Genomic DNA, 115,343 nt, shown 5'->3' with positions numbered 1-115,343 from the left:
CACTGCCTTGTAGCCGATGCCGTCGACCGGGACATAGAGCAGGAATTCGTCCGGCACGCGCGCATCGATCGGCACTTTCAGCTCCGCGCCGTTCGAATGCATGTTGCGCACCGTGCATCTCACCTCGGAATTGTTGATGCCGGTCAGGATCGCCGCGCCTTTGAGCACGCGTTGCCGGTGCTTGCCTCTCAACTCGTTTTCAGCCATGGCGGCTCGTCCTAGCGGATCGCGGCAGGGCGATCGTCATATGGGGCACCGCAGCACGGATAGACGCCGATGCTAAATTTAAGGTTATGGCCCCGCGGTCGGTTTGTTTTTGCCGAAAAAGAAACGGCGCCGCGACGGGCGCCGTCTCATCCTTCCTGCCGACGGGCTTAGATATAGGGTGAAATGCACTGCCGGCGCGGGCCGTAGTTAGGCTGGAACGTGTTGTCCCAGGCCCGATACGACCGGTAGCGGTCGTAGCACCAGCGGACATGCGCGCTGGAGAGCCGCTCGGTCCGGTAAATGCGCCGCGGCTGATAGTAGCGCGGATAGGGATCATAGTAGTAGGGGTTGTAGAAATTGTTGTAAGCAAGGCTGCCCAGGCCCAGGCCGAGACCCAATCCAAGCAGGACATCGCCACCGTCGAAGTCACGGTGGTGGTGGCGGCGGTGCCTCCAACGCCAGTTGTCGCCGTCCCAGTTGCGCGAGAAATGACGACGGCGGAAGTCGCCGTCGCGCCATCTGTCGCGACCGCGCCACTCGCCGCTGCGCCATCTGTCCCGACCGCGCCACTCGCCACCGCGCCGCCAACGCCAATCAAACATCTGCTGCCGGTTGTTGCCGCCGGCCCAGCTGTCGCGAACAGGAATGATCTTAGATGTGGCCGTGCTGGTCACGGTCGACATATCGGGCTGGAGGACCGGGCCGGCAATCGATGGCACCGTCAGCCCAGCAAAGAGACCCAAGGCCACAAGCCCGGATCCGAGGGAAGACAAGAGCGGTTTCATTTCACTCTCCACGAGTAAGGCCCACGCCCAAACACTTGCGAATAGGCCTATTGATGGGACTTTCCATCTGAACGGAAGATGAACAGAAAGGTTCCGTCAACCATAACGGGCGTGCGTCTGCTCTTGTGTTCGACATTGCTTGCGGGCAAAGGTCACGGCCATGTCGCTGCGCCTCGCCACCTTCAATGTCGAGAACCTGATGAACAGGTTCGATTTCTCCGGCTATCGCAACCAGCTCAATGAAGACCGCACGCTGGCGCTGTTCGACATCCAGACCGAGGCCGAATACCGGATCCTCGAACAGGCCCGCACGATCGCCCAGTCCGACGACACCCGCCAGTTGACGGCGCTCGCCATCGCGGCCACCCGCGCCGACATCATCTGCATGCAGGAGGTCGACAATATCGAGGCGCTGAAGGCGTTCGAATATGGCTACCTGTTCAAGATGGTCGGGCAGGGCTATCGGCAGAAATACACCGCCGCCGGCAACGACACGCGCGGCATCGATGTGGCCGTGATGATGCGCAACGAGACCGCGCAAGGGCAGCCGATCGAATTCGTGCGCATGACCAGCCACGCCTATGTCACCTTCGAGGAGTTCGGGCTGTTCACACCGGAACTCGCCACGCTCGGCCATCTCGCCAATGAACGTATCTTTCGCCGCGATTGCCTGGAGATAGACCTGAGGATCGGCGGCGCGCCGCTGACGCTTTATCTCGTGCATTTCAAATCGATGGGTCCGCCGCGCAACGGGCTGGACGGCCGCGAGGCGTCGATGCCGCTGCGCATCGCCGAGGCGCAGGCGGTGCGCCGCATCATCGAGGAGCGTTTCGGCAAGGATCACGCCGCCGACAAGCGCTGGGCGATCTGCGGCGACCTGAACGACTACCGGCAGCGCGTGAAGATCGATGGCGACTCCATCGACGGCTATCGTTTCGAGGTCGTCGACGAAGCGCGATCCTCGATAGATGTGCTTACCGCAGGCGGCTTTTGCGAGAATGTCGTCGAGCGGCGGCCGGAGATGGATCGCTGGAGTTTTTATCATACGCGCGGCCCGGAGGAGCGGCATCTGTGCCAGCTCGATTACATCCTGCTGTCGAAGGCGCTGGCCGCGAAGAATGCCACCGCCGTTCCCGATATCGTCCGCAACGGCCAGCCCTGGCGCACCATCTTTCCGCCCGGACAGGAGGTCGAGCGTTTTCCGCGCGCCGGCTGGGACCGGCCGAAAGCGTCGGACCACTGCCCGGTGGTGATCGCACTGGACATGGCGTGACCCTCTTGAGCTTCGATCTGCCCCGCGACGTCATCCTGCCGGTCGATGCGGTCGACGTCCGCCTCGACCCCGGCCCGCATCCTTTCGCGGTCAGCAATGCGGCGGCGATCGCCGAGAACTGGCGGCAGGAAACAGCGGCCAATCCGGCATTGTTCGACGGCGCCGTGGTGCTGCTTTCCGAGCTTGCGTACCGCGATGGCCGCCTTGTCGGACGCTGCCATGCGGTCAACTATTCGACCTTCCTGCTGTGGCGCAAGCGACGCGAGAATTCCGGCGCCGAGCACGCTTATGCGCATGCCATGCTGGTTGCCGGCGACAATGCGCTGGTGGCGATCCGCATGGGCCGTCACACGGTCAATGCCGGCCGCATCTATTTCGCCGCCGGCTCGTTCGAGCCGATCGATTTCCGCGACGGGCTGGTCGATGTCGACTTCAACATGATCCGCGAGGTGGGCGAGGAGACCGGGCTCGATCTTTCGGCGGCCGAACGCGGACTGCGCTATCACGCGCTCTCGACGGCTAGTGGCACCGTGATCTTCCGCCGCTACCGTGTGGCCGAATCCGCCGACGAACTGGCGCGGCGCATCAGCGCCTTCGTCGCGGCCGAGACCGATCCGGAAATCGAAGGGCCGGTCGTCATCCGTAGCGCCGGCGATCTGCCGGATGGCTTGATGCCTCACATGAAGCCGCTGATCGAGTGGCATTTCGGCGGCGATCGTTAGCACCCAATCCACCCGCTACTTCAGCGCCGTGTCACCGCAGGAGTGGAGCACAGGCCGGAACCTCCGGCTATTCGTGCCGCAACGCGTCGATCGGATCGAGGCGGGCGCCGCGCAGCGCCGGGAAGAAGCCGAACACCATGCCGATCAGCGCCGAGAAGCCGACGGCGAGCAGGACGACGGCGGGGCTTGGCGCGAAGGGTATCGTCAGCGCCATCGAAGCCATGCCTGCCAGCGACAGGCCGATCAGGATGCCGATGATGCCGCCAAAGAGCGACAGCACCGTCGCCTCGACCAGGAACTGGATGAGGATGTGCTTTTCATGCGCGCCGATCGCCAGCCTGATGCCGATTTCGCGCGTGCGCTCGGTGACGGATACGAGCATGATGTTCATGATGCCGATGCCGCCGACCAGAAGACTGACGCCGGCGACGGCGCCGAGCATGCCGGTCATGGTGGTGGTGGCACTGGTCATCGCGTCGGCGATCTGGGTCATGTCGCGGATGGCGAAATCGGGATCGCGGTCCGGGGTGATGCGGCGCGTGTCGCGCAAAATGTCCTCGACACGCGACTGCAGCTCGGTGGTCGGGGTGCGGTCGTCGGCGGCGATATAGATGTTGTCGATGTCGCGGTTGCCGGCGATGCGCCGCTGATAGGCATGCAGCGGCATCAGCACGACATTGTCCTGGTCCTGGCCGAAGCCGGTATAGCCCTTGGGCTCGAGCAGGCCGATGATCTTGCAGGAGGTGCGGTTGACGCGGATGATCTCGCCCTCCGGATCGCCGGCGCCGAAGAACTGCTGGCGCACGGTTTCGCCGATCAGGCACACACCTGCGCCGGCGCGCGATTCGGAGTCGCTGAACGGACGGCCCGAGACCAGCTTCCAATCGCGGGCGTCGAGATAGGCGCTGTCGGTGCCGGTCACGCCGGAGGTCAGGCTTTCGGTGCCGAAGATGACGCGGACCTGCTTTTGCGATGCCGGCGAAATTGCGCGCGCACCGCTGAGATGCGCAACGAGCGCGGCGACGTCCTTTTCAGCCAGCGGCCGCACCGCCTGGTCGAGCCCTCCCGGTCCGCCAGGGCCGGCAGGACGGCCGGCGCGAACGACGAGCAGGTTGCTGCCGAGCTTGGAAATATCGGCCTTCACCTTCTCCGTGGTGCCGGAGCCGATGGTGAGCATGGCTATGACGGCCGCGACGCCGATGACGATGCCGAGCAGTGTCAGGAACGAGCGCAGCACATTGCGGCGGATCGAACGCAGCGAGAGGCGGACGGTCTCCCAGATCATGCCGCTTCCTCCGCTTTCAACATATCGGAGGCGACATGGCCGTCGAGGAAGCGGATGGTGCGGCCGGCGTAATCCGCGACGTCGGCCTCATGCGTCACCATGACGATGGAAAGGCCGAGTTCGGCGTTGAGCCTGGTCAGCAGCTCCATGATCTCATGCGTGCGCGCCGTGTCGAGATTGCCGGTCGGCTCGTCGGCAACCAGCAGCGTCGGCCTTGTGACGATGGCACGGGCGATCGCCACGCGCTGCTGCTGGCCGCCCGAAAGCTCGGCCGGGGTGTGGTGCTCGCGCCCGACAAGCCCGACTTCCGCCAGCGCCTGCATGGCGAGATCGCGGCGTTGGCGCGCGGCGACGCCGCGATAGATCAGCGGCAGCTCGACATTTTCCGCCGCCGTGGTGCGCGGCAGAAGATTGTAGCCTTGGAAGACGAAGCCCACATAGAGGTTGCGCAAAAGCGCGCGGCGGTTGCGGTCGAGGCGGCCCGCATCGGCACCCATGAAGGAATAGGTCCCGGCCGTCGGCGTATCGAGGCAGCCGATGATGTTCATCGCCGTCGACTTGCCGGATCCCGAGGGGCCCATAATGGCGGTCGAACTCGCCGCGCCGAATGGCGAGATCGACGCCGGCCAGCGCGTGCACGCGGGCCTCGCCCTCGCCATAGCTTTTCCAGACCTTATCGAAGGTGATGAGCAGGGAAGCCGACATGTCGTCAGCTCCGCTGCTGCGCGCCGGTGATGACCGCAGCGCCCTCGTCGAGGCCGGACGTGATCTCGGTCAGCTCGCCGTCGGTCGAGCCGATCCTGACGTTGACCGGATGCGGGCGTCCGTTCTCCAGCACATAGAGCGTGCGCGAGCCGTCGGTCGGCGCCTTCGTCACCTCGCGCTGCCGGTTGGGGCGGCCCATGCGGCCGGTAAAGAGGTCGCGCAGGCTCCAGCCGCGCGCCTGCTGTTGCATCGGGCGATAGCGGAAGGCTGTCGAGGGAACGGTGAGCACGCCTTTGGCCTGTCGGGTCACGACCGAAACCGTGGCCGTCATGCCGGGCCGCAAGAGAAGCTCGCCATTGTCCACTTCGAGGCGCGCATTGTAGGTGACGACGCCGTCGGTGGTGACCGAGGCGTAGGAGATGTCGCGGATCTCGGCGTCGAAGGGCCGGTCCGGGAAAGCGTCGACCGTGAAGCGGGCGTGCTGGCCGGGCTTGACCTGGCCGATATCGGCCTCGTCGACCGCGGCCTGCAATTCCATGTTCCTCAGGTCGGCGGCGATGACGAAGAGCACCGGTGCCTGCAATGAGGACGCGACGGTCTGGCCGGGATCGACCGAGCGCGTCAGCACGATGCCGTCGATCGGCGCATAGATGGTGCTTTTCGCGAGATCGGTCTGCTGCGCCTTGAGATCAGCCTGGGCGATGGCTAGATTAGCTTCGGCGCTGTCGAGAGCGGCCTTCGAGCGATCGCGCGTCGCGGTCGCCGCTTCGAGCGACTGGTCCGTCGCCATGCCGCGCTTGGTCAGCGCGCTGGCGCGCGCAACCGCGTTCTCGTTCTCCTGCAAGGTCACCTTGGCGTCCTCGACGCTTGCTGTCGCCGCCTTGGCAGAGGCGGTGGCGCGCTCGATCTGGACCTCCAGCTTGGCGGTGTCGAGCGTCGCCAGCACGTCGCCCTTCTTGACCTGTTGGTTTTCATTAACCGTGACCGAGCGGACGATGCCGGAAAGCTCGCTGGAGATATCGACCTGAGTCAGCGGCTGCAGCGTGCCGGTGGCCGATACCTCGACCGTGAGGTCACTGGTCGCCGCCGGCACGGTGGTATACTCGATCCTGGGTGGCGCTTCCGCATACCATTGGTAAACCCCTACGCCAGCCGCGGCGATGGCGATTGCCAGCAAGCCGTAGAGCCAGAAGCGGCGGCGCTTGCGGCTTACGCCCTTGCGGTCGAGCCCAAGCGCTGCCTCAATGGAAGTATCGGATTCCGCATTTGGCGGATTGACAAGCTGGTCCACGCCGGACCCCTATGATGAAAATCGATGTCCCTATCCGTGCACAGATCAGGTTTAAGGTTCGAATTTCAAATTAAATTTCCCTCATGTTGGGATTGAGGCAGAAATTCGGGGTGAGGCGAAAGGTTTTCTCAATGGCGCGCAATTACTTGCTCTACGATGTGTTTACCACCGAAAGGCTGGCCGGAAATCCGCTTGCGGTGGTGCTGGACAGCGATGGGCTCGACACTGCCGGCATGCAGGCGATCGCCCGCGAGTTCAATCTTTCCGAGACGGTGTTCGTGCTGCCTCCGGACAATCCAAAGCATCGGAACCGCATCCGCATCTTCACGCCCGACTATGAAATGCCTTTCGCAGGGCATCCGACTGTGGGCTCGGCGATTGCGCTGACCGAACTCGCCGGGGAGGCCGCCGGCATTTTCGTGCTGGAGGAGAACATCGGGCCGGTGCGTTGCGCGGTAAGCAAGCATGACGGCTCGACCTTCGCCGAGTTCGACCTGGCGAAATTGCCGGAACCGTTGGAGCTGAAGGCCGATCCGGAAGCGATCGGCGCGGCGCTCGGCCTTGGCCCGCACGAGATCGGCTTCGAGAATCACCGCGTTGCCTTCTGGTCGGCCGGCGTGCCTTATGTGACGATTCCCGTTGCCGGGTTGGAGGAGGCGGCCAAGATCAGGCTCGACAACCAGGCGTGGTCGGAATTGGCGCCCCGCAAGAGCGAATGGGCCTTCGCCAGCCCATATGTCTATTGCCGCGAGACGGTGCATCACGACAGCGCCTTCCATGTGCGCATGATCGTGCCCGGCACCCCGTCCTACGAGGATCCGGCGACCGGTTCGGCCGCGGCCGCCTTTGCCGGCGCCATCATGCATTTCGACGCCCCGATCGACGGTATCTCGCAGCTCTGGATAGAGCAGGGGCTGGAAATGGGCCGGCCCTCGCGCATTCGCTTGGAGCTCAATGTCGATGGCGGAAAACTCGCCTCCGCGCGCATCGGCGGCCATGCGATCAAGGTGGCGGAAGGCCAGCTTTTCATCTGACTCGTGCGGCAATTAGGCGATTTGTCGGGAAATGATCCGGCAGGGCTGGACATCCCCGAAAGCGGCGGCTATATGCGCCGCCGACGCTGGTTTTCCCGGCGGTGTGGGTGTGTAGCTCAGTTGGTAGAGCAGCTGACTCTTAATCAGCGGGTCCACAGTTCGATCCTGTGCACACCCACCAAATCTTCTTATGAAAACAACGAAGTACGCCGCCACGCGGCGCCTACGGCGCTGTTTTGCTGAGGCTCGCCTTGAACTTGACCTTCATGGTGATCTGACCGCTCACCGTGAGCTGCGATCCACCATAACCGCCGATGTTGCGGTCCCTGGCGTTGAGATTGGTGCTCATGCCGGCAATCTCGCATGTATCGGCGACGGTCTCGAGCACCAAGGCGCAGCTGCCCGCCGCGACCTTGCAGAAGGAACGCAGCGCGACCTGCTGCTGCACGGCAGCATCGTCGTCATCCTTGACCGGAAAGGTCATTGAGATCGATGATTGTATCCTGGCCGATCCGTCTTCGCCGGGACGAAGCGGGCGGACATATTGATCCTGAGACAAAGTCGGCGAAGTCGCGGCAACAAGAATCGCAGCGGATATTAGATATTTCAAATACATCGATCGATCTCCCATGAAACTTCTACGTCTCATGGAATAACCGAGATGACGTTATATCGATGTTTCAACAGTGTTGAAATTTCGACTGATTCTTTATTTTTCCGAAACGCCGGCTTCGGCGAAGCTAGCCATCCTGGCATGGCATTCCAGCGCCGAGCGGACGATGTTGACGGCAAGGCAAGCGCCGGAGCCTTCGCCCAGCCGCATGCCGAGGTCGAGCAGCGGCGGCAGACCAAGCGCCTCGAGCAGGCGGCGGTGGCCGGCTTCGGCCGAGACATGAGCGGCGATTGTGTGAGCGAGGCCGGTCGGGTGAAGCCTCGCAAGAGGTGCTGCGGCGGCGGTGCAGACGAAGCCGTCGAGCAGCACCGGCACGTTGTTCTTGCGCGCGGCAAGCGTCGCCCCGAGGATGGCGGCCAGCTCACGTCCGCCAAGCGCGGCCGCTATCTTCAGCGGGTCGGAAAGCGAATCGGCATGGCGCTTGAGGCCTGCCTCGATGGCCACAACCTTGCGCTGCAGCCCTGCATCGTCGACGCCGGTGCCGCGCCCGGTCCATTTTTCCGCGCCGCCGCCGAAGAGGGCGGTGGAGATCGCGGCGGCCGGCGTCGTGTTGCCGATGCCCATCTCACCGAAGCAGACAAGGTCGAGGTCGTTGGTCACGGCATCGTAGCCGGCCGAGACCGCGGTAAGGAATGCCTGCTCGTCCATCGCCGGCACCTGAGTGAAATCGCCGGTCGGACGGTCGAGGTCGAGCGGGATGACGTCCAGCTTTGCGCCGGCAATGCGGGCAAGCTGGTTGATGGCAGCACCCCCGCCGGCGAAGTTCGCCACCATCTGTACGGTGACTTCCGACGGATAGGCCGAGACGCCCTGCGCGGTGACGCCGTGATTGCCGGCGAAGACGAAGACTTTCACCGTATCGAGCTTCGGCATGTCGCGACCCTGCCAGCGGCCCAGCCAGGCGGCTATCGTTTCCAGTCGACCAAGGCTGCCCGGCGGCTTGGTCAGCGTGTTCTGACGCTCGGCGACAGCAACTGCTGCGGTATCGCTGCCGGCGGGGAGGTCTAGGCAGGCCGCACGCAGTTCATCGAGGGATTTGAAGCGTGTTGATTGGGGGGACATGGGGGGCAAGGTCTCCGAAAAGAGAATCAGGAAAGGCAAACGGAAGCGACGAGAAGAACGGCGATCTCGCCAAGCTGCTGCAGCGCGCCGATCGTGTCGCCGGTCTGGCCGCCAATCTGGCTGAGGCAAAGCGCGCGCAAGGCCATGAAGACTAGGCCGAGCAGGATCGCCGCCGCTATCGCGCCGCCAAGGCCGAGCGCCAGCAGCGCCACGGCACCAAGCGCAGCGCCGATGATGGCGGTCTCGGAGGTGACGGTGCCGGCGTTGGCCGACAGGCCGTCGCTGCGGGCCGGCGGCAAAAGATGCATGAAAGCGCCGAACAGGCCGCGCGAGCCGGCATGCGCGGCGAGCAGCGCCAGGAACACATGGCCCGGACCGGCGAGTTCGGACAGCGCGCTCCAGCGGATGAGCAGCGACAGCCCAAGCGCCGCCGCGCCATAGGCGCCGATGCGGCTGTCGCGCATGATCTCCAGTTTCCTGTCGCGCGTCCTGCCGCCCCAAAAGCCATCGGCGATGTCGGAAAGCCCGTCCTCATGCAGACAGCCGGTGGCGAGCATCGTCGCGGCGAGCGTGAGCGCCGCGGCCGGTGCGGCGGCGAGGCCGAAGACGGCGGCGATCGCATAGACCAGCGCTCCGATGATTGCCACCGCGAGACCGGCGAAGGGCGCCGCCCAGATCGCATCCGCCAGGCTGCGGCCGCCGAAATCGCTCGAGGGCAACCTCAGCCGGGTGAAGAAGACGAGGCTGAGGCCGATGTCGTCAAGCACTTGCCTGGGTGCGGAAGGGCCGCTCATGCGCTCCTCGCGATGGCGTGGAAGAAGGTGCCGCTCACATGGCCGCGCCGGTAGCCGGAGGCGCCGAGCGGGTTGCCCTGGCCATCGGCAAGATCGGCCAGCGGCTCGTCATTGCCGGCGGCAAGCATCTGCGCATAGTGGAATTCGTGCCCCCGGATCGACGTGCCCTCTCGCCCCAACGGGCAGGCGGCGCGCAGCCGCGCCTCGCGGTAGCCGAGATTCATCTTGCGTTTGGCAAAGCTGGTCGAGTGGCCGAGCAGGCCGAGCATCTTGTGGCTCTCGCCGTCCGCGTCTTCCAGCACCTCGCCCAGCACCATGAAGCCGCCGCACTCGCCATGCACCGGCTTGGTCGCCGCAAAGCGCGCCATTCCTGTCTGGAAGTTGGTGGCGGCCGCAAGCTTGCCGGCATGGAGTTCGGGGTAACCGCCGGGCAGCCAACAGATCTCGCAGTCCGGCGAAGGCGCTTCGTCGGCAAGCGGCGAGAAAGGCACGATCTCGGCGCCGGCCTTGCGCCAATGCGTGGCGACATGCGGATAGAGGAAGGTGAAGGCGGCGTCCTCCGCCAGCGCAATGCGCTGCCCGGGCGGCTGCAGCGCGTCGCCGAAGTCGCCGGCCGCCGGTTCCAGTGGGATGGCCAGCGCCAGGATGGCGTCGATGTCGAGCGATTTCTCGACCATGTCGGCCAGCCGGTCGAGATGCGCCATCAGGTTCTCGTATTCGCCGGCCTGGACGAGGCCGAGATGCCGTTCCGGCAGATTGAGCGTCGGATCGCGCAGGATGGCGCCGACCACGGGCAGGCCGATCGCTTCGATGGCGTCGCCCGACAGACGGCGGTGGCGTTCGCTGCCGAGCCGGTTGAGCACGACGCCGGCCATGCGGACGTCCGGATCGTAAGTGGCGAAACCCCTGGCGACCGCCGCAGCGGTCGTCGACTGCCCGGAAACGTCGAGCACTAGAAGGACAGGCAGGCCATAGAGCCGGGCGAGATCGGCGGCCGAGCCCGAGCGGCCTTCGGGTGCGGGAATGCCGTCGAACAGGCCCATCGCGCTTTCGAGGATGATGTATTCGGCGTCATCCGCAGCTTGTGCGGCCAGCGCGTTGAGCAGGGAAGGGGACATCGCCCAACTGTCGAGATTGACGCCGGAAAGGCCGGTGGCGGCCGTATGGAAACCAGGGTCGATATAGTCCGGGCCGGACTTGGCGCCGCGCACTTTCAACCCGCGCCGGGCGAGCGCGCGCAACAGGCCGATGGTGACGCTGGTCTTGCCCGAGCCGGAGCGCGGCGCGCCGATGATGATCGCCCGCGCCGTCATGCCTCACCTGCCAGGGCCGCGCGCATGGCGACGATGCCGCCGACGACGATCAGCGCCGGCGAAGCGAGTCCGGCGGCCGCGGCCTCTTCGGAGATGGTTGCGAGCGTGGCGACGACGATGCGTTCCCGCGGCGTGGTTGCGGCGACGATCACAGCGGCCGGGGTCGAAGGCGCGAGGCCGCCCTCAAGCAGCTTTGCCGCGATCACCGGCAGGTTGGCCATGCCCATATAGACGACCACCGGCTGTCCGGTGCGCGCGATCGCTGTCCAGTCGATGTCGTCATCGGTGCCCGCCGCGTGGCCGGTCGCCAGGATGACGGCCTTGTTGATGCCGCGCATGGTGGCGGGAATGCCGGTGGCGGCAAGCGCGCTGAGACCCGAGGTCAGGCCGGAGAGCACCCGGAACGGTATTCCTTCGCCGGCGAGCGCCAGAGCCTCTTCGCCGCCCCGGCCGAAAATATAGGGATCGCCGCCTTTCAGCCGCACGACACGGCGGCCCTGGTGCGCCAGCCGCACCAGCAGGGCGTTGATGTCGTCCTGCTTCATCGAGGGCTGGCCGCCGCGTTTTCCTGCGTAGAAAAGCTCTGCACCTTGAGCGACCGCCACGATATCGGGCGAGACGAGCGCGTCATAGACCAGCGCGTCGCACTGCCCGAGCGCCGCAAGCACCTCCAGCGTGAGGCAGCCGGGATCCCCGGGGCCGGCGCCGGCCAGCCAGACATGGCCGGGCTCGAGCTCGCGCGGCTTGAAGTTCAGGCGCGCCAGCGCCTGCTCCACATTTGCCCGTCCGTTCGTATTGGCGCCGCCGTTCACAATCCGTCCCGTCCGCGAAAACGCCGCTGGTAATGGGCGTCGTAGAGTGAGCTTTCGCCGAAATCCTGCGCCGCGAGCGCGCTGCCGACGAAGATGATCGCCGTGCGCTCCATCGGGTTTTCCGCCAGCTGCGCTTCGATGGTACCCAGCGTGCCGGTCAGGATGCGCTCGTCCGGCCAGGAGGCGCGGAAGACGACCGCGACCGGGCATTCGGCGCCGTAAAGCGGCGTGACATCGGCAACGATGCGGTCGATGGCGTGAATGGCAAGATGGATGGCAAGCGTGGCGCCGGTGCGGCCGAAGCCGGCGAGCGTCTCGCCTGGCGGCATTTTCGAGGCGCGGCCGGAAACGCGGGTCAGCACCAGGCTTTGCGCGAGCTCGGGGATGGTGAGCTCGCGGCGCAGCGCCGCTGCCGCCGCCGCGAAGGAGGGCACGCCCGGTGTCAGCGTGTAGGGAATGCCGTGTTTTTCGAGCCGCCTGATCTGTTCGGCCACCGCGCTCCAGACCGAAAGGTCGCCGGAATGCAGCCGCGCGACATCCTGGCCGGCCTTGTGCGCGTCGACATATTCGGCCTCGATCTCGTCGAGCGACATCGGCGCGGTGTCGATCAGTTTGGTGCCGGGCGCGCAATGCTCGAGCAGTTCCGGCGCGACGATCGAGCCGGCATAGAGGCAGACCGGGCAGGACGCGAGCAGCCGGCTGCCGCGCAAGGTGATGAGGTCGGCCGCGCCAGGGCCGGCACCGATGAAATGGACTGTCATGCGTCGTCGCCTCCGCCAAGAGCGATGGCGCAGGTGACCGGCCCGACCACGATGCGCGGCCCAAGCAGTTTTGCGCCTTTTCCGGCCGCGGCCAGAGCCGAGGCTTCCGAAACCGAGGGCGTGCCGGCCTGGGCCTGCGACGCTTCGGATCGGCTGATCGTGCCGGACGAGACGGCTTTCACTGCGGCGTCGGACATGACAAGCACGGGGAGGTCGAGGTCGCGGCCGGCAAGGAAGATTGCCTGTTCGTCGCGCTTGATTTCACCTGTGGCCAGCGCCGAAAGCGCGGTCATCGCCAGCCCATGCGCTTCGAGCGCGGTATCGATCGCGGCGCGCACGTCACTTGCTGTCACGCCTTTGCGGCTGCCGATGCCCGCGACCATCATGGTTTCACCCAGCTCCACTGCGTGACCGGCATGGCCGGACGCCAGCCCTGCATGGAGCCGACCGGCCCCGCGCGTGAAAGCGCGATGCGGGTAAGGTCGCCGCCGCGCCTGTTGTGCTGGTCGAGCAACAGCGCCTCCATCTCCAGCGTCACCGCATTGGCGACCAGCCGGCCACCGGGACGAAGCGCCTTGATCGCCTTCTCCAGCACGCCGGCATCGCTGCCGCCGCCGCCGATGAAGATCGCATCCGGCGTTTCGAGCTTGGCGAACGCGTCGGGCGCGGCACCTTCGACCACGACGAGGCCGGGCACGCCGCAATGCGCGGCATTGCGGGCGATGCGGGCGGCGCGCTCGCTGTTGGCCTCGATGGCGATGGCGCGCAGCGAAGGATGAGCCATCATCCATTCGATGCCGATCGAGCCGGAGCCGGCGCCGATATCCCAAAGCAGCTCGCCGCGCCGGGGCGCCAGCGACGACAGCGTGATGGCGCGGATCTCGCGCTTGGTGATCTGGCCGTCATGCTCGAACAGATGGTCGGCGAGGCCGATGGTCAAAGGCAGGATGCGCGCATCCGGCGTCGATTCAATTTCGAGCGCCAGCACGTTGAGCGGGTTGATGTTTTTGAGGTCGAAGGCATCGGCGCGAACGGTGCGGCACGCCTCATCGGGACCGCCGAGCGCTTCGAAGACCGTCAATCGCGAGGGGCCGAAACCGAGCTCGTCGAGCAGTGCGGCGACGGCCGCCGGCGCGTCGGCGTCGGAGGTCAGCGCCAGGATGCGCGCGCCGGGGTGGAGCAGGGGCCGGATCAGATCGATCGAATGGCCGTGCAGTGAGATCGTCTCCACGTCCTGCAATGCCCAGCCAAGGCGCGATGCCGCGAGCGACAGCGAGGAGGGCGCCGGCAGGACGAGCATCTCATCCGGCTTCACCTTGCGGGCCAATGTGACGCCGACGCCATGGAAGAACGGGTCGCCGGAAGCGAGCACGCAGATTTTTTTACCCGCGAGCGCCAGCACGTCTCGCATTTCGGCATCGAAGGGCGCAGGCCATGGGCGGGTTTCGCCCTTGGCCAGAGATGCAACGAGAGCAAGGTGACGCTTGCCGCCGAACACGACGTCCGCCTGCGCGATGCGCTGCTTGGACTCATCGCCGAGACCCGCTACACCGTCCTCGCCAATGCCGACGATGGTGAGCCATTTTGAGGCTGGCTTGGCGTGCGGATCCTTAGCAGGCATGACGACCTACCGTATCCTGATCCTTGGCGGAACGACGGAAGCCCGGCAACTGGCCGGGAAGCTCGCTCGTCGCGCGGATTTCTCGGTCACGCTCTCGCTTGCCGGCCGCACCGAAAGCCCGGTCGCGCAAGGCGTGCCGGTGCGTGTCGGAGGCTTCGGCGGCGCGGACGGATTGGCGAATTACCTTCGCGACGAGCAAGTCGATCTGCTGATCGATACCACGCATCCATACGCTGCGCGTATCTCCGCCAATGCCGCTGAAGCCGCCACGAAAACCGGCGTGCCGATCCTCGCGCTGCGGCGTCCTGGATGGGAGCCCGTGGCCGGCGATCGCTGGACGCTGGTCGACAATGTCACGGAGGCGGCGAAGGTGCTTGGCGGGGCGCCGCGTCGCGTGTTCCTGGCGATCGGCCGGCAGGAGGCCGGCGCCTTCGAGGCCGCGCCGCAGCACAGCTACCTGATCCGCAGCGTCGATCCGGTCGAACCGAAACTTGCCGTACCCGATGCGCTCTACCTGCTGGCGCGCGGGCCATTCCCGGAGGCGGACGAGCGCGCGTTGCTTGAAAAATACGGGATCGACGCGATCGTTTCCAAGAACAGCGGCGGCGAGGCGACCTATGGCAAGATTGCCGCGGGGCGGGCGCTCGGCATCGAAGTGGTCATGATCCGCCGACCGCCTTTGCCGGACGTTCCTTCGGCCGAAATCGTCGATGCGCTGGCGGCAAAGGTCGATCATTTTTTCGACCCCGTTGCCGAACGCGGTGTGTAGACCAGGGCGGGCTTTTCGCCGCGCTTGATGATGCGGGTTTCGGGCGAGCCGATGATGACGCAGGTCGCCATGTCGGCCTTTTCCGCATCGGCGTCCGCCAGCAGAAAGACTTCGATGCGCTCGTCGGGCCGGCCGGCGGCGCGGCCGAAGATCACCGGCGTGGCGCCGGGCAGGATCGCCTTCAGGCATTCGAAGGCGCGGCCGAGCTGCCAGGGACGGGCCTTGCTGATCGGGTTATAAAGCGCGATGACGAAGCCGGCTCCGGCCGCCGCCAGCAACCGCAGCTCGATCAGCTCCCACGGCTTCAGATTGTCGGAGAGCGAGATAGCGCAGAAATCGTGGCCGAGCGGCGCGCCGATGCGGGCAGCGACGGCAAGCATGGCGGTGACGCCGGGGACGACCGAGAGGTCAATGGCGCGCCATTCAGCCGGGCCTGCTTCTATCGCTTCGCAGACGGCGGCGGCCATGGCGAAGACGCCGGGATCGCCGCCGGAAACGACGGCGACGTTGTGGCCTTCGGCGGCCTTGGCCAACGCCTCATTGGAGCGGGCAAGCTCTTCGCGATTGTCGGAGGCGATGCGCGTCTGATCCGGCCGCAGGTCAAGCCGGTCGAGATAGGGCTTGTAGCCATAGAAGAAGGAAGCCTCGGCGACGGCATTGGCAGCCTGCGGCGTGACCTGGTCGGCATTGCCGGGCCCGAGACCGATGACGGTAAGGCGACCGCTCATGCCTTTGCTCCGGGGGCTCCCGGACGGCCCGACCAGCCGGCGACCAGCACGATGGCGAAATAGGGCGCCTTGTCGTCCGGCTTTTCGGCGAGCCGCATCGAGACGCTGCCCGGCATGGTGCCGCGCTCGACATAGAGGGCCTTGGCCAGCTTGCCGGTGGCTTCCAGCGCGCGCCTGATCTTCGGCAGGTTGCGGCCGACCTTCATGATGACGGCGGCATCGGTGTCGGCGAGGCGACGGGTCAGTTCGAACTCGCTCATCGTCCCCGGCAGCACCGTCAGCACGTCGTCACCCTGGACGATCGGCAGGCCCGTGGCCGACCAGCAGCCGGACATGGCGGTGATGCCGGGGATGACCTCGGTCGGGAAACGGTGCGCCAGGCGCACATGCAGATGCATATAGGAGCCGTAGAAGAGCGGGTCGCCTTCCGACAGCACCGCCACCGTCCTGCCGGCGCCGAGATGCTCGGCGACCTGCTCGGCCGACTGTTCGTAGAAATCGGTGATCTGCGCGCGGTAGTCGTCGTGATCCTTGTCGATTTCGGTGGTCACCGGGTAGAGCAGCGGCAGCTCCACCATATCCGGCCGGAAGCGCGCCTCGACAATGGCGCGCGCATTGCTGTTGTTGCCGCGCTTGGCGAAATAGGCGACGACATCGGCCTCGGCCAGCGCGCGCGCGGCCTTCAGCGTCAGAAGTTCGGGGTCGCCGGGGCCGGTGCCGACACCGACCAAACGGCCTTTTACAATCGCGTTCACAGGCCCGGCCTCGCCAAGGAATTGAGGGCAGCCGCGGTCATGGCGCTGCCGCCCAGCCGGCCGCGGACGATGGCGTAGGGCACGCCATAGGAATTTTCCGCCAGCGCATCCTTGGATTCGGCGGCGCCGACGAAGCCGACCGGCATGCCGATGATCGCTGCCGGCTTCGCTGCACCATCGCGCAGCTTTTCAAGCAGATAGAACAGCGCGGTCGGCGCATTGCCGATGGCGACGACCGATCCGGCCATGCGCTCTCCCCAGAGGTCGATCGCCGCGGCCGAGCGTGTGTTGCCGATCTCCTTGGCGATGTCGTGCGTGCGCGGGTCGCGCAGCGTGCAGATCACCTCATTGCCGGCCGGCAGGCGGGCGCGGGTGACGCCATGCGCCACCATCTCGGCATCGCAGAAGATCGGCGCGCCGGCGGCAAGCGCTGCGCGCGCCGCGTCGACGAACCCGTCGGAGAAAATGAAATGGCTGGCAGCTTCGACCTGGCCGCAGGCATGGATCATGCGGATCGCGACATCGGCCTCCGCTTCCGAGAAGCGAGACAGGTCCGCCTCGGCGCGGATGATGGCGAAAGAGCGCTCGTAGATCGCCATTCCGTCATGGATATAGTCGTAGGCGGCCATTCACTGGTTCCGTCGATAGAGTTCGGCGATACCGGCCGCGCCAAGTCTTTTCAGACAGGCGGCGACTGTTTCGCCCTGATGGCTTTGCGCGCGCAGTGCGGCAAAGATGCCAGCGACCCCGCGCGCGGCGTCATAGCCCGGCCTGTACGCGGCAGGAAGGGCCTTTGCCGTCCCGTCCACGACAAGTCCGGCTCCGTTTTCGTCGCCGACGAGAGTGAGCGCCGCCGCGCCGGGATGCGCACAGCCCTTGGCGCAGCCGGAGATGTGGAGGGTCAGCGAGGCGTCCAGGAGGTCGGGGCTTTGTTTCGCGATGGTTTCGGCGATGGTGCGGGTGGCGATGCGGCCGGAGGCGCAGGCCGGCGTGCCGGGGCAGGCGGCGATGCGGGTGCGTGGATCGGTGGGGGAGGTGACGAAGCCGAGGGCGGCCGCGAGGGCTTGGAGTGTAGAGGCGGCGGAAGGGGTGAGGCCGAGGAAAATTAAGGCGCGGCCGGGGACCAGGCGGATTTCGATGGCGCCGAGGTTTGCGGCTTCAATGGCGAGGTCGATGAGGTTTTGAGCGGGCATGCTGCCGTAGGGCAGGGCAATGCCGAGGGCGTGGCCTTCGGTTAGGTTAAGGAGGCCGATCGGTGGGCGATGGCGTTCCACGGCGCGCCCCTCTGTCCTGCCGGACATCTCCCCCTCTAGAGGGGAGATCAGGCCGGCGCGGCCGCTTTCGCCAATCGCCGAGGTCGGAACATGCGAGTTCGCTGCAGAGCGGGAGCCGGCGGTAAAGCTGCGAATCTCCCCCCTAGAGTGGGAGATGTCCGGCAGGACAGAGGGGGGCGCGAAGGAATGCCAGCCTGCGAGAGAGGCCAATTGCCGCTCCGACAGGTCGCGCGTATGCGCCTCCCGGCCCTTTTCCGCGACCATCCTAAGCGCCGCCACAGCGATGTCGCGTGCAGCCTCCGCATCGACCGTCGCGAGCGGCTTCGCACTATGCGCGTCACCGGCAACCGACACGCTCCACTGGACGCCCGCATCGGCCTTCACCGCCTTCAGCCTTACATCGGCCGTCACCAGGTCCATCGTCAGCTGCCCGCCACCGTCGACAACCACCGACACCTTCGGCCCCAGCCGTGCCGTCAGCCCAGCCTCCTCGGTCGCCGCCCTGATCCGTTCCGCCAATGGGCGCGGATCGGCAATCTCCTCAGGGTCGATCCCCGCCAGCGGCCCAATTTCAATCGGCACGCTGGTCCGCATGTCAATGCCCAGCGCGTCCACTTCCGCCGCCAGCAGCCTGGCGCTTTCGGCGGTCAGGCCGCGAATCTGCAGGCTGCCGCGCGCCGTTACCTCCATGATACCGTTGCCGTGGCGCAGAGCGGATTCGCCGAGTCCGATCAGCGACATCGGGACCAGTCCCCCTGCGACCGGGTTGAGCCGCACCAAAAGCCCGTCGCCGGTCCGCATCGGGGCGCTGAGGGCAGGGCAGGCGCCGCGCCGCGAAAACGCGTTCATGCCGCCACCCCGCTGGCCTGGGCTTCGGCGATCAGGGCTGCGAGGTCATCGTCGATGGAGTTCCTGAGCGGATGCCAGAGGCCGCGCCGCCGCGCCGCCAGAAAACGTTCGGCGATGACCTTGGCAGCCGCCGGATTCTCGCGCAGCAAGAAGGCGCGGACTTCGGCGTCGCCAACATAGGCGTCGTGTACCGCCTCGATCAGCGTGCCGGAAATGGCGTGCGTGGTCTCGGCGAAGCCGACCAGGCGGTCGACCGTCTCGGCGAATTCCGAGGCGCCGCGCGGGCCATGCCGCATCTGGCCGGCGATGAAGCGCGGGTTGACGGCGCGCGCCCGCACCACGCGCGATACGGCTTCACCGACCGAACGCGGCTTCGGCTTCTTCGGATCGGTCGTGTCGAGCACGATGACATCCGCGTTGCGGCCAAGCGCGGCAAGAGCGGCCGAAAAGCCGCCGATGAAGGCGACGTCGGCCGAGCCTTCGAGGATATCGCGGCCAGGGTCGTCGCCGGTATGGACGAGGAGATCGGCTTCGGCGATGCGGTCCTCGAAGGCGCCTGGCGCCAAAATCGCTTCGCCGTCGGCCCCGCCATAGGCATGCGAGGTGGCCTCCAGATAGGCGCGGCCGATCTCTTCGCGCACGCCCCATTCGCCGCGCGACAGCAAGTCCTCGACGCCCGCGCCATAGGTGCCGGGCGAACTGCCGAAAATGCGCGGCTCGATCTTGCCTTGGGCACGGGTGGCTGCGGCAAGCGGGTTTTCCGAATCGTCTTCGTCGCGGCCGGCGACGGCGTTGGCGGCTGCATCGATCAGCGCGATCTGGGTCGGGAACATGTCGCGGAACAGGCCGGAAATGCGCCAGGTGACGTCGACGCGCGGGCGGCCGAGCGTGGCCGGCGGCAGCACCTCGATGCCGGTGACGCGACCGGTCGCGGCATCCCATTGCGGCCGGCAGCCCATCAGCGCCAGGCCTTGCGCGATTTCCTCGCCGCCGGTGCGCAACGAGGCCGAGCCCCAGAGGTCGATGACCAGCGAGCGCGGCCAGTCGCCATGGCTCTGCATATAGCTGCGCACCACTTCCTCCGCTGCAGCCTGGCCGAGATCATAGGCGGTCGGCGTCGGCATGGTGCGGGGATCGGACGTGAAGAGGTTGCGGCCGGTGGGCAGCACGTCGGAACGGCCGCGCGCCGGCGCGCCGGCCGGGCCGGCCTTGACATGGCGGCCCTCGAGCGCGGCGAGCAGGGCTGTCCGTTCAGTGTCGGCGCTCTGCCGGCGCAGCGGATCGGGCTCGTCTTCCGGTGCGCGGCCATAGACATGCAGCCCGTCCTTCACCGCGAAATCCTTGAGATCGCAGAGCCAGGCGTCGATGCGGCGCAGCGCTTCGTCGGGCTGGTCTGTCTTCGCGACGCCGGCTTCCGAGGCAAGCCCGGTTTTCCGTGCCGTCTCGACGATCAGCTTTGCCAGTCGGTCGCGGCGGCGGCGGTCGAGGCCGTCGGCTTGGGCGTATTCGTCGACCAGGCGCTCGAGTTTCTGCTGTGCCTCGTCGAGACCGGCTCCGGTCATCGGCGGAGGCAGATGGCCGAGCGTGACGGCCGAGATGCGGCGCTTGGCCTGCGCTGCCTCGCCGGGATTGGAGACGATGAAAGGATAGATGACGGGCAGCGAGCCGGTGACGATCTCGGGAAAGCAGGTGTCGGAAAGCGCGACCGTCTTGCCCGGCAGCCATTCCAGCGTGCCATGCGCGCCGACATGGATGATGGCATGGACGCCGAGCGATTTCTGCAGCCAGAGGCCGAAGGCGATCAGCTCGTGGCGCGGGGGCAGCGTCGGGTCATGGTAATCGGCGCGGCGGTCGGCGGAGCGTCCGCGATCGGGGGCGAGCGCTACGGTGATGTTGCCGAAGGTTGCGGCGCGGAAGGGGAAGTGGGGACTTATCCCTTCTGCCTTGCCCCACGCGGCCTCTACTGGATCGCGCGCTGCCCTCGGCAGTTCGGCCGAAAAGGCGGAGTAGTCCTCTATGGAGAGGCCAAGCCCACTCACCTCCAGGGCATCCAGCAATTCCCGCGGCGATTGCGGAATCCGTTCAACCGCATAGCCCTGTTCCTTCAGGTCCTGCAGCATGGCGAGCACGCTTGACGGCACATCCAGGCCAACGGCGTAGCCCGTTCGTCCAGGCGCGCTCGGATAGTCGGGAATCAGGATCGCCAGCTTGCGCTTTGCTCGCTCCGTCCGTCGCAGGTGAATGAATGCCGCGATCCGCCTGGCCACCTGCGCCACGCGGTCGGCTTTCGGCTGGTTGGCGAAAGCGCGGAAGGCGAGTGCAGCGTCGGTTTCGACCTCGCCCTTGAAGGAGATCGCGCCGGCGAGGATGCGGCCGTCGAGCTCGGGCAGGACGACGTGCATGGCGAGATCGGCGGGCGCCAGGCCGCGCTGGTTTTTCTCCCAGACCTCCCGTTTCGTCGTGGCGACGATGACCTGGAAGACGGGCACCCCGGCTCGGTCGAAGAGGGTTTCGGCGCCGGGCTCGGCGCCGGAGGCAAAGGCCGTGGCGGTGACGATCGCCGACGGGTTCAGCGAGTTGATGGCTTTCTCGACGAAGGCCAGGGATGCCGGGTCCTTCAGGCTGGAGACGAAGATCGGCAGCGGGGCCAGGCCTTGCGAGCGCAGGGCTTCCGCGAGTGCGTCGATCGGCGCTATGTCTGCCGCGAGCAGCATGGAGCGGTAGAAGAGGATGGGGACGACGGCAAAATTGTCGGCGCCGAGTTCCGTCACAGGCTTTTCGACGACACCAACTCCCGGCTGATAATACCCAGCCTTGGGCACGCTGACCGGCTCGGCCACCGCCGCCTCAGCCCCCGCAAGCCGTGCCAGCCTTTGCACCAGTGCCGACATGTTTGCCGGGCCGCCTTCTCGGAAATAGCCGAGCAGGGCGTCGAGTTCGGCGCGCGGCAGGGTCGAGGCTTCGATCAGGCGCTGGTCCTCGTCATGGCTTTCGCCCGGCAGCAGCGCCAGCTTGATATGCCGCTCGCGTGCGACCGCGGCGAGCTGGTCGCAGCCATAGCGCCACCAGTCATAACCGCCCAGGATGCGGACGAGGACCACTTTGGCGTGACGGGCAACGCTGTCGATCCATAGGTCCACCGACATCGGGTGGCGAAGGTCGCGCAGCGCCGCCAGCCGCATGGACGGCAGCCGCGCCGCATCGGCCTTCCAGGCGGCGGCCAAGCCGGCGAGATCGCTGTCGGTGAAGGACAGCGCCACGACATCCGCAGGCTTCTGCCTGAGGTCGATCGGCTCGGCGAGATCGTCGAGCGAAGCGGATGACGTGGTGAGGATATGCATCGCTTTTTCGTGTTGGTATCAGCCCGCGAGAATACGCTCGATCGCCGGGCGGTTCAGCCCCTTGAGGCCGATGACGACCAGCCGCGAGCGGCGATCGTCCTCGGCTGTCCAGGCGCGGTCGTAATAGTGGTTGACGCGCGGGCCGACCGCTTGCAGCAAAAGCCGCATCGGCTTGCCGCCGACCTCGACGAAGCCTTTGACACGCAGCACGTTCTCCTGCTCGGCGGCAAGGGCGACGCGCTTGGCCAGTTCATCGGGGTTGGCGACCGACGGGATGTCGATGACGAAGGAATCGAAATCGTCGTGCTCATGGTCGAGCTCGTCGTCGTGATGGGTCTTGCGGTTTTCGATGTCGTCCTCCACCGCAAGGCCAAGACCGAGCAGCACCGACGGATCGACCTTGCCCTGCGCGGTCGGCACCACCTTGACGGCGCGCGCCACATGCTCGCCGATGACGGCATTGGCGCGCTCGGAGCCTGCCGCATCCATCAAATCGCTCTTCGATAAGATGATCAGGTCGGCGCAGGCGATCTGGTCCTCGAACACTTCTTCCACCGGGTCGTCATGGTCGAGGGAATCGTCGGCTGCGCGCTGCGCCTGCAGCGCGTCCATGTCGGAGACGACGCGGCCGTCGGCCAATGCCGGGCCGTCGACCACGGCTACGACGCCGTCGACGGTGACGCGGCTCTTTACCGTCGGCCACTGGAAGGCCTGCACCAGCGGCTTCGGCAGAGCGAGGCCGGAGGTCTCGATCAGGATGTGGTCGACCTTCGGCGTGCGCGACAGGATTTGGTCAAGGGCAGGGACGAAGTCGTCGGCGACGGTGCAGCAGATGCAGCCATTAGCGAGCTCGACGATGTTTTCCTCCGGACAGGCATCGACGCCGCAACCTTTAAGGATCTCGCCGTCGATGCCGACATCGCCGAACTCGTTGACGATGATCGCCAGCCGCTTGCCCCTGGCGTTTTCGAGCAAGTTGCGGATCAGCGTCGTCTTGCCGGCGCCGAGAAAGCCGGTGACGACGGTGCAGGGAACACGGGAAACGGAAGCGTTCATGTCAGTCCTTGAGCAGGTCGAGGGGAGGGATGCGGGCAACCAGGCCGCGCTTGAGGGAATCGGGTCGGCCGCGCCAGGGGATCAGGCCGTCGGTCGAGGTAGCGAAGAGCTTTGCGCCGGCGACGAGATCGGCGCCGCTGGTCGTCTCCAGATCGCCGAAGACGTAACTCCAGCAGCCGTCGCGCAGCAGCGCTGCGCTTAGCCGGCGCTTGCAGTTGCCAAGGCATTCGACGGTGCGGATGTTGATCTTTTCGCCGGAAGCCGCCCGGCGCGTGCCCTCGGCCAGCAGCGCGCCGGCGCGCGGATGCGCGTCCGAGCCGGTCTCGTCACGGCAAGAGGAGCAGACGATGACGGTCACGCCGGCCACTGCGTCGGGCTCGAACGAAATGTCCGCACTGTTTGCCGGGAAACTGCCGTTGCGATCCAAAACCAGGCTCCTTGCCCGGAAAACCCGCCGGGCATTCGGATACTTAAAGTCTCAGACGGCAGGTCTCCTGGCTCGCGGGTCGTGGCCTCAGATGCCGCCTTCCCGGGAACATCCCAGTGGTTTTCGGCCAAGGCTCGTCGCTTACAGTTGCGGGGACAGCCGCGGATTTGGGTTTTGACCCGCACCGCATTCCCTCTTGGCTCCTCCCTTTGCCGGGAGAAGACCGTCTGCGGCGGATTTAGGCTTACGGCTAGGCGCCTGTCAACGCGCGGCTACGACACTGCGATGTCGGCCAGCGCCGGTCCGAGGTCGCCGGCGGGCGTCACTTCGATCGCCTCGAGGCCGAGCCAGGCCTGCATCTGCTTCAGTTCATCGAAAAGCTGGGCGGCGGTTTCGGGCGGCGCGCCTGCTTCGGCATAGGCGGCATTGACGCGCAGGACGCTCGCCGGCCGATCAGCCCTCAGATCGACACGGGCGACAATCCGGTCGCCAAGCAGGAAGGGCAGCACGTAATAGCCGTATTGGCGCTTTTCGGCCGGCGTGTAGATCTCGATGCGGTAGCGGAAGCCGAACAGCTTTTCGGTGCGCGTGCGTTCGAAAACCACGGGATCGAACGGGGCGAGTAGGGCCCGCGCCTCTATCCGGCGCGGAACACGGGCGTCCTTGTGGAGATAGGCAGGCTTGTCCCAGCCTTCGACCTTCACCGGCAGCAATTCGCCGGTTTCGACCAGTTCCTCGATGCGGTCCTTCGTGTCGCCCGGCGCGAGACGAAAATAGTCGCGCAGGTCGCCATAGGTGGCGACGCCGTGGGCACGGGCGGAAATGCGCAGCAATTCGCGATGCGCGTCCTCGACCGACGGTACGGGGAGGTCGAGCACCGCCTGCGGCAAAACGCGCTCGGGCAGGTCGTAATAGCGTTCGAAGCCGCGCCGGTAGGCGGTGGTGATGCGTCCGGCCCAGAACAGCCATTCGAAAGCGTGCTTGGCCTCGCTCCAGCCCCACCAGCCGCCATTGCCCTTATGGCCCTCGATGTCGGAAGCGGCGATCGGACCGCGATCGACGACCTCTCGATATATCTCGTCGATCATCGCCTCGCGCTGACGGCCCCATTTGGCCAGGCCTAGATACATCTCGTCACCCTGCTCGGCGCGCTGCATGCGCCAGCGCATCAAAGGATAGGTCTCGACAGGCAAGAACGACGCCTCATGCGCCCAATATTCAAAGACGGAGCGCTTGCGGGTGACAGCGGCATTGTCGAGCAGTGTAAGCGGGTAGGGGCCGAGGCGCGAATAGAGCGGCATATAATGCGCGCGGACCACCGCGCTCACGGAATCGATCTGCAACAGGCCGGTCCGCGAAAGCACACGCGCAAGGTGCCGGCGATCCGGAACTCCTGCGGGGCGAGGGTCGTTGAACCCTTGTGCGCCGAGCGCAATGCGCCTCGCCATGGCGAGCGAGATTTTCTCCTTCATCAGGTATCCTTGCCCCGATCGTCCGTTGGTTTTTTAGCCGATGATTCCGGCGATGCTAGCAGGCAAATGGCGGCAGATGTGTCAGGAGAGAAAAGTGGAGTAAAAAGTGAAGGAAATCAAACAGGAGCGGATCGGACCAGTTTCTTCCGATAAGGCGTCCAGGGCCGCGATTTGAACAAGGTTTGACTTGCGTCACCGAAACCGCTGCGCTAACCCTCGCCGCGTTGCAGCATGGGCCCGTTAAAACGGTTCAGCGGTTAATCTGTCACGCTTCCGCATTAGAGTTCGTTGCTGTAATCAACATGAGCTACCCCCGCCGAAGGAAAGCCGCCGCATGAGCGCACTCCTGAGTTCGTACCTGCCTATCGTGCTGTTCATCGCCGTGGCGATGATCGTCGGTCTGGCGCTTATCGTCGCACCCTTCCTGGTGGCCTACCGCAATCCCGATCCGGAAAAGCTTTCCGCCTATGAATGCGGGTTCAACTCGTTCGACGACGCCCGCATGAAATTCGACATTCGATTCTATCTGGTGTCGATCCTGTTCATCATCTTCGATCTCGAGGTCGCCTTCCTGTTCCCGTGGGCGGTGTCCTTCTCGAAGCTCGGTATGCTCGGCTTCTGGTCGATGATGGTGTTTCTGGCGGTGCTAACCATCGGCTTTGCCTATGAATGGAAAAAAGGAGCGCTGGAATGGGATTGAACGACAGTTCAGGCACCCTCGTCGCGCCGAAGCCCAAGGGCATCATCGATCCCAATACCGGCAGGCCGGTGGGGGAGGACGATCCCTTCTTCCTCGAAATCAACAATGAGCTCGCCGACAAGGGTTTCCTTGTCACCTCGACCGAAGCGCTGATCACCTGGGCGCGCAGCGGCTCGCTGATGTTCATGACCTTCGGCCTCGCCTGCTGTGCGGTCGAGATGATCCACACCTCGATGCCGCGCTATGACTCGGAGCGGTTCGGCGTCGCGCCGCGCGCGTCTCCGCGCCAGTCCGACATCATGATCGTCGCCGGCACGCTGACCAACAAGATGGCGCCGGCGCTGCGCAAGGTCTACGACCAGATGCCGGAGCCGCGCTACGTCATCTCGATGGGATCCTGCGCCAATGGCGGCGGCTACTACCACTATTCTTATTCGGTGGTGCGCGGCTGTGACCGCGTCGTGCCCGTAGACATCTATGTGCCCGGCTGTCCGCCGAGCGCCGAAGCGCTGCTCTACGGCATTCTCCTTCTGCAGAAGAAGATCCGCCGCACCGGCACGATCGAACGGTGAGCCAATGACCCTGGCGTTGAACGAACTCTCCACCTATCTCGGCGAGAAGCTCTCCGGCCGCATTGGCGAAGCCGTGCTTGCCTATGGCGAGCTGACAGTCTCCGTCGACCCGGGCAAGCTGATCGAGGTGGCGACCTTCCTGCGCGACGATCCGCGCTGCCAGTTCATCTCGATCATCGACATTTGCGGCGCTGACTACCCCTCGCGCGCCAAGCGCTTCGATGTCGTCTACCACCTTCTGTCGCCGAAGCAGAATGTGCGCATCCGCCTCAAGTTGCAGGCCGACGAGGAAACGCTGGTGCCGTCGCTGACCGCCGTCTATCCGGGTGCCGACTGGTATGAGCGCGAGACGTATGACCTTTACGGCGTGCTGTTTAGCGGCCATCCGGATCTGCGCCGCATTCTCACCGATTACGGCTTCGAGGGGCACCCGCTGCGCAAGGATTTCCCGCTTACCGGCTTCGTCGAGGTGCGCTACGACGACGAGGCCAAGCGCGTGATCTACGAGCCGGTCGAGCTCAAGCAGGAATTCCGCAATTTCGATTTTCTTTCTCCTTGGGAAGGGACGGACTACGTCCTGCCCGGGGATGAAAAAGCCAAGACGAATTGAGGCGCCGCGATGGCTGAGACCTCCGTCCGCAATTTCAACATTAACTTTGGGCCTCAACACCCTGCCGCGCACGGTGTTTTGAGGTTGGTTCTCGAGCTGGACGGCGAAGTTGTCGACCGCGTCGATCCGCATATCGGTCTGCTCCACCGCGGCACCGAGAAGCTGATCGAGGCCAAGACCTATCTGCAGGCCGTGCCCTATCTCGACCGGCTCGACTATTGCGCGCCGATGAACCAGGAGCATGCCTTCGCGCTCGCGGCCGAGCGGCTGCTCGGCATCGAGGTGCCGAAGCGCGGCCAGCTGATCCGCGTGCTCTATTCCGAAATGGGCCGCATCATGTCGCACATCCTCAATGTGACGACGCAGGCGATGGACGTCGGCGCGCTGACCCCGCCGCTGTGGGGCTTCGTCGAGCGCGAAAAGCTTATGGTGTTCTACGAGCGCGCCTCGGGCTCACGCATGCATGCGGCCTATTTCCGGCCGGGTGGCGTGCACCAGGACCTGCCGCAGAAGCTGGTCGAGGATATCGGCAAGTGGATCGACCCGTTCCTGAAGTCGATCGACGATCTCGACGCCCTGCTCACGCCCAACCGCATCTTCAAGCAGCGCAATGTCGATATCGGCACGGTGTCGCTGGTCGACGCCTGGGCCTGGGGCTTTTCGGGCGTGATGGTGCGCGGCTCGGGCGCTGCCTGGGACCTGCGCAAGGCGCAGCCCTATGAATGCTATTCCGAGATGGATTTCGACATCCCGGTCGGCAAGAACGGTGACTGCTACGACCGTTACCTTGTGCGGATGGAAGAGATGCGCCAGTCGGCCAGGATCATGCGCCAGTGCGTCGATCTTCTGCTCGGCAAGGAAAGCGCCGGCCCGGTGTCGAACCTCGACGGCAAGGTGGTGCCGCCGAAGCGCGCGGCGATGAAGCGTTCGATGGAAGCGCTGATCCATCACTTCAAGCTCTATACCGAGGGCTATCGCGTGCCGGCCGGCGAGGTCTACGCGGCCGTCGAAGCGCCGAAAGGCGAATTCGGCGTCTATCTGGTCTCCGACGGCACCAACAAACCGTATCGCTGCAAGCTGCGCGCGCCTGGTTTCGCGCATCTGCAAGCCATGGATTTCCTGTGCCGCGGCCACATGCTGGCCGACGTCACCGCCGTGCTTGGCTCCCTCGACATCGTGTTTGGTGAGGTCGATCGCTAAATGTCAGTCCGCCGTCTTGCAGAAGCCAGCCTCCAGCCAGCCTCGTTCGCCTTCAACAAGGAGAACGCGGCGGCGGCTGAGCAGTGGATCGCCAAATATCCGAAGGGGCGCGAGCAGTCCGCCATCATCCCCTTGCTGATGCTGGCGCAGGAACAGGAAGGCTGGGTCACTAAGGCGGCGATCGAGACGATCTCGGACATGCTTGGCATGCCGCGCATCCGCGGCCTCGAGGTCGCGACCTTCTACACGCAGTACCAGCTCAATCCGGTCGGCACGCGCGCCCATATCCAGGTCTGCGGCACTACGCCCTGCATGCTGCGCGGCTCGGAAGCGCTGATGGATGTGTGCCGGTCGAAGATCCATCATGACCAGTTCCATACCAACGACAAGGGCACGCTGTCGTGGGAGGAGGTCGAATGCCTCGGCGCCTGCGTCAACGCGCCGATGGTCATGATCTTCAAGGACACATTCGAAGACCTGACGCCCGAGCGGCTGGCCGAGATCATCGATCTTTATGACGCGGGCAAGGGCGCCGAGGTGAAGCCCGGTCCGCAGAACGGCCGCCACGGGTCCGAGCCGGCCGATGGTTTGAAGACGCTGACAAATGAAAAGGCGATCCTGAAGTCGACGCGCGACAAGGAAGCCAAGGCGGCCGCGAAGGCCGCCAAGGATGCCGCCGCGGCGCCGGCTGCTGCTCCTGCTGCAACCTCACAGCCTGCCGCAGCCCCGGCACCCGCTGCTCCGGCCGCCTCGGGTCCGGTTGCACCGTCAAAATCCAGCAAGCCGAAGACTCACGCGGCTGAAACCAGCCCGGCGCTCAACACGCCGTCCTCCGTCAAGGTAGCTCCGGCCACCGAGAACGGCGCCAGCGTCAGGGCGCCCCGGCATTCGGCCGCCAACGCCAACCAGGCCGATCCGGGAGTCGAGGCCGTTTCCAAGCCGCGCAGCGGGCCGAAGACGAAAGCCGAACCGGTCGCGGCCTTCAAGGCGCCGGAAACCAAGCAGCCGGCCGCCAAAACGGCGAAGCCTTCGCTGGAGGACAAGAACCGTCCGGCCGGCATCGAACGCCCGGCTACCGTCGACGATCTCAAGCTGATCTCCGGCGTCGGCCCGAAAATAGAAGGCATTTTGCACTCGCTTGGCATCTACACCTTCGCGCAGGTCGCCGGCTGGAAGAAGGCCGAGCGCGAATGGGTCGACGGCTATCTCAATTTCCGCGGCCGCATCGAGCGTGACGACTGGGTGAAGCAGGCCAAGGCGCTCGCCAAGGGCGGCGTTGCCGAATACATCCGCGTCTTCGGCAAGAAGCCGGTCTGAGGGACGAAAAATGCTTCAGGACAAAGACCGCATCTTCACCAACATCTACGGCCTGTTCGACAAGTCGCTGGCCGGCGCGCAGTCGCGCGGCATCTGGGACGATACGCCCGGCCTGATCGCCAAGGGCCGCGACTGGATCGTCAACGAGATGAAGGCGTCGGGGCTGCGCGGGCGCGGCGGCGCCGGCTTCCCGACCGGGCTGAAGTGGTCGTTCATGCCCAAGCAGAGCGACGGGCGCCCGAGCTATCTGGTCATCAATGCCGACGAATCCGAGCCCGGCACCTGCAAGGACCGCGACATCCTGCGCAACGATCCGCACACGCTGGTCGAAGGCGCGCTGGTTGCCGGCTTCGCCATGGGCGCGGTCGCCGCCTACATCTATGTGCGCGGCGAGTTCATCCGCGAGCGCGAGGCGCTGCAGCGTGCCATCGACGAGGCTTATGCGGCCAGGCTGATCGGCAAGAACAACACGTCCGGCTACGACTTCGACGTCTACATGCATCACGGCGCAGGCGCCTATATCTGCGGCGAGGAGACGGCGCTGCTCGAAAGCCTCGAGGGCAAGAAGGGCCAGCCGCGGCTGAAGCCGCCATTCCCGGCCAATGTCGGCCTTTATGGCTGCCCGACCACGGTCAACAATGTCGAATCGATCGCAGTGGCGCCGACCATCCTGCGCCGGGGCGCCGCCTGGTTCTCGTCCTTCGGCCGCCCGAACAATGCCGGCACCAAGCTGTTCTGCGTGTCCGGCCACGTCAACAATCCGTGCACTTTCGAAGAAGCGATGTCGATCCCGTTCCGGGAGCTGATCGAAACGCATTGCGGCGGCATCCGCGGCGGCTGGGACAATCTTCTGGCGGTGATCCCGGGCGGCGCTTCGGTGCCGTTGGTGCCGGCCGAGCAGATCATGGACGCGCCGATGGATTTCGACGCGCTGCGCGACCTCAAATCCGGCCTCGGCACGGCGGCCGTCATCGTCATGGACAAGTCGACGGATATCGTGAAGGCGATCGCCAGGCTGTCCTACTTCTACAAGCATGAGAGCTGCGGCCAGTGCACGCCGTGCCGCGAAGGCACCGGCTGGATGTGGCGGGTGATGGAGCGGCTGGTGCGCGGCGAGGCGCAGAAGCGCGAGATCGACATGTTGCTCGACGTCACCAAGCAGGTCGAGGGTCACACGATCTGCGCGCTGGGCGACGCGGCGGCTTGGCCGATCCAGGGCCTGATGCGGCATTTCCGTGGCGAGGTGGAACGCCGCATCGACGAGTTTTCGCGCAACGCGCACCGGGTCGAGCCGGTGATGGTGGCGGCGGAATAAGACTTCGAAATACGGGCTTGGCCCGAGACTGAAAGCAGGGGCGGGGCATACGAGGAAACGACCAGGAGCTCTCTATGGCGCCGTATTCGATACCCTATCCGTTCATGCCTGATTTGGACCAACTCGAGAAAATGAACCAAGACCTGACCAAGATGATGCCGAAGGAGATGGTCAGCGCCGTCAACCTTCTGGCGCATCCGGTCGCGGGCGCCGCGGCTATGTCGGCGCTCGGCATCGGTCTTGCCAACCATGCCGTCGGCATGTGGATGGGCGCCTTCACCGGCGCGCTGGAGGCCTCGCAGCGCATGTTCCAGCCTTTCCTCGACGACCTCGATGCGCAGAGCGAAGCGGCCGCCAACGCCACCAAGGCGCGCAAGGCGACCGAGACGCTGATCGCCAGAGCGCAGACCTTCGCCAGGGACGTGACCGACATCGCGGCGAACGCGACCGAGAAGGCGCTCGACGCGACCGGATCCGGTCTCGTTGCCCAACCGGCTGCGACCGGGCTGATGCCTGAGGATTTCAGGCAGCCGAAGGCAATCGACAAGCCGGCGAAGCCGTCGGACCTGAAGGCGATTTCAGGCATCGGGCCGAAGCTGGAGAAGGTGCTCAACGGTCTTGGCATCTGGACCTACGGCCAGATCGCCGCCTGGACGTCGGAAGAGATCGCCTGGGTGGAAGATTATCTGTCGCTCGCCGGCCGCATCGGTCGCGACGACTGGACTGCTCAGGCCGCGGCGCTCGCCGCGAAGAAGTGAATTGAAATGCCGGGGGGGGGGGGGGGGGGGGGGGGGGGGGGGGATTGCGGGATATCCGCAGAGGTTTGAGGCGAATGGCAAAGCTAAAGGTCGACGGGAAAGAGATCACGGTACCCGACCATTACACGCTGCTGCAGGCGGCCGAGGACGCCGGCGCGGAAGTGCCGCGCTTCTGCTTCCATGAGCGGCTGTCCATCGCCGGCAATTGCCGCATGTGCCTGATCGAGGTGAAGGGCGGCCCGCCCAAGCCGCAGGCGTCCTGCGCCATGGGCGTGCGCGACCTGCGCCCCGGCCCGAATGGCGAGCCGCCGGAAATCTTCACCAACACGCCGATGGTCAAGAAGGCCCGCGAAGGCGTGATGGAATTCCTGCTAATCAACCATCCGCTGGACTGCCCGATCTGCGACCAGGGCGGCGAATGCGACCTGCAGGACCAGGCGATGGCCTTCGGCGTCGATTCCTCGCGCTACCACGAAAACAAGCGCGCGGTCGAAGACAAGTATATCGGCCCGCTGGTCAAGACGGTGATGAACCGCTGCATCCACTGCACGCGCTGCGTCCGCTTCACCACCGAGGTCGCCGGCATCTCCGAGCTCGGCCTGATCGGCCGCGGCGAGGATGCCGAGATCACCACCTATCTAGAGCAGGCGATGACGTCGGAGCTGCAGGGCAATGTCATCGATCTGTGCCCCGTCGGCGCGCTGACTTCCAAGCCGTTCGCCTTCCAGGCACGGCCATGGGAGCTGACCAAGACGGAATCGATCGACGTCATGGACGCCGTCGGCTCCGCGATCCGCGTCGACTCCAGAGGCCGCGAGGTGATGCGCATCCTGCCGCGCGTCAACGAGGCGGTGAACGAGGAGTGGATCTCCGACAAGACCCGCTTCATCTGGGACGGCCTGCGCACGCAGCGCCTCGACCGCCCCTATGTACGCAGGGACGGCAAGCTCGCCCCGGCAAGCTGGGCCGAAGCCTTCGCAGCGATCAAGGAACAGATATCGAAGACGGCCCCGGAGCGGATCGGCGCGATCGCCGGCGACCTCGCCGCGGTCGAGGAGATCTACGCGCTCAAGCTCTTGATGGCGGCGCTCGGCTCGAAGAACATCGACTGCCGCCAGGATGGCGCAGCGCTCGATCCCTCGCTCGGCCGCGCCAGCTACATCTTCAATCCGACCATCGAGGGCATCGAGCAGGCGGATGCGGTGCTGATCATCGGCGCCAATCCACGCTTCGAGGCCTCGGTGCTCAACGCCCGCATCCGCAAGCGCTGGCGCGTCGGCAATCTGCCGGTCGGCGTCATCGGCGAGATCGGCGATACGCGCTACGATTATGAGCTGATCGGCGCCGGCCCGGAATCGCTCAGGGATCTCGCCGACGGCAATGGCAAATTCTTCGAGGTGCTGAGCAAGGCCACGCATCCGCTGATCATCGTCGGCCAGGGCGCGCTGGCGCGCACGGACGGCGCGGCGGTGCTCGGCCAGGCGGCAAGGCTCGCGGCCGCCGTCAATGCGGTCACGGCCGAATGGAACGGCTTTGCGGTGCTGCACAACGCAGCGGCCCGGGTCGGCGGCCTCGATGTCGGCTTCGTGCCGGGCGAGGGCGGCAAGGACGTCGCCGGCATGCTGGGCGACACCGATGTGCTCTTCCTGCTCGGCGCCGACGAAATCGACATGGCCAAGACCGGCGGCGCCTTCGTCGTCTATATCGGCACCCATGGCGATGCCGGCGCGCACCGCGCCAATGTCATCCTCCCGGCAGCGGCCTACACCGAGAAGTCCGGCACTTATGTCAATACAGAAGGCCGTGTGCAGCAGACCAACCGCGCCGGCTTTGCTCCGGGCGAGGCGCGCGAGGACTGGGCGATCCTGCGGGCGCTGTCGGATGTGCTCGGCAAGAAGCTGCCCTTCGATTCGCTGGCGCAGCTGCGCGCCAAGCTCTATGGCGAGTTCCCGCATCTCGCCCGCATCGACCAGGTGCAGGCGGGCAGCGCCGACCACGTCGCCAAGGCGGCGAAGCTCGGCGGCCGGCTGAACAAGGGCACCTTCACCTCGCCGGTGAAGGATTTCTATCTCACCAACCCGATCGCGCGGGCGTCGGCCGTGATGGCCGAATGCTCGGCGCTGGCCAAGAGCGGCTTCAAGCAGGCGGCGGAATAAGCATGGACACCTTCTTCTCCCTTTACGTGCTGCCGGCGCTGCTGATCCTCTTGAAGTCGGTCGTGCTGATCGTCGTGCTGCTGATCGGCGTCGCATACCTGCTCTATGCCGACCGCAAGATCTGGGCGGCGGTGCAACTGCGTCGCGGCCCGAACGTCGTCGGCCCGTGGGGTACACTGCAGGCCTTTGCCGACCTTCTGAAATTCGTCTTCAAGGAGCCGGTGATCCCGTCGGGCGCCAACAAGGGCGTGTTCCTTCTGGCGCCGCTGGTGTCGGCGGTGCTGGCAATTTCGGCCTGGGCCGTGGTTCCGGTCAATGAGGGCTGGGCCATCGCCAACATCAATGTCGGCATCCTCTATGTCTTCGCCATCTCCTCGCTCGAGGTCTATGGCGTGATCATGGGCGGCTGGGCGTCCAACTCGAAATACCCGTTCCTCGGCGCGCTGCGCTCGGCCGCGCAGATGGTGTCCTACGAAGTCTCGATCGGCTTTGTCATCGTCACCGTGCTGCTCACCGTCGGCTCGCTCAACCTCTCCGATATCGTCATGTCGCAGCAGGACGGCCTCGGCACCAGGCTCGGCCTGCCCAACACCTTTCTCGACTGGCATTGGCTTTCGCTGTTGCCGATGTTCGTGATCTTCTTCATCTCCGCGCTCGCCGAGACGAACCGCCCGCCTTTCGACCTGGTGGAGGCGGAATCGGAACTCGTCGCCGGCCACATGGTCGAGTATTCGTCGACGCCGTTCCTGCTCTTCTTCCTCGGCGAGTATGTCGCCGTCGTCCTGATGTGCGCGCTGGCGACCATCCTGTTCCTCGGCGGCTGGCTGCCACCGTTCAATTTCGCGCCCTTCACCTGGATACCAGGCGTGATCTGGTTCGTGCTGAAGATCTGCCTGATGTTCTTCATGTTCTCGATGGTGAAGGCTTTTGTGCCGCGCTACCGCTACGACCAGCTGATGCGGCTGGGCTGGAAAGTGTTCCTGCCGATCTCGCTGTTCATGGTCGTCGCCACCGCGGCCTTCCTCAAGATCACGGGGTTTGCGTGATGTCCGCTCTGGCCCAGGCCGCAAAATCGCTGCTGCTGAAGGATTTCGTCAGCGCCTTCTTCCTTTCGATGCGCCAGTTCTTCGCGCCGAAGGAAACGATCAATTATCCGCATGAGAAGGGGCCGACCAGCCCGCGCTTCCGCGGCGAGCACGCGTTGCGCCGTTATCCGAATGGCGAGGAACGCTGCATCGCCTGCAAGCTCTGCGAGGCGATCTGCCCGGCGCAGGCCATCACCATTGAGGCCGGCCCGCGCCGCAATGACGGCACGCGCCGCACCGTGCGCTACGACATCGACATGGTGAAGTGCATCTATTGTGGCTTCTGCCAGGAAGCCTGCCCGGTCGACGCTATCGTCGAGGGGCCGAATTTCGAATTCGCGACCGAGACGCGCGAGGAGCTTTACTACAATAAGGAAAAGCTGCTCGCGAACGGCGATCGCTGGGAGCGTGAGCTGGCGCGCAACATCGCGCTGGATGCGCCCTATCGCTGACATTTGACGCATGGACGGGGCGAGGGGCCTCGTTTAAGGACAACGCAACTTTGCCAGCCGGAGGCGGCGGCGAACATCGAACGAGGGCGCCGAGCCCAATGTTCGGACAGGAACCCGGGGGAACCCCATGCTGAGTGGATTAGAGGCGGCCTTTTTCTACCTCTTCGCCTTTATCGCCGTGGCGTCGGCCTTCATGGTCATTTCATCGCGCAACCCCGTGCATTCGGTGCTCTTCCTGATCCTCACCTTCTTCAACGCCGCCGGCCTGTTCATGCTGACCGGCGCCGAGTTCCTGGCGATGATCCTGCTCGTCGTCTATGTCGGCGCGGTGATGGTGCTGTTCCTGTTCGTCGTCATGATGCTCGATGTCGACTTCGCGGAGATGAAGCAGGGCGCCCTGCAATACGCGCCGATCGGCGCGCTGGTCGGGCTGATCCTGGCGGCGGAGCTGATCGTCGTGCTCGGCGGCTACACATTCGCGCCGCAGCTTGCCTCGACGGTCGCCAAGGCAATGCCGGATCTCGCCACGCGCTCCAACACGGCGGCGCTCGGCGACATCCTCTATACGGACTACCTCTATTATTTCCAGATTTCCGGCCTGGTGCTGCTGGTGGCCATGATCGGCGCCATCGTGCTGACACTGCGCCACAAGGAGGGCGTCAAGCGGCAGTCGATCGCCGCGCAGGTCGCCCGCACGCCGGCGACGGGCATGGAAATCCGCAAGGTCAAATCGGGCGAGGGCATCTGAGATGGTCGTCGGCATTGCACATTACCTGACCGTATCGGCGATCCTGTTCACGCTCGGCGTGTTCGGCATCTTCCTCAACCGCCGCAACATCATCGTCATCCTCATGTCGGTCGAGCTCATCCTGCTTGCAGTCAACATCAATTTCGTCGCGTTCTCGGCGGCGCTGCATGACCTCGTCGGACAGGTGTTCGCCCTGTTCGTGCTGACGGTCGCGGCCGCGGAAGCCGCGATCGGTCTTGCCATTCTTGTCGTCTTCTTCCGCAACCGCGGCTCGATCGCGGTCGAAGACGTGAGCGCGATGAAGGGTTGACGGGAACCATCATGTATCAGGCTATCGTCTTCCTTCCGCTGCTTGGCTTCCTGATTGTCGGCCTGTTCGGCAATTCGCTCGGCGCCAAGGCCTCCGAATACATCACCTCCGGCTTCCTGGTGATCGCGGCGGTGCTGTCGTGGATCGCATTCTTCACCGTCGGCTTCGGCCATGGCGAGGTGTTCACCGTGCCGGTGCTGCGCTGGATCCAGTCGGGCGGCGTCGACGCCTCCTGGGCGCTCAGGATCGACACGCTGACGGTGGTGATGCTGATCGTCGTCAACACCGTGTCGGCGCTGGTTCACATCTATTCGATCGGTTACATGCATCACGACCCGAACCGGCCGCGCTTCTTCGCCTATCTGTCGCTGTTCACCTTCGCGATGCTGATGCTGGTGACGGCAGACAACCTGATCCAGATGTTCTTCGGCTGGGAAGGCGTCGGTCTGGCCTCCTATCTCCTGATCGGCTTCTGGTACAAGAAGCCGTCGGCCAATGCCGCGGCCATCAAGGCTTTCGTCGTCAACCGCGTCGGCGACTTCGGCTTCGCGCTCGGCATCTTCGGCGTGTTCGTGCTGTTCGGCTCGGTCAATCTGAGCACAGTGTTCGCCAATGCAGCATCCTTCCTGCCGGCCGAAGGCGCGCCGGCGAGTGCCGCCGTGCTCACCTTCCTCGGACATGCGCTCGACAAGCAGACGGCGCTGACCGTGGTCTGCCTGCTGCTCTTCATGGGCGCCATGGGCAAGTCGGCGCAGGTGCCGCTTCACACCTGGCTGCCGGACGCCATGGAAGGTCCGACGCCGGTCTCCGCGCTCATCCACGCGGCGACCATGGTGACCGCCGGTGTCTTCATGCTGGCGAGGCTCTCGCCGCTGTTCGAGCTGTCGCATACGGCGCTGACCGTCGTCACCTTCATCGGCGCCTTTACCGCCTTCTTCGCGGCGACCGTCGGCCTGGTCCAGAACGACATCAAGCGCGTCATCGCCTATTCGACCTGCTCGCAGCTCGGCTATATGTTCGTCGCGCTCGGCGTCGGCGCCTATGGCGCGGCGATCTTCCACCTGTTCACACACGCATTCTTCAAGGCGCTGCTGTTCCTCGGCTCCGGCTCGGTCATTCATGCGGTGTCCGACGAGCAGGACATGCGCAAGATGGGCGGCCTTCGCAATCTCATCCCGGCAACCTACTGGATGATGATCATCGGCACGCTGGCGCTGACCGGCGTCGGAATTCCGGCGACGGTGATCGGCACCGCCGGATTCTTCTCCAAGGACGCCATCATAGAGACCTCCTTCGCCGGCCACAATGCGGTCGCCGGCTTTGCCTTCATCCTGCTCGTGATCGCCGCCGCCTTCACAAGCTTCTATTCGTGGCGGCTGATCTTCATGACCTTCCATGGCGAGCCGCGCGCCAGCCACGAGGTCATGCACCACGTCCATGAATCGCCGCCGGTGATGCTGGTGCCGCTCTATGTGCTGGCGGCCGGCGCGCTGTTTGCCGGCATCATCTTCCACGGCGCCTTCATCGGCGAGGGTTACGCCGAATTCTGGAAGGCATCGCTGTTCACGCTGCCGGACAACCACATCCTGCACGAGATCCACGAATTGCCGCTCTGGGTCGAACTCGCGCCATTCGTCGCCATGGTGATCGGCCTCGCGGTCGCCTGGAAATTCTACATCCGCTCGCCGGAACTCCCCCGGAGCGTCGCCGCCAATCATCGCCTGCTTTATGCTTTCCTGCTCAACAAGTGGTACTTCGACGAGCTCTACGACTTCCTGTTCGTGCGGCCGGTCAAGCGCCTCGGCAGGTTCCTGTGGAAGACCGGTGACGGGGCCGTCATTGACGGGCTCGGGCCTGACGGCATCTCGGCGCGCGTCGTCGACGTCACCAACCGGGTCGTCAAGCTGCAGACCGGCTATCTTTACCATTACGCCTTCGCCATGCTGATCGGCGTGGCCGCTCTCGTCACCTGGATGATGCTCTGATGACCGACTGGCCAATCCTCTCGCTGGTCACCTTCCTGCCGCTGGTTGGTGTTCTCCTCATTCTGCCGATCAGCGACGACAGCGCAAACGCGCGCCGCAACATCCGCGCGATCGCCTTCATCACGACGGCGTTCACCTTCGTGATCTCGCTGTTCATCTGGACGGGCTTCGACAATTCGCAGGCCGGCTTCCAGTTCGTCGAGAAGCATGCCTGGCTGGATTCGGGCATCTCCTACCATATGGGCGTCGACGGCATCTCGATGCTGTTCGTCATCCTGACCACCTTCCTGATGCCGCTTTGCATACTGGCCTCCTGGGACGCCATCGAGAAACGGGTCAAGGCCTACATGATCGCCTTCCTGATCCTCGAGACGCTGATGATCGGCGTGTTCTGCGCGCTCGACATCGTCCTGTTCTACGTCTTCTTCGAGGCGGGCCTGATCCCGATGTTCATCATCATCGGCGTCTGGGGCGGAAAGCGGCGCGTCTATGCCTCGTTCAAGTTCTTCCTCTATACGCTGGCCGGCTCGGTGCTGATGCTGCTCGCCGTCATGGCAATGTTCTTCCAGTCGGGCACCACCGACATCCCGACGCTTCTGACGCATCACTTCCCGGCCAACATGCAGACCTGGCTGTGGCTCGCCTTCTTCGCCTCCTTCGCGGTGAAGATGCCGATGTGGCCGGTGCACACCTGGTTGCCCGACGCCCACGTCGAGGCACCGACCGCGGGCTCCGTCATCCTGGCAGGCATCCTGCTGAAGATGGGCGGGTACGGCTTCCTGCGCTTCTCGCTGCCGATGTTCCCGGAAGCATCGGCGATGTTCGCGCCGCTGGTGTTCACGCTCTCCGTCGTCGCCATCATCTACACCTCGCTGGTGGCGTTGATGCAGGAGGACATGAAGAAGCTGATCGCCTATTCGTCGGTCGCCCATATGGGCTTCGTCACCATGGGCATCTTCGCGATGAACCAGGAAGGCGTGCAGGGCGCGATCTTCCAGATGCTCAGCCACGGCCTCGTCTCGGGCGCGCTGTTCCTGTGTGTCGGCGTCATCTATGACCGGATGCATACGCGCGAGATCGACGCCTATGGCGGCCTGGTCAACAACATGCCGAAATACGCCACCGTGTTCATGATTTTCACCATGGCCAATGTCGGCCTTCCGGGCACCAGCGGCTTCATCGGCGAATTCCTGACCATGCTCGGTGTCTTCCGGGTCAACACCTGGGTAGCGTTCTTCGCCGCCACCGGCGTCATCCTGTCGGCGGCCTACGCGCTGTGGCTCTATCGCCGGGTGATCTTCGGTGCGCTGACCAAGGACAGCCTGAAGAACCTGCTTGATCTTTCGCCGCGCGAGAAGGCGATCGTCTATCCGCTGGTGGTTCTGGTCATCTTCTTTGGCGTCTATCCGGCGCCGGTGTTCGACGCGACGGCCCAATCGGTCAAGACGCTCGTCACCAACGTCACCGCATCCATCAATTCCGCGCAGACCGCGGCGGCGAACTGACTGGGGAATAGACCATGACGCCGGACCTTATCTCCAGCCTTTCGCTCTCGACACCGGAACTGATCCTCGCCGTCGGCGCGCTGGTGCTCCTGCTGATCGGGGCCTATTCGCGCTCCAACAGCACCATGACCGTGACCGGCCTTGCCGTTCTCGTTCTCGTTGTGGCCGGCCTGTGGCTCGCTTTCTCCGGCGGTCAGGGCGCTGCCTATGGCGGCGCCTTTGTCCAGGATTCCTTCGGCGGTTTCATGAAGATGCTGGCGCTGATCGGCTCTGCGGTGACGCTGGTCATGTCGATGCGCTTTGCCAAGCAGGAACATTTCGACAAGTTCGAATTCCCGGTGCTTATCCTGCTCTGCACGCTCGGCATGATGCTGATGATCTCGGCCAACGGCATGATCGGGCTCTATCTCGGGCTCGAGCTGCAGTCGCTGGCGATCTACGTGCTGGCGGCCATCAACCGCGACAATCTGCGCTCGACCGAGGCGGGGCTGAAATACTTCGTCCTCGGCGCGCTGTCGTCGGGCATGCTGCTTTACGGCATCAGCCTCGTCTACGGCTATACCGGCAATACTGGTTTCCAGGAGATCGCCACGGCGCTTGGCAGCGGCGAGCGCCAGCTCGGCCTCGTCTTCGGTCTGGTGTTCGTGCTTGCCGGCCTCGCCTTCAAGATCTCGGCCGTGCCGTTCCACATGTGGACGCCGGATGTCTATGAAGGCGCGCCGACCCCGATCACCGCATTCCTGGCCGCCGCGCCGAAAATGGCGGCGATGGCGCTGATCGTGCGCGTCACCATGGGCGCCTTCAAGCCGATCGCCTCCGACTGGCAGCAGATCGTCGTTTTCATTTCGATCGCCTCCATGGCGCTGGGTTCTTTCGCTGCCATCGGCCAGACCAACATCAAGCGTCTGATGGCCTACTCCTCGATCGGCCACATGGGCTATGCGCTGGTCGGCCTTGCCGCCAACAGCCAGGCCGGCGTGCGGGGCGTCGCCATCTACATGCTGATCTATCTGGTAATGACGCTCGGCACCTTCGCCTTCATCCTCGCCATGCGGCGCAAGGAAGGTAATGTCGAGCAGATCGGCGACCTGGCCGGTCTCGCCTCGACCAACCCGATCATGGCGACCATCCTTACCATCCTGATGTTCTCGCTGGCCGGCATTCCGCCGCTCGCCGGCTTCTGGGGGAAGTGGTACGTGTTCCTCGCGGCCATCAACGCGCATCTCTATGCGCTGGCGATCATCGGCGTGCTGGCTTCGGTGGTGGGCGCCTATTATTACCTGCGCATCATCAAGATCATGTGGTTCGACGAGCCGGTCGGCGGCTTCGTGCCTATGGCGAGCGAGCTGCGCCTGGTGCTCGGCGTCAGCGGCGCCTTCGTGCTGTTCTACGTGCTGATCGGCGGGCCGGTCGGCAATTATGCCGAAGCCGCCGCGAAGACCTTCTTCTGACGGGATGGCATTTCGGCTGGCTCCAACCGCGGCGTCGGAGGGGTTCCGGCTCGAGGCGCATGACAGCGTCGGCTCGACAAACGCGCTGGCGCTGGAGCATGCGCGCGCCGGCGATCCAGGCAAGCTGTGGGTCGTTTCGAAGAAGCAGGAGAGCGGCCGCGGTCGGCGTGGCCGCGCCTGGGCGACGCCCGAGGGCAATCTCGCTGCGACACTGCTCCTGGTCCCCGGCGGCGAGCTTCGGCTGGCCGCGACGCTCGGCTTCGTCGCGGGGCTGGCGCTGGCCGACGCGCTCGACGCCGTCGTGCCGAAAGGCCGGATCGCCGTCGCCTTGGATGGCGCAAGCCAGGGCCGCAACCGCTTCGAGCTGAAATGGCCGAACGACGTGCTGGCTTCGGACGCCAAGCTTGCCGGCATCCTGCTGGAATCGACCATGCTGGAGGGGAGCCGCTTCGCGGTTGCCATCGGCATCGGCGTCAATGTCGTGGCTTACCCGGAAAATCTGCCTTATCCGGCGACGTCGCTGCAGGCATTGGGCGCCGATTGCGATGCCGAAACGCTGTTCCTGGCGCTTTCGGATGCCTGGAGCGAGAATGCCCGGATATGGGATGACGGGCGCGGGCTCGATGCCATCAGAAAGCGCTGGCTTGCCCGCGCGGCAGGGCTCGGCGGCGAGGTTGCTGTCAGAATTGACGGCAATGTCGTGCGTGGCGTCTTCGAAACCATTGACGAGGACTGCCGTTTCGTGATCCGCGACGATGAGGGATCGGTTTTGACGATCGCGGCCGGCGACGTGCATTTCGGCGCCGTCGCTTCGGCCCGGGTATAGTTTTGTTTTTGTGCAGTTCCGGAGGGAAAGCCGTGACACGCTTTTCGGGGATTTGCTCCAACGGCTTGGCCTGACGGCCAGGAAGGAAAGGATTCATGGCGAACAGAGAAAACGCCGAACTCGTCTTCGCGCCGCTGGGCGGCGTCGGCGAGATCGGCATGAACTTCGCCCTTTACGGCTATGGGCCCGCGGACGCGCGCGAATGGATCATCGTCGATGTCGGCGTCACCTTTCCGGACTCGTCGCATCCCGGCGTCGATCTGATCCTGCCCGATACGCGCTTCATCGAGGAGAATATCGACGGGCTGCGCGGCATCGTCATCACCCACGCGCATGAGGATCATTACGGCGCGCTGCTGGATATCTGGCCGAAGCTTAAAGTCCCTGTGTGGATGACGCCTTTCACCGCCGGCCTGCTCGAAGCCAAGCGGCAGGGTGAGCAGAACGCGCCGAAGATCCCGGCGTCGATTTACCGGGCCGGCGAGACGTTCACCATCGGACCTTTCGAGATCGAGGCGATCCCGGTGGCGCACTCGATTCCCGAGCCGATGTCGCTGGCGATCACCACGCCCGCGGGCACGGTGATCCACACCGGCGACTGGAAGATCGATCCTGCGCCGACGATCGGCCCCAAGACCGACGAAGCACGCTTCCGCGCCTATGGCGACAAGGGCGTGCTGGCGCTGATCTGTGATTCCACCAACGCATTGAGGGAAGGGGAATCGCCGTCGGAAGTGGCGGTCGGCGAGGGTCTCAAGGGTGTCATCGAGCAAGCCAAAGGCCGCGTCGCGGTCACTACCTTCTCCTCCAATGTCGGACGCATCGTCTCGATCGCCAGGGCGGCACGCGATGCCGGCCGCCAGTGCCTCGTGCTCGGCCGCTCGCTGAAGCGCGTCATCGATGTGGCGGGCGAGCTCGGCTATATGGACGGGCTGCCGGAGTTCATCTCCGAGGAAGATTACGGCTATATCCCGCGCGAGAACCTGGTGATCATCTGCACCGGCAGCCAGGGCGAGCCGCTGGCGGCGCTGGCAAAGCTGTCTCGCGACGAGATGAAGTCGGTGGCGCTGACCGCCGGCGATACGGTCGTGTTTTCCTCTCGCACCATTCCAGGCAACGAGAAGGCGATCCTCGAGATCAAGAACCGGCTGATCGATCTCGGCATGAAGATCATCGAGGACGGCGACGCGCTGGTGCATGTCTCCGGCCATCCGCGCCGCAGCGAATTGCGCAAGATGTATGAATGGGTGCGGCCGCAGATCGGCGTTCCCGTGCATGGCGAGGCGGCGCATCTGGTGGCGCAGGGCTCGTTGATGTCGATGTCGGGCATCGGCCAGGTGGCGCAGGTGCGCGACGGCGACATGCTGAGGCTGTGGCCCGGCCCGGCGACGATTATCGACCAGGTGCCGTTCGGCCGGCTCTACAAGGACGGCCTGTTGATCGGCACCGACCAGGCGATGGGCATACGCGATCGCCGCAAGCTTTCCTTCGCCGGCCATGTCGCGGTCAATGTCGTGCTCGACGACAAATATGAGCTTGCCGGCGACCCCGACCTTGTGGCGATCGGCGTTGCGGAAGCGGATGCCAGCGGCGAGACGCTGGAGGACCTGATGCTCGATGCGGCAATCGGCGCGGTGGACTCCATTCCGCGTCAGCGCCGAAAAGACCTCGACCTGGTGCAGGAGGCGGTGCGCCGCGCCGTGCGCAGCGCCGCCAACGAGGCCTGGGGCAAGAAGCCGCTGGTGACGGTATTCGTCACGCGGTGACGAACAAGGGAATAGGCGAGTAAGGCAGTAGGGGAGTAGGGAAGAACGAGCGGTTACTTTCTTCAGCCTGTTTTCCCCTACTCCCTTACTGCCCTACTGCCTTACTCCCCTAAAGCGGAGCGCCTTATGCTTGGACGCCTGAACCATGTCGCGCTTGCCGTGCCGGACCTGGCCGCGGCGGTTGCCGCCTACCGCGATATGCTGGGCGCGCGATTGAGCGAGCCGCAGGCGCTGCCTGAGCATGGCGTGACCGTCGTGTTCGTCGATGTCGGCAACACCAAGATCGAACTGCTGGAGCCGCTGGGCGAGAAATCGCCCATCGCTACGTTCCTCGAGAAGAACCCTTCGGGCGGCATGCATCACGTCTGCTATGAGGTTGACGATATCCTGGCTGCCCGCGATCATTTGAAGCAAAGCGGCGCACGCGTGCTGGGCGACGGCAACCCGAAGATCGGCGCGCATGGCAAGCCGGTGCTGTTCCTGCATCCCAAGGATTTCTTCGGCACGTTGGTCGAACTGGAGCAGGCATGAACTGGATCCTGTTCACCGCGCTGTTCTTCGTCACCTGGTGGCTGGTGCTGTTTATTGTTCTCCCGTTCAGCCTGCGCACCCAGGACGACGATCAGGATGTCACGCTTGGCACCGTTTCCAGCGCGCCGCGCGGCCCGCATATGCTGCGCGCTTTCCTCCGCGCGACGGTCGTGACGGTGGTGGTGATGGGCATTCTCTACGGCCTGACGATGGGCCTGGGGTTCAGCTTTGACGACATCATCCGGATCATGCCGAACTTCACGCCGGACGCCAGTCACTGACGCTGCGGGCCTAGTTTCCGCAAGTATTGAGCAGCATGCGCGCGCCAAGGTTGAGATCGGAAGCCGGCTTCCGATTCCGGCGCCCGATCATGCCTGACGTCGTTTGGCAGATGGTTGTGCTAAGCAGATGATTGCACAAAAAAAATGCAAGGCACGAGGCCTTGCAATTTAAACGCGTCCGATCCGTTTCCGGTGTCCGGCGGCAGCGAGTTACCGCGCCTAGATCGCATCCTCCCAAGACTTTGACCGCGTAGGAGAGCAGATTTTTCTCCGCCCTCTCGGTTATCGGCGCACACTAGACCAAGGCAGGTGAAAATGTCACGAAGAATTTTGCCTCCAAACAGGCAATATCGTGCTGCACTGCACAATAGTACGGCAGGGCTTGCTTGTGAATCGATCAAAAAGCCATTCGCGGCACTTTGCAGCCAAAATCGTCTTTTTGGTAAGGTGCAGAAGGTCCGATACTTTGGGGCACTCGGGTTTCCATTCGGCCATGAAATGGCTATGAAGCCCGGGCAATCAGCCTGAGGCGCGCCGATTCCCGCGCCCCATCTTCATTCACGGACCAGTCCATGCGTTTGTCGCGCTATTTCCTGCCCATTCTCAAAGAAAATCCCCGCGAGGCCGAGATTGTCTCGCACCGGCTGATGCTGCGCGCCGGCATGATCCGCCAGCAGGGGCAGGGCAGCTTTTCGTGGTTGCCATTGGGCAAGCGCGTGCTGGACAAGGTCTGCCAGATCATCCGCGAGGAACAGAACCGCGCCGGCGCGCTGGAAATCCTGATGCCGACCATCCAGTCGGCCGATCTGTGGCGCGAAAGCGGCCGTTACAACGATTACGGCAAGGAGATGCTGCGCATCAAGGACCGCCAGGACCGTGACATGCTCTACGGCCCGACCAACGAGGAGATGGTCACCGAGATTTTTCGCGCTTACGTGAAATCCTACAAGGACCTGCCGCTCAATCTCTATCACATCCAGTGGAAGTTCCGCGACGAGGTGCGCCCGCGCTTCGGCGTGATGCGCAGCAGAGAGTTCCTGATGAAGGATGCCTATTCCTTCGACCTCGATTTCGAAGGCGCCAGGGCCGCCTACAACCGCATGTTCGTCTCCTATCTCAGGACGTTCACGCGCATGGGCCTGCAGGCCATTCCGATGCGCGCCGATACCGGTCCGATCGGCGGCGACCTCAGCCATGAGTTCATCATCCTGGCGGAGACCGGCGAGAGCCAGGTGTTCTGCGACCGCGCCTATCTCGCGCTCGACGTGCCGGGCGCGGACACCAACTTCTCAAACGATGCCGAGATCGGCGGCATCGTGAAGAAATGGACGACGCCATATGCCGCCACCGACGAAATGCATGACGAGGCAGCTTGGGAGAAAGTCGCCGAAGGCGACCGACTCTCCGCGCGCGGCATCGAAGTCGGCCATATCTTCCATTTCGGCGAGAAATACTCCAAGCCGATGAACGCCAAGGTGACCGGTCCCGACGGCAAGGACCACTACGCCTCGGGTGGCTCCTACGGCATCGGTCCTTCGCGGCTGGTCGCGGCGATCATCGAGGCGAGCCATGACGAGAACGGCATCATCTGGCCGGAAGCGGTGGCGCCCTTCGACATCGGCCTGATCAACATGAAGGTCGGCGACGCCGAATGCGACCGCGTCTGCGACGAGCTCTATGCTGCGCTTAACGCTGCCGGCAAGGACGTGCTCTATGACGACACAGACCAGCGTCCCGGCGGCAAGTTCGCCACCGCGGACCTGATCGGCCTGCCGTGGCAGGTGATCGTCGGCCCGCGCGGCGTTGCCGCCGGCGAGGTCGAGATCAAGAACCGCAAGTCGGGCGAGCGCGAGACGCTGCCGATCGCCGAGGCCAAGAAGCGTCTGGGTATCGCCGCATGAGCGAGGCAGCGGTAGCGGCCAGATCGGCGGCGGGCGCTTTCTCCGGCTTCGAGCGGATGGTGGCCTGGCGCTATCTGCGCTCGCGCCGCAAGGAAACGGTGATCTCGGTCATCGCCTCGATCTCCTTCCTCGGCATCATGCTCGGCGTCGCGACGCTGATCGTCGTCATGGCGGTGATGAACGGTTTTCGCGCCGAGCTGCTCACCCGCATCCTCGGCGTCAACGGCCATCTCATCGTGCAGCCGCTCGATTCGCCGCTGGAGGATTACGCCCAGGTGGCGAGCCGCATCAACGGTGTTTCGGGCGTCAAATACGCCATTCCGCTGATCGACGGCCAGGTGCTGGCGCAAGGCAATGTCGGCGGCGGCACGGGCGCCCTGGTGCGTGGCATTCGCGGTGAGGACCTTGGCAAGATCCAGATCGTCGCCAGCAACATCAAACAAGGCACGCTCGACGGCTTCGACACCGGCGACGGCGTGGCGATCGGCAAGCGCATGGCGGAAAGCCTCGGGCTGGTGCTCGGCGACACCATCACGCTGATCTCGCCGGAAGGCGACGTGACGCCGCTCGGCACCACGCCGCGCATGAAGGGCTACAAGGTGGCGGCGATCTTCGAGGTCGGCATGTCGGAATATGACAGCTCGATCGTCTACATGCCGTTTTCCGAAGCGCAGCTCTATTTCAACATGGACGGGCGCGCGCAGACCATCGAGATCTATGTCGACAATCCCGACAATGTCGACGCGCTGAAGCCGCTGGTCGAGCAGGCGGCGCAGCGGCCGGTCGATCTCGTCGACTGGCGCCAGCGCAACGAGACCTTCTTCTCGGCCCTGCAGGTCGAGCGCAACGTCATGTTCATGATTCTCACGCTGATCGTGCTGGTGGCGGCGCTCAACATCATTTCCGGCCTCATCATGCTGGTGAAGGACAAGGGCCACGACATCGCCATCCTGCGCACGATGGGCGCCTCGCGCGGCGCGATCCTGCGCATCTTCCTGATGACGGGCGCTGCGATCGGCGTCACGGGCACGATCGCCGGCGTGCTGCTCGGCGTCGTCATCTGCATCAACATCGAATCGATCCGCCAGTTCTTCTCCTGGATGACCGGCAGGATCCTGTTCAATCCCGAGCTCTATTTCCTCAGCCAGTTGCCGGCGAAAATGGATCCGCGCGAGACGACCTATGTCGTGATCATGGCGCTGGCCCTGTCGTTCCTCGCGACGGTGTTTCCGGCCTGGCGCGCTGCCCGGCTCGATCCCGTCGAAGCCTTGAGGTACGAATGATGGCCGAGGCCATTATCGAGTTGAAGGGCGTCGAGCGGCACTATGTCCAGGGGCCGCGCAAGCTCACCATTCTGAACGGCGCGGACTTTTCGCTCAGGCGCGGCGAGATGGTGGCGCTGGTCGCGCCGTCGGGTACCGGCAAGTCCACCTTGCTGCACACGGCCGGCCTGCTGGAGCGGCCCGATGCCGGCGACGTGATCCTGGCCGGCCGTGCCTGCGGGCGGCTGTCGGACGAGGAACGCACCGCGATCCGCCGCAACGACGTCGGCTTCGTCTATCAATTCCATCATTTGCTGCCGGAGTTCTCCGCGCTCGAGAACATCATGATGCCGCAGCTGATCAAAGGGCTCGGCCGCAAGGAAGCATCCGAGCGGGCGGCGCAGCTTCTCGACTATATGCAGATCGGCAAGCGCGCGCATCATCGGCCGGCCGAGCTTTCCGGCGGCGAGCAGCAGCGCGTCGCCATTGCCCGCGCCGTCGCCAATGCGCCGCTGGTGCTCCTGGCCGACGAGCCGACCGGCAATCTCGATCCAACGACCGCGTCCTATGTGTTCGACGCGCTGGAAGCGCTGGTCCGGCAGTCGGGCCTCGCGGCGCTGATCGCCACCCACAACCACGAGCTGGCCTCGCGCATGGACCGACGGGTGACGCTGGCCGAGGGTAAGGTGGTGCCTCTCTGAGGCTTCCAATGTCGTCATCCTAGGGCGAAGCTCCGCGAAGCGGAGCGAAGACCCTAGGATCCATTCCCTTACCTCTGCTGAAGAATGCAACGCCGCAGAAGAGGGCGGCTCCTGGAAGCCTTGTTCTGCACCGTAGCGAAGCATCAATCTCACGGCATGGATTCTAGGGTCTGCGCGCGTCGCTTCGCTCCTTGCTCCGCCCTAGAATGACGAAGCCATCGGCGCATTGGCCAATCGCAAACGGCTGCGACGTGCTCGCACAGCGAGCCCGCTAACCTTTCCTTAACCCTGCTCAAACGCACCGCCCGAATTCTTTGAGGCGTGCTCTCGGCTATCGTTGACATTCGAACAAAATTAGAACAAATTACGAACATTCTAACAACGGAGAGAGTTATGTCTGATCTGGTTCAGGATGTCGTCTCGCTGGTTTGCATGAGCACCTTTCTCGTTTCCATGGCGATCTGGATCGGCGCCATGTGATCGGGCGGCCTCGCCGCTGTACGGGACGGGCAAATGCCCGCCCGTTGTTCAGGCGGGCAAGAGCCCGCCCATGTTAAGTCTTTCTTGGCGGCGCCGGCGCTAGGCTGCTCCTTCAAGACATGGAGCGAATTCGGTGTCAGTCGTCGTCACGGTCACCCTCGTGGCCGGCAATCTCGGACTGATCTTCCTTTTGATGACCGTACCGCTCGGACTGCGTACGGTGACGGTCAGCCGCGTGATCAAGGCCGACCGCAATCGCCTCTGGCAGGCGCTGTGGCCGTTCGGCGGCGACGCCGGCTGGTCCGGCGAAATCCTCTCCGCCGAGCCCCTGGACGGCGAGGGGACGGCGCTGATCAGATTGTCCTGGGATGGTCGGGACGACCGGCCGATCGAACGCAAGGCCCGGTTCGAGGATGTCGGCGAGGGCAGCCGCTTCTCGATGACCGTCATTGAGGACACGGCGCTCGATCCCTCGTTCTGGGCGAATTATCGCGAGACCGCCGAGCTTGTGCCGGAGGGAGACGCCACGCGGGTCACGCTCACCCAGACCGACCGCTATCGCGGCGTCGCCTTCCTGATCTTCCGCTTCTTCGCCATGCGCCGCGAATTGCGCAAGCTGGACGTCTGGGCGGCGACAGGCACCTATCGCAAGGGCGGCTGGTTCGAGCATCCGCTGAGCCAGGTCGGCTTTGCCGTGCTTTCGGCCCTGATCCTGTGGCCGTTATTCGGCCTCAATACCGGCGGCTTTGCGCTTGCCGCAATCCTGACCTCGGTGGTCGCCCTGCACGAGCTCGGCCATATGGCCGCCTTCCGGCTGACGGGGCATCGCCGGGCGCGGATGATCTTCATTCCGCTGCTTGGCGGTATTGCTATCGGCGGCAGGCCCTATGACAGCCGCTTCGAGGTGGCGTTCGTGGCGCTGATGGGCGCCGGCTTCTCCGCTTTCCTGGTGCCGCTGCTGATCGCCGCCAGCGGCTTCGCCGACGGCGAAGGACATCGACTGGCCGCGATGCTCCTAGCGACGCTTGCCGGCTGCGCGTCGCTGTTCAACATCGCCAATCTCGTGCCGGTGTGGAAATTCGACGGCGGCCAGGTGCTGCGCCAGATCTGCCCGGGGCCGGTCGTACTGGCGCTGGCGTCCTTCCTGCTTTTGTCGGCGCTTCTGGCGATCGGCTGGCGTGCCGGGTTTTCGCCGAGCTTTCTGCTGATCGCGGGTGCGGTGTTCGCGATGCTGAGCCTGATCACCATGGGCAGCGGCGTGAAGCCGCGCCACGAGCTGAAGCCGATCAAGACCTTCGACCGGCTGGCCGTGGCCGGCGCGCTGCTCGCCGTCTTTGCCATCCATGGTTACGGCATGCTGTGGGCGTCCGCACAACTAATGTAGCGAGTGGGCGGCTCAGCCGACCTTGCGAGCAGGCTCCGCCGTCGGAACGGCGGCAGGCCCGAACACATCCTCGAAGGCGGATTTCAGTGCCAGGTCGAGGTCGGCCATGGTGACCGGCAGGCCGAGATCGACGAGGCTGGTCACGCCATGGTCCGAGACGCCGCAGGGCACGATGCCGCTGAAATGGCCGAGGTCCGGCTCGACATTGATGGCGATGCCATGAAAGCTCACCCAGCGCCGCAGCCGGATGCCGATCGCCGCGATCTTGTCTTCGGCCGGCATGCCATCCGGCAGCGCCGGCCGGTCCGGCCGCACCACCCAGACGCCGACGCGGTCCTCGCGCCGCTCGCCGCGCACGTTGAAGGCGGCAAGTGTGGCGATGATCCATTGCTCGAGTGCTGCGACGAAGGCGCGCACGTCCTCGCGCCGGCGCTTCAGGTCAAGCATGACATAGGCCACGCGCTGGCCGGGGCCGTGATAAGTGTATTCGCCGCCGCGCCCTGCGGCAAAGACCGGAAAGCGATCGGGATCGATCAGGTCTTCGATTCGCGCGCTGGTTCCGGCGGTGTAGAGCGGCGGATGCTCGACCAGCCAGACCATCTCGCCGGCAGCACCGCTGCGGATCGCCTCGGCGCGCGCTTCCATGAAGGTTAGCGCGTCCGGATAGGACGTCAGGCCGGGTTCGATCACCCATTCCACCGGCGCCGAACCGGGGAGGGGAAGGAACGACGTGGCGATCTGGCTGCGTTCTGTCATGGAACTTTTCTCGATGCTCCTCTCATATGGCGGCAATCGGTCAAAACGTCCAGTTTCGCCAGCATGAAGCCGGGCCGCGGAGGGTTGTGCAAATGAGCGACGAATATTCCGCTCAGCGCACTTGTTTCGCCGGAAACGATTTGCTACAGGCCCCGGGCCGGACGGTTCCGGCTCCTACCACGTGCGGTCGTGGCGGAATTGGTAGACGCGCAGCGTTGAGGTCGCTGTGGGGCAACCCGTGGAAGTTCGAGTCTTCTCGACCGCACCATCCTCCCTGAAAGTTTCGTTTGAAGGCCGGCGCAATCGAGGCGGCAGCTCGCAGGCTGGCCTTGAGCCAAATGCGTCGCGCTGAAACGGATCCAGGCGACGCGCTTCAACTCTTGTTTTGAGGCATGTTTCCGAAACCGCTGCGCACTTTTGGCAATATGCATTAGTCGAGGGACGATTTGGGGTTTCGACGCTTTTCGCTCGAATAGAGCGCGCCGTCATGGCGCGATTGCGCACGCCGAGCTTGTCGTAGAGATTCTTGAGGTGACACTTCACGGTGTTCTCCGAGACCCGGGTCCGGGTCGCGATCTGGAGATTGGTCCAGCCATCGGAAAGCATCGCAAGCAGCTCGCGCTCACGCCGGTAAGCTGTGTTTACCTTGTTGATGTCGATGTAGGGGATGCGGAGCGGCCCCGTGCGCGACCGCCAGGTCGTCTCGAAAATGATAGGCGGATTGTCGAACTGGAAGCAATAGCCCTGCGCCCCAAGGCGCGCGCACTTTTTCAGAATGCCGATGTCATGATCGTTGGAAAACCCGGTTACGCGCAGGTCGAGCTTGCGGTTCTGGACTTCCGAGGATTTCGGCGCCGTCCATGTCAGCAAGCTTCCAGCCGATGACGGCTAGATCGAAGCCGGCCTCCGCCGTCGGGTCCAGGAACTGCTTGCCGCTCTGCACGGCGTTCACCAGCTCGAAATGACCATCGCATTCCAGCATTTCGCGGAATGCCGACACGACGAACGGATTGCGTTCCGCGCCGACAACGCGCACTCGCTGCCCGCCAACTGCGTCGTCGAAGCTGGTTCGGTACACTGGTAGCGGCGCGGGCACTCTGCTTCATTCAAACGGACGAGGACAGTGGGCAAGCATGCCCCTAGCGTGATCCGGGCGGATGTCAGGCGCAAGGGTTGCAAACCGACAATGAGAAAAAATCAAGTCGCTAGCCACGTCGTACGCTTGAGGTGCCCCGCCCTCTAGGGAGAGGCGAGATGGACCCCTACCTGGTTTGCATAGGAGGCGAGGACCATCGCCTGCGTATTCCGTTCGTGCTGTCGCTGCGCAAAAAGGGCTTTAGGCTGACGGCCATAAGGAGTGACCACGGGACAGCGTTTTTACGCCACGGAATTCCGCATCGTCGCATTGAACTCGATCGATTTGCCGTTGGCAGTGCGCAATTGAGCGCATTGCGCTCGGTCCGGGGGTTGATGGCAGAGGCCCGGCCGGACATCATCCAAAGCTTCGACACCAAACCCAATTTGCTCACCCCGTCGGCAGTGCGCTGTCAGGTGCCGGTCGTCCGCACAATAAACGGTCTCGGCTGGACCTTCTCTTTGCTGGAACCACGAGCGCCGGCCCTGCGCCCTGTCTTCTGCAGCCTGCAATGGCTTGCCTCTCTCTGGACTGCCGCGACTGTTTTCCAGAACCGGAACGATCGGGCTTTCGAGCGCTGGTGGCTTACCCGAAAAGGCATGGCACGGTTGATAGCCGGTTCGGGAAACGACGTGGGCGCGTTCGCGGCGGCTAGTCACTTTCGGCCGACGCCACGCAACTTAGCGCGCAGCGTCCTCGAGTTTCATCGGAGCAGAAGAGAATCTCTCCTGGAATTTGTCCACTCCGCCCGTCAGCGTTCTCGCCCAGGTGAATCTCAAACAACACACGAACCACCGACTCGGGGATAGTGGCGACCTTTTGTTGATGGGCTATCGAGGGCTGAACCGATCAACGATCTCCGGATTGAAACGGCATGATCATTGAACTTTTCGGACCAGCGGGATCCGGCAAAACAACCTTCGCGAACGCCCTCGCCAAGCATTTGCGCGACCATGGGTACGTTGCCAAAGTTGCCCTGTGCTACCTGCCCCGGGATAGAGGCGGCGGCTGGGACCGCTTCGGCATTTTCACGGTAATCTCCCGAATATCATCCGCCATTTTCATCACAGTTTTGGCACTACTTTCTTCGTTTTGGCGAAACAGTTCTACTGCACCTGCAAATAAACTTTTAATAACAATACCACCAAAAGGCCTTATACGGCGAATTATTATGTGGCAGTACATAGTTCGCCTGTCACGCTGCTGGACACAGGCGCAGGGATCAACAAATATAATCATATTCGACCAAGGCTTTGTGCAGGCGATCGGGTCGCTTGCGATGTTCAATGGCGCCGCAGACGACAGGTTGATCGTGCGAGCGCTCGAATCTACGCCCCGGGCCGATCTGGTGGTTGGGATGAAAGTTCCGCGCGATGTCGTGGAAGCGCGGCTTCAGACTAGAATGGTGCACGAACGGCCTGCGGAACGGTTCTTGGAAGTAGACGTCGCTGTCAATATGCAATTTTTCGATATTTTCGAAATGATTGGCAATGTTCTCCGGAGCGCGCAGCGAAGCAACGTCTCGGTTGGGGCAGTCGACGAACTGTCCACCGCAAGCGGCCTTTGTCAGGTGGAACAGGAAATCCAGACGCGATTGTCGCGAACTGGCGTTCCCTTCACCAACCACACGCGCGGTGGCGGGTTGGCGGCCGCAAGACAGGCGGATAGCAAAGGAAGCACGGAAGGCTGGTCGAAAAGTCAGTCGCTTGAACTTCATGCGGCCGACGGGGTTACTCATGTCCCCTCACTCGGGGGCACCGCAGGCCGATCATCCGTTGCTGTGTTCCACCGGGGTCCCCATGATGTGGGCCGGCGTCTATTGCAGGCGAGCATATTCGCCCTTCTGGTCTATATCGGTGGTGCGGGCCTCACCAGCATGGCACAGCTTGGAATCGCGCGGCTGGTCGGCGCGACGAGCTACGGCACCTACTCGTACGCCTTGGCATGGAGCACCGTTCTCGCCACCCTCTCGACGCTCGGCTTTAACATGTCGCTGTTGCGCTTCGTGCCGGAATACAGGGCCGCTGGACGTTGGGACCTAGCGCGCGGCGTAATCACCTTCGCGCTCTCGTGGTCGCTCTCGGTCGCGATGCTGGCGGGACTGACAGGAGCCAGCCTCGTCGCCTTTTCGGGAGAGAGTCACCAGGAACTTCAGAGGGCAATGCTGCTCGCCATGGCGGCGGTGCCGCTGATGACGTTCTGTACGCTTGGCGCCAGCCTGATTCGCGCCTTTGGAGGCGTGGTGTCCGCGCTTTTGCCCGAGCGTGTGGCGCGGGATGGGCTTCTGTTGGCGCTGGTGGGTGGCGCGGCGTTTTCGGGCTGGGTAACCTTGGATGCCCCTTTCGCGATGATGGCGGTAGTTACAAGCTCGGCCGTTACCGCGATGCTTGTCCTCGCCACGGCAATCAAGCTGCGGCCGACTGACCTGCAAAACGCGCGGGCGAGTTATTCCGGGCGTTTGTGGTGGTCTGTAATCCCTCCTACCATGCTAATTACCGGGCTTGATGCCTTCGTAAGCCGAACGGGGGTCATGCTTTTGGGTTGGACGGGCCGGGTCCACGAGGCTGGCATTTTTGCCCTATGCCTGAACGTAGCGATGCTGGTCGGGCTTTCGAGTGTCGCAGTAAGCACAATGTTCTCGCCGACTGCTGCGGATCTTCATGCCCGCGGGGATCACGAAGGCCTGCAGCGGCTATTCTCACGAGCAGCAGTTCTGAGTTTCAGCGGGGCGCTCGCATTGGCAATGGCGTTGCTGGTGGTCACCCAACCTCTCCTAAGCTGGTTCGGTGAGGATTTTGCTGTGGGAGCGCCGATCGCACGAATCCTCATCATGGGTTACCTCTGCAATGCGGTTTGCGGGCCCCAACTAAACCTTCTGACCATGACCAAGAATGAGTGGGCCGCCGCGAGGACGATGGTTGGCGGCTCCGTGGCCGCCGTCATTGCCTGTGCGGCCGGCATAACGATGGACGGGGCGACTGGAGCGGCGGTCGGCTTCACGCTCGCCCTGGTCGTCTGGAACTTGGCAATGGCAACCAACATCCGTAAGCGATTGAACATCTTGCCCGGTCTGGTCTTTGCTGCTTTAGCCTTGAGGTCGGGACAGCTCAGAGCTCGCTGGAGATAGCCGCATGTCCCAATTCATGGGGTTCGATGCAATGATATCCTCCGGTCATCGGCCTAGCCGCGTTCCGCAATGCGAGCCTGAATCTCCGGCGATCCTGGCCAGCGAAACGAAAAATGCCAACGCCACGCCTGCCGGGGAGATCAAGGTACTTAGCACCCTGCTCACGGCGCTGACCGCATTGGAGCGAAGCAACGTCGAATGGTGCTATTGGAGGAGCAGCCGGCGTCTTCCAGCTGTTTTGCTGGGTGAATCGGACCTTGATCTACTTGTTGCGAAATCTGATCAACATCGGGCCGTCCAGGCCTTGCTCGGTTCCGGACTCAAGCGCTTCGAACCCTCCAATTGCCACGGCCATCCTGCAGTCCAGAGCTTTCTTGGCTACGACGAGCCGAGCGGGCGCATCGTCCATCTCCATCTTCACTTCCGACTAGTTGTCGGCGAACCGATCTTGAGGAACTATCAGCCTCCTTGGGAACGCCTATTTCTAGCCTCGGCGATCAGACACCCCGCACTGCCTCTCCGGATGCTCGATCCGGCAAGCGAGGCTTTGCTGCTTGTGGTGCGAGCCAGCCTCGAGCTGCGGCGTCGAGATCCCATCGTGTTTCGCCACTGGCAAAGGTTACAGGAGAACTTCGAACTGGACCGGCTGCATGTGGCGTTACGGGTCGACCGGCACAGTTTCCGTGATCTCGCGGCAAAGCTCGTGAATAAGGACCTCGCGGAAGCCATTGCCAAGGAATTGTTCGAGACGCAGACTTTCACGGCCCGGCGACGCCTTTACGCTCGGATTCGCAGAGAACTGGCAGCTTACCGAACCTACAATGGCCTAGAAGCCGTTCTGCGCGGTATCGGCCGGGTAATCTTGTGGACCGCCGGAAGTCTGAACAAGCAGTTCCTGCATGTGCCCCGCCCCTGGAGCCGCCGTACGCCCGGCAGCGGCATGGTGGTGGCCGTAGTCGGGATCGACGGTAGCGGCAAGACCACGCTTGTGACAGCGATCCGCCAGTGGCTGGAGTCGGAAGTTGACGTGCTCCCAATATATTTCGGCACCGGGGGTGGTAGGCCATCGCTGCTGTTGCTGCCGTTCAAGTTGCTGGTGCCGACGGTCACCTGGGCGCTTGGAACCAAGCCCGCCGGCAGCTCGCATGGCACCGTGACCGACAGTTCGCCGGGCCTCCTCTACAGTGTTCTGCTCGCCGTATGGGCAAGCGTCCTCTCTGTAGAGAAGCGGATGAAGCTGGTGGCCGCGCGCCGCGGTGCGGATCGTGGAATGGTCGTCGTTGCCGATAGGTTCCCCCAAGACCAGATCATAGACTTCAACGATGCTCCGCTGATGCCCCGATTGGCCAAAGTCCCAGCCTGGCTTCGGCGTTTCGAGGCCAGCTCTTATGCGCTTGCCCGTCGTCTGCCGCCGGATCTCGTCATCAAACTGCAGGCCACCCCCGAACTCATCATGACGCGCGAGCCGGACATGGATCCGCTGGTCGTTCGAAGGCGAGTGCCGGCCCTGCAGCAACTGACTTTCGGAGGCACGATGGTGGTGAACCTCGATGCCGGGCAACCGTTGGCCGACGTTATCGGTTCAGCCAAGGCCGCGATCTGGCAGATGCTTTGAGTACGTACGAGATCAACTCGGGGTGGTCATGGAATAACGAGATAGTTGTAACCAGAGCGCAACGGCAGGCTAACTGTCCCAGTGCCGGAGCACATCGGCGCAAGGACTTGCAATCGTGTTCCGCAAAGGGCTCTGCCTCTTCCTAAGAGGGCACCTGCCTTCCTGAGCCGGACTCATGCGGCAGGCGACGCGCCCTCTTGCTTCCAGCGAGTGATCGCCCCGTTAGGCAAGACAGAAATTCGCGCGAGAAGAGCTACCAGTTCCGTCTGACGCTTCGTCTCGGTCTTGGCGAACAACGAGGCGAGTTGGGAGCGGATCGTCGTACGGCTGAGGTGCCAGCTCTGTGCGATATCCAAGGGTGCATCGCCCCGAGCCAGGCGCAGCGCGAGTAGCGTCTCGGCGCCCGTCAAACCGTACATCCGCTGCAGAGTGAGGGTTGGCCGCAGACCTACGCGACGATGCAGGTTCCGTCATGCGCGACGGCCATTCGCTGGCTATCGGTATTAGCCAATTTTGACGAAGGGGCCAGCCTTCAGAAAGTAGATCATTTCCAACTCCTTGGGTTCAGGCGCGCTATTTGAGTTCGTAAGTACTGGCGACGGCCATTTTCGGCCCGAATCTTATGCAAGTCATTGAACTTCCTCAGGGTGCAAGAATTCTCGACCGCACCAAACTCTCGTGACGAATTGCCTCTGAAAGCCCTGCGCGATTTGCGTAGGCGAGCAATACTGCGCGCGACAAACAGGCACTGCGAGCCTGAAACGGGCCTATCCTATCCCGTCCACCCAAGGCCAGCCGAGATGCAATTGATCGACACAAGCAGGGCGTCGGTCGCCCGCTTCTGATCTGCGCCCGTGCTTGTCCGGGCCTCACGCAGCAGCTCGACCTGCAGGCGGTGGATATCGTCCATCTGCCGGCGCAGATTGTCGAAACGCCGCTTGAACATCGGGAAGCGCGCGGAAAGATCGCCTCCCGTGAGGTCGCCGATCAGGTGTCGCGTCAGCTCGTATTCGGCGGCGATGCGGGCGTGGATTCTGGCCGCTGCATCGCTGTCGGACACCAGGTCGGCATAGAGCCGCGCGATCTCCATGTCGGACTGGTAGAGCGTCTTTTCGGCCTCGTCGACGATCAGGCGGAAAAAGCGGGAGTGCTCGAACATGCGGGCGAGAAGCTCGCGCCCGGCCTCGCCGCGCACCGAAACGAAGGCGCTCAGCGCGCTGCCGATGCCATACCAGCCGGTCAAAAGATGCCGGTTTTGGCTCCACGCAAACACCCACGGAATGGCGCGCAGGTCGGCAATGCCGCTGGCGCCGAAGCGGCGATCCGGCCGCGAGCCCATTTTCAAGAGCGCCAGTTCGGCGACAGGGCTCGCCTGGTTGAAGTAATCGAGAAAGCCGGCCTCGGCCATCAACCCGGCATAGGAGGCCTGCGACATGCCCGCCAACGCCTCCAGCGCTTCGTCGAACTCCGGCGTTTCCTTCGTTCCGCCATCGCCGGGCGATCGGATCCCGTGCGCCAGCACGGCCGCGGCTAGAACCTCGAGCTGGTTGAGGCCGGTGCCGCGATTGGCGAATTTCGCCGATACGACCTCGCCCTGTTCGGTCACCCGCATGGATCCGGCGACGGTCCCTTGCGGCTGCGCCGCGATCGCGCGGCCGGTCGGCGCGCCGCCGCGGCTGACGGAGCCACCGCGACCGTGAAAGAAGCTGATCTTGACCTTGTGCTTGCGCCCGATGGCGGCGAGGCGCTTCTGCGCCTTTGCCAGTTCCCAATTGGAAGCGAGGAAACCGCCGTCCTTGTTGGAATCCGAATAGCCAAGCATGATTTCCTGGCGCGCACTGAAATCCCGCACCGTGCGCCGCACGAGCGAAACGTCGAGCAAGGCGTTCAGGATGCCGGGTGCAGCCTGCAGGTCGGCGATGGTCTCGAACAACGGCACCATCCTCAACGTGATCGTGCCGTCGCCGCCGGGCGCGGTGGAGAGCCCGCAATATTGCGCCAGCAGATAAACTGCGAGCAGGTCGTCGGCCGAGCGGGTCATGCTCAGCACGAAAGAGCCGATAGCGTCCGCATCCGCGCCGGATATTTGTTCGCGGATGACAGCGAATGTCGACAGCAGTTCACCTGCCTCCGGCGAGAGTTGGCTTGCGTCGATATGCAGCCGCTCGCCCTGGCTGAGCGCGGCGCGGATGCGCGCCGACCATTGCGGCGTGCCGGCGGCGATGGGATCGGTGGGATCTATCAGCGCAAACAGTTCGGCCAGCACCCGATTGACGACTGTGGAGTTCTGCCGGATGTCGAGCGAGACCGTGCGGAAGCCAAAGCTTCCGACCTGCCAAACGAGCGGCTGGACGAAACGCCTGGCGACCGTGCGCCCGCCGATCGCTGCGAGAACGGAGGAGAGCGCGTTGAGATCGGCGCGAAACGCCTCCGCCGAGGGGTAGGCCGCCTTGCCGCCGTCACGCGTGGCGACCAGCCGGGCAAGCAGGGCCGAAGCGAACTGGCGCAGCGGTTCGTCAGGGTTGCGGGCGGCGATCTCTTGCGCCTCTCCACTCTTATCCAGCGCTGTTTGCAGCACCGGCTTGAAGCCGGCCGGCAGGTCGACGACGTTCGAACTGGCGCTGAGCACCGTCACCAGCCGCTGCACCTGCGCCAGATACCAGCCTATGGCGGTGTTGCGGTATTCGGCCATGGCGTGAGCCGTAACCGCAGCCGTCACGTTCGGATTGCCGTCGCGGTCGCCGCCGATCCACGAGGCATAGCGCATGAAGGACGGAATTCGGATCGGCTCGCCTGGATAGTGGCGCTCGAAGGCGCTCTGGAGCTTGCCATAGAGCTGTGGCGTTGCCTCGAAGATGACTTCGCGGAAGAAATGCAGGCCCCAGGCGATCTCGCGTTCGACCGTGGGTCGCTCCAGCCGCAGCTCGCCCGTCATCCACAGAAGCTCGATCTCGCTTTCCAGATCGGCAATCAAGAGGTCGCGTTCGCGCGGCGCCCAGCGCGGCTGGTCGAGCTCGGTCAGCTTGCGATAGATGCGTCGGTGGATCTCCAGAACGGTGACACGTTTGGCCTCGGTCGGGTGCGCGGTCATGGTCGGGCCGACGCAAAGCTCGTCGAGCGCCGCCTGGGCCTCCGCCGCCGAGTGGCCGTTCGCGGCCATCTCGGCAATCACGCTGGCGAAAGAGCCGGGCACTTCGTCGGCACCCGCGCCTTGTTCGAGCTCGCGTCGCGCCCGCATGGCAAGCAACTCGTCGACAATCGTCAGCAACTGAAACCACACGCCGCTGGCCTGAAGCGCCGGGATGCGTTGCCCAGGGGCGAGTGCAACAAGCGACCTGCGTCCGCTCAGCACCGCGGCGATCTCGGGCTCGCGTGCGCTCGCGACCTGAAGCAGCAGGCGTAACAGCAGGCTGCGCTCGTCCTCACGAAACTTGATGCGTTTGCTCTGTTCCAAAGCCGCTTTCCCGATGTCCATCGATTGTCGATGAGCTGCGCTAAGTACGGACAGCGCAGAGCCGGATCCGGCCTGCGAAGATGGCCGGCTCCGGAACAGACATTTTTGCTTTCCGCGACCTTAGGCTGGGACCGTCAAGCCGCCTTCTTGGTTCGCGCCAGCGTATCGGCCACCACCTCGCCGAAGGAGGCGGGGGTCGGCACGATGATGACGCCGGCCTCTTTCAGGATCTCGACCTTCTCCTGCGCCGACTCGCCGAAGGCGGAGATGATCGCGCCGGCGTGGCCCATGCGCCTTCCCTTGGGCGCGGACAGTCCGGCGATGTAGGCGATCAGCGGCTTACGCATATTGTCACGCGCCCAGATCGCGGCTTCGGCTTCCTGCGGGCCGCCGATCTCGCCGATCATCACCACGGCGTCGGTATCCTCGTCCCGCTCGAAGAGCTGCAGGATGTCTTTGAAGGACGAACCGTTGATCGGATCGCCGCCGATGCCGACGCTGGTCGACACGCCGATGCCCAGCGCCTTCATCTGCGAGGCGGCCTCGTAGCCCAGCGTACCGGAGCGGCCGACGATGCCGACGCGTCCAGGCAGATAGATGCTGCCCGGCATGATGCCCATCAGCGCCTGTCCGGGCGTGATGACGCCGGCGCAGTTCGGGCCGACCAGCCGCATGCGGTCCTCGAAACGGTAACGGCGCATGTAGCGCTTGACCTGCATCATATCCTGCGAGGGGATCCCGTCGGTGATGCAGACGCAAAGTTTTATGCCGGCGTCCGCCGCTTCCATGATCGAATCGGCCGCGAAGGGCGGCGGCACGAACACGATGCTCGCCTCGGCGCGGGTCTCGCGCACGGCGCCCTTGACGGTGTTGAAGACGGGCAGGCCAAGATGCGTCTGTCCGCCCTTGCCGGGGGTGACGCCGCCGACCAGCTTGGTGCCGTAGCGCTTCATGTCGTCGGCATGGAAGCTGCCGATCTTGCCGGTGAACCCTTGCACGATGACGCGCGTGCTGCGGTTGAGCAGGATTGCCATTTCTCGACCTCCCTCAGGCTGCTTTCTTGTTTTTGGCGGCTTCGCGCCAGGCGGCGACGGCTTTTTCGGCGGCTTCGGCCAGCGTGTCGGCGACGATCACCTTCTCCCCGGAATCGGCCAGGATCTTGCGGCCTTCCTCGACCTTGGTGCCGGAAAGGCGCACCACCAGCGGCACGTCGACGCCGACCTCGCGAATCGCCTTGATGACGCCTTCGGCCACCCAGTCGCAGCGGTTGATGCCGGCAAAAATATTGACCAGGATGGTCTCGACATTCTTGTCGCCGAGCACGGCGCGGAACGACTTCGCCACCCGCTCGGGCGAGGCGCCGCCGCCGATATCGAGGAAGTTGGCCGGTTCGCCGCCGGCGATCTTGATCATGTCCATCGTCGCCATGGCGAGGCCGGCGCCGTTGATGATGCAGCCGATATTGCCGTCGAGCCCGACATAGGAGAGGCCGCGGTCGCTGGCGAAGGTCTCGCGCGGATCTTCCTGGCTCTTGTCGCGCAGCTCGGAAATCTCCGGCCGGCGGAACAGCGCGTTCTCGTCGAAAGACATCTTGGCGTCGAGCGCGACGAGACTGCCGTCGCGCGTCACCACCAGCGGATTGATCTCCAGCATCGAGGCGTCGTAGTCGCGGAACACCTGGTAGCAGCCGAGGATGGTTTCGGTCGCCTTGCCGATCAGGTTGCTTTCAAGACCGAGACCGAAGGCGATCTCGCGCGCCTGGAAGCCCTGCATGCCGACGCCGGGATCGACGGTCGCTCGGATAATCGAATCCGGTTTCTTTTCGGAAATGTCCTCGATCTCCATGCCGCCGGCGGCCGACGCCACGATCATGACGCGCTCTTCCTTCCGGTCGAGCACGAAGCCGAGATAGAGCTCCTGTGCGATGTCGACCGCCTCCTCGAGATAGAGGCGCGATATCAGCTTGCCGCGTGGACCGGTCTGCTGGGTCACCAGCTTGCGGCCGAGCATCGCCTCCGCCGCGTTGGAGATCTCCTCATCGTTGGAGCAGAGCTTGATACCGCCGGCCTTGCCGCGAGCGCCGGAATGGACCTGCGCCTTCAGCACCCATTTCGAGCCGCCGATCTCCCGGGCACGGTAGGTCGCCTGCTCGGGGCTGTAGGCAAGGCCGCCGCGCGGCACATGCACGCCGTGGCGGGCAAGCAGTTCCTTGGCCTGATATTCGTGGATGTCCATCTTGTCCTCCCGGAAAACTCAGTGAGCCTGCGCCTGGCCAGCGCGCTCGATCGCCTCGCTGACCACCAGCACGTTGCGGGCCATGCGCTCGGACGCGGCGTCGATCATCTTGCCGTCGAGCGCCGCCGCGCCCTTGCCGAGCGTCTCTGCCTCCTTCAGCACCTCGAGGATGCGGCGGGCGCGCGTGACCTCCTTTTCCGGCGGCGAGAACACCTCGTTGGCCAAGGCGATCTGCGACGGGTGGATCGCCCATTTGCCTTCGATGCCGAGCGCCGCGGCGCGCCTGGCGGCCGCCTTGTAGCCTTCCGGATCGGAGAAATCGCCGAACGGCCCGTCGATGGTGCGCAGGCCATAGGCGCGGCAGGCGACCGTCATGCGCGACAGCGCGAAATGCCACTGGTCGCCGGGATAGTCCGGATTGAGCCCGCCGATGTTGACGGTGCGCGCCTTGTTGCTGGCGGCATAGTCGGCGACGCCGAAATGCATCGCCTCCAGCCGGCCGGGCGTGGCGGCGATCGCCTCGACATTGGCCATGCCGAGCGCCGTCTCGATCAGCGCCTCGAGGCCTACGCGCGTCTTGAACCCCTTGGCCATCTCGATCTGGTTGACCATGGCCTCGACCATATAGAGGTCGGCCGGCACGCCGACCTTAGGCACCAGGATCGTGTCCAGCCGGTCGCCGGCCTGTTCCATGACATCGACGACATCGCGGTACATGTAATGCGTGTCGAGGCCATTGATGCGCACCGAGACGGTCTTGCCCTTGGCGCGCCAGTCGATGTCGTTCAGCGCTTGGATGATGTTCTTGCGGGCGCGCTCCTTGTCGGGCGGCGCCACTGCATCCTCGATGTCGAGGAAGACGAAGTCGGCGGCGCTGTTGGCCGCCTTGTCGATCATTTCCGGGCTGGAGCCCGGAACGGCGAGCTCGCTGCGCTGGAGCCGCAGTTTCTTCAAATGGTTGATGGTGTGGCTCATGGTGCGCTCCTCACGCCGCCTTGGCGACCGGCACGTCGGCCGTGCGGCGGAAATGCTCGATCGCCGCCGCCACGCCCGAACCCGGCGCCAGGCGCACGCCGCAATCGAGCAGCGCCATTTCCGCCGCCGACAGTGAGGCCAGCACCATCACCTCGTTCAGCCAGCCGAGATGGCCGATGCGGAAGACCTTCCCGGCCACCTTGTTGAGACCGCCGCCGAGCGAGGTGTTGTAGCGCTGGTAGGCGCGCTTCACGACGTCGGCGCTGTCGATGCCCTCCGGCATCAGGATGGCGCTCACTGTATCGGAATGCCATTTCGGCGCCTTGGCGCAGAGCTTCAGACCCCAGGCGTCGACGGCCTTGCGCACGCCTTCGGCAAGGCGATGGTGGCGGGCGAAGATGTTGTCCAGCCCTTCCTCCTCGATCAGGTCGAGCGAGGCGCGCAACCCGCGCAGCAGCTGCGTCGCCGGTGTGTAGGGGAAATAGCCGGCATCATTGGCGCGGATCATGTCCTCGAAGGAGAAGAAGCAGCGCCGGTGTGTCGAAACCCGCGAGGCGGCCAGCGCCTTCTTGCTGACCGACAGGAAACCGAGGCCGGCCGGCAGCATGAAGCCTTTCTGCGAGCCGCTGACGGCGCAGTCGACGCCCCATTCCTCCTGGCGGAAGTCGATCGAGCCGATCGAAGAAACGCCGTCGACTAAGAGGAGCGCCGGGTGGTTCGCTGCATCGAGCGCGGCGCGGCAGCCGGCGACGTCGCTGGTGACGCCCGTCGCGGTCTCGTTCTGGGTGCAGAACACCGCCTTGATGAGGTGCGCCTTGTCGGCCTTCAGGCGCTCCGCATAGATTTCGAGCGGGACGCCGGTGCCCCATTCGCAGTCGATGACGTCGACCTCGAAGCCGAGGCGCTCGGCCATGTCGACCCACAGATGCGAGAACTGGCCGAAGCGCGACATCAGCACCTTGTCGCCGGGGCTGAGCACATTGGTCATCGCCGCTTCCCAGGCGCCGGTGCCGGAGGAGGGATAGATGAAGACGCGGCCGGTCTCGTTCTTGAAGACCCGCTTCATGTCTTCGAACAGCGGCAAGGTCAGGTCGGGGAAGGAGGCGGCGCGCATATCCTCCATCGGCAGGTTCATGGCCTGCCGGACCTGCTCGGGAATGTTGGTGGGCCCCGGGATGAAAAGATGCGTGAACCCAGCCATGCGCGAAACTCCTCCGATCGATTGGGATTGTGGAGGAAGTTTCGTCTCGGCGAGGCTCGGCAACAACACCTTGCCGGGTAAGTTGTTGGCCCTTGCGGGTGGGATGGTCCTACCCGATCGGCCTACCCGGGGAGCCTACCCGACAGGCGATTTGGAGGTGCGGCGTTTCTCGCTCGAATAGAGCGCGACGGCCATGGCGCGGTTGCGTACGTCCAGCTTGTCGTAGAGATTCTTCAGGTGATACTTCACCGTGTTTTCGGAAATCCCGGTTCGCGTTGCGATCTGCAAATTGGTCCAGCCGTCGGAAAGCACCGCCAGCAACTCGCGCTCGCGCACGGTGAGCCGGGACAAAGGCGTGTCGTTGACCTTGTTGATGTCGATATAGGGAATGCAGATGCGCCCATGCGCCACCGCCAGGATCGTCTCGAAGATGACCGGCGGATCGTCGAACTGGAAGCAGTACCCTTGAGCGCCCAGGCGCACGCATTGCTTCAGGATGCCGATGTCGTGGTCGTTGGAAAAGATCGTGATGCGCACGCCAAGCTCGCGGCTCTGAACTTCCGTCAGAACATCGGCGCCATCCATGTCGGCGAGCTTCCAGCCGACGACGGCGACATCGAACTGTGTGGCGGCGGCCATATCGAGGAATTGCGCGCCGCTGTGCACGACCCCGAGCAAATCGAAGCGGCCGTCGCATTCCAGCATCTCGCGCAACGCCGACACGACGAAGGGATTGCGTTCGGCGACGACCACGCGAACGCGCCGCTCGGCAGTTCCTTCGCTCGTCTTTCCAGACCTAATGTTCAAGGGCAGCGTTTGTCCTCGGAGCGTTTGGCGATGCGCTGATCTTGCTGGATCATGCATCATGACAATTCTGCCTCAATAGGGAAGGGGTGCTCTTTCCCCAGCGACATGCGCTGTCGCGCCGGCTGAAGCGATTGTCGCATCTGCGACGCGGTAGCCCACGCGCTCTCGGGCGGTTGGGAGGCGCCGACAATCGCCGCATTTCCCTGGCTATTCCGCACGCTAAAGCGACATCTTTGCAGGACGAATCCAATTACCGCGCTATCTGCCGCACAGGGTTTGGATTTCCCGAAAAGCGGTTTCCCCTTTTTGGGATCATGCACTAGACCTCATTTCGGGATTCCTTGTCGCGGGAGGCGCTGGTGGAAGGCCAGGACAGACAGACGACCGGCGTCGCGCCCGCCGAGGAGCACCACGCCGACATCTATGGCGAGGACGGCGCGGTGCGCGCCTCCTTCCTTGCCCAGATCGGCGCGGCGATCGCCGATCGCGATACGATCACCCTCAAGCGCGAAGTCGACGACCTGCACCAGTCGGAACTCGGCGACGTGCTGGAGGCGCTTCACCCTGAGCAGCGCCGCGCGCTGGTGGAATTGCTCGGTTCCGATTTCGACTTCTCCGCGCTGACGGAGGTCGACGAGGCGATCCGCCTCGACATCGTCGACAACCTGCCCAACGCGCAGATCGCGCAGGCGGTGCAGGAGCTCGATTCCGACGACGCCGTCTACATCCTCGAGGACCTCGAGAAGGAAGACCAGGACGAGATCCTGTCGCAACTGCCTTTCACCGAGCGCATCAGGCTCAGGCGCGCCCTCGACTATCCGGAAGAGACGGCCGGCCGGCGCATGCAGACCGAGTTCGTCGCCGTGCCGCCCTTCTGGACGATCGGTCAGACCATCGACTACATGCGCGAGGACAAGAACCTGCCCGAGCGCTTCAGCCAGATCTTCGTCATCGACCCGAGCTTCAAGCTGGTCGGCGCCATCGACCTCGACCAGATCCTGCGCACCAAGCGTGCCGTCAAGGTCGAGGAGGTCATGCATGAGACGCTGCATGCGATCCCGGCCACGATGGACCAGGAAGAGGCGGCCCGCGAGTTCGAGCAGTACAATCTGCTCTCCGCCGCAGTGGTCGACGAGAACGGGCGGCTGGTCGGCGTGCTCACCATCGACGACGTGGTCGACGTCATCCAGGAAGAGGCAGAAGAGGACCTTCTGCGCATGGGCGGCGTCGGCGACGAAGAACTGTCCGACACGGTGCTCGCCACCTCGCGCTCGCGCGTGCCCTGGCTGCTGGTCAATCTGTTGACCGCTTTCCTCGCCGCTTCGGTCATCGGGCTGTTCGACCGCACGATCGAGCACATCGTGGCACTCGCCGTGCTGATGCCGATCGTCGCCGGCATGGGCGGCAATGCCGGCTCGCAGACCATGACCGTCACCGTGCGCGCGCTGGCGACCAGGGACCTCGATATCTACAACGCTGCCCGCATCATCCGCCGCGAGCTCGGTGTCGGTTTCGTCAACGGCATTGTCTTTGCGGTGCTGATCGGGACGGTGGCCGGTTTCTGGTTCCGCGATCCCAATCTGGGCGGCATCATCGCCGCGGCGATGATCATCAACATGTTTGCGGCTGCGCTTGCCGGGATCCTCATCCCGCTGGTGCTCGACCGCTTAAAGATCGATCCGGCGGTGGCTTCGGCCGTCTTCGTCACCACCGTTACCGACGTCGTCGGCTTCTTTGCCTTTCTCGGGCTGGCGACCTGGTGGTTTAGAGTGCCCTAATCAACACGCTGGCGCTAATTGACTTTTACGTAAATGCCGTGCCAGGTTGCCGCGGGGTCACGCGCCGATTCCTGCGCGTGAAGGGTCTGATCTGGAGGAAGGGCGGCGCTCAAGCGGCGATGCCCGGGCTTGGGAGCAGGAATGCGGGAATATTACACGATCACCGAGCTGACGCGTGAATTCGACGTGTCGACACGGACATTGCGTTTTTACGAGGATGAGGGGCTGGTGCAGCCGGTGAGGCGCGGCCGCACGCGGCTGTTTCGGCCATCCGACCGGCATCTCATCCGCCAGATCATGCGGGGAAAAAGGCTCGGCTTCTCGATCGCCGAGATCCGCGAGATCATCCAAATGTACAAGGAACCGCCCGGCGAGGTCGGCCAGCTCAAGCTGATGATCAAGCGCATTGAGGAAAAGCGCGAGGACCTGCGCCAGAAGCGGCGCGACCTGGAGGAGACGCTGGCCGAGCTCGACCAGGCCGAGGAGTCCTGCGTGGAGCGGCTGGCTGAGTTGGGCGTCAACACCTAGGCCGCGCTGGCCTCAAATCCAGCGCCGGACCCTTTTTGCATAGTCGCGGTATTTCTTGCCGAATTTCGCTGCCAGGATCTTTTCTTCCTTCTCGATCGCCAGCTTCTGCGTGGCGAAGGCGGCGAGGAAGGCAAAGAGCAGGAACCAGGCGATGCCGGTGATGAAGGCGACGCCGATCAATAGCAGCGTATTGGCGAGATACATAGGGTTGCGGGTGATGCCGAAGGGGCCCGATGTCACCAGATGATCGGGCTCGGCATTCGGATCGAATGTCGTTTTCGCCCGCATCATGACGCGGATGGCCGTGATCCAGAGCATGGCGACGCCGAACAGCGCCACCCAGCCGACGCCGACCATGAGATCGCCGAGGATGTCGCCGATCCAGGGCAGCGGGTAGAGCATGCCGAGGACGACGCTCGCCGCTATCGCCACGACATAGATCACCGGCGGCCAGGGAATGATCCCGTGTCTGGGCTTTGCGATGCCCGTCATTGCTGTCCTCCCTCCATCTGGTCCTCCGTCGCGGCGGTGCAGGTTTCCGCCAGGTCGGCCAGATGCGATTTCCAGACGCTGGACTGGTCGTTGGCGTAGAGCTTGTCGAGAGATCCTTCGCCTTTCAGCGTGTCCAGCATGCAGCCACAATAGCTCCTACAGAACTTGCTGTCCCGCTGCTGTTCGCACTGTGCCTGGCAAGCCGGCAGGAAGTCGGCTTCCCTGTCCTGCGGGGCGGCGGGCATGACTTGCGACAAAAGCCACACCGAACCGAACAGAAGCGGCTGGTGGATGAGATAGAAGGCGAGGCTGTGCCGGCCGATGAAAGTCAGGGGTTTCGACCAGCGGCCGGGCAGCCACCTCCCCAGCCTGGCAAGAAGGCCTGTAGCGGAAGCGAACTTGACCGCAGCCATGCCAGCAAGCACGGCGCCGAACCAGGGAAAGAGCGGCACATAATCGTTGGAACGCGGGTTGGTGGCGGAAAGGCCGACCCACCAAAGCGCCGGATGATCGAAGAATTCCGACCGAAGATAGTAGGGGGCCGCAATGACGGCCGCGGCAACGATTGCCGTCATCAGCCAGGGCAGCCTTAGAAAGGCGAGGCCGAGAAGGCTCGCCAGCGCGATCTCGTGCAGGATGCCGAAAAAGATGAAACCGTCCGGCGTGACGAAATAAGTGACGGCCGAAATGGCCGCCGCCGCCACGGCCACCATGGCAAAGCGCTTCCAGAAGCCGGGCCAGCGGATCTGGCGGCCATGGGCGAGGAAGAGGCTGACGCCGACCAGGAACAGGAACGTCGAGGCGATGCAGCGCGCGTAAAACTTCCACCGGCCGAAAGCGGTGAGGCCGGGCGCGGTATAGCCGAAGTTTTCGAGATCCCAGGTGAAGTGGTAGCTCGCCATCGCAATCAGCGCGATGCCGCGCAGGATGTCGACGGCTTGGATGCGGCCGTGCTTTTGCGTGTCCTGAACGGTTTCGCTGGTCGTCTGAAAGCTCATTGATCTCGCAATCCGAGTCAGTCCTGCCGAACGACTATCACGGTTCAAGCCGACGACAGAAGCAGGCGGCCATCAATGCGTTTCATGGCAGCCATGAAATTTCGCTTTAGGCCAGACGCGGAAAGCCTTTGACAGGCTTCGCTTTTCGGCCTCTCAGGGTCGGTTTCCTGCTACCGGCCGGCAGCTGGTCCGGCCAGATTCAGGCGCGTGATTCACGTCTCGGAGGGCCGATGTCCACCCATGTGCGCCATCCGATCTGGCTTCCGGCCCTGCGGCCGGCGGATGCGCGTACCTTCGCCTCGCTCTATGCCGTGGAATCCTTCGCCCGCGCCACGATCTCCAGCGTGATCCCGATCCAGGCCTACGAGATCCTGCACAATGAGCGGATCGTCTCGATCCTCTACACCATCGTGTCGCTGATGGGCCTTTCGGTCACGCTGTTCATGCCGATGCTGATCCGCCGCTTTGCGCGGCGCTGGGTCTACACGGCCGGCTGCGTGCTGCTGGCGATCGGCTCCGCTTTCTTCGTCACCCACTCGCTGCCCGGGCAGATTGCCGGCATGCTATGCCGCGTCATGGGGGCGAGCGCGCTGTCGATCACGCTCAACCTTTACATCATGGATCACATCCGCAAGACAGACTTCATGCAGGCGGAATCGCTGCGCATGGCGTGGTCGATGTTTGCCTGGACGGGCGGGCCGACGCTCGGCATCTTCCTCTACACGCATTTCGGCATCTATGCCGCGCATGGCGCGGTGGTGGTTTTTGCGTTCGCGCTGCTTTGCCTGTTCTGGTTCTATCGGCTGAGCGACAACCAGTTGATCCGGCCTGGCGGCAAGACGCGCCCGGCCAATCCGCTCGCCAATATCGGCCGCTTCGTGAAGCAGCCAAGGCTCAGGCTCGCCTGGCTGATCGCCTTCGGCCGCTCCTGCTTCTGGACGACGTTCTTCGTCTATGGCCCGCTGTTCATGGTCATCACCGGCCAGGGCGAACTCGCCGGCGGCCTGCTGGTTTCGGCCGGCAACGCGCTTCTGTTCGTGGCTATCTTCTGGGGCAGGGCCGGCAAGCGCTTCGGTGGAAGGCGCGTCATGACTTTCGCCTATTTCGCCATGTCGGCGATGCTGTTCGCGGCAGGCGGCATCGGCGAGGCCGCGCCGCTGCTCACCGGCGCGCTGCTGCTCTGCGGCGCGCTCTTCACCATCGCGCTCGACGCGCTCGGCTCGACCGCGTTCATGCGCTCGGTGCGCTCATATGAGAAGGCGCAGATGGCGGCGGTCTACCGCACCTATCTCGATTTCTCCGAACTGACGCCGCCGCTCGTCTATTCGGTGGTGCTCACCTTCTTCGGCCTTGGCTCGGTGTTCGTCACGCTCGGCATCCTGGCTGCCTTCTGCGGCTTCGTCACCTGGCGCTATCTGCCGAAGGCGTTTTGAACGCTGCGTGACGGCCGCGCACCCAATCGTGGAAGCGGTGCAAATCGTATTCCTCCGGCATCAGCACGCCGGCCTGATGGCGCATCGAGCGGAGTCCCTTCTGGTTGACCTCGCAGATCGCGGCATCTTCCTCGAGCACCTGCGTGCCGAACGCGACAATGTTGTCGATGTCGGTCTTTCCCAACGCGTCCGGCGCGAACAGCCATTCGGCGGTGAGCTCGGTCTGCTCGGGGCCGAGCGGGGCAAGCCGCACCGTGCGCATGTAGTCGACATGGCCGACGATGAACATCGAGGGCAGCGAGGTCGCATAGGTCTGGCCGGCGGCGCGTTCGGCAGACGTGAGACCGGAGAAGACTGGGCCGTGGACATGGCCGTCCTTGGACCAGGTTTCGGCGCCGGCGCGCAGGCCGCCGGAGAACTGCGGATCGTCATTGTCGGCGTGGCGCGCCCATTCGGGATCGTCATGCCTTGCCATCAGCCCGCGGCCATAGATCGGCACCAGCCGCGAAAGATCCTTATGCACGCCCGGGCAGTGCAGGCACTCGTTGAAATTCTCCCAGAAAATCTTCCAGTTGCAGTTCATCACCTTGGTGAGCCGGTGGCCGGTGACGAGGCTCTCCAACGGCCAGTTGGAAAGATCGCCGGAGGCGCGATCGAACGAGCTTTCCGCCGAGCCGTCTGGGTCCTCGGCGAGGTTGATGAAGACGAAGCCGCGCCAGAGCGAGAGCGCCAGGCGGTAGAGCGGATAATCGGCCTTGTCGAAGCCCTCGGGCAGCGATTTCGACGGCACGCGCACGAGATCGCCGCGCAGCGAATAGGACCATGCATGATAGGGGCAGGTCAGCAGTCTGGCCTTCAGCCGCCCGGCACTTTCCTGGCAAAGCTGCGAGCCGCGATGCCGGCAGGTGTTGTGGAAGGCGCGCAAGGCGCCGGTCTCGTCGCGCAGCACGACGATCTCCTGGCTGCCGATGCGCACCGTTCGGAAGGCGAGGAGCTCGGCGATGTCGGCCTCGCGGCAGACCATCAGCCAGCTTCGGTACCAGATGGCGTCGAGATCGCGCCGGTATGCATCGGCATCCCAATAGGCCGCGGACGGCAAGGTAGGCTGAAGGCTGGTCAGGCCGTTGTAACGATCGTGTTCGCTCGGATTTGGCTGCATCGGCTTCTCCGTGGCTGACGACCAGCCGACACCCGGACCAAGGAGTTGTCAATCGCGAGGCGCCCGCATTGTTTCAGTCGCGCAGGAACCTTAAGGTCGCGCGCATGCCGCCAAGAACCATGTCGCTTACCGAGGAACTGGTCGCCCGCTGCTTTCGCGTCGTCGAGGATAGCGGGCCCGATCCCGATGCGGCGCATCTGGATGACAGCGACTATGCGGCGATGCTCGATGCGTTCGAGGCCGAGCTTCCGGCGACGGAACCGCTTTGGCTGTTCGGCTATGGGTCGCTCATCTGGAAGCCTGAGATCGAGCACGCCGAGGAACGCGTAGCGCTTGCGCGCGGCTGGCACCGCTCGTTCTGCATGAAGATGACGCGCTGGCGCGGCACCAAGGAGCAACCCGGCCTCATGATGGCGCTCGATCGCGGCGGTCAGTGCAAAGGGGTCGCTTTCCGGCTGGTCGAAAAGAACCGCAGGCAGGCGCTGGACAGGCTTTTCCGGCGCGAGGTGACATTGAAGCCGACGAGCTATAGGCCGCGTCTGTTGCAGCTCTCAACCGACAAGGGACCGTTGCGGGCGCTGGCCTTCGTCATCAATCGCAACGGGACCACCTATGCCGGCCCGCTCAGCGAGGAGGAGGTTGTCGAAAGGCTCGCGACCTCCTGCGGCCATTGGGGTTCGGGCGCCGACTATCTCTACAACACGGTGAAGAATCTCGAGCAGCGCGGCATCCATGACGCGCATCTGTGGCGATTGCAGCAGCTGGTCGCCGCCCGGATCGCCGGCTCGCAGCAGCCGTGAGCCGTGCCGCAATCGCGCCGCGCTGTGGCGGAATTTGGTTTGCCGGCAGGAGGGCTTCTGCCTAAAGTCGCGCCGTCGGCCTGATGGCGACGACATTGTTCATCCAAGGGGAAGGCGGGAATGACCGGCGCGACAGCCGCGAGCGGCAATAGAGCTTCCGATCGGAAACTGACCTTCATCCTGGGCGGTGCCCGCTCGGGCAAAAGCTCTTATGCCGAGAAGCTGACGACTGCGAACCCGTCGCCCTGGACCTACATCGCCACGGCACAGGCTTATGACGACGAGATGCGCGAGCGCATCGCGCTGCATCGGTCACGGCGGGGCGAAGGCTGGGTCACGGTCGATGCGCCGCTCGACCTGGTCGGCGCGATTCAAGCCTTGCCGAACGACGAGCCTGTGCTGATCGATTGCCTGACTTTGTGGCTCACCAATCACATGCTGGCCGAACATGATGTCGAGGCCGAATGCCGGCGGCTCGAGGATGCGTTGTCGCGGCCGCGCGGGCCGTGGTTCGTGGTTTCCAACGAAGTCGGGCTCGGCATCGTGCCCGACAACGCGCTGGCGCGCCGGTTCCGCGACGCCGGCGGCCGGCTCAACCAGCAGGTCGCGGCGACAGCCGACAGCGTTCTGATGATGGTGGCGGGGCTGCCGCTCAAGGTGAAATGACATGGCTGACATCGAGGAAAAGGACGCAGAGCGCCACCGCGCCAAGATGGCCAAGCGCAAGGCGGTGCAGGATGCCGAGGTGGCCGGCAAAACGATCGAGAAGGGGCTGCTGATCGTCAACACCGGGCCGGGCAAGGGCAAGACCACGGCGGCGTTCGGCCTGGCGCTGAGGACGCTGGGCTATGGCAAGCGTGTCGGCGTCGTCCAGTTCATCAAGGGCAAATGGCATACCGGCGAGAAGGACGCTTTCGCGGCCTTCGGCGACCGCGTCGTCTGGCATGCGATGGGCGAGGGCTTTACGTGGGAGACGCAAGACCTGAAGCGCGACATCGCAGCCGCGCAGGCCGCCTGGGCCAAGGCGCTGGAGCTGATGTCCGATCCGTCGATCAGCCTCGTGGTCCTCGACGAGCTCAACATAGCGCTACGCTACGATTATCTGGACCTCGAAAAAGTGGTCGCAGCACTGAAGACGCGCCGGGACGATCTGCACGTGATCGTCACCGGCCGCAACGCCAAGCCGCTGCTCGTCGAGGCGGCCGATCTCGTCACCGAAATGGGGCTGACGAAGCACCATTTCGCCGCCGGCGTGAAGGCACAGCAAGGGATCGAATTCTAAAGCGCGCTGGCGCCTTGGCCGCCGATCAGAAGGGTCAAGTAGATTACGATCGCCGAGACGACCGCGAACAGGCCAATCAGCAGCCAATCCGCCATGCGGTAGAGCTTCAGCGCCTGGCGGATGTCGGTGCTTTCGGCCTCGCGGCGGCCGCCTTCGCCCATGAAGGCATCCTGGACGACTTCGCCGCCATAGCTGCGCGGTCCGGCGAGCGAAAGCCCCAGCGCGCCGGCCATGGCGGCCTCCGGCCAGCCGGCATTGGGCGAGCGGTGCTTCCTGGCGTCGCGGCGCATGACATGCCAGGCGGAGCGCGGATCGGCGCCCGGGACCAGAAAGGCCGCCAGCACGATGAGCAGGCCGGTGAGCCGAGATGCGGGCAGGTTGATCAGATCGTCGAAGCGCGCGGCCGCACGGCCGAAAGCTTCATATTTCGGCGTGCGGTGGCCGATCATCGAATCGGCGGTGTTGGCGGCCTTGTAGGCTGCACCTCCGCCAAGGCCGCCGATGCCGGTCCAGAAGGCAGGCGCGACGATGCCGTCCGAAAAATTCTCGGCCAGACTTTCGATCGCAGCGCGTGCGACGCCCGCCTTGTCGAGCTTTTCCGGATCACGGCCGACGATGCGCGAGACGGCGATGCGACCGAGCGTCAGGCCGCCGGTCTCCAGCGCGTCGGCGACGTTTTCGACATGCTCGGCAAGGCTTTTCTGCGACAGCAGGGTGGAGCCGAGGATGGCAGCGACGACCAGACCCGACGGAAAGATCAGCCAGAGCATGACATGCAGCGCCAGACCGATAAGGCCGGGGACCAGCAGGATGACGAGCAGGGCCTGGACGCCGCGGCGGCGACGCAATTCGTCGGAATCGGTGGCGCGGTTGAGCCGGCAATCGAGAAAGGATATCAGCCTGCCGATCCAGGTTACCGGATGGCCGATAGCGTTGAACAGCCAGTCCGGATAGCCGAGGGCGCGTTCGACGGCGAGTGACAGGAAAGCGATCAGGACAGACATGAAGCTTCTAAGCGGCGTGATCGCAGCGGTTGATCATGGCGGCAGCCTTGGCCGGGCAAGCGCGCTTTTTCCTCATGCGGCGCAACCTTTCGTGGACCTCTCGACAGGTATCAACCCGCACTCCTATCCGCTTTTCGAATTGCCCGCCACCGTCCTGACCCGATTGCCGGAGGCAGGACAACTGCGCGAATTGGCCGAAATTGCGGCTGCGGCCTATGGCGCGCCGTCGGCGGCGCATGTGGCGGCGGCGCCCGGCACGCAGATTCTGCTGCCGCGTGTCGCCTCGCTGCTGCGGCCCGGCAAGGCGCTGGTGCTCGGCCCGACCTATGCCGAACACGCGCGCGCGGCGGCTATCGCCGGCCATGTGGTTGCGGAAGTCAGTGATTTCGACGCGCTGGCCGAGGCGGACCTTGCGGTGCTGGTCAACCCCAACAATCCGGACGGGCGAGTGATCGAAAAGGCGCGCTTGCTGGAACTCGCGGCGCGGCTTCGCGCCAAAGGCGGGCTGCTTGTGGTCGACGAAGCCTTCATGGATGTCGGCCCGATCGAGCACAGCCTGGCAGGGAATCTCGGGGAGGGGGGCATCGTCGTGTTGCGCTCGTTCGGCAAGTTCTTCGGCCTCGCGGGTGTGAGACTCGGCTTCGCATTGGCGGATCCGCTGACGGCCGAGCGGCTGGATGCGCAACTGGGACCCTGGGCGGTGGCCGGCCCGGCCCTCGAATACGGAATCCGCGCCTTGTCGGACACGGAGTGGCAAACCGTCATGCGGCAGCGTCTGGCTCAGGATGCCGGGCGGCTCGACGCGCTGCTTGGCCGATTCGATGTTCTGGTCGCCGGTGGCACCAGCCTGTTCCGCTATTTGTCGTTTGCCGAGGCCCCGGGCTTTTTTTCGGCACTTGGCTCGAGCGGCGTGCTGGTCCGCCATTTTGCCGAGCGGCCGCAGGTCTTGCGCATCGGTTTGCCGGGCAGCGAAGCGGAATGGCGGCGGCTCGAGGGCGCCCTTGCCGCATGGGCCGCTCGGCGCGAGGATGTGCCCAGGAGTCCGGACGATGATCCATGTCTGTTCGCTGTCGAAAGTCGACGAAACGGTCGCACGGACCGGTGCTGAGCGCTTGCTGTCCCTGCTTGCCGCAGGCACGGAGGTGACCCGGCCGGCTTCGATCCTGGCGGAAAACCACCTGCACCTCGTCATGCACGATATCGCCGTGGCGCAGGAAGGCATGACGATGCCGGGCGAGGAGCATGTGCGGGCCTTGCTTGACTTCGCCTATCGCTGGGATCGCGTGAAACCGCTGGTCGTGCATTGCTATGCCGGCGTCAGCCGCTCGACCGCATCGGCTTACATCATCGCGGCGGCGCTTTCGCCCAAGCGCGACGAGATGGAACTCGCCCGCACGCTGCGCTTTCTCTCGCCGACGGCAACGCCTAACCCACGATTGATCGCCGTCGCCGACATGCTTCTTCAGCGGGACGGCCGCATGATCGCGGCGATCGAGGCGATCGGACGCGGTGCCGACGCCTTCGAGGGGACACCCTTCGAACTCGATATTAGAGCTTAGTCCGTCGGCCTAAAGCAGCCACTCCGCAAGCTTCGCCTTGCGCACGTCCCTGACCAGGTTGATAAAACCGTCGGCCTGCATTTCCGCCGTCAGGCGGCCCTTTTCGGCCGTGGCGATCGAGGCGTCGCCGACCACGCCGTTCGGATTGAGGTCGCTGGCGATCCAAGCGAAGGCGTGCGTGCCGGTGTGGCGCAGTAGGGCGAATTCCTTTTCGGCGCGGCCGACATTGGAAACGAAATTGTCGGCCTTGCTCATGTCGACGAGGTCGGGCCGGAAATGCAGCATCAGCGAGGTCTCGACATCGCCGCCATGGATGCCGTGACGATCTTCGAGCTCGGTGTACATGCCGGCCGGGCGGCCGAAACGCTGCCAGCTGGTCTTCACCGACAGCATTTTGGCGCGCACGCGCAATTCGCGCGAAACGATGCCCATGATCTCTTCATTGCCGCCATGCGAATTGACGATGATCAGCTTTCTCACCCCGGCGCGGGCGACCGACAGGCCAAGTTCCGTCCAGGCGTCGACCAAGGTGGTGGCGGGCAAAGTGAGCGTCCCCGGCGCATGCAGGTGCTCGTTCGACTTGCCGACCGCCTGCACCGGCAGGATGCGGATGTCGAGATCGTCGGGCAGGCGTGCGATCACCGTCTCCAGCATGCCCACCATGATCGAGGTGTCGGTCGAGACCGGCAGATGCGGGCCATGCTGCTCGATCGCCGCCACCGGCAGCACGGCGATGGTCGCTTCGGCGTCGATCGAGGCATATTCGGTCGTCCGGTAGTCGCCCCACCACACACGTCTTGTCGCCACTTCATTCTCCCAATGGTCTGCTACGCCGCAAGGGCGGTCTAGAGCATGATGCCGAAAAGTGTGAAGCGGTTTTCGGACGACATCATGCTCTATCTTTTTGATTTAGAGTCGGATTCAGATTTCAGGTCGATCCGACCTGAAATCATCCGGCTCTAGTGTGCTTGGCCGCCGCGGGCAACCGTCACCCTGCCGCGAGCACCTCGACCTCGACCTTGAACTCCGGGCGAGCGAAGCCGGAAACGATCATCAGTGTCGATGCCGGCGCGGGATCGGAAAAGAGCCGGTTGCGGACATCCATATAGGCCTGCAGGTGCTCGCGGCCGGTGACGAAGGCGTTGATGCGCACGGTGTCGTTCAAGGTCAGACCGGCTTCGCTCAGAATCGCGGCGATGTTCTTGAAGCAAAGCTCAGTCTGTGCCCCGGCATCCTCCGGGACGGTGTCGTCGGGGCCGATGCCCAACTGCCCCGAGCACAGCACCAGCCGTTTTCCGGCGGGTATTTCAACGCCGTGGCTGTAGCGGGCAAAAGGGGGCTTGATGGTCTTGGGGGCGAGATATTTCAGCATCGCATTCTCCTGTGCGCCTGCAGACTAAGGCTCGATTCATGAAACCTTCAAGATGCGGTGCATGCCGCTGGGGCGATTATGGACAGGCGTTCAAAAAATAGGCACGATGCCTCGCGTACGGCATGACCCGTCCGGTCTCGGCAATGACTGCCGCACAAGCAGGCGGCCCAGGCGGTGGCATGTGTCTTGCTTCTTGAATCAACGGTGTCGAGCCCAGCGCGTCGCGCGCCCGGGCCAAGAGAGGGTGATGTTTATGATCGGACAAGGAAAGATGCTGGCGGGTGCCGCCGTCCTACTGGCGGCGGGCACGCTGAGCGCGGCCGCGAACGAGAAGGTTACGTTCGGCACCAACTGGCTGGCCGAGCCGGAACATGGCGGCTACTACCAGGCCATCGCCGACGGCACCTATGCCGCCTGCGGCCTCGACGTCACCATCATGCAGGGCGGCCCGCAGGTCAGCGGGCGGCCGATGCTGCTTGCCGGCAAGATCGATTTCTACATGGGCGGCAATCTGCTCTCGGCCTTCGATGCCGTGCAGCAGGGCATTCCGATGCGTGTCGTTGCCGCCGATTTCCAGAAGGATCCGCAGGTCATCATGTCCCATCCGGGAGAGGGATTGGACAAATGGGAGGACCTGAAGAACGCCGACCAGTACATCATGGGCGACGAGGGCGCGCAGACCTTCTTCCAATGGATGGTCACCGATCTCGGCTTCGATGCCGCGAAGCGCGTGCCTTACACGTTCAATCCGGCGCCCTTCATCGCCAACAAGAAGTCGATCCAGCAAGGCTATGTGACGTCCGAGCCGTTCGCGGTGCAGAAGCAGGGAGGCTTCATGCCGAATCAGTTCCTGCTTGCCGATAATGGCTGGGACACCTATGCGACGACCATCGAGGTGATGCAGGATACGATCGACAAGCGACCGGAGGTGGTGCAGTGCTTCGTCGATGGCTCGGCCAAGGGCTGGTACAAGTACCTCTACGGCGACAACAAGGCCGCCAACGACATGATCAAGAAGGACAATCCCGATATGACGGATGAGCAGATCGCCTTCTCGATCGAGCAGTTGAAGAAGTTCGGCATCGTCGATTCGGGCGATTCCGAAAAGCTCGGCATCGGCGCGATGAGCGAAGCGCGCATCCAGAGTTTCTACGACAAGATGGTCAAGGCCAAGGTCGCGCAGCCGGGGCTCGACATCAAGAAGGCCTATACGTTGGCGTTCATCAACAATGGTGTCGGGCTGGAGCTGAAGAAGTAAGGCGGCCTGCCTGAGATGATCCAGGAGAAAGTGGCTGAGACGCCGGCGGCATCGGGCGAGGCCCCGATGCTGCTTGCGTTGCGCAATGTCGGCAAGGTTTTTTCCAACGGCGTGACGGCGCTGAGCAAGGTTGACCTCGCGATCCGCGAAGGCGATTTCCTGAGCCTGCTCGGCCCTTCCGGCTGCGGCAAGTCGACGGCGCTCCGGCTGATCGCCGGGCTGTCGACGCCGACATCCGGCCAACTCGACTGGCGCGGCTCGATCGACCGCTCGAACACCGGCTTCGTCTTCCAGGAACCGACGCTGCTGCCTTGGGCCAGCGTCTTCGACAATGTCTGGCTGCCGCTCAGGCTGAAGGGCGTGTCGCGCGCCAAGGCGGAACCAGCCGTGAGGGAGATGCTGTCGCGCGTCCATCTCACCGGCTTCGAGAATGCCGTGCCGCGCGAGCTTTCCGGCGGCATGAAGATGCGTGTCTCCATCGCGCGCGCCATGGTGACCAAGCCGCGCATCTTGCTGATGGACGAGCCATTCGCCGCGCTCGATGAGATCACCCGCTTCAAGCTCAACAACGATCTTCTGGAGCTGTGGCAGGACGAGCGCTTCACCGTCGTTTTCGTCACCCACAGCGTCTTCGAAAGCGTGTTCCTGTCCAGCCGCGTGGTCGTCATGGCCGCGCGTCCGGGCCGCGTCCATGGCGAACTCTCCATCGACGCGCCTTATCCGCGCGACGAGGCGTTCCGCACCTCGTCGGATTATGCCGCGCTTTGCCGGCAGGCCTCGGATGCGCTGGTCGACGCTATCAACTCAACCGCCGGATCGCATCATGACGGCCATTGACGACACCACGCTGAAGCTCGACCCGGAAGAGGCGCGCCGCGCCCGCCAGGAGCGTCTGGAGCGCGTCGGCAAATGGGTGCTGCCGCTGGCGATCATGGTGCTGGCGATCGTGCTGTGGGACCGCATCTGCGTCTGGAACGAGATCCCGCAATATATCCTGCCGCGCCCGGGCGTGGTGCTGCAGACGCTGCACAACGATTCGGGCGTGCTCTTTTCCTCGCTGTTGGTGACGCTCCGGATCACCTTCCTCAGCCTGCTGCTCGCCGTCATCGGCGGCGTCGGGCTGGCGGTGCTGTTCGCTCAGTCGAAATGGGTGGAGATGTCGTTCTTCCCTTTCGCCATCGTGCTGCAGGTGACGCCGATCGTCGCCATCTTCCCGCTGATCAACATCTATGTGAACAATCAGACGGTCAAACTGCTGCTCTGCGCCTGGATCGTCGCCTTCTTTCCGATCCTCTCCAACACCACGCTCGGGCTGAATTCGGTCGACCGAAACTTACGCGACCTGTTCAAGCTCAACGGCGCGACGCGCTGGCAGCAATTGCGCTATCTACGGCTGCCGGCGGCGATGCCCTATTTCCTTGGCGGGCTGAAGATCGCCGGCGGCCTTTCGCTGATCGGCGCGGTGGTGGCGGAATTCGTCGCCGGCGCGCAGGGGCAGTCGTCGGGGCTTGCCTCGCGCATCATCGAAGCCGGCTACCGGCTCAACGCGCCGCGCCTGTTCGCCGCGCTGATCCTGATTTCGCTCACCGGCATCCTGATCTTCCTGGTGCTGTCGCTGGTGTCGCATCTCATCCTGCGCCGCTGGCACGAGAGCGCGCTGAAGCAGGAGCGCTAGGGTGATTAGAATCGCAGAGGAAATCACGAAGAGGACCAGATCTTGATACCTGCCTCTGGTTCCTACCAGCTTAGCAATGCCCGCATTCACCGTTCGCTGACCCCCGGGCTTGCCGCATCGTTCGATGCGGATGGTTTCGCACTTGCCGATTTGGCCGTTGCCGGCGGCAAGATTTCGAGCATTGCAGTGCATGGCGGAGCAAAGGCGCCGGCCGATGCGATCGACCTCGCCGGCCGGATCGTGCTGCCCTGCTTCGTCGACTGCCACACCCATATCGACAAGGGCCATATCTGGCCGCGAAAACCCAACCCCGACGGCACCTTCATGGGCGCGCTCAATGCCACCGGCGCCGACCGCGCCGCGCGCTGGAGCGCCGAGGACGTTGCGCGGCGCATGGATTTCTCGCTGCGCTCAGCCTACGCACATGGCACCAAGGCCGTGCGCACGCATCTCGACAGCGTGCCGCCGCAGGAGGAGATCTCCTGGCCGGTGTTCGAGGCGATGCGGGAAAAATGGCGTGGGCGCATCGAACTGCAGGCCGCCTGCCTGCTCGGCATCGAAGGCGTGCGCGACAAGGCCTGGTTCGAGCGGCTGGCGAAGCGCGTGGCCGTGGCCAAAGGCGTGCTCGGCGTCGTCACCTATATGGTGCCCGATCTCGAGGAATTGCTCGACCAGGTGTTCGCCCAGGCGATCGAGCATGGGCTCGATCTCGATTTCCATGCCGACGAGACCGACGATGTCGCGGCCGTCTCGCTGAAGAAGATCGCCGAGGCTTCGCTGTGGAACAGCTTCCAAGGCAACATCCTGGTCGGCCATTGCTGCTCGCTGGCGCGCCAGCCGGACCTCGAGGTGCTAGACACGCTGGACAAAGTGGCCAAGGCGCGGCTCGCCGTGGTGTCGCTGCCGATGTGCAACCTCTATCTGCAGGACAGGCGTAACGACCACACCACCCCGCGCTGGCGCGGCGTGACGCTGCTGCATGAGATGAAGGCGCGCGGCATCAAGGTGGCGGTCGCCTCAGACAACACGCGCGATCCGTTCTACGCCTATGGCGATCTCGACATGCTGGAAGTCTATCGCATGGCGACACGCATCCTGCATTTCGACCACCCGGTCGGCGACTGGCCCAGGGCCGTGGCGGCAACGCCGGCCGAAGTGATGCGGCTCGAAAGCGCCGGCTCGCTGACCGCCGGCGGCAGCGCCGACTTCATCGTCTTCAAAGGACGGAGCTGGACTGAATTGCTGTCGCGCCCCGAATCGGATCGCATCGTGGTGCGCGAGGGTAGGGCGATCGAACGCCGACTGCCCGATTATGCCGAACTCGACGAATTGATGGTGTGATGATGGATATCGCAGCGCTGAAGCGCGATCTCGACGGGATCAAGATCGACGACCATCCGGCGATCGTCCAGCAGAAGAGCCGCGACTTCTACTGGTACAGCCCGGTGCTCAAAGCGCAGCTCGATCACATCAAGGGGAACCTGATCGTCACGCCGAAGAACGAGAGCGAGGTCATCCGCGTGCTTGCCGCGTGCCACAGGCACGGCGTTCCGGTGACGCCGCGCGGCAGCGGCACCGGCAATTACGGGCAGGCGATGCCGCTGTCGGGCGGCGTGGTGCTGAACCTTGCCGAGATGAACGAGATCAAAACGATTGCGCCGGGGCGGGTGGTGACCGGACCGGGCGCGGTGCTGGCAGAGATCGACAGAGCGGCGCGGGCGCATTCCAGCCAAGAGCTGCGCATGTCGCCCTCGACCTACAACACTGCCTCGGTCGGGGGCTTCGTCGCCGGCGGCTCCGGCGGCGTCGGCTCGATCCGCTGGGGCGGGTTGCGCGACCTCGGCAACGTGATCCGGCTGAGGACCGTGACGATGGAGGCCGAGCCCCGTGTCATGGAACTCACCGGCGAGGATGTGCTCAAGGTCATGCACGCCTATGGCACCAACGGCATCATAACCGAGGTCGAGATGCCGCTGACGGCTTCCTACGACTGGATCGACGTCATCGTCGGTTTCGACGATTTCATGGACGCGGCCAGCTTCGGCAACGACCTCGCCGAGCAGGACGGCATTCTGGCGAAGCTGATCACGCCGATCGCGGCGCCCATCCCTTACGATTATTTCAAACGGCACCAGAAGTTCTTCCGGCGCGAACAGAGCATCGTAGTGTGCATGATCGCCCCGCATGCGATGGATGCATTCCTCGCGTTTGTACGGGCCGGCAAAGGCGAAATTGTCTTTAGAGCCGACCTCGAGACCGACCTGAAGGGATTGCCGCCGGCTTATGAGCTGACCTGGAACCACACGACGCTGCGCGCCATCAGGGTCGATCCGACAATCACCTATCTGCAGGCGCGCTATCCGTCGCCGGATCACCTTGCGCATGTCAAGGCGATGGTCGACCGCTTCGGCGACGAGGTGCCGGCGCATCTCGAATTCATCCGCTTCGACGGCGCGATCGGCGCCGCCGGCCTGCCGCTGGTCCGCTACACCACGGAAGAGCGGCTCGACGAGATCATCCGCATCCATGAGGACAATGGCTGCTGGATCTTCAACCCGCACCGCTACACGCTGGAAGAGGGCGGCATGAAGCAAACGGACGAGGTTCAGCTCGCCTTCAAGCGCGAAACCGATCCGCAAGGGCTGCTCAATCCCGGCAAGATGATTGCCTGGGAAAATCCGGACTACGACTACCGCTCCGGCAAGTCTTTCCTGTTCAAGGGGCTGCAAAAGGCGGGGTGACTTGCGATGAGCGTGCTTCGCGCAGACCTCAGAGATATCCTCGCGTGAACATCCTCGTGCTTTACGCTCATCCGGTGGAGACCAGCTTCAACGCCGGCCTGCACAAGACGATCGTCGAGCGGCTCGCCGCGGCGGGGCATGCGGTCGACGACTGCGACCTCTATGCCGAGGATTTCGATCCGCGACTGACGCGTGCCGAGCGGCTCGGCTACCATGATCCGCGTGGACCGAACGACGCAGTCGCCGGCTATGTCGAAAGGCTGAAGAATGCCGAGGCGCTGGTGCTGTCGTTTCCGGTCTGGAACTACGGTTATCCGGCGATCCTGAAAGGCTTCTTTGACCGCGTCTTCCTGCCCGGCGTGTCGTTCAAGCTGGTCGACGGCAAGGTGCAGCCGACATTGCACAACATCCGCAAGCTCGCGGCCGTGACCACCTATGGCGGCAGCCGCTTTCGCGCCATGCTGATGGGCGATCCGCCGCGCAAGATCGTCAAGCGCATGCTGCGGGCGACCATAAAGCCGGGCGCTTCCGTCTCCTATCTCGCGCATTATTCGATGAACCTTTCGACCGACGAGACGCGCAACGCCTTCATGGCGAAGGTCGCGGCCACAATGGACGCCTTCTGATGCGCGTGCTGGTGGTCTATTGCCATCCGGTGCCCGAAAGCTATTGCGCGGCGATCCGCGACACTGCGGTGGAGGTCTTGACGCGGAGAGGCTGGGACGTGCGGCTGCTCGACCTCTACGCCGAGAGGTTCGATCCGGTGATGAACTGCGAGGAGCGGCGCTCCTATAACGACCGCGCGCCGGAGGATCCGGCACTCAAGCCATATTTCGAGCATCTGCAATGGGCCGAGGCGATCCTCTTCATCTATCCGACCTGGTGGTACGGGCTGCCGGCGATGCTGAAGGGCTGGTTCGACCGGGTCTGGGCGACCGACATCACCTTCAAGCTACCGACCGGCAAAGGGCGGATCACCTCTCTGATGCGGCATGTCACCAAGGTCGGCGTCATCACCACCTGCGGCGCGCCGACCTGGTGGAGCGTCGTCGTCGGCCAGCCGGGCCGCAAGACGATCCTGCGCGGCATGCGGGCGCTGTGCGCCACGCGCTGCAAGACGTTCTTCCTGGCGCATTATCGGATGGATTCGTCGACACCGAAGAGCAGGACGGCGTTTTTGGCGAAGGTGAGGGCGAGGTTGGAGCGATTTTGAGGTTAGCTTTCTTCTCCCCGTTCTACGGGGAGAAGATGGCGGCAGCCAGATGAGGGGCAGCGCGAACTTACAAGAGTCTGGCGCCCCTCATCCGCCCTTCGGGCACCTTCTCCCCATTGAAGGGGACCGGCGCTACATCTTCACCCGTTCCGCCTTCGGGTCATACATCGGCTTCAGCGATGCTTCCGCGGCAAAACGCTCGCCGGCGATTTCCACCTCGTAGAACGAGCCAAGCACATCCGCCTCGCTCTCGCCCTGGCAAGGCACATAGCCGAGCCCGATCGCGCCGCCGAGATGGTGGCCGTAATTGCCGGATGTGATCGGCCCGACGATCTTGCCGTCGCGCAGGATCGCCTCGTTGTGGAAGAGAAGAGGCTGCGGGTCCTTCAGGCGGAATTGCAGCAGACGGCGTGACAGGCCGGCTTCCTTTTTCCTCAGCACCGCGTCGCGGCCGATGAAGCGGGCTTTGCTCGTCTTGACGGCAAAGCCCAAGCCCGCCTCCAGCACATTGTCCTCATCGGTGATGTCATGGCCGAAATGGCGAAAGGCTTTTTCAATGCGGCAGGAATCGAGCGTATGCAGGCCGCAGAGCTTCAGGCCGACATCGGCGCCGGCTTCAGCGATCGCCTCGAAGACATGGGCGGCCTGCTCGGTCGAGACATAGAGCTCCCAGCCCAGCTCGCCGACATAGGTGACGCGATGGGCGCGAGCTAGACCCATGCCAATCTCGATCTCCTGGAAGGTGCCGAACGGATTGGCCTCGTTGGAAAAATCGTTCGGGCTGACCTTCTGGATCAGCTTTCGCGAATCCGGTCCCATCAGGCAGATGACAGCCTCGGCCGCCGTCACGTCGGTGATGACGACGAACTCGTCGGCGACATGCTTGCGCAGCCAGGCAAGGTCGCGCTGCAGCGTAGCGCCCGGCACGACGAGGAAATAGGCCGTTTCCGACAGCCGCGTCACGGTGAGGTCGCTCTCGATGCCGCCCTTGGCGTTGAGCATCTGCGTATAGACGATCTTGCCCGGAGCGACATCCACGTCGTTGGCGCAGAGTCTTTGCAGAAACGCGCAGGCATCGCGGCCCTCGACGCGGATCTTGCCGAAAGTCGTCATGTCGAACAGGCCGACGCCGTTGCGCACTGCGAGGTGCTCGTCGTGCTGGTTGTCGAACCAGTTCTGCCGCTTCCACGAATAGCGGTATTCGCGCTCCTGGCCTTCGCGCGCGAACCAGTTAGCGCGCTCCCAGCCCGCCACCTCGCCGAAGACGGCGCCGCGCGCTTTCAGATGCTCGTGCAAGGGCGAGCGGCGCACACCGCGCGAGGTCGCCATCTGGCGATAGGGGAAATGATCGGCATAGAGCAGGCCGAGCGTTTCCGAGACACGCTCCTTCAGATAGCGGCGGTTCTTCTGGAAAGGCTGGGCGCGGCGGATGTCGACCTCCCACAGGTCGAAGGGCGCCTCGCCGTCGTTGATCCATTGCGCCAGCGCCATGCCGGCACCGCCCGAAGAAACGATGCCGATCGAGTTGTAGCCGGTCGCCATCCAGTAGCCGGAAAGCTCCGGCGCTTCGCCGAGATAATAGCGGTCGTCGGGCGTAAAGCTCTCGGGGCCGTTGAAGAAGGTGTGGATGCCGGCGGTGCCCAGCATCGGCATGCGGTTGACGCCCATCTCGAGGATCGGTTCGAAATGCTCCATGTCCTCAGGCAACTGGTCGAAGCAGAAATCCTCGCGGATGCCGTCCATGCCCCAAGGCTTCGCCACCGGCTCGAAGGCGCCGAGCATCATCTTGCCGGCGTCTTCCTTGTAATAGGCGCACTCGTCCGGCACGCGCAGCACCGGGAGGCGGGAGAGGCCGGGGATCGGTTCGGTGACGAGATAGAAATGCTCGCAGGCATGCAGCGGGATGGTCACCCCGTTCTGCCGCCCAAGCTCGCGCGCCCACATGCCGGCGCAGTTGACGACGATGTCGGTCTCGATCGTGCCTTGCTCCTCGCCCTGCGCCCATGAGACGCCGCAAACGCGGCCGTTCTTCGTGTGGACCTTGGTGACCTTGACGTTCTCGATGATTGTCGCGCCGCGCTGGCGCGCGCCCTTGGCCAGGGCCATCGCGATGTTGGCCGGGTCGCACTGGCCGTCGAGCGGCAGATGCACGGCGCCGACCACATCCGACACATTGAGATGCGGATACATCTCCTTGACCTCGCGCGGCGAAATCTCGCGCACATCGACATCGAAGGCGCGCGCGAGCGAAGCCTGCCGGTAGATCTCGTGCTTGCGCTCCTCGGTCAGCGCGACGGTGATCGAGCCGACCTGGCGCATGCCTGTGCCGACATCGGTCTCGGCTTCGAGCTTGACGTAGAGATCGGCCGAGTATTTCGCCAGGCGCGTCATGTTCTGCGAGCCGCGCAGCTGGCCGATCAGGCCGGCCGCGTGCCAAGTGGTGCCTGAGGTGAGCTGCTTGCGCTCGAGCAGCACGATGTCGGTCCAGCCGAGCTTGGCCAGGTGATAGGCGACCGAGCAGCCGGAGACGCCGCCGCCGATGATGACGGCGCGGGCTTTTGTCGGAACAGTCCTGGTCATGCGGCCTCGCGGCGATAGTTGGAAGCGAAGCGGCGCACGCGAAGCGCTGCTTCCTTGAGGATGGGTTCGGGCTGGCAGAGACTGATGCGGATATGCCCGGCGGCGGCCTCGCCGAAGCTCGATCCGGGCATGACGCCGACCTTCTCCTTGTCGAGCAGCGCCCAGGCGAACTTCTCGTCATCGGGCTCGACTGCGGAGATGTCGAGCATGACATACATGCCGCCTTCGGAGCCGCGCACGGTGAGTTCGTTCGCGCCACGTATGGCATCGAGGAAGACAGTGCGTCGTGCTGCGTACCGCTCGGCGATGTCCTTCACGCCATAGTGGTTCTCCAGCGCCTCGGCGCAGGCGATCGAGATGAAGGCCGGCAGGCCGTAGGTCGTGACCAGATTGAGGTCGATCATCAGCGCGATCATCGCCTTCGGCCCGGTCAGCCAGCCCATGCGCCAACCGGTCATGCCATGGCTTTTCGACATGGAGTTGATGACCAGCGTGCGCTCGGCCATGCCGGGCAGCGAACGCGGCGAGATATGCTCGCCACCGCCGAGTGTCCAGTAGACCTCGTCCGACAGCAGCCAAAGATCGTGCTCCTTGCAGATCTCGGCCAGCTCTTCGAGCCGTTCGCGCGAATAGACGGCGCCTGTCGGGTTGTTCGGCGTGTTGATCAGGATGGCGCGGGTGTTGGGTTTGAGCGCGGCGCGGATCATGTCCGCGCGGGGTTGAAACCCATCCTCGGCCGGCGTCTCGACCACGGTGAAGCTGGCGCCGGCGGCGCTGAAGGTGTTGGGGTAGGTGGCATAGTAAGGCGCGACGACAATGGCGTGGTCGCCCGGGTCGAGCACCCCCTGCACGGCGGCATAGAGCGCGCCCTGGCCACCGGCCGTAGCGATGACCTCGTCGGGTTCCGTCAGGATGCCGCTGCAGGCGGTGGAGGCCGCCGCCATCGCCTTGCGCAGGCGCGGCAGGCCGGGAAGTGGCGTGTAGTGATGATTACTCTCGCGCACGGCCGTCACGCAGGCCTCGATCGTTTCCGAGGGCGTGTCAAAATCGTGGTCGCCGACCGAGAGCACGATGATGTCTTCGCCGGCCTGCTTGCGGGTCCAGGCGGCGAAATGAACTTCCCAGCCATCCTTGCCGGAAGGCACGATGGCGGTAATGCGCTTTGATGGCTTTGGCATCAGGAAACTCCCGAGATCTGGTGGCCGGCCTGCGCGAGCCGGTCACGCAGGGCGGCGATATGGGCGGGGCCGACCTCGCAGCAGCCGCCGACGATCTTTGCGCCGGCTTCGACCCAGCCGATGGCCTGGTCGGCATAGGCCTGCGGATCGAGATCATGGCGCGCGTGCAGCACGTCGACCGTGCCCCCATGCTTGAGCGCCTCGACCGAGGTGAAGCCGTTGGCATACGCGCCGACCGGACCGCCAAGAGCCATGAGTTCCGGCAATGCGGCGGCGATGGCTTCGGGCCGGCAGCAGTTGAGCAGCCGTGCCGCCACCGGCAGATCGCCGAGGGCGCTAGCTGCGGCCGCAATACTCTCGCCGCTGCGCAGGCGCGGCGCGCCATGGTCGGCGAGAGTCCAGGACACCCAGACCGGCTTGCCGCTCTCGGATGCCGCAGTGACGGCCGCGCGCGCCTCCTCGGCGGAAGCCATGGTCTCGCACAGGAACAAATCGACGCCTTCGGCCTGCTCGGCGACGATACTGCGATAGATGCCGAGCGTCTCCTCAAAAGAGATGGTCAGCGCCGGCGCGTAGCTGCCGAAAAGAGGCGAGAGGCAACCGGCAATGGCGGTGTCGCCAGCCTCGTCGCGGGCCTGCCTCGCCAGCTCGATGCCGCGCTTCTGCAATGGCTTGAACAGATCTTCGGCGCCCTCGCGCGCCAAGCGCTCCGGCGTTGCCGAATAAGTGTTGATGGTTATGACGCGGGCGCCGGCGCGGATGAACTCGGCATGCAGGTCGCGCACCAGGTCCGGCTCGTCGATCAGCACTCTGGCCGACCAAAGCGGAGTCGGCTCGGACTTGCTGCGCCGGACCAGTTCCTGGCCCATGCCGCCATCGGTGAGGATGACGCAGCTCATGCCCTCAACCTTTCGTTCTTCGGGTCCCACAACGGTTCGTCCTTCTGGACGATAGCTTTGAAGCGATCGCCGAAAATCTCGACCTCGACCGCCGTGCCCGGCTCCGTAAGATCGGCGCGCAGCATGCCGAGCGCGATCGACTTGCCGACGCGGTGGCCCCAGCCGCCCGAGGTCGTCTCGCCGACGATCCTGCCGTCATGCCAGAGCGTCGACATATAGGGCGCATCGCACTCGCCGGGGTTTTCGACGACCAAAGTGACGAAGCGCTTCTTCACGCCCTGCTGCTGCTCATTGAGCAAAGCCGCCTTGCCGCGGAAGTCCGGCTTGTCCCATTTGACGAAGCGCTCCAGCCCGCCCTGCAGGATCGAATAGTCGGTCGAGAGGTCGCCCTTCCAGGCGCGGTAGCCTTTTTCCAGGCGCAGCGAATCCAGCGCATACATGCCGAAGGGTTTTAGCCCATGCTTCTGGCCGGCGGCCCAGACAGCGTCGAAGACCGCCGGCGTATCGGCAACCTTGGTGTGGATTTCCCAGCCGAGCTCTCCGGCGAAGGAGACGCGCACCAGCTTTGCCCAGCGTCCGGCGATCGTCGTTTCCTGATGCGTCAGCCAAGGCAGCGTCAGATCGGCGTTGCAAACTTCCGCTAGGATTTGGCGCGAGTTAGGGCCGGCGAGGATCTGCGTCGAGTACTCCTCCGTCCGGTCGGTCAGCGTAAAGGCAGCGTCGGTCGGCATGCGCGACTTCAGCCATTCGAAATCGTGCCATTGCGCCACCGCGGCGGTGATCAAGGTCATCTGGTCTTCGCCGTGGCGCACGACCGACATTTCGGTGACGATGCGGCCCTTCTCGTCGGCGAAATAGACCAGGCCGATGCGGCCGGGTTTCGGCACAAGGCCGGTGACCTGCAACGCCAGCCAGTCGGCGGCGCCAGGGCCTTCGAGGTTGAAGCGCGAGAAGCCGGGCAGGTCGAGGATGCCGGCGGCGTCGCGCACGGCAAGGCATTCCTCGCGCACACGCTGCTGCCAGGGTCCGTCGCGGCGGAAAGTGAGGGTGGACTCCTCGGACGTGTCGTCGCCGGGTTTCGCATACCAGGTGGCGCGCTCCCAGCCATTATAGGCGTCGAACTGGCCGCCCAGCGCCTTGATGCGCTCGTGCAGCGGCGACAGCTTGCGGTTGCGCCCCTCCGGCCAGGCATGGCGCGGGAACTGGATGGCGTATTCGTTGCCGTAGATCTCCATGCCCTTGGCGACGCAATAATCGGGCGCCGAGGCAAAGCTGGTGAAACGGCGCGGATCGCAGGACCACATGTCCCATTCGGTCTGGCCCTCGGTGACCCATTCGGCCAGCACCTTGCCGGCGCCGCCCCCTTGCGCGATGCCGAAGGTGAAGACGCAGGCTTCGAAGGCGTTCGGTACGCCGGGCATCGGCCCGATCAACGGGTTGCCGTCCGGAGCGTAGGGGATCGGTCCGTTGATCACCTTGGAGAGGCCGGCGGTGCCGAGGATCGGCACGCGGGCGACGGCGTCGGCGAGGTAGTGCTCGAGACGGTCGAGGTCGTCCGGGAAAAGCTGGAAGGAAAAATCCTCCGGCATCGGATCGTTGTGGGTCGCCCAATGCGCGCGGCAATTGCGCTCATAGGGACCGAGATTCATGCCGTTCTTTTCCTGGCGCAGGTAATAGGACGTGTCGACGTCGCGCAGCAGCGGCAGCTTATGGCCCTGCTCCTTCGTCCAGGCGGCGAGCTCGGGGATCTCCTCGAACAATATGTACTGATGGCTCATCACCATCATCGGCACGTCGCGGCCGAACATTTTTCCAACCTCGGCGGCGCGGTAGCCGGCCGCGTTGATGACGATTTCGCAGCGGATCTCACCCTGTGAGGTGGAGATCACCCATTCGTCGTTCTCGCGACGAACGCCGGTGACCGGGCAGAAGCGGATGATTTTCGCGCCCATGTCCCGCGCGCCCTTGGCGAGCGCCTGCGTCAGCTGCGCCGGATCGATGTCGCCGTCGCTCGGATCATAGAGCGCGCCCTTCAGCTCATGCGTCTCGATGAAAGGGTAGCGGCGCTTGATCTCGTCGAGGCCGACGACGTCGATATCCATGCCCTGGTAGCGGCCCATGCCCTTGGCGCGCTGGAATTCCTGCATGCGCTCCTTCGTATGGGCGAGCCGGAGCGAGCCGGTGACATGGTAGTTCATCGGATAGTCGACCGCTTCGGCGAGCCCCCGGTAAAGCTCGGTCGAGTAGCGCTGCATGTTCATCAGCGACCATGACGAGGAGAAGGTCGGCACGTTGCCGGCGGCATGCCAGGTCGAGCCGGAGGTCAGCTCGTTTTTTTCCAGAAGCACGCAGTCGGTCCAGCCAGCCTTGCAGAGATGATAGAGCGATGAGCAGCCGACGACACCGCCTCCGATGATCACCACGCGTGCCGTGGTCGGCAAATCCGCCATGTTCTTCCTCCAAGCCTAAGCGCCTCGCGCTTCGATTCTTCTTTTTGATGCATGTCGTTATCCCAAAACCGCTCCGCACTTTTGGGCGACATGCATTGATCAATAGACGGGCGGTGAAACCACCCAAATGACGACCGCCGGCTCGGTGCCCGGATTGCGCCAGCGGAACGGCTTGCCTTCGAAGCGGAACGAGTCGCCTTCACCGAGACGATGCCAGACGCCGTCGATCTCGATCTCGAACGTGCCCGACGCGACATAGCCCGCTTCTTCCGTCGGACGGCGCGCTTCCGTCGTCAGTTTCGCGCCCGGCGCGAAGACCGAGCGCAGCATCTCGAAGCTACCGCCGAGGTCGGGCGACAGAAGCTCCTCCACCAGGCCGGATTCACTTGTGCCAAGCGAACGGCGGCTTCCGGCGCGCACGATCACGCCACGCTCCTGTTCGACAGGCACATCATGACTGAAGAACAGGCTGATCGGAACATCGAAGAGGTCGGCGAATGCCCTAAGGTCGCCGAGTGAGGGGATGGAAAGACCACGCTCGACCTGGCTGACCCAGCCGACCGAACGGCCTAACTTGAGCGCTATTTCAGCGAGCGTGAGGCCGCGCGCCTTGCGCAGCGCGCGGATGTCGCCGGCCAGCAGCCGGTCGCCATTCTCGTGCTGCGATTTGGTCGCGGTCGTGGTCAAAGAGTGCTCGTGAAAAAACCTTGATAAATTTCATGAGACGGTAAAATCATGAAAAAATCAAGGGTATTTTCATAGGCCACAAGATTTGCTTGCGCGATTTCGGCCGTTGATGCAAAGGCTCGCGCACGAGCGGCGAGTGGGGCGCCCGGTCGGGGACCAGTTTAGCTTAGAGTCTGCGGATGGTCGTCAGGAAAACCGTGGTTGCGGGTTTCCGGCCATGCGCAAAGGGACGGCCCATGCTTGAGAAGAACGTCCGGATCGCATCGGAAGCGGCGATCGTCGACGAGGCGATCACCTCGCGCCGATCGGTGCGCGCTTTCCTGCCCGACATGGTCGACGACGAGACGATCCGCGCGATCCTGGCGGTAGCCGCGCGCGCGCCGTCCGGCACCAACATGCAGCCCTGGCGCGTCTATGTGACCAAGGGCGAGGTCAAGCAGCGCATCAGCGACGCAATCCTCAATTCCGGCATTCGCGCCGAAAAGGCCGAGTGGGACGAGTACCGCTACTATCCCGATCAGTTCTTCGAACCTTATCTCACGCGTCGCCGCGCCAACGGCTTCGGGCTCTACGGCGCGCTGGGCATCGGCCGGCGCGAGGTCGACAAGATGCGGGCGCAGCACGATCGTAATTTCATCTTCTTCGACGCGCCGGTCGGCATGATCTTCACGATCGACCGGCGGCTGAACCAGGGTTCCTGGATCGACTACGGCATGTTTCTGCAGAACATCATGGTCGCGGCGCGGGGCAGGGGACTGCATACCTGCCCTCAGGCGGCCTTCGCGCCCTATCACCGGCAGATCAGGCCGGTGCTCAACATTCCCGACGAGGAGATCGTCGTCTGCGGCATGGCGCTCGGCTACGAGGACACATCAAAGCCAGAAAACGAGTTCCGCACCGACCGCGCGCCGCTCGAGGATTGGGTGACCTTCGCGGAATAGCGTCGCGGGTCGCAGTCCGGCCTGTCAGTCCGTGCTCAGATGCGCGCCATGGCCGCTGACATGCGCGCCGTCCTGCGGCGTGAGCCTCAGATAGGCCAATAGCGCGCAAAGCGTGATCAGGCCTTCGATGACGAACAGGATACGATAGTCGTTGACGCTGGCCTTGCCGCCGGCGCCAAGCAGCGACAGGAGCGCCGACGCGAGGCCGACGCTGATCGCCACCGCAAGCTGCCACAGGATGTAATAGAGCGCGCTGAAGCGGGCGAGCTGCTCCGGCGCGATGTCCGAATAGGAGAGATTGCCGGTCGAGGCCCATTGCACCGAGCGGAAGACGCCGAAGGTGAAGATGTAGGCCAAAACGATCCAGGCCGGCAGGCTTTCCTGCATCAGGGCGAAGCCGGCGACCAGCAAGGCGACGATCGGCGTGTTGGTGACCAGCACGCGCTTGAAGCCGAAGCGGTTCAACAGGCGCGGCATGAAGAAGCGCATCAGCAATGACCCGATCGCGGCGACGAAAGTCAGCGATCCCGCCTGGACCGCGCTCATACCGAAGCCGAGCTGGAACATCAGCGGCAATAGGAACACCACCGAGCTCAGGCCGATCGTGTCGAGGGCGCCGCCGGTGAGGAAGGAGATGCGGAAAGTTCGGATGCGCAGCAGGTTTAGATCGAGCAGCGGGTTGCGGGCGCGGAGGCAGTAGAAGGCGGCAACCGTCAGGATGACGATCGCCAGGCCGAGCTCGATGCCGATCAGGCTGCTCGCGGCATCCTTGGCGGCAAGCGCGTCCATGCCGAAGACCAGCAGGCCCATGCCGCTGCCGACGAGCAGGAAGCCCGGAAAATCGAATGGCGTGCGCACCGGCTTGGTGGTCGTTGGAAACAGGGAGGCAGCCAGAAGCGCGGCAGTCAGCGCGATCGGGATGTTGATGTAGAAAATCCAGCGCCAGGAGACGTAGGTGGTCAGCGCGCCGCCGACGAGCGGTCCGACCAGCGGCCCGGACTGGCCGGCCAGCGAAATATACATGTTGATCTTCAGCGTGCGGTCGCGCGGGAAGCTCGACAGGATCACGACTTGGCCAAGCGTGCCCATCAGCGCGCCGCCGCAGCCCTGCAAGGCGCGCGAGCCGACCAGCATCCATATGTTTTCCGAAAGGCCGCACAAGGCCGAGGCGCTGGCGAAGACGAGCAGGGCGAAGCAATAGACGTTCCGCAGGCCGAAGCGGTCGGCCAGCCAGCCGCCGAGCGGCATGGTGACGATGAGGCTCGCGACATAGACGGTGATCAAAAGGCCAAGCTGGCTTGGCGGGCGGTCGAGGCTCTCGCCGATGCCGGGGAGCGCGGTGACCACGACGTTCTGGTCGAGGCTCGTCATGAACACGCCGCAAGCGACGGTTGCCGGCAACAGCATCGACGGACCCTCCGCCGGAGCAAAGCGGGTCGTGGCCGTCGCCGAAGTCTCAACAGTCATGGAAGGGTATGGTCGAACTGGTTGCCTGAGCGGCGTTTGTCCTGGCAAACGCGCGTGATTCTTGATCTATCGCGCCTGCTGGCCCAATCCTCAAGCAGCAGTTGTAGCCGTCAATAGGACCAGACAATCGCCTGGACCAATTCCTGCCTGCAACGCCGAGCTATTGCACTTCGTAACCGACTTCCTCGCTGGCGTGGCACAAGGCCTTCCAGAACGAGCGCGCGAAAGAGCGGAAGACGTAGATGTCGAACTGGTCGGCGCCGCTGCGCTGGATCTGGGCGAAGATGTCGTGATGATTCGTCGAACGGCCGGCCCCGAGCGGAAAGGCGGGCAAGGCGAAGTCGAGGGCAAAGAACTTCGCCATCACCCATTCGGCCTTCGGGCCGGCGATGCGGATCGCGGTGCGGCCATGCGAGAGATCGGTCAGCGTGCCGATGGCCGGCGTGATGGCGCCGGCGAAGGCTTGAGTAAACCCTTCCGCTTCGTCGACCACGGTGAATTTTCCCGGCGCGAAACCGAAGGCGGCGCGGGCGCCGCTGCTCACGCCGCCACCGGCGCCATCGGGCAGGGCGAGACCGGTGACATTGCGGATAATTTCGATCAGCCGCTTCTCTTCACCCGGCCAGGCGGCGAGCTGCAGGATCGAGCCCGGCCGCGTCTCGGATAGGATGACATCGACGCCATGTTCGAAATTGCCGTGCGAACCCGGATGATACTCCGGCTCGAGCGGCGATTGGCGTTCGGGCAAATGCTGCTCAGCCATGCATGCGGCTCCCGTCCGGATCATAGAAATGGTTGGAGACGATCTCGACCGGCCCGAACCGGTTGCGCAGCGGGTCGGAGACGAAGGCGCGGGTCCCGTGACGCGCCTTCCCGCCCTTGACCAAGGCCAGGGCAATATACTTGCCGAGCGCCGGTGAATAGCAGCAGGCGGTGATGTGGCCGAGAGAGTCGTGCGGATTGGCCTCGTCCAGTTCCTCGACGATATGACCGCCGCCGTTGAGCGGCCGGTTGTCGAGGGCGATCAGCCCGACCAGCTCGAGCCGGTCGGGGGCGATAAGGCCTTCCCGGTCCATCATGGCCGAGCCGATGAAAGGCTTCTTCTTCGACAACATCCAGTCGAGATGGAGATCGCGGGCCGTGGTGCGACCGTCGATCTCGGCGCCGGTGACATGGCCCTTTTCTATGCGCATCGTACCCAGCGCCTCGAGTCCATAAGGGACAAGGCCGAAAGGCTTGCCGGCCTCGATCAGTGCCTCCCAGACATGATTGCCGTAGCCGGCGCCGGAATAGACCTCGAACGCCATTTCGCCGGAGAAGGATAGGCGGCAGATCATCACCGGGACGCCGGCGATCCGGCCGTGGACGATGCCCATGAAGGGCAGAGCGGCATTGTCGACGGCAGTGCCGGTGACGCAAGATGCAAGAATGGCGCGCGCGTTCGGTCCGCCGATCGCGGCACCCGCCCATTCGTCTGTGACGGAGGTGACGGTGACCTTCAGCTCCGGCCAGATGACGTCGAGGAAATATTCCAAATGCTGCATCACCTTGCCGGCATTGGCGGTGGTGGTCGTCATCAGGAATTCCTGCTCGCCAAGCCGCCAGGTGGTGCCGTCGTCGAAGGCGAGCCCATCCTCGCGCAGCATCAGGCCGTAGCGGGCCTTGCCGACGGCAAGAGTGGAAAACATGTTGGTGTAAACGCGGTCGAGGAACTCGGCCGCGTCCGGTCCCTGCACCGCGATCTTGCCAAGTGTCGAGACGTCGACAATGCCGGCGCTTTCGCGCGTGGCCTTCGCTTCGCGGACATAGGCCTGCTCGACCGTCTCGCCGGCAAGGCCATAGATCATCGGACGGAACCAGAGGCCGGCCGAATACATGGTCGCGCCATTGGCGATGTGCCAGTCATGCATCGGCGTCAGCCGCTCGGGTTTCAAATCGCCAAAGCGTTCCGCGGCGAGCGAGCCGATCGACACAGCCGTGTAGGGCGGGCGGAAGCGCGTCGTGCCGACTTCGGGGATCGGCTTGCCGAGCGCCTCGGCCATGATGGCAAGGCCCGGCACATTGGAGTTCTTGCCTTGGTCCGTCGCCATGCCGAGCGTGGTGTAGCGCTTCAGATGCTCGACCGAGACGAAGCCTTCGCGGTGCGCCAGCCGCACGTCCTCGGCGGTCACGTCGTGCTGGAAATCGACGAAGCTCTTGCCCTTGGCCTTGATCTCGAAGACCGGCGCCGGATCGGGATCGCCGGGCACCGCCTCGACGACGGGCAGGGGAGCGGATGAAGCCGCACCGCCGGCCGCCTGGAGACCGGCCGCGCGGCCTTCCGCGATCGCTTCGGCGGTCGAAAAACTGCCGGTGAAGGCGCCGGCACCGATCCAGCGCTGCGTCGGCTTCGGCGGCAGGAAGGCTTGCCTGGCCGGGTCCCATTCCGCCTTGGCGCCTGCCTGGCTGGCGAGATGGATGGTCGGCGACCAGCCGCCCGACATCAAAAGGCTGTCGGCATGGATGCTGCGTTCGTCGCCGCTCAGCGAGCCGCTCATGGCGTCCAAGCGCTGTACCTTGAGGCCGGTGAGAGCCTTGCCGCCTTCGGTCGCAATCACCGCGTGGCCGGCAAGCAGCTCGGCCTCCGCATCGCTCGCCAGCCGGCGCATCTCGTTCGAGATGTCGCCGCGGACATCGATGATGGCGACGACCGCGGCGCCGGCCTTCTTCAAGGCGGCGGCGGAGCGGTAGGCGCTGTCATTGTTGGTGAAGAGCGCGATGCGCTGCCCAGGCAGCACGCCATATTCAACTGCGTATCGCTGTGCCGCATGCGCCAGCATGACGCCGGGCCGGTCGTTGCCGGGGAACACCAGCGGCCGTTCGAAAGAGCCAGTGGCGAGAACCACTGTGCCTGCGCGGATCGCCCAATAACGCTGGCGCGGCTCGCCCTTGGCGGCCACTTCCTTATGGTCGGTCACCCGTTCCAGCGCGGCAAGCGTGTTGCCGTCGTAATAGCCCCACACCGTCGTGCGCGGCAGAAGCCGCACATTGTCGTTGCCTCCGAGTTGCGCAACCATGCGCTGGGCCCAGTCGGCGGCAGACATGCCGTCGATGGTTTCGCCCGACCAGTTGGCGGAGCCGCCGAAGTGGGCTTCGAGGTCGGCAAGAATGACGCGGGCGCCCTGATCGGCTGCGGCCTTCGCCGCCATCAGGCCGGCCGGACCTGAGCCGACGACCAGTACGTCGCAAAATGCGTTCATGCGTTCGTAGCGCGAGGTATCGGCGGCGACACCCGCCTTGCCGAGGCCGGCGGCACGGCGGATGAAATGCTCGCAGAACATCCAGAAGCGCGTGCCCTTCAGCGGGCCGATCACCGGACCCATGAAGGTCTTGTAGTAAAAGCCGGCCGACAGGAGCTTGCCGCCGAGCTGGTTGAGCGCGCCGATGTCCCAGGCGAGCGAAGGCGTGCGGTTCTGGCTGACGGCGACTAGCCCGTCATAGATCTCGACCATGGTGGCTGGAATGTTGGGCTCGCGCACCTCGCCGCGCAGCACCGTCACCAGCGCGTTCGGCTCCTCGACGCCGGCGGCAAGCAGGCCGCGCGGACGGTGATATTTGAAGGAACGGCCGAACAGCGTCACGCCGTTGGCGAGCAGCGCCGAGGCCAGCGTGTCGCCGGCATGGCCGCTGTAAGGCGCGCCGTCGAAGGTGAAGCGGATGGTGCGCAGCCGGTCGATCCGGCCGCCGGTTTCGGCGCGGCGCGGGCTCACGGGCGGCTCTCCGTCTTGTGGCCGCCACGGGCGAAGGAGGTGCTCAGGATTTCATGCGTGACGGTATTGCGAACGACCCTCAGATGCGCGCGGCAACCGCCGGAGTGCTGCCAGATCTCGTTATGGTCGCCGGCCGGGTTCAGCCGATCGTAGACATAGGCGTTCCAGGCGTCGAGATTTTGCGAGGCCGGCTGCGGCCGCTCACGGTTGCCGTCGCCCTGATAGGTGAATTCGATGACGTCGCGCGGGCCGCAATAGGGACAGGTGATTAGCATTCTTATTTATCTTCTTGTTTGACCATGATCTTTCCAAAACCGGCGTCCGATTTTTTGGGATCATGGTCTAATGCAGCCGCGGGTTCGCGCCCTGGCCTTTGTCGTCGATGATCAAGCCGCGATAGAAGCGGTCGAGCGTGAAGGGCGCGTTGAACTCGTGCGGTTCGTCCTTGGCGATGGTGTAGGCAAAGCACCAGCCGGAGGCGGGCGTCGCCTTGAAGCCGCCATAGCACCAGCCGCAATTGAGATACATGCCCGGGAGCGGCCCGGTGGTGATGATCGGCGAGCCGTCCATCGTCATGTCGCACAGCCCGCCCCAGGAGCGCAGCATGCGCACCCGGGCCAGGCCGGGGAACAGCGCCATCATCTCGCTCATCACCTCATCGACGATCGGCAAGCTGCCGCGCTGGGCGTAGCTGTTGTAGCCGTCGAGGTCGCCGCCATAGACGAGGCCGCCCTTGTCGGACTGAGAGATGTAGAAATGGCCCATGCCGAAAGTGAGAACGGTGTCGACGATGGGCTTTAGCGATTCCGAGACGAAGGCCTGCAGCACATGGCTCTCGATCGGCATATGCGAAATGCCGGCAAGCTGCATGACGTGGCCGGTGCTGCCGGCAACCGCAAGCGCGACCTTCCTGGCGCGGATCTCACCGCGCGTCGTCGTAACGCCGGTGATGCGGTCGCCGTCGCGCAGGAAGCCGGTCACCTCGCAATTCTCGATGATGTCGACGCCGCGCCGGTCGGCGCCGCGCGCATAGCCCCAGGCGACCGCATCGTGCCGGGCCGTGCCGGCGCGCGGCTGCATCAGCCCGCCAAGGACGGGGAAGCGCGCCGACCCCGAGACGTCCAGCGCCGGCACAAGCCGCTTGATCCGGTCGACACCCCACAGTTCCGCATCGACACCGAGATGGCGCATGGCGTTGCCGCGCCTGGCATAATCGTCGAGCTGGGCGGGCGTGTGGGCGAGGTTCAAGCAGCCGCGCTGCGAGAACATGACGTTGTAGTTGAGATCGTGCGACAGGTTCTCCCACAGCTTCATCGAATGTTCGTAGAAGCGGGTGTTCTGCGGCAAGAGATAGTTGGAGCGAACCGCCGTGGTGTTGCGGCCGACATTGCCGGAGCCCAGCCAGCCCTTTTCCAGCACGGCGACATTGGTGATGCCGTGCTCCTTGGCAAGGTAATAGGCGGTCGAAAGACCATGGCCGCCTCCGCCAATGACGATCACGTCATAGGACGCCTTGGGGTCCGGCTTGCGCCAGGCGGGCTTCCAATCCTTATTGCCGGTCAGCGCGTTCTTGAGCAGCGAAAAGGCTGAATATTCCGCCATTCTTCCTATCGTCCTTATGATGCGAGGCGGCAGACTATAGAGCAGGCGGGAGGCGCAAAGCCAAGATTACGCCATCGCTTTTCGCCAGGCCGACTCTCATCGATGCGATCGGGACGGCTTGCCGCCCGATATGCCGGTCTTTATCAAAGGCGGAAATTTCGGGGATTTTTCGGCCGCGAGTCGCCAGCCAAGTGATGTTCTTCCGCCTGCTACGCCTGATCCTGGTCGTTATCGTCGCCGTCTTCGGGCAGCCGGCGCTCGAGGCATCGGCGCAGGCGATCGGCCAGGGGTCGTCGCAGCTCATCGCCGACCAGACAAAAGTCATCCAGGATCTGACGGCCAAGACCGATGGCCTGGAGAAGAAACTGAGCGAACCCGACCAGGACGATGCAGGGCTGGTCGACATCCGGTTGCAGCTGGAGGACATTTCGCGCGCGGCGCTGAACAGCGCGCTGGTATTCAGGCAACGCCTCACCGAGATCAACAATCGCGTCGAGGTTCTGGGCCCGCCGCCGGCGCAGGGACAACCCGCCGAGCCGGTGATCGTCAGCAACGAGCGCGGCGCGCTCGCCGCGGAAAAGGCTCAGATCAACGCGATCGTCGCCAGCGCGCAAAACCTGTCGATCCGCGTCAACGGGCTGGTCGACAAGATCGCGGTCATGCGCAGCGAGCTTTTCCGCAGCGTCATCACCAAGCATTACGACCTGACGGAGGCCCTGAGCCCGCAGGCCTTTTCCGACGCACATGACCAGTTCACGGGCCTCTACAAGGCGGTGTCGTCGTGGCTGAGCTTCGCCATCAGGTTCAAGTTCCAGGCGATCCTTGCGGCGACGCTTATGGCGCTGACGCTGGCGGCGGTGCTGTTGATAGGCGGCAGGCGCTTGTTCGGCCGCATATTCGAGGCCGACCCCACCGTCGAGGACCCTTCCTATCTCAGCCGCCTGTCGGTGGCCTTCTGGTCGACGCTGCTGCCGACCCTGGCGCTTGGCGTCTTCTTCGCCTCGGCCGTCTTCTTCTTCAATTATTACAACGTGCTGCGTGGCGATATCGGCACGTTCCTCAATGCCTTGCTGACGGTGATCGGCATGGTGTTCTGCGTCAACCGGCTGACCAACGCTGCGCTCGAGCCGCGCCTGCCCAACTGGCGCCTGATCCCGGTCGCGACCGGCCCGGCGCGCTGGCTGGTCGGACTGACGACCGCCATGGCGCTGGTGCTCGGGTTCAATTACTTCCTGTCGGTCGTCAACGAGAAGATGGGCTCGCCGCTTTCGCTGACGATCGGCAGGGGTTTTGTCGCCACCATCATCGTCGGCGTCATCCTGATCCTGATGGGACTGCTGCGGCCGTTCAGGGCAGCTGACGGCTCATGGCGCCCCTGGCCGGCATGGCTTCGCTTCATTGCCATCGCGCTTGGCCTGTTCACCATTGCGGCGGCGCTGCTTGGCTATATCGGCCTGGCGCTTTTCGTCTCGTTCCAGGTCGTGGTGACCGGCACCGTGCTGGTGACGGCCTATATCGGCTTCCTGTCGGCACGCGCGATCGGCGAGGAAGGCGGTTTCGCCGATACGTCGGTTGGGCGATGGCTTTCGGAAAACTCCAGCTACGAGGATACCGCCCTCGACCAGCTCGGCCTCGTCGTCAGCATCGCCATCAATCTGATGATCGTGCTGATATTCCTGCCGCTGATCCTGTTGATGTGGGGCTTCCAGCCCGGCGATATCGAGGCCTGGGCCTACAAGCTTGCGACCGGCGTCACGATCGGTTCGGTGACCATCTCCTTCCTCGGCATCCTCAGCGGTATCGTCGTCTTCGTCATCGGCTATTTCCTGACGCGCTGGTTCCAGGGCTGGTTGGACGGCTCGGTGATGGCGCGCGGCAAGGTCGATGCCGGCGTGCGCAACTCGATCCGGCTCGGTGTCGGCTATGCCGGTGTGGCGGTCGCCGCGTTAGTCGGTATCTCGGCCGCCGGTATCGATCTTTCCAATCTGGCGCTGGTCGCCGGCGCGCTTTCGCTGGGTATCGGTTTCGGTCTGCAGAATGTCGTGTCGAATTTCGTTTCAGGCCTGATCCTGCTTGCCGAGCGGCCGTTCAAGGTCGGCGACTGGATCGTCGCGGGCGACGTCAGCGGTACGGTGCGGAAGATCAGCGTGCGCGCGACCGAGATCGAGACCTTCCAGCGCCAGGCCGTGATTCTGCCCAACTCGAATCTCATCAACAATGCGGTCGGCAATTGGACGCACCGCAACAAGCTGGGGCGCATCGACATCAAGGTCGGCGTTGCCTATGGCAGCGACGTCAAGCGCGTCCATGCCATATTGACGGACATTGCGCGCGCCCATCCGATGGTGCTGAAGAATCCCGAGCCGTTCGTCCTTTTCGCCAATTTCGGGTCGGCCGCGCTCGAATTCGAGATCCGCGTGTTCGTCGCCGACATCATGAACGGCAGCGTCGTGCAGAACGATATCCGCTTTGCCATTTTCGATATCTTCGAGGAGGAGCAGATCGAGATACCATCGACGCCGCGCGCCGTGGTCGAGAGCAAGAAGCACGAAGCCTGGCCGATCGACGACGACAAGATCGAAGCCGAATTCGCCGAGCGCCAGAGGCTGGAAGCGGAAGCCGCGGCCGAGCGGGAGCGGCTCGTCAAGATGAAGCGGAGGGGCCGCAAGCCCGACCCGGGCTGAGGTGTATCAATATTCGGGTGAGGCCGGCCTAATGGGCATGCTGAGGCCATCCCAAACCGATTGTGGCATGAATGCGGCATTCAGTTGCGGTTCAGGTAACATCTCATATAAGCTTCGATGCAAAGGGCGAGAATGCCTTGCAAATTTGAACAGAGGCGGTGTGTGAAACACCGGAATTGCAATGTGGAAGTCTGTCGTTACCGCCATCGCTTTGCTGGCCCTGGGCGGTTCGGCTTTCGCCGCCAGCGCGATCAACAGGGACGCTCAGACGCGGACCCTGGTCGTGACCGAAGGCGGCGCCAAGAGCGAGCTGACGCTTGCTGCCGGCGAGACAGTGGAGTTCTGCCCGAACGGCTGCTTCGTCACCCTGCCCAATGGTGACCTCGAAGCTCTGACCGGCTCGGAAACGGTCGAAATTTCGGGCGGGTCGGCCCGAATCAAGTAACCGTCGCCGCAGATTGGCTGCGCAAGATTGGCAAGGCCGGACCGATGTCCGGCCTTTTATCGTTTCCGGTAGCCGACACTTAACGACGATGCCCGAAAACCGGTATGGCTACGCGCTGCAACCGGGCGTTTTAACGTTCGCTGCGTCATCCCCGGCTATATCTGACCCGAGGACGCCGGCACACGGCGTGGGTTGAATTGGCGCAAGGCCCCTTCCGAGGTCGGAGTTTCGGGATCCTGCGCTCGATCGGGGCAGGGCAATGGACGCGAGGTCGGACAGGAACGCAATCCCGCTTGCGGTCGATCTCGACGGCACGCTGATTGCAACGGACCTTCTGTGGGAAGGCCTGTTCATCCTCCTCAAGAAGAACCCGCTCTATGTCTTTCTCCTGCCGTTCTGGCTGACCGGTGGACCGACCAGACTCAAACGGGAGATCGCCAGCCGCGTCGACATCGACCCGGCCTCGCTGCCCTATCGTCAGGATCTGCTCGACCGGTTGCGCTCCGAGCATCGGGAGGGCCGCAAGATCGTGCTGGCGACGGGAACGCCGCGTAGGTTCGCGGAGGCGATCGCGGCGCATCTCGGCATTTTCGATCATGTGCTGGCGACCGACGGTCCGCACAACTTGACCTCCGGCAGGAAATGCGCAGCCCTTGTCGCCGCCTATGGCGATGCAGGCTTCGACTATGCCGGCAACAGCCGTCACGACCTCAAAGTGTTCGACGCCGCGCGCAACGCGCTCGTGGTGGCGCCCGACCGCAGCGCCCGGCGCTGGCAGGCAGCGCATCGAGCCGATGCCATGCCCGCGCCCAAGCCGACGCTGAGGACCTACGTCAAGATGCTGCGCATGCATCAGTGGCTGAAGAACGCCCTGATCGCCGTGCCGATGGTGCTGTCGCACGAATATTTCAATCCGAACATGATCTGGGAATGCCTGCTGGCGTTCGTCTCCTTCAGCGCCGTGGCATCCGCAATCTATATTCTCAACGATTTCTTCGACCTGGCGCTCGACCGCAAGCATCCGACAAAGCGCAACCGGCCTTTCGCCAGCGGCGCGTTGTCCATTCCGTTCGGCCTCGGCGCGATCATCGCGCTGCTTACGATCGGCATTGCCGCCGGCCTGTTCCTTCCCGTCGAATTCCTCGGCGTGCTTGCCGGCTATATCGTTATCACCACCGCCTATTCGCTGTCGTTCAAGCGCATGCTTCTGGTCGACGTGCTGACGCTTGCGGGCCTCTACACGATCCGCGTGCTGGCCGGCGCGGCCGCCACCGGCGTCGATGTCTCCTTCTGGCTGCTTGCTTTCTCGATCTTCTTCTTCCTGTCGCTGGCGCTGGTGAAGCGCTTCGTCGAACTGCGCACCACGGCCATTCCGCCGGGCGAGCGCATCGCCGGCCGCGGCTACCGCACGGAGGACCAGGAGATCGTCGCTCAGGCCGGGATGGCGTCGGCTTTCTCCTCGGCGCTGGTCCTGGCGCTTTATATGGACAGCCCGGCGGTGCGCGAGCTCTACCCGCATCCCTGGCTGATATGGCCGCTGGCGCCGATCGTGCTTTACCTCACGATGCGCGTCTGGATCCTCGCCCGCCGCGACGAGATGCATGACGATCCGGTCGTCTTCATCATCCGGGATTGGCGCAGCCAGATCGTCGTCGCCATCGGCGCGGTCTTCCTCGTCGCTGGGGGCTGGTGATGGGGCACGAGCGCTTCGGCAGCTTCGGAATGGCGACCCCGCCGGCGCGCAAGGCGATCCCGGCGGACGAGGCGATCGCCTTGCTGAAGCGCGGCGAGGCGAAGACCGGATCGCTGCTCGGCTACGGCAATGGGCGCTCCTATGGCGACACCTGCCAGAACGATGCCGGCATGGTGGTCGACATGCGGCCGCTCAACCGCATCCGTTCCTTCAATGCCGAGACCGGTTTGCTCGAAGCCGATGCCGGCACGCTGCTTTGCGATATCATCGCTTACGCCGCACCCTACGGCTTCTTTCCGGCGGTGGTTCCAGGTACGCAGTTCGTGACGCTGGGCGGCGCGATCGCGAACGACGTCCACGGCAAGAACCATCATCGGCGCGGCACTTTCGGCTGCCATGTCGAGGCCTTGACACTGCTTCGGTCCGACGGGCGGACCTATCGCTGCTCGGCGACCGACAATGTCCGCCTGTTTGGGGCGACGATCGGCGGCATGGGGCTGACGGGCTTGATCCTTTCGGCCTCGATCAAGCTGATGCGGGTGCCGTCGCTCGACATCACGGAAAGCGCGATGCGGTTTCGCGATCTCGGCGAATTCTTCGATCTTGCCGAGGCTGCCGACCGGGCCAACGAATATGCCGTCGCCTGGATCGATCAGCTTGCCGGCGGACACGGTCGCGGACGCGGCCTTTTGTTCACCGGCAACCATGCCGAACACGGCTCGCATGCGGCGGCGCGCGCCGGCAGCCGGTTTTCCGTGCCGGTGCAGCCGCCGTTCAATATCCTCAACCGGCCCTTCCTCACGGTCTTCAACGCGGCCTATCGCTGGAAAAAGGGCAAGTCTCCGGTTCAGCGCCAGGCGGGTTATCAGGGCTTCTTCTTTCCGCTCGATGGCGTCGGCGACTGGAATCGGCTCTACGGGCCACGCGGGCTTTTCCAGCACCAAAGCGTGGTGCCGCAGGCCAAAGCGCGCCGCATCGTGCCGGCGCTGCTCGAGACGGCACGGTGGGCAGGGCAGGGATCGTTCCTGACCGTGCTCAAGCGCTTCGGCGATGTCCGCTCGCCGGCGCTGCTGTCCTTCCCGCGGCCCGGCTATACGCTGACGCTCGATTTCCCCAACCGGGGTGAAAGGACGTTGCGGCTGCTCGCCGATCTCGATCGCATCACGGTCGAGGCGGGCGGCGCGGTGAACCCCTACAAGGACGCCCGGATGGGGCCTGAGACATTCGCCGCGTCGTTCCCGCAATGGCAGCGGCTGGAGGCGCTTCGCGACCCGGCTTTCATATCGAGCTTCTGGGCGCGTACCGCCAGGAGATTGGAGATCGGACAAGCGAGAGCCGAAGCCGCGGAATAAATAAAAGTCGAGCAAATTATGGTAAACAAAACATTATGCCATGGTTTACTCAACACAACATCGCGGCTTCACGAAATATTTGCAGGTTTGTAATAAGACCGCCTAAGGGGCGGGGTGGCAACAATGAAATATATAATCTTCATTCTCTTCACTGTCATGACCAATGCCGCGGCGCAGCTCATGCTGAAGCAAGGCATGATGTCGATGGGGCCGATCTCCTTCGAAGGCGTCAATCCGCTGGTCAAACTCTTGCAGATCGTGTTCAGCCCCTGGGTGTTCCTGGGCCTGTGCACCTTCGTCATCTCGATGGCGTCGCATCTTTACGTGCTGTCCAAAGTCGAGCTCAGCTTCGCTTATCCGTTCCTCAGCCTCGCTTATGTCGCCGTGGCGATCTTCGCCTATTTCGTCTTCCGCGAGGATCTCAATGGCTGGCGCATCGCCGGTATCGCCTGCATCTGCGTCGGCACGATCCTGATCGCGCAGAGTGGGCGAGAAATGGGTGGCCGCGGGCATGAGGACCGGACCGCATCCATCAATCCCGACAAGATCGGCACAAGCGAGATTGTTCGATGAGACATGTGATTTTCGGCGGCGACGGCTTCGTCGGCCGTCACCTTGCCCCCAAGCTCGTCGCCGACGGCGAGACCGTCGTCGTCGCCGACATCGTCAAGAGCGACCTGCCGCATTACCGCTCGGTGCGCTTCATCACTTGCGATGTCACCGATCCGGCCTCGGTCGCTGCGGTGGGGCTCAAAGCGGACGACATGGTCTATAACCTTTCGGCGAAGATGCTGTCGCCGATCCAGGTGCGCGCCAAGCGGCACGATTTCTTCTTCCCGGTGAATTTCCACGGCACCGAGAACATCATCCAGGCGATGGACAAGGCCGGCGCCTCGAAGTTGGTCCACTACACGACCGACATGATCTACGGCCACACGGTGGTGCTGCCGATGACCGAGGATCATCCGGTGGCGCCGCTCGGCGAGTACGGGCTGTCGAAGCTCAAAACCGAGGAGCTTGCCGCCGAATGGCGCAAGCGCGGCATGGCGATCTCGCTGTTCCGGCCGCGGCTGATCATCGGACCTGGGCGCCTCGGCATCCTGGAAAAGCTGTTCAAGCTGATCGACTGGAACTTTCCCGTGCCGATGATCGGCTCGGGCAGGAACCCCTATCAGTTCATCTCGGTGTTCGACTGCGCGGAGGCCGCCCGCGCGGCCTGGAAAGCCGGCGTGCCGAACGAGGCCTATAATCTCGGCTCGCTCAATCCGCCGCCGGTCAAAAAATTGCTCGGCGATCTCATCCGCCATGCCGGCTCGAAGTCGATCCTGCTGCCGACGCCCGGCTGGGCGGTCAAGCGCACCCTCGACCTGCTCGATTTGCTCAACATGCCGATCATGGATCCGGAGCAGTATCTGATCGCCGACGAGGAATGCGTGCTCGACGTGTCCAAGGCCGAGCGCCAGCTCGGCTGGGTGCCACAATATCGTGACGAGGACATGCTGATCGCCGCCTACAGCGAATACCGCGCCAAGAAGGACGGCCACGCCGTCGCCACGACACATGTGCCGGCCGAATAGGGCGCGAAGGGGAGATTTCGAGATGACCGTCATCGCCAAGCCGGAACAGACAGGCACGCGCACGCTGGTCGATGCGCCGGCGCTTTCGCCCGCTTCCATCGCCAAGCCCGAGCTGATCAGCGTCGAGCAGGCCAAGGCGATGGACGTCGCCCGCATCACCGACCTGTTCAAGGCGCATCTCAACCCTGGACAGCTGCATTTCATGAAGCTGCTCGGCTTCCACAAGGTGAAGATCGAGCGCGCCGAAGGCATGTTCTATATCGACCAGAACGGCCGCAAGATCCTCGACTTCTTCGGCGGCTTCGGCTCGCTCGCCTTCGGCCACAACCATCCGCGCATCCTGGAGGCCCGCAAGAAATTCCAGGAGGAAAAGCGCCAGGAGATCGCCATCGCCTTCATGTCGCAATACGCGGCGGCACTTGCGCACAACATCGCCAAATGCTCGCCCGGCGATCTCGACATGGTGTTCCTGGGCTCGTCCGGCTCGGAGGCCATGGAAGCGGCGGTCAAGCTTGCCGAGCGCGCCGCGGGCCCGAAGCGGCCGAAAATCGTCTATGCCGAGAATTCCTTCCACGGCAAGACCAAGGGCGTGCTGGCGATTACCGACGGCCAGCTCTACCGCGCGGACTTCAAGGTGGCCGACAATGTCGTGCGCGTTCCCTTCGCCAACATCGACGCCGTCGAGCGTCTGTTCAGGAGCGATCCCGAGATCGGTGTCATCGTGCTGGAAACTATCCAGGGCGGCGGCGGTATCATCCAGGCAAAGACTGAGTACTGGCAGAAGCTGCGCGCGCTGTGCGACCAATATGGCGTGCTGTGGGTCGCAGACGAGGTGCAGTGCGGCTATGGCCGCTCCGGCCGGTTCTACGCCTTCGAGCATTACGGCGTGGTGCCGGACGTGACGGCGCTGGCGAAATCGCTCGGCGCCGGCAAGGCGGCGGTCGGCGCGATGATCGCCAGGCGCGACGTTTATATGAAAGCCTATGGCACGCCGAAGACGGCGATGATCCATGCCATGGCGACGTTCGGCGGCATGGGCGAGGCCTGCGTCACCGCGATCGAGGGCATCAACGTGCTGTATGACGAAGGCCTGATCGACAACGCCGCATCGACCGGCGAGTACCTTCTGCGGCGGCTGCAGGCGCTGAAGGAAAAATATCCGAAGATCATCAAGGACGTCCGCGGCAAGGGCTTCATGATCGGGCTCGAGTTCCACGACTTCTCGCAGACCCTGCCAATGGTCCTGCGGCCCGTGGTGAGCGTGCTTGACGACAAGCTGAAGGGCTCGCTGTCGGGCTTCGTCGGTTCGCTCTTGCTGCGCGACTACGATGTGCTCGTCGCCTTCACCGAATACAACCGCAACGTCATCCGGCTCGAACCGCCGCTGATCTGCCGGCCCGAGCATGTCGACCGCTTCGTCGACGCGTTCGACAGCCTTCTGTCGCGCGGCATCGTGGCGATCGTGAAGGATTTCGTGAAAAGCCAGGTCGGCAAGTAGAGGCCGCCGAACATGCTGACCAGGCCGTCCGCTCCGACCAACCCGCTGGAACGGCTGACCGGCGCCGGGCTGGCGTGGGGCGAGAGAGCCTATGCGAAATGGGCCGCGTCGATCGGGGCGATCGGCTTCTCGCTCTACATCTTGCTCACCGCCGCGACCGCCTGGTTAATGCCCGACGCCAATTGGGACATGCTGCCCTATCTGGCGATCGCCGAGGAAGGCGCCTATCCCGATCCGCAGGCGCTGCATGACTATGCCTACAGCGCGGCCAAGGCTGGCGTGCCGGCCGGCGATTACAAGACGCTGACGGACGATGGCGGCGGTTTCCGCAGCCACATGGCGCAGAACGCCGCCGACTTCCATTCGCTGCTCGGCATGTACCGGATCAAGTTCCTCTATGCCGAAATCCTGTCCACCCTCGGCCATGTCGTGTCGCCGGTCGAGGCGATGCGGCTGGTGCAGGCCTTCTCGGTGCTTCTGTTCGGCGCCATCACGCTCGCCTGGCTGTGCGCGGGGCGCGCGCTGGGGCTGGCACCGGTCGTTGGCGCGATCCTGATCATGGCCGATTTCGGCGACGCGGCGCGGGCCTCGACGCCGGACCTTTTGTGTTCGGCGCTGTTCCTCGGCGGGCTTTTTGCCTATGTGCGCAAGCGCGAGGCGGCGACGGCGGTCCTGCTTTTCCTCGCTTTCATGGCCAGGCCCGACAACATCGTCTTCCTCGCCATCTTCGCGGTGCTAGTCGTCGCTTTCCGCGAACGAGCATGGGGGGCACTGGCAGGCTACGCGGCATCCTTTATTGCTTATTTCGCCATCTCGCACTGGGCGCAGCATCCCGGCTGGTGGCCGCATCTTTGGTTCTCCAGCATCGAGCAGCACTACAATATGGACGGCTTCGAACCGCCGTTCTCGGTGGCCGCCTATCTCAAGGCCTTTGCCGCGTCGGTGGTGCGCGCGATCAGCATCAACAGCTGGGTCGGTGTTTCGGTCCTGGCGCTGGCCGGCTGGTTCGGGCTCGAGCGCGCTGGCTTCCGGCTGGACCGCCGCGCCGGCATCCTGCTCGCGGCGCTCGTGCTCGGCGTGCTGGCGAAATTCGCCGTCTTCCCGATCCACGACACCCGCATCTATTTCCCCAATCTCCTGCCGCCCTTCCTGCTGCTGGCCGCGCCGCTGACGGCGCTGTGGACGGCGGCAAGCCAGGGCGGGCGCCTCGCCGCGCTGCAGGTCATTCCCGGAGACAAGTCATGAGCTCGCTATCCAGCTTCGCGCGCGTTCTTCTGTCGCTCGGTCTGCCGACCGGCCTGCTCGACCGCGGGCCAGCGCTGCACGGCACGAAGTTCCTGGCCAAGGCGGCGCTCAGGGCACGTTTCGGCGGCCGGCCGTTCCAGATGGTCAATGTCGGCGCCTGCGACGGCGCGCTGTTCGACGACGTGACGCCCTGGCTGCACCGCATTGCGGGCGCGCGCGCCATGCTGGTCGAGCCGATCCCCTACAATCAGAAGCGGCTTCGCGCCAATTACCCGGATACCGACCGCTTCATCATCGAACCGGTGGCGGTGACCAGAACCAAGGGCACGATCACGGTCCACACCTTCGATGCCGCCGCGCTCGAGGCCGGCACGCTGCCGATCGAGTTCATCGGCTGCTCATCGGTTACCGACACCAATCTGATGTCAGGCAAGAACGCCTGGGGCGAGGCCGACGCCAACTTCAACAAATTCGCGCTGCATCTGAAGGACATCGAAGTGCCGTCGGAGACCTTGCAGACGCTGCTCGACCGCAACGGCATTACCCATATCGACGCTTTCCTGGTCGACTGCGAAGGCGCCGACTGGATGGTGTTCGAGCAGCTCGACCTTAAGCGCTACCGCCCCGGCATGATCAAGATCGAGGTCGGCGCACTCCCGGCGGCCGAGATCGGCCAGGTCGTCGTCAAGCTGAAGACCGCCGGCTACCAGGTCGGCTTCCAGGCCGAGGACATCTGGGCCTTCGCCTAGAGCGGTTCACCGTTTCGCGGAAACGGCGAACCGCTCGATCTCCTTGTTTTGACGCAATTCCTGGACGAAGGCTACGATGAAGTCGCCGAGCCCGACCGTTCACACTTTCCTGGAATTGCTCTCGCTTGCGCCATCGAACCCGATTTGCCGTCCGGGGCCGAACGCGCTTGACAAGATGGCTCCGGCCCGTCCACCCTAGGCCATTCACCAGGGGAGTCCCGGCAAGGGGCTGAGATACTGCTGGCTTCGCGGCGCAGTGACCCGTTGAACCTGATCCAGTTCATACTGGCGTAGGGACGGTGCAAGCGCTTTGCGGGAGTTCATGCCCGAAGACCTGCCTCAAGCAGGCAGATCGAAGCGTCTTTTCATCCTTCCGGCACAGAACTGGGTCTCCAATGCAACGAGCAAAGGAGCCTCAAATGAATGCCTTGACCCCGACCGTATCGACCGGGCCATTGCCCGCTTCGCGCAAAATCTACAAATCCGGCATCCTCCATCCGCAAATCAGGGTGCCGATGCGCGAGATCGCGGTGCACCCGACTGCCGGCGAGCCGCCGGTGACGGTCTACGACCCGTCGGGCCCCTACACCGACCCCGCGATCGAAACCGATATCGAGAAGGGCCTTACCCGGTTTCGGCAAGACTGGATCGTCGCGCGCGGCGATGTCGAGCCCTATGACGGCCGCCACGTCAGGCCGGAGGACAACGGATTTGCGACAGGCGAGCGCCTGACGCGGGGATTTCCGATCCGCAACCGTCCGCTGCGGGCGAAAGCCGGCAAGGCGGTGACGCAGCTTGCCTATGCGCGCGCTGGCATCATCACGCCCGAAATGGAATTCGCGGCCATCCGCGAGAATCTCGGTCGCGAGATGCTGCGCGGCAGGCTTGAACAGGACGGCGAGGCATTCGGCGCATCAATCCCGGATTTCGTCACACCGGAATTCGTGCGCGACGAGGTGGCGCGCGGCCGCGCGATCATTCCCGCCAACATCAACCATCCAGAGAGCGAGCCGATGATCATCGGCCGCAATTTCCTGGTGAAGATCAATGCCAATATCGGCAATTCCGCCGTCACCTCCTCGATGACCGAAGAGGTCGAAAAGATGGTCTGGGCGATCCGCTGGGGCGCCGACACTGTCATGGACCTGTCGACCGGCCGCAACATCCACAACATCCGCGAATGGATCGTGCGCAACGCGCCGGTGCCGATCGGCACGGTGCCGCTCTACCAGGCGCTGGAGAAGGTGGGCGGCGTCGCCGAAGATCTGAGCTGGGAGGTCTATCGCGACACGCTGATCGAGCAGGCCGAGCAAGGCGTCGATTATTTCACCATCCATGCAGGCGTGCGGCTGCATTATATCCCCCTGACCGTCGACAGGGTCACGGGCATCGTCTCCCGCGGCGGCTCGATCATGGCGAAATGGTGTCTGCACCATCATCGCGAAAGCTTCCTCTACGAGCATTTCGACGAGATCTGCGACATCGCCCGGGCTTATGACGTCTCCTTCTCGCTCGGCGACGGCCTTCGCCCCGGCTCGATCGCGGATGCCAACGACAAAGCGCAATTCGCCGAGCTGGAGACGCTTGGCGAATTGACGAAGATCGCCTGGGCAAAGGACTGCCAGGTGATGATCGAAGGCCCGGGCCATGTTCCCATGCACAAGATCAAGCAGAACATGGACAAGCAGCTTGCCGTTTGCGGTGAGGCGCCTTTCTACACGCTTGGGCCGCTGACCACGGACATCGCGCCCGGCTACGACCACATCACCTCCGGCATCGGCGCCGCCATGATCGGCTGGTTCGGCACAGCCATGCTCTGCTATGTGACGCCGAAGGAACATCTCGGACTGCCCGACCGCAACGACGTCAAGACCGGGGTGATCACCTACAAGATCGCCGCGCATGCAGCCGATCTCGCCAAGGGGCACCCGGCGGCGAAGATCCGCGACGACGCGCTTTCGCGGGCACGGTTCGAGTTCCGCTGGGAAGACCAGTTCAACCTGTCGCTCGATCCGGAGACGGCGCGTTCTCTCCACGACGAGACGTTGCCCAAGGAGGCGCATAAAGTCGCGCACTTCTGCTCGATGTGCGGACCGAAATTCTGCTCCATGCGTATCTCCCACGACATTCGTGCGGAAGCGCAAAAGGAGGGGATGGCGGCGATGGCGGAGAAATACCGCGCAGGCGGCGATCTCTATATGCCGGTCGAAACGCCGGAAGAACGGACTTCGGCGCTGGATGATCAGGAGTCGCGCTGAGTCATGCGCCGTATCCTTGTCAAAGGCGCCGGTGTGGCAGGCCTCACCGTCGCCCATGAATTGGCTGCGCGGGGTGCGTTGGTCACGGTCGCCGAAATTCGGAGTGAGATAGGCGGCAAGGCCTCCTGGCTTGCCGGTGGCATGCTGGCCCCCTGGTGCGAACGCGAAAGCGCCGAAGAGGCGGTTGTCACGCTCGGCAAAACCTCGGCCGAGTGGTGGGAAAGGACACTGCCCGGGCTCGTGACGAAAGCCGGTACGCTCGTTGTCGCCCATGCGCGCGATGCCCCCGAGCTTGCCCGTTTTGCGGCTCGCACGCGCAATTGTGAGGCCGTCGACGAAGAGGCGCTTGCCGCGCTCGAGCCCGATCTTGCCGGTCGCTTCCGCGAGGGGGTGTTCTTTGCCGGCGAAGCTCATCTCGATCCGCGCCGGGTTCTCGAAGCGCTGGCCGGCAAATTGCGCGCAATGGGCGTCGTCTTCCTTCTCAAGGCGGGCGAGATCGCTCCTTCCGGCTTTGATCAGGTGATCGATTGCACGGGCATGGCGCGGGCCGACGACGACTTGCGCGGCGTGCGCGGCGAAATGCTGATCCTCCACACACGTGAGGTCTCATTCGCCCGGCCGGTGCGTTTGCTCCATCCGCGTCATCCGATCTATGTCGTGCCGCGGGCCGATCATCACTTCATGGTCGGCGCGACCATGATCGAAAGCGACCATGACGGGCCGATTACCGCCCGTTCCCTGATGGAGCTCCTCAATGCGGCCTACGCACTTCATCCGGCGTTCGGCGAGGCCGAGATCGTCGAGACGGGCGTGGGCGTTCGCCCTGCCTATCCCGACAATCTGCCGCGGGTAAAGCGTCGGAAGGACGGCGCGATCACGATCAACGGCCTTTACCGGCACGGTTTCCTGCTTTCACCGGCCATGGCCAAGCAGGCTGCCGACCTTCTCTTCAATTGATCTGCCGACCTGGAGTCTGAAAATGAAGCTGATCGTCAACGGCGAAGCGCTTGAAGCCAAGGCGGCGACCCTCGACGCCCTTTTGAAGGAGCTGGACTACGAGGGTGGCTGGCTCGCCACCGCGCTGAACGGCGATGTCGTGCCCGCGGCCAAACGGCCGGAATTCCAGTTGAGCGAGGGCGATCGGATCGAAATCCTGTCGCCCATGCAGGGAGGCTAGCCGATGTTCGATCTTTTCGGGACAAAATTGGCCTCGCGTCTGCTGCTGGGCACCGCGCAATATCCTTCCCCGGCGGTGCTCGCCGAAGCGGTTAAGGCCTCGGGCACCTCGGTGGTGACCGCCTCGCTGCGACGTGAAATGGCTGGCGGCAGGGGCGGCGAAAAATTCTGGTCGCTGGTCAACTCCCTCGGTGCGAGGATCCTGCCCAAC

General features: G+C 64.1%; 103 protein-coding genes, 2 tRNA genes, 2 pseudogenes and 2 riboswitches (2 of these 109 cut by a window edge). Of the genes and pseudogenes, 61 read left to right on the top strand and 46 right to left on the bottom strand.

The window, feature by feature from the left end; genetic code table 11:
* On the bottom strand, positions 1-207 hold the 5' portion of the coding sequence (locus tag P9273_RS06180) for a PilZ domain-containing protein (RefSeq protein WP_278048096.1). 78 nt of this gene lie to the left of the window's left edge; 207 of the gene's 285 nt are visible here — the first part of the coding sequence; its start codon is at positions 205-207; its stop codon lies beyond the left edge, outside the window.
* 167 nt (positions 208-374) lie between these two features.
* Complete coding sequence (locus tag P9273_RS06175; protein ID WP_040999070.1) at positions 375-992, bottom strand: BA14K family protein; 618 nt, start codon at positions 990-992, stop codon at positions 375-377.
* 160 nt (positions 993-1,152) lie between these two features.
* Here P9273_RS06175 and P9273_RS06170 point away from each other — a divergent pair, with 160 nt between their 5' ends.
* Complete coding sequence (locus P9273_RS06170) at positions 1,153-2,265, top strand: endonuclease/exonuclease/phosphatase family protein (RefSeq protein WP_278048095.1); 1,113 nt, start codon at positions 1,153-1,155, stop codon at positions 2,263-2,265.
* A 5-nt stretch (positions 2,266-2,270) separates the two neighbouring features.
* Entirely contained in the window at positions 2,271-2,987 is a 717-nt protein-coding gene (locus tag P9273_RS06165; protein WP_278048386.1) for a hypothetical protein, read from the top strand.
* Between the two features lie 67 nt (positions 2,988-3,054).
* On the opposite strand, the gene P9273_RS06160 is transcribed toward P9273_RS06165, so the two are convergent.
* The 3 genes and pseudogenes from P9273_RS06160 to P9273_RS06150 form a co-directional block, all read right to left on the bottom strand.
* On the bottom strand, positions 3,055-4,272 hold the full coding sequence (locus P9273_RS06160; RefSeq protein ID WP_278048094.1) for an ABC transporter permease: 1,218 nt from the start codon (positions 4,270-4,272) through the stop codon (positions 3,055-3,057).
* Positions 4,269-4,977: pseudogene (locus P9273_RS06155) on the bottom strand (ABC transporter ATP-binding protein). The gene P9273_RS06160 and the pseudogene P9273_RS06155 overlap by 4 nt, the downstream one beginning before the upstream one ends.
* Before the next feature lie 4 nt (positions 4,978-4,981).
* The gene (locus tag P9273_RS06150; RefSeq protein ID WP_278048093.1) at positions 4,982-6,268 is read right to left on the bottom strand and encodes an efflux RND transporter periplasmic adaptor subunit; all 1,287 of its coding nucleotides are present in this window, start codon (positions 6,266-6,268) and stop codon (positions 4,982-4,984) included.
* A 131-nt stretch (positions 6,269-6,399) separates the two neighbouring features.
* Between P9273_RS06150 and P9273_RS06145 the strand changes: the two genes are divergently transcribed.
* Positions 6,400-7,302, top strand: coding sequence for a PhzF family phenazine biosynthesis protein (locus P9273_RS06145; protein ID WP_278048092.1), 903 nt, complete (start codon positions 6,400-6,402; stop codon positions 7,300-7,302).
* 105 nt (positions 7,303-7,407) lie between these two features.
* A tRNA-Lys gene (locus P9273_RS06140) sits at positions 7,408-7,483 on the top strand.
* Positions 7,484-7,525: 42 nt separating this feature from the next.
* On the opposite strand, the gene P9273_RS06135 is transcribed toward P9273_RS06140, so the two are convergent.
* The 8 genes from P9273_RS06135 to cbiE form a co-directional block, all read right to left on the bottom strand.
* Entirely contained in the window at positions 7,526-7,786 is a 261-nt protein-coding gene (locus P9273_RS06135) for a hypothetical protein (RefSeq protein ID WP_278048091.1), read from the bottom strand.
* A 225-nt stretch (positions 7,787-8,011) separates the two neighbouring features.
* On the bottom strand, positions 8,012-9,037 hold the full coding sequence (cobT, locus tag P9273_RS06130) for a nicotinate-nucleotide--dimethylbenzimidazole phosphoribosyltransferase (RefSeq protein ID WP_278048090.1): 1,026 nt from the start codon (positions 9,035-9,037) through the stop codon (positions 8,012-8,014).
* A gap of 26 nt (positions 9,038-9,063) precedes the next feature.
* The gene (gene cobS / locus P9273_RS06125; protein WP_278048089.1) at positions 9,064-9,831 is read right to left on the bottom strand and encodes an adenosylcobinamide-GDP ribazoletransferase; all 768 of its coding nucleotides are present in this window, start codon (positions 9,829-9,831) and stop codon (positions 9,064-9,066) included.
* The gene (locus P9273_RS06120; RefSeq protein ID WP_278048088.1) at positions 9,828-11,144 is read right to left on the bottom strand and encodes a cobyrinate a,c-diamide synthase; all 1,317 of its coding nucleotides are present in this window, start codon (positions 11,142-11,144) and stop codon (positions 9,828-9,830) included. The genes cobS and P9273_RS06120 overlap by 4 nt, the downstream gene beginning before the upstream one ends.
* Positions 11,141-11,956: a uroporphyrinogen-III C-methyltransferase gene (gene cobA, locus P9273_RS06115; protein WP_278048087.1), complete on the bottom strand. Its 816-nt coding sequence runs from the start codon at positions 11,954-11,956 to the stop codon at positions 11,141-11,143. The genes P9273_RS06120 and cobA overlap by 4 nt, the downstream gene beginning before the upstream one ends.
* A complete protein-coding gene (gene cobM, locus P9273_RS06110; RefSeq protein ID WP_278048086.1) occupies positions 11,953-12,717 on the bottom strand; it encodes a precorrin-4 C(11)-methyltransferase in 765 nt (254 codons plus the stop codon). The genes cobA and cobM overlap by 4 nt, the downstream gene beginning before the upstream one ends.
* A complete protein-coding gene (locus tag P9273_RS06105; RefSeq protein ID WP_278048085.1) occupies positions 12,714-13,103 on the bottom strand; it encodes a cobalamin biosynthesis protein in 390 nt (129 codons plus the stop codon). The genes cobM and P9273_RS06105 overlap by 4 nt, the downstream gene beginning before the upstream one ends.
* A complete protein-coding gene (cbiE, locus tag P9273_RS06100; protein WP_278048084.1) occupies positions 13,100-14,338 on the bottom strand; it encodes a precorrin-6y C5,15-methyltransferase (decarboxylating) subunit CbiE in 1,239 nt (412 codons plus the stop codon). The genes P9273_RS06105 and cbiE overlap by 4 nt, the downstream gene beginning before the upstream one ends.
* Here cbiE and P9273_RS06095 point away from each other — a divergent pair.
* Positions 14,337-15,107 carry a cobalt-precorrin-6A reductase gene (locus tag P9273_RS06095; RefSeq protein WP_278048083.1) on the top strand — a complete coding sequence of 257 codons (771 nt, stop codon included), beginning with the start codon at positions 14,337-14,339 and terminating at the stop codon, positions 15,105-15,107. The genes cbiE and P9273_RS06095 overlap by 2 nt on opposite strands.
* Here the strand turns inward: P9273_RS06095 and P9273_RS06090 are convergent.
* The 8 genes from P9273_RS06090 to P9273_RS06055 all read right to left on the bottom strand — a co-directional run bounded on the left by P9273_RS06090 (position 15,071) and on the right by P9273_RS06055 (position 25,009).
* Positions 15,071-15,835, bottom strand: a complete 765-nt coding sequence (locus P9273_RS06090; protein ID WP_278048082.1) for a precorrin-3B C(17)-methyltransferase — start codon at positions 15,833-15,835, stop codon at positions 15,071-15,073. The two genes, P9273_RS06095 and P9273_RS06090, sit on opposite strands and share 37 nt — an antisense overlap.
* Positions 15,832-16,590, bottom strand: coding sequence for a precorrin-2 C(20)-methyltransferase (locus tag P9273_RS06085; protein WP_278048081.1), 759 nt, complete (start codon positions 16,588-16,590; stop codon positions 15,832-15,834). The genes P9273_RS06090 and P9273_RS06085 overlap by 4 nt, the downstream gene beginning before the upstream one ends.
* Entirely contained in the window at positions 16,587-17,219 is a 633-nt protein-coding gene (locus tag P9273_RS06080) for a precorrin-8X methylmutase (protein ID WP_278048080.1), read from the bottom strand. The genes P9273_RS06085 and P9273_RS06080 overlap by 4 nt, the downstream gene beginning before the upstream one ends.
* Positions 17,220-18,713 carry a precorrin-3B synthase gene (gene cobG, locus P9273_RS06075; protein ID WP_278048079.1) on the bottom strand — a complete coding sequence of 498 codons (1,494 nt, stop codon included), beginning with the start codon at positions 18,711-18,713 and terminating at the stop codon, positions 17,220-17,222. It lies immediately after the preceding gene.
* Positions 18,710-22,054, bottom strand: coding sequence for a cobaltochelatase subunit CobN (gene cobN / locus P9273_RS06070; protein WP_278048078.1), 3,345 nt, complete (start codon positions 22,052-22,054; stop codon positions 18,710-18,712). The genes cobG and cobN overlap by 4 nt, the downstream gene beginning before the upstream one ends.
* A gap of 18 nt (positions 22,055-22,072) precedes the next feature.
* Positions 22,073-23,110 carry a cobalamin biosynthesis protein CobW gene (cobW, locus tag P9273_RS06065; protein ID WP_278048077.1) on the bottom strand — a complete coding sequence of 346 codons (1,038 nt, stop codon included), beginning with the start codon at positions 23,108-23,110 and terminating at the stop codon, positions 22,073-22,075.
* Position 23,111: 1 nt separating this feature from the next.
* Positions 23,112-23,537, bottom strand: a complete 426-nt coding sequence (locus P9273_RS06060) for a DUF1636 family protein (RefSeq protein ID WP_278048076.1) — start codon at positions 23,535-23,537, stop codon at positions 23,112-23,114.
* A gap of 40 nt (positions 23,538-23,577) precedes the next feature.
* A riboswitch (cobalamin riboswitch) is annotated at positions 23,578-23,780 on the bottom strand.
* 29 nt (positions 23,781-23,809) lie between these two features.
* Positions 23,810-25,009: a winged helix-turn-helix domain-containing protein gene (locus P9273_RS06055; RefSeq protein ID WP_278048075.1), complete on the bottom strand. Its 1,200-nt coding sequence runs from the start codon at positions 25,007-25,009 to the stop codon at positions 23,810-23,812.
* A gap of 334 nt (positions 25,010-25,343) precedes the next feature.
* Here P9273_RS06055 and P9273_RS06050 point away from each other — a divergent pair, with 334 nt between their 5' ends.
* The 23 genes from P9273_RS06050 to P9273_RS05940 all read left to right on the top strand — a co-directional run bounded on the left by P9273_RS06050 (position 25,344) and on the right by P9273_RS05940 (position 50,305).
* The gene (locus P9273_RS06050) at positions 25,344-25,709 is read left to right on the top strand and encodes an NADH-quinone oxidoreductase subunit A (RefSeq protein ID WP_040982049.1); all 366 of its coding nucleotides are present in this window, start codon (positions 25,344-25,346) and stop codon (positions 25,707-25,709) included.
* Positions 25,700-26,281 (top strand): NuoB/complex I 20 kDa subunit family protein, encoded by a 582-nt coding sequence (locus P9273_RS06045; RefSeq protein WP_015317338.1) that lies wholly within the window; start codon positions 25,700-25,702, stop codon positions 26,279-26,281. Before P9273_RS06050 ends, P9273_RS06045 begins: the two co-directional genes overlap by 10 nt.
* A gap of 4 nt (positions 26,282-26,285) precedes the next feature.
* On the top strand, positions 26,286-26,891 hold the full coding sequence (locus P9273_RS06040; protein WP_278048074.1) for an NADH-quinone oxidoreductase subunit C: 606 nt from the start codon (positions 26,286-26,288) through the stop codon (positions 26,889-26,891).
* A 9-nt stretch (positions 26,892-26,900) separates the two neighbouring features.
* Positions 26,901-28,091, top strand: a complete 1,191-nt coding sequence (locus P9273_RS06035; protein WP_278048073.1) for an NADH-quinone oxidoreductase subunit D — start codon at positions 26,901-26,903, stop codon at positions 28,089-28,091.
* Positions 28,092-29,408 carry an NADH-quinone oxidoreductase subunit E gene (locus P9273_RS06030; RefSeq protein ID WP_278048072.1) on the top strand — a complete coding sequence of 439 codons (1,317 nt, stop codon included), beginning with the start codon at positions 28,092-28,094 and terminating at the stop codon, positions 29,406-29,408.
* Between the two features lie 10 nt (positions 29,409-29,418).
* Positions 29,419-30,723, top strand: a complete 1,305-nt coding sequence (gene nuoF / locus P9273_RS06025) for an NADH-quinone oxidoreductase subunit NuoF (protein ID WP_040999127.1) — start codon at positions 29,419-29,421, stop codon at positions 30,721-30,723.
* Between the two features lie 74 nt (positions 30,724-30,797).
* Positions 30,798-31,481: an NADH-ubiquinone dehydrogenase gene (locus P9273_RS06020; RefSeq protein WP_278048071.1), complete on the top strand. Its 684-nt coding sequence runs from the start codon at positions 30,798-30,800 to the stop codon at positions 31,479-31,481.
* Positions 31,482-31,555: 74 nt separating this feature from the next.
* A complete protein-coding gene (gene nuoG / locus P9273_RS06015) occupies positions 31,556-33,637 on the top strand; it encodes an NADH-quinone oxidoreductase subunit NuoG (protein WP_278048070.1) in 2,082 nt (693 codons plus the stop codon).
* Positions 33,638-33,639: 2 nt separating this feature from the next.
* The gene (gene nuoH, locus P9273_RS06010; RefSeq protein WP_278048069.1) at positions 33,640-34,683 is read left to right on the top strand and encodes an NADH-quinone oxidoreductase subunit NuoH; all 1,044 of its coding nucleotides are present in this window, start codon (positions 33,640-33,642) and stop codon (positions 34,681-34,683) included.
* On the top strand, positions 34,683-35,174 hold the full coding sequence (gene nuoI, locus P9273_RS06005; RefSeq protein WP_040982026.1) for an NADH-quinone oxidoreductase subunit NuoI: 492 nt from the start codon (positions 34,683-34,685) through the stop codon (positions 35,172-35,174). Before nuoH ends, nuoI begins: the two co-directional genes overlap by 1 nt.
* 127 nt (positions 35,175-35,301) lie before the next feature.
* A complete protein-coding gene (locus P9273_RS06000) occupies positions 35,302-35,922 on the top strand; it encodes an NADH-quinone oxidoreductase subunit J (RefSeq protein WP_040999135.1) in 621 nt (206 codons plus the stop codon).
* A gap of 1 nt (position 35,923) precedes the next feature.
* Positions 35,924-36,232 (top strand): NADH-quinone oxidoreductase subunit NuoK, encoded by a 309-nt coding sequence (gene nuoK, locus P9273_RS05995; protein WP_040982022.1) that lies wholly within the window; start codon positions 35,924-35,926, stop codon positions 36,230-36,232.
* A gap of 11 nt (positions 36,233-36,243) precedes the next feature.
* Positions 36,244-38,217 carry an NADH-quinone oxidoreductase subunit L gene (nuoL, locus tag P9273_RS05990; RefSeq protein WP_278048068.1) on the top strand — a complete coding sequence of 658 codons (1,974 nt, stop codon included), beginning with the start codon at positions 36,244-36,246 and terminating at the stop codon, positions 38,215-38,217.
* Positions 38,217-39,722 carry an NADH-quinone oxidoreductase subunit M gene (locus tag P9273_RS05985; protein ID WP_278048067.1) on the top strand — a complete coding sequence of 502 codons (1,506 nt, stop codon included), beginning with the start codon at positions 38,217-38,219 and terminating at the stop codon, positions 39,720-39,722. Before nuoL ends, P9273_RS05985 begins: the two co-directional genes overlap by 1 nt.
* Positions 39,723-39,736: 14 nt before the next feature.
* On the top strand, positions 39,737-41,173 hold the full coding sequence (gene nuoN, locus P9273_RS05980) for an NADH-quinone oxidoreductase subunit NuoN (RefSeq protein ID WP_278048066.1): 1,437 nt from the start codon (positions 39,737-39,739) through the stop codon (positions 41,171-41,173).
* Positions 41,174-41,177: 4 nt separating this feature from the next.
* On the top strand, positions 41,178-41,999 hold the full coding sequence (locus tag P9273_RS05975; RefSeq protein ID WP_278048065.1) for a biotin--[acetyl-CoA-carboxylase] ligase: 822 nt from the start codon (positions 41,178-41,180) through the stop codon (positions 41,997-41,999).
* 95 nt (positions 42,000-42,094) lie between these two features.
* Positions 42,095-43,765: a ribonuclease J gene (locus P9273_RS05970; protein ID WP_278048064.1), complete on the top strand. Its 1,671-nt coding sequence runs from the start codon at positions 42,095-42,097 to the stop codon at positions 43,763-43,765.
* 126 nt (positions 43,766-43,891) lie between these two features.
* Entirely contained in the window at positions 43,892-44,296 is a 405-nt protein-coding gene (gene mce / locus P9273_RS05965; RefSeq protein WP_278048063.1) for a methylmalonyl-CoA epimerase, read from the top strand.
* The gene (locus tag P9273_RS05960) at positions 44,293-44,577 is read left to right on the top strand and encodes a DUF1467 family protein (protein ID WP_278048062.1); all 285 of its coding nucleotides are present in this window, start codon (positions 44,293-44,295) and stop codon (positions 44,575-44,577) included. Before mce ends, P9273_RS05960 begins: the two co-directional genes overlap by 4 nt.
* A 572-nt stretch (positions 44,578-45,149) precedes the next feature.
* Positions 45,150-46,478, top strand: coding sequence for a proline--tRNA ligase (gene proS, locus P9273_RS05955; RefSeq protein ID WP_278048061.1), 1,329 nt, complete (start codon positions 45,150-45,152; stop codon positions 46,476-46,478).
* Entirely contained in the window at positions 46,475-47,761 is a 1,287-nt protein-coding gene (locus tag P9273_RS05950) for a lipoprotein-releasing ABC transporter permease subunit (protein ID WP_278048060.1), read from the top strand. Before proS ends, P9273_RS05950 begins: the two co-directional genes overlap by 4 nt.
* Entirely contained in the window at positions 47,758-48,441 is a 684-nt protein-coding gene (locus P9273_RS05945) for an ABC transporter ATP-binding protein (RefSeq protein ID WP_040999155.1), read from the top strand. The genes P9273_RS05950 and P9273_RS05945 overlap by 4 nt, the downstream gene beginning before the upstream one ends.
* 613 nt (positions 48,442-49,054) lie before the next feature.
* A complete protein-coding gene (locus tag P9273_RS05940) occupies positions 49,055-50,305 on the top strand; it encodes a site-2 protease family protein (protein ID WP_278048059.1) in 1,251 nt (416 codons plus the stop codon).
* A gap of 12 nt (positions 50,306-50,317) precedes the next feature.
* Here P9273_RS05940 and lipB read toward each other — a convergent pair whose 3' ends face one another.
* Positions 50,318-51,061 (bottom strand): lipoyl(octanoyl) transferase LipB, encoded by a 744-nt coding sequence (gene lipB / locus P9273_RS05935; RefSeq protein ID WP_278048058.1) that lies wholly within the window; start codon positions 51,059-51,061, stop codon positions 50,318-50,320.
* Positions 51,062-51,244: 183 nt separating this feature from the next.
* On the opposite strand from lipB, the gene P9273_RS05930 reads away from it, so the two are divergent.
* A tRNA-Leu gene (locus P9273_RS05930) sits at positions 51,245-51,329 on the top strand.
* Between the two features lie 272 nt (positions 51,330-51,601).
* Here P9273_RS05930 and P9273_RS05925 read toward each other — a convergent pair.
* A pseudogene (locus P9273_RS05925) lies at positions 51,602-51,667 on the bottom strand (DNA-binding response regulator); the annotation flags it as partial.
* 178 nt (positions 51,668-51,845) lie between these two features.
* Positions 51,846-52,097 (bottom strand): hypothetical protein, encoded by a 252-nt coding sequence (locus P9273_RS05920; protein ID WP_278048057.1) that lies wholly within the window; start codon positions 52,095-52,097, stop codon positions 51,846-51,848.
* 218 nt (positions 52,098-52,315) lie between these two features.
* Here P9273_RS05920 and P9273_RS05915 point away from each other — a divergent pair, with 218 nt between their 5' ends.
* From P9273_RS05915 to P9273_RS05905, 3 genes are all read left to right on the top strand, one after another.
* Positions 52,316-53,005, top strand: a complete 690-nt coding sequence (locus P9273_RS05915) for a hypothetical protein (RefSeq protein ID WP_278048056.1) — start codon at positions 52,316-52,318, stop codon at positions 53,003-53,005.
* 65 nt (positions 53,006-53,070) lie between these two features.
* Positions 53,071-55,323, top strand: a complete 2,253-nt coding sequence (locus P9273_RS05910) for a lipopolysaccharide biosynthesis protein (RefSeq protein WP_278048055.1) — start codon at positions 53,071-53,073, stop codon at positions 55,321-55,323.
* 4 nt (positions 55,324-55,327) lie between these two features.
* Positions 55,328-56,938 carry a hypothetical protein gene (locus P9273_RS05905; protein WP_278048054.1) on the top strand — a complete coding sequence of 537 codons (1,611 nt, stop codon included), beginning with the start codon at positions 55,328-55,330 and terminating at the stop codon, positions 56,936-56,938.
* 772 nt (positions 56,939-57,710) lie between these two features.
* On the opposite strand, the gene P9273_RS05900 is transcribed toward P9273_RS05905, so the two are convergent.
* From P9273_RS05900 to P9273_RS05875, 6 genes are all read right to left on the bottom strand, one after another.
* Entirely contained in the window at positions 57,711-60,392 is a 2,682-nt protein-coding gene (locus P9273_RS05900) for a phosphoenolpyruvate carboxylase (RefSeq protein WP_278048053.1), read from the bottom strand.
* Positions 60,393-60,526: 134 nt separating this feature from the next.
* The gene (sucD, locus tag P9273_RS05895; RefSeq protein ID WP_041003834.1) at positions 60,527-61,426 is read right to left on the bottom strand and encodes a succinate--CoA ligase subunit alpha; all 900 of its coding nucleotides are present in this window, start codon (positions 61,424-61,426) and stop codon (positions 60,527-60,529) included.
* 13 nt (positions 61,427-61,439) lie between these two features.
* Positions 61,440-62,627, bottom strand: a complete 1,188-nt coding sequence (locus tag P9273_RS05890; RefSeq protein ID WP_278048052.1) for a malate--CoA ligase subunit beta — start codon at positions 62,625-62,627, stop codon at positions 61,440-61,442.
* 18 nt (positions 62,628-62,645) lie between these two features.
* Positions 62,646-63,602, bottom strand: coding sequence for an HpcH/HpaI aldolase/citrate lyase family protein (locus P9273_RS05885; protein ID WP_278048051.1), 957 nt, complete (start codon positions 63,600-63,602; stop codon positions 62,646-62,648).
* A gap of 10 nt (positions 63,603-63,612) precedes the next feature.
* The gene (locus tag P9273_RS05880) at positions 63,613-64,803 is read right to left on the bottom strand and encodes an aminotransferase class V-fold PLP-dependent enzyme (protein WP_278048050.1); all 1,191 of its coding nucleotides are present in this window, start codon (positions 64,801-64,803) and stop codon (positions 63,613-63,615) included.
* A gap of 135 nt (positions 64,804-64,938) precedes the next feature.
* Complete coding sequence (locus P9273_RS05875) at positions 64,939-65,556, bottom strand: LuxR C-terminal-related transcriptional regulator (protein WP_442920191.1); 618 nt, start codon at positions 65,554-65,556, stop codon at positions 64,939-64,941.
* A 413-nt stretch (positions 65,557-65,969) separates the two neighbouring features.
* Here P9273_RS05875 and mgtE point away from each other — a divergent pair, with 413 nt between their 5' ends.
* Together mgtE and P9273_RS05865 are read left to right on the top strand one after the other, a co-directional pair.
* On the top strand, positions 65,970-67,388 hold the full coding sequence (gene mgtE, locus P9273_RS05870) for a magnesium transporter (protein WP_278048048.1): 1,419 nt from the start codon (positions 65,970-65,972) through the stop codon (positions 67,386-67,388).
* A 141-nt stretch (positions 67,389-67,529) separates the two neighbouring features.
* Positions 67,530-67,916 (top strand): MerR family transcriptional regulator, encoded by a 387-nt coding sequence (locus tag P9273_RS05865; protein WP_041003844.1) that lies wholly within the window; start codon positions 67,530-67,532, stop codon positions 67,914-67,916.
* 12 nt (positions 67,917-67,928) lie between these two features.
* Here the strand turns inward: P9273_RS05865 and P9273_RS05860 are convergent, their stop codons facing one another.
* Together P9273_RS05860 and P9273_RS05855 are read right to left on the bottom strand one after the other, a co-directional pair.
* Complete coding sequence (locus P9273_RS05860) at positions 67,929-68,408, bottom strand: methyltransferase family protein (RefSeq protein ID WP_278048047.1); 480 nt, start codon at positions 68,406-68,408, stop codon at positions 67,929-67,931.
* Positions 68,405-69,406, bottom strand: coding sequence for a heparan-alpha-glucosaminide N-acetyltransferase (locus tag P9273_RS05855; protein WP_278048046.1), 1,002 nt, complete (start codon positions 69,404-69,406; stop codon positions 68,405-68,407). The genes P9273_RS05860 and P9273_RS05855 overlap by 4 nt, the downstream gene beginning before the upstream one ends.
* 230 nt (positions 69,407-69,636) lie before the next feature.
* Between P9273_RS05855 and P9273_RS05850 the strand changes: the two genes are divergently transcribed.
* Positions 69,637-70,839 (top strand): MFS transporter, encoded by a 1,203-nt coding sequence (locus P9273_RS05850; RefSeq protein WP_278048045.1) that lies wholly within the window; start codon positions 69,637-69,639, stop codon positions 70,837-70,839.
* On the opposite strand, the gene P9273_RS05845 is transcribed toward P9273_RS05850, so the two are convergent.
* Entirely contained in the window at positions 70,808-71,998 is a 1,191-nt protein-coding gene (locus P9273_RS05845; protein ID WP_278048044.1) for an aromatic ring-hydroxylating oxygenase subunit alpha, read from the bottom strand. The genes P9273_RS05850 and P9273_RS05845 overlap by 32 nt on opposite strands.
* A gap of 104 nt (positions 71,999-72,102) precedes the next feature.
* On the opposite strand from P9273_RS05845, the gene P9273_RS05840 reads away from it, so the two are divergent.
* The 3 genes from P9273_RS05840 to cobO all read left to right on the top strand — a co-directional run bounded on the left by P9273_RS05840 (position 72,103) and on the right by cobO (position 74,080).
* A complete protein-coding gene (locus P9273_RS05840; RefSeq protein ID WP_278048043.1) occupies positions 72,103-72,798 on the top strand; it encodes a gamma-glutamylcyclotransferase in 696 nt (231 codons plus the stop codon).
* A 120-nt stretch (positions 72,799-72,918) separates the two neighbouring features.
* Positions 72,919-73,464, top strand: a complete 546-nt coding sequence (gene cobU, locus P9273_RS05835) for a bifunctional adenosylcobinamide kinase/adenosylcobinamide-phosphate guanylyltransferase (RefSeq protein ID WP_278048042.1) — start codon at positions 72,919-72,921, stop codon at positions 73,462-73,464.
* Between the two features lies 1 nt (position 73,465).
* Complete coding sequence (cobO, locus tag P9273_RS05830) at positions 73,466-74,080, top strand: cob(I)yrinic acid a,c-diamide adenosyltransferase (RefSeq protein ID WP_278048041.1); 615 nt, start codon at positions 73,466-73,468, stop codon at positions 74,078-74,080.
* On the opposite strand, the gene cbiB is transcribed toward cobO, so the two are convergent.
* Positions 74,077-75,084, bottom strand: coding sequence for an adenosylcobinamide-phosphate synthase CbiB (gene cbiB, locus P9273_RS05825; RefSeq protein ID WP_278048040.1), 1,008 nt, complete (start codon positions 75,082-75,084; stop codon positions 74,077-74,079). The genes cobO and cbiB overlap by 4 nt on opposite strands.
* Here cbiB and cobD point away from each other — a divergent pair.
* Both cobD and P9273_RS05815 read left to right on the top strand, forming a co-directional pair.
* Positions 75,083-76,192 carry a threonine-phosphate decarboxylase CobD gene (gene cobD, locus P9273_RS05820; RefSeq protein WP_278048039.1) on the top strand — a complete coding sequence of 370 codons (1,110 nt, stop codon included), beginning with the start codon at positions 75,083-75,085 and terminating at the stop codon, positions 76,190-76,192. The two genes, cbiB and cobD, sit on opposite strands and share 2 nt — an antisense overlap.
* Positions 76,134-76,643: a tyrosine phosphatase family protein gene (locus P9273_RS05815; RefSeq protein WP_278048038.1), complete on the top strand. Its 510-nt coding sequence runs from the start codon at positions 76,134-76,136 to the stop codon at positions 76,641-76,643. Before cobD ends, P9273_RS05815 begins: the two co-directional genes overlap by 59 nt.
* 9 nt (positions 76,644-76,652) lie before the next feature.
* On the opposite strand, the gene P9273_RS05810 is transcribed toward P9273_RS05815, so the two are convergent.
* Positions 76,653-77,450, bottom strand: coding sequence for a creatininase family protein (locus tag P9273_RS05810; protein ID WP_278048037.1), 798 nt, complete (start codon positions 77,448-77,450; stop codon positions 76,653-76,655).
* 181 nt (positions 77,451-77,631) lie between these two features.
* Positions 77,632-78,015 carry a RidA family protein gene (locus tag P9273_RS05805; RefSeq protein WP_040981965.1) on the bottom strand — a complete coding sequence of 128 codons (384 nt, stop codon included), beginning with the start codon at positions 78,013-78,015 and terminating at the stop codon, positions 77,632-77,634.
* 253 nt (positions 78,016-78,268) lie between these two features.
* Between P9273_RS05805 and P9273_RS05800 the strand changes: the two genes are divergently transcribed.
* Genes P9273_RS05800 through P9273_RS05770 form a run of 7 tightly spaced genes read left to right on the top strand, consistent with a single transcriptional unit; the run spans position 78,269 to position 84,902 of the window.
* A complete protein-coding gene (locus P9273_RS05800; protein ID WP_278048385.1) occupies positions 78,269-79,273 on the top strand; it encodes an ABC transporter substrate-binding protein in 1,005 nt (334 codons plus the stop codon).
* A gap of 15 nt (positions 79,274-79,288) precedes the next feature.
* Complete coding sequence (locus P9273_RS05795) at positions 79,289-80,110, top strand: ABC transporter ATP-binding protein (protein ID WP_278048036.1); 822 nt, start codon at positions 79,289-79,291, stop codon at positions 80,108-80,110.
* Positions 80,097-80,948, top strand: a complete 852-nt coding sequence (locus tag P9273_RS05790; RefSeq protein WP_278048035.1) for an ABC transporter permease — start codon at positions 80,097-80,099, stop codon at positions 80,946-80,948. Before P9273_RS05795 ends, P9273_RS05790 begins: the two co-directional genes overlap by 14 nt.
* A 42-nt stretch (positions 80,949-80,990) precedes the next feature.
* Positions 80,991-82,289 carry a cytosine deaminase gene (locus P9273_RS05785; protein ID WP_278048034.1) on the top strand — a complete coding sequence of 433 codons (1,299 nt, stop codon included), beginning with the start codon at positions 80,991-80,993 and terminating at the stop codon, positions 82,287-82,289.
* Between the two features lie 2 nt (positions 82,290-82,291).
* Positions 82,292-83,689: an FAD-binding oxidoreductase gene (locus tag P9273_RS05780; RefSeq protein WP_278048384.1), complete on the top strand. Its 1,398-nt coding sequence runs from the start codon at positions 82,292-82,294 to the stop codon at positions 83,687-83,689.
* A 44-nt stretch (positions 83,690-83,733) separates the two neighbouring features.
* On the top strand, positions 83,734-84,315 hold the full coding sequence (locus tag P9273_RS05775) for an NAD(P)H-dependent oxidoreductase (RefSeq protein WP_278048033.1): 582 nt from the start codon (positions 83,734-83,736) through the stop codon (positions 84,313-84,315).
* Entirely contained in the window at positions 84,315-84,902 is a 588-nt protein-coding gene (locus P9273_RS05770; RefSeq protein ID WP_278048032.1) for an NAD(P)H-dependent oxidoreductase, read from the top strand. Before P9273_RS05775 ends, P9273_RS05770 begins: the two co-directional genes overlap by 1 nt.
* A 132-nt stretch (positions 84,903-85,034) precedes the next feature.
* Here P9273_RS05770 and P9273_RS05765 read toward each other — a convergent pair whose 3' ends face one another.
* The 5 genes from P9273_RS05765 to P9273_RS05745 all read right to left on the bottom strand — a co-directional run bounded on the left by P9273_RS05765 (position 85,035) and on the right by P9273_RS05745 (position 92,651).
* Positions 85,035-87,482 carry a GcvT family protein gene (locus tag P9273_RS05765; RefSeq protein WP_278048031.1) on the bottom strand — a complete coding sequence of 816 codons (2,448 nt, stop codon included), beginning with the start codon at positions 87,480-87,482 and terminating at the stop codon, positions 85,035-85,037.
* Positions 87,479-88,660 (bottom strand): pyridoxal phosphate-dependent aminotransferase, encoded by a 1,182-nt coding sequence (locus P9273_RS05760; protein ID WP_278048030.1) that lies wholly within the window; start codon positions 88,658-88,660, stop codon positions 87,479-87,481. The genes P9273_RS05765 and P9273_RS05760 overlap by 4 nt, the downstream gene beginning before the upstream one ends.
* Entirely contained in the window at positions 88,660-89,559 is a 900-nt protein-coding gene (locus tag P9273_RS05755) for a homocysteine S-methyltransferase family protein (protein ID WP_278048029.1), read from the bottom strand. The genes P9273_RS05760 and P9273_RS05755 overlap by 1 nt, the downstream gene beginning before the upstream one ends.
* On the bottom strand, positions 89,556-92,009 hold the full coding sequence (locus P9273_RS05750; RefSeq protein ID WP_278048028.1) for a GcvT family protein: 2,454 nt from the start codon (positions 92,007-92,009) through the stop codon (positions 89,556-89,558). The genes P9273_RS05755 and P9273_RS05750 overlap by 4 nt, the downstream gene beginning before the upstream one ends.
* A gap of 99 nt (positions 92,010-92,108) precedes the next feature.
* Positions 92,109-92,651, bottom strand: coding sequence for a helix-turn-helix domain-containing protein (locus P9273_RS05745; RefSeq protein ID WP_442920195.1), 543 nt, complete (start codon positions 92,649-92,651; stop codon positions 92,109-92,111).
* Positions 92,652-92,932: 281 nt separating this feature from the next.
* Here P9273_RS05745 and P9273_RS05740 point away from each other — a divergent pair, with 281 nt between their 5' ends.
* On the top strand, positions 92,933-93,637 hold the full coding sequence (locus tag P9273_RS05740) for a nitroreductase (protein WP_278048026.1): 705 nt from the start codon (positions 92,933-92,935) through the stop codon (positions 93,635-93,637).
* A 24-nt stretch (positions 93,638-93,661) separates the two neighbouring features.
* Here the strand turns inward: P9273_RS05740 and P9273_RS05735 are convergent, their stop codons facing one another.
* From P9273_RS05735 to P9273_RS05715, 5 genes are all read right to left on the bottom strand, one after another.
* Positions 93,662-95,044, bottom strand: coding sequence for an MFS transporter (locus P9273_RS05735; protein ID WP_278048025.1), 1,383 nt, complete (start codon positions 95,042-95,044; stop codon positions 93,662-93,664).
* Between the two features lie 220 nt (positions 95,045-95,264).
* Positions 95,265-95,852, bottom strand: coding sequence for a sarcosine oxidase subunit gamma (locus P9273_RS05730; RefSeq protein ID WP_336619367.1), 588 nt, complete (start codon positions 95,850-95,852; stop codon positions 95,265-95,267).
* A gap of 7 nt (positions 95,853-95,859) precedes the next feature.
* Complete coding sequence (locus tag P9273_RS05725) at positions 95,860-98,853, bottom strand: sarcosine oxidase subunit alpha (RefSeq protein ID WP_278048023.1); 2,994 nt, start codon at positions 98,851-98,853, stop codon at positions 95,860-95,862.
* Complete coding sequence (locus P9273_RS05720) at positions 98,850-99,128, bottom strand: sarcosine oxidase subunit delta (protein WP_278048022.1); 279 nt, start codon at positions 99,126-99,128, stop codon at positions 98,850-98,852. The genes P9273_RS05725 and P9273_RS05720 overlap by 4 nt, the downstream gene beginning before the upstream one ends.
* 67 nt (positions 99,129-99,195) lie before the next feature.
* A complete protein-coding gene (locus P9273_RS05715; RefSeq protein WP_278048021.1) occupies positions 99,196-100,455 on the bottom strand; it encodes a sarcosine oxidase subunit beta in 1,260 nt (419 codons plus the stop codon).
* 194 nt (positions 100,456-100,649) lie between these two features.
* On the opposite strand from P9273_RS05715, the gene P9273_RS05710 reads away from it, so the two are divergent.
* From P9273_RS05710 to P9273_RS05650, 13 genes are all read left to right on the top strand, one after another.
* Positions 100,650-103,139: a mechanosensitive ion channel family protein gene (locus tag P9273_RS05710; RefSeq protein ID WP_278048020.1), complete on the top strand. Its 2,490-nt coding sequence runs from the start codon at positions 100,650-100,652 to the stop codon at positions 103,137-103,139.
* A gap of 181 nt (positions 103,140-103,320) precedes the next feature.
* A complete protein-coding gene (locus P9273_RS05705) occupies positions 103,321-103,584 on the top strand; it encodes a hypothetical protein (RefSeq protein WP_041003900.1) in 264 nt (87 codons plus the stop codon).
* A 259-nt stretch (positions 103,585-103,843) separates the two neighbouring features.
* On the top strand, positions 103,844-105,277 hold the full coding sequence (locus P9273_RS05700; RefSeq protein ID WP_278048019.1) for a UbiA family prenyltransferase: 1,434 nt from the start codon (positions 103,844-103,846) through the stop codon (positions 105,275-105,277).
* Positions 105,277-106,629 carry an FAD-binding oxidoreductase gene (locus P9273_RS05695; protein ID WP_278048018.1) on the top strand — a complete coding sequence of 451 codons (1,353 nt, stop codon included), beginning with the start codon at positions 105,277-105,279 and terminating at the stop codon, positions 106,627-106,629. The genes P9273_RS05700 and P9273_RS05695 overlap by 1 nt, the downstream gene beginning before the upstream one ends.
* A 123-nt stretch (positions 106,630-106,752) precedes the next feature.
* The gene (locus P9273_RS05690) at positions 106,753-107,202 is read left to right on the top strand and encodes an EamA family transporter (protein ID WP_278048017.1); all 450 of its coding nucleotides are present in this window, start codon (positions 106,753-106,755) and stop codon (positions 107,200-107,202) included.
* A complete protein-coding gene (locus P9273_RS05685; RefSeq protein ID WP_278048016.1) occupies positions 107,199-108,206 on the top strand; it encodes an NAD-dependent epimerase/dehydratase family protein in 1,008 nt (335 codons plus the stop codon). Before P9273_RS05690 ends, P9273_RS05685 begins: the two co-directional genes overlap by 4 nt.
* Positions 108,207-108,228: 22 nt before the next feature.
* On the top strand, positions 108,229-109,704 hold the full coding sequence (locus P9273_RS05680) for an aspartate aminotransferase family protein (RefSeq protein ID WP_278048015.1): 1,476 nt from the start codon (positions 108,229-108,231) through the stop codon (positions 109,702-109,704).
* 12 nt (positions 109,705-109,716) lie between these two features.
* Positions 109,717-110,949, top strand: a complete 1,233-nt coding sequence (locus P9273_RS05675; RefSeq protein ID WP_278048014.1) for a hypothetical protein — start codon at positions 109,717-109,719, stop codon at positions 110,947-110,949.
* Complete coding sequence (locus P9273_RS05670; RefSeq protein ID WP_278048013.1) at positions 110,946-111,698, top strand: FkbM family methyltransferase; 753 nt, start codon at positions 110,946-110,948, stop codon at positions 111,696-111,698. The genes P9273_RS05675 and P9273_RS05670 overlap by 4 nt, the downstream gene beginning before the upstream one ends.
* Positions 111,699-111,897: 199 nt before the next feature.
* Positions 111,898-112,013: riboswitch (TPP riboswitch) on the top strand.
* A 104-nt stretch (positions 112,014-112,117) separates the two neighbouring features.
* Complete coding sequence (gene thiC, locus P9273_RS05665) at positions 112,118-113,956, top strand: phosphomethylpyrimidine synthase ThiC (RefSeq protein ID WP_278048012.1); 1,839 nt, start codon at positions 112,118-112,120, stop codon at positions 113,954-113,956.
* Between the two features lie 3 nt (positions 113,957-113,959).
* A complete protein-coding gene (gene thiO, locus P9273_RS05660) occupies positions 113,960-114,913 on the top strand; it encodes a glycine oxidase ThiO (RefSeq protein WP_278048011.1) in 954 nt (317 codons plus the stop codon).
* 22 nt (positions 114,914-114,935) lie between these two features.
* The gene (thiS, locus tag P9273_RS05655; RefSeq protein WP_041003920.1) at positions 114,936-115,133 is read left to right on the top strand and encodes a sulfur carrier protein ThiS; all 198 of its coding nucleotides are present in this window, start codon (positions 114,936-114,938) and stop codon (positions 115,131-115,133) included.
* A gap of 3 nt (positions 115,134-115,136) precedes the next feature.
* Positions 115,137-115,343, top strand: the 5' end (the start) of a protein-coding gene (locus P9273_RS05650; RefSeq protein WP_278048010.1) for a thiazole synthase. It continues 567 nt past the right edge of the window; the window shows 207 of its 774 coding nt (coding positions 1-207); its start codon is at positions 115,137-115,139; its stop codon lies off the right edge, out of view.

The sequence above is a fragment of the Mesorhizobium sp. WSM4935 genome (assembly GCF_029625735.1).
In the GTDB taxonomy this organism is placed as follows: domain Bacteria; phylum Pseudomonadota; class Alphaproteobacteria; order Rhizobiales; family Rhizobiaceae; genus Mesorhizobium.
Note: the sequence above shows the minus strand (reverse complement) of the source record. Positions and strands in the feature narration are given on the sequence as shown.

Coding starts and splice junctions, on each gene's coding strand:
- P9273_RS06175 (WP_040999070.1), bottom strand. CDS start 992: ATGAAACCGCTCTTGTCTTCCCTCGGATCCGGGCTTGTGGCCTTGGGT.
- P9273_RS06170 (WP_278048095.1), top strand. CDS start 1,153: ATGTCGCTGCGCCTCGCCACCTTCAATGTCGAGAACCTGATGAACAGG.
- P9273_RS06160 (WP_278048094.1), bottom strand. CDS start 4,272: ATGATCTGGGAGACCGTCCGCCTCTCGCTGCGTTCGATCCGCCGCAAT.
- P9273_RS06145 (WP_278048092.1), top strand. CDS start 6,400: ATGGCGCGCAATTACTTGCTCTACGATGTGTTTACCACCGAAAGGCTG.
- P9273_RS06135 (WP_278048091.1), bottom strand. CDS start 7,786: ATGACCTTTCCGGTCAAGGATGACGACGATGCTGCCGTGCAGCAGCAG.
- cobT (WP_278048090.1), bottom strand. CDS start 9,037: ATGTCCCCCCAATCAACACGCTTCAAATCCCTCGATGAACTGCGTGCG.
- cobS (WP_278048089.1), bottom strand. CDS start 9,831: ATGAGCGGCCCTTCCGCACCCAGGCAAGTGCTTGACGACATCGGCCTC.
- P9273_RS06120 (WP_278048088.1), bottom strand. CDS start 11,144: ATGACGGCGCGGGCGATCATCATCGGCGCGCCGCGCTCCGGCTCGGGC.
- cobM (WP_278048086.1), bottom strand. CDS start 12,717: ATGACAGTCCATTTCATCGGTGCCGGCCCTGGCGCGGCCGACCTCATC.
- P9273_RS06105 (WP_278048085.1), bottom strand. CDS start 13,103: ATGATGGTCGCGGGCATCGGCAGCCGCAAAGGCGTGACAGCAAGTGAC.
- P9273_RS06095 (WP_278048083.1), top strand. CDS start 14,337: ATGACGACCTACCGTATCCTGATCCTTGGCGGAACGACGGAAGCCCGG.
- cbiE (WP_278048084.1), bottom strand. CDS start 14,338: ATGCCTGCTAAGGATCCGCACGCCAAGCCAGCCTCAAAATGGCTCACC.
- P9273_RS06090 (WP_278048082.1), bottom strand. CDS start 15,835: ATGAGCGGTCGCCTTACCGTCATCGGTCTCGGGCCCGGCAATGCCGAC.
- P9273_RS06080 (WP_278048080.1), bottom strand. CDS start 17,219: ATGGCCGCCTACGACTATATCCATGACGGAATGGCGATCTACGAGCGC.
- cobG (WP_278048079.1), bottom strand. CDS start 18,713: ATGAACGCGTTTTCGCGGCGCGGCGCCTGCCCTGCCCTCAGCGCCCCG.
- cobN (WP_278048078.1), bottom strand. CDS start 22,054: ATGCATATCCTCACCACGTCATCCGCTTCGCTCGACGATCTCGCCGAG.
- cobW (WP_278048077.1), bottom strand. CDS start 23,110: ATGAACGCTTCCGTTTCCCGTGTTCCCTGCACCGTCGTCACCGGCTTT.
- P9273_RS06055 (WP_278048075.1), bottom strand. CDS start 25,009: ATGAAGGAGAAAATCTCGCTCGCCATGGCGAGGCGCATTGCGCTCGGC.
- P9273_RS06050 (WP_040982049.1), top strand. CDS start 25,344: ATGAGCGCACTCCTGAGTTCGTACCTGCCTATCGTGCTGTTCATCGCC.
- P9273_RS06045 (WP_015317338.1), top strand. CDS start 25,700: ATGGGATTGAACGACAGTTCAGGCACCCTCGTCGCGCCGAAGCCCAAG.
- P9273_RS06040 (WP_278048074.1), top strand. CDS start 26,286: ATGACCCTGGCGTTGAACGAACTCTCCACCTATCTCGGCGAGAAGCTC.
- P9273_RS06035 (WP_278048073.1), top strand. CDS start 26,901: ATGGCTGAGACCTCCGTCCGCAATTTCAACATTAACTTTGGGCCTCAA.
- P9273_RS06030 (WP_278048072.1), top strand. CDS start 28,092: ATGTCAGTCCGCCGTCTTGCAGAAGCCAGCCTCCAGCCAGCCTCGTTC.
- nuoF (WP_040999127.1), top strand. CDS start 29,419: ATGCTTCAGGACAAAGACCGCATCTTCACCAACATCTACGGCCTGTTC.
- P9273_RS06020 (WP_278048071.1), top strand. CDS start 30,798: ATGGCGCCGTATTCGATACCCTATCCGTTCATGCCTGATTTGGACCAA.
- nuoG (WP_278048070.1), top strand. CDS start 31,556: ATGGCAAAGCTAAAGGTCGACGGGAAAGAGATCACGGTACCCGACCAT.
- nuoH (WP_278048069.1), top strand. CDS start 33,640: ATGGACACCTTCTTCTCCCTTTACGTGCTGCCGGCGCTGCTGATCCTC.
- nuoI (WP_040982026.1), top strand. CDS start 34,683: ATGTCCGCTCTGGCCCAGGCCGCAAAATCGCTGCTGCTGAAGGATTTC.
- P9273_RS06000 (WP_040999135.1), top strand. CDS start 35,302: ATGCTGAGTGGATTAGAGGCGGCCTTTTTCTACCTCTTCGCCTTTATC.
- nuoK (WP_040982022.1), top strand. CDS start 35,924: ATGGTCGTCGGCATTGCACATTACCTGACCGTATCGGCGATCCTGTTC.
- nuoL (WP_278048068.1), top strand. CDS start 36,244: ATGTATCAGGCTATCGTCTTCCTTCCGCTGCTTGGCTTCCTGATTGTC.
- P9273_RS05985 (WP_278048067.1), top strand. CDS start 38,217: ATGACCGACTGGCCAATCCTCTCGCTGGTCACCTTCCTGCCGCTGGTT.
- nuoN (WP_278048066.1), top strand. CDS start 39,737: ATGACGCCGGACCTTATCTCCAGCCTTTCGCTCTCGACACCGGAACTG.
- P9273_RS05975 (WP_278048065.1), top strand. CDS start 41,178: ATGGCATTTCGGCTGGCTCCAACCGCGGCGTCGGAGGGGTTCCGGCTC.
- P9273_RS05970 (WP_278048064.1), top strand. CDS start 42,095: ATGGCGAACAGAGAAAACGCCGAACTCGTCTTCGCGCCGCTGGGCGGC.
- mce (WP_278048063.1), top strand. CDS start 43,892: ATGCTTGGACGCCTGAACCATGTCGCGCTTGCCGTGCCGGACCTGGCC.
- P9273_RS05960 (WP_278048062.1), top strand. CDS start 44,293: ATGAACTGGATCCTGTTCACCGCGCTGTTCTTCGTCACCTGGTGGCTG.
- proS (WP_278048061.1), top strand. CDS start 45,150: ATGCGTTTGTCGCGCTATTTCCTGCCCATTCTCAAAGAAAATCCCCGC.
- P9273_RS05950 (WP_278048060.1), top strand. CDS start 46,475: ATGAGCGAGGCAGCGGTAGCGGCCAGATCGGCGGCGGGCGCTTTCTCC.
- P9273_RS05945 (WP_040999155.1), top strand. CDS start 47,758: ATGATGGCCGAGGCCATTATCGAGTTGAAGGGCGTCGAGCGGCACTAT.
- lipB (WP_278048058.1), bottom strand. CDS start 51,061: ATGACAGAACGCAGCCAGATCGCCACGTCGTTCCTTCCCCTCCCCGGT.
- P9273_RS05915 (WP_278048056.1), top strand. CDS start 52,316: ATGGACCCCTACCTGGTTTGCATAGGAGGCGAGGACCATCGCCTGCGT.
- P9273_RS05910 (WP_278048055.1), top strand. CDS start 53,071: ATGATCATTGAACTTTTCGGACCAGCGGGATCCGGCAAAACAACCTTC.
- P9273_RS05905 (WP_278048054.1), top strand. CDS start 55,328: ATGTCCCAATTCATGGGGTTCGATGCAATGATATCCTCCGGTCATCGG.
- sucD (WP_041003834.1), bottom strand. CDS start 61,426: ATGGCAATCCTGCTCAACCGCAGCACGCGCGTCATCGTGCAAGGGTTC.
- P9273_RS05890 (WP_278048052.1), bottom strand. CDS start 62,627: ATGGACATCCACGAATATCAGGCCAAGGAACTGCTTGCCCGCCACGGC.
- P9273_RS05885 (WP_278048051.1), bottom strand. CDS start 63,602: ATGAGCCACACCATCAACCATTTGAAGAAACTGCGGCTCCAGCGCAGC.
- P9273_RS05880 (WP_278048050.1), bottom strand. CDS start 64,803: ATGGCTGGGTTCACGCATCTTTTCATCCCGGGGCCCACCAACATTCCC.
- P9273_RS05865 (WP_041003844.1), top strand. CDS start 67,530: ATGCGGGAATATTACACGATCACCGAGCTGACGCGTGAATTCGACGTG.
- P9273_RS05860 (WP_278048047.1), bottom strand. CDS start 68,408: ATGACGGGCATCGCAAAGCCCAGACACGGGATCATTCCCTGGCCGCCG.
- P9273_RS05855 (WP_278048046.1), bottom strand. CDS start 69,406: ATGAGCTTTCAGACGACCAGCGAAACCGTTCAGGACACGCAAAAGCAC.
- P9273_RS05850 (WP_278048045.1), top strand. CDS start 69,637: ATGTCCACCCATGTGCGCCATCCGATCTGGCTTCCGGCCCTGCGGCCG.
- P9273_RS05845 (WP_278048044.1), bottom strand. CDS start 71,998: ATGCAGCCAAATCCGAGCGAACACGATCGTTACAACGGCCTGACCAGC.
- P9273_RS05840 (WP_278048043.1), top strand. CDS start 72,103: ATGCCGCCAAGAACCATGTCGCTTACCGAGGAACTGGTCGCCCGCTGC.
- cobU (WP_278048042.1), top strand. CDS start 72,919: ATGACCGGCGCGACAGCCGCGAGCGGCAATAGAGCTTCCGATCGGAAA.
- cobO (WP_278048041.1), top strand. CDS start 73,466: ATGGCTGACATCGAGGAAAAGGACGCAGAGCGCCACCGCGCCAAGATG.
- cobD (WP_278048039.1), top strand. CDS start 75,083: ATGAAGCTTCTAAGCGGCGTGATCGCAGCGGTTGATCATGGCGGCAGC.
- cbiB (WP_278048040.1), bottom strand. CDS start 75,084: ATGTCTGTCCTGATCGCTTTCCTGTCACTCGCCGTCGAACGCGCCCTC.
- P9273_RS05815 (WP_278048038.1), top strand. CDS start 76,134: ATGATCCATGTCTGTTCGCTGTCGAAAGTCGACGAAACGGTCGCACGG.
- P9273_RS05805 (WP_040981965.1), bottom strand. CDS start 78,015: ATGCTGAAATATCTCGCCCCCAAGACCATCAAGCCCCCTTTTGCCCGC.
- P9273_RS05800 (WP_278048385.1), top strand. CDS start 78,269: ATGATCGGACAAGGAAAGATGCTGGCGGGTGCCGCCGTCCTACTGGCG.
- P9273_RS05795 (WP_278048036.1), top strand. CDS start 79,289: ATGATCCAGGAGAAAGTGGCTGAGACGCCGGCGGCATCGGGCGAGGCC.
- P9273_RS05790 (WP_278048035.1), top strand. CDS start 80,097: ATGACGGCCATTGACGACACCACGCTGAAGCTCGACCCGGAAGAGGCG.
- P9273_RS05780 (WP_278048384.1), top strand. CDS start 82,292: ATGGATATCGCAGCGCTGAAGCGCGATCTCGACGGGATCAAGATCGAC.
- P9273_RS05770 (WP_278048032.1), top strand. CDS start 84,315: ATGCGCGTGCTGGTGGTCTATTGCCATCCGGTGCCCGAAAGCTATTGC.
- P9273_RS05765 (WP_278048031.1), bottom strand. CDS start 87,482: ATGACCAGGACTGTTCCGACAAAAGCCCGCGCCGTCATCATCGGCGGC.
- P9273_RS05760 (WP_278048030.1), bottom strand. CDS start 88,660: ATGCCAAAGCCATCAAAGCGCATTACCGCCATCGTGCCTTCCGGCAAG.
- P9273_RS05755 (WP_278048029.1), bottom strand. CDS start 89,559: ATGAGCTGCGTCATCCTCACCGATGGCGGCATGGGCCAGGAACTGGTC.
- P9273_RS05750 (WP_278048028.1), bottom strand. CDS start 92,009: ATGGCGGATTTGCCGACCACGGCACGCGTGGTGATCATCGGAGGCGGT.
- P9273_RS05740 (WP_278048026.1), top strand. CDS start 92,933: ATGCTTGAGAAGAACGTCCGGATCGCATCGGAAGCGGCGATCGTCGAC.
- P9273_RS05735 (WP_278048025.1), bottom strand. CDS start 95,044: ATGCTGTTGCCGGCAACCGTCGCTTGCGGCGTGTTCATGACGAGCCTC.
- P9273_RS05720 (WP_278048022.1), bottom strand. CDS start 99,128: ATGCTAATCACCTGTCCCTATTGCGGCCCGCGCGACGTCATCGAATTC.
- P9273_RS05715 (WP_278048021.1), bottom strand. CDS start 100,455: ATGGCGGAATATTCAGCCTTTTCGCTGCTCAAGAACGCGCTGACCGGC.
- P9273_RS05710 (WP_278048020.1), top strand. CDS start 100,650: ATGTTCTTCCGCCTGCTACGCCTGATCCTGGTCGTTATCGTCGCCGTC.
- P9273_RS05705 (WP_041003900.1), top strand. CDS start 103,321: ATGTGGAAGTCTGTCGTTACCGCCATCGCTTTGCTGGCCCTGGGCGGT.
- P9273_RS05700 (WP_278048019.1), top strand. CDS start 103,844: ATGGACGCGAGGTCGGACAGGAACGCAATCCCGCTTGCGGTCGATCTC.
- P9273_RS05695 (WP_278048018.1), top strand. CDS start 105,277: ATGGGGCACGAGCGCTTCGGCAGCTTCGGAATGGCGACCCCGCCGGCG.
- P9273_RS05690 (WP_278048017.1), top strand. CDS start 106,753: ATGAAATATATAATCTTCATTCTCTTCACTGTCATGACCAATGCCGCG.
- P9273_RS05685 (WP_278048016.1), top strand. CDS start 107,199: ATGAGACATGTGATTTTCGGCGGCGACGGCTTCGTCGGCCGTCACCTT.
- P9273_RS05680 (WP_278048015.1), top strand. CDS start 108,229: ATGACCGTCATCGCCAAGCCGGAACAGACAGGCACGCGCACGCTGGTC.
- P9273_RS05675 (WP_278048014.1), top strand. CDS start 109,717: ATGCTGACCAGGCCGTCCGCTCCGACCAACCCGCTGGAACGGCTGACC.
- P9273_RS05670 (WP_278048013.1), top strand. CDS start 110,946: ATGAGCTCGCTATCCAGCTTCGCGCGCGTTCTTCTGTCGCTCGGTCTG.
- thiC (WP_278048012.1), top strand. CDS start 112,118: ATGAATGCCTTGACCCCGACCGTATCGACCGGGCCATTGCCCGCTTCG.
- thiO (WP_278048011.1), top strand. CDS start 113,960: ATGCGCCGTATCCTTGTCAAAGGCGCCGGTGTGGCAGGCCTCACCGTC.
- thiS (WP_041003920.1), top strand. CDS start 114,936: ATGAAGCTGATCGTCAACGGCGAAGCGCTTGAAGCCAAGGCGGCGACC.